This is a genomic window from Pseudomonas sp. DE0157 (assembly GCF_007678615.1).
Taxonomy (GTDB): Bacteria; Pseudomonadota; Gammaproteobacteria; order Pseudomonadales; family Pseudomonadaceae; genus Aquipseudomonas; species Aquipseudomonas parafulva_B.
In genome coordinates this window covers 458573-573915 of sequence record NZ_VEJN01000001.1, presented here as the reverse complement: position 1 = coordinate 573915, position 115343 = coordinate 458573, and the positions used below count along the sequence as shown (strand labels likewise).

Sequence of the window (115343 nt, the reverse complement as noted above, 5' to 3'; positions counted from 1 at the left end):
CGACGAAGCGATGCGCCTGGCCGTGGTCAAATGGGGTGGCAGCATCAGGCGCATCGATCTCTACCAAGGGCCGCAGGACGTCAGCGTCGATGCCATCGTGGCGCGTATCGAAGCCGCCATTCGCCCTTCGACCCGCATTCTGGCAATGACCTGGGTTCACTCCGGCACCGGCGTGCGATTGCCGGTCAAGGAGATCGGCGACCTGGTGGTCCGGCTCAACAACGGCCGTGACGAGGCGCAGAGAATCCTGTACGTAATTGACGGGGTGCATGGTTTCGGCTGCTCCGAGGCGCAGGTCGCCAGCCTGGGATGCGATTTCTTCAGTGCCGGTACGCACAAGTGGATACTCGGCCCCCACGGCACCGGTCTGGTGTGGGGACGCGAGGGGCAATGGCGCCACGTCATGCCGACCATCCCCACCATCATGGCGGCCGAGCCTGCCAATGCCTGGCGCCAGGAACGTGCGCCGCAGGGTGATACGCAAGCGGCCTGGGTAAGCCCCGGGGGGTTCCAGGCGTTCGAGCATCAGTGGGCGATGATCGAGGCGTTCCGATTCATCGAGCAAATTGGCCGCACGCGCATTGCCGAGCGTGTCGCCGAACTCAATGGCCAGCTCAAGGAAGGGCTGGCCAAACTGCCCAACGTTTCATTGCTCACGCCCCAGAGCGCGCAGTTTTCAGCGGGTATCGTGTGCTGCGACGTCAAAGGTCAGGCGCCCAAGGACGTGGTGGCGAAGTTGAAAGCGCAGAACATCATTGCCAGCGCAACGCCCTACCGTCACACCTCGGTTCGCTTCTCTGCCGGGATCACCAACACCCCCCAGGACATTGAGAAGACCCTGCAGGTGATGCACAGCCTGACGTGATTCAGGGCTGTGCAGGGTTCACCGGACGCGCTACCCGGCCCTCTAGGCCGGGTAGCGATGCCAAAGGCAGAGGCGGGGCTCAGAGCTTCGGCATCTGCCCGATCCGCGCCACCATTTCGCTGACCACCTGCAGGTCCAGCATGAACTGGTCCACGGTCTTGAACTCGTTGTCGTTATGCCCGGTGTACTTCACGCCGGGCATTGCCAGACCAAACTGCACGCCGTTGGGCAAGTCATGCACCGAGGTGGCCCCGGCGGACGTACCGAAGGTGTGCTCCATGCCCAGGTTTTCGCTGGCCACGGCCAGCAGTGCCTTGACCCACTCGCCTTCTGGGTTGCGGTACATCGGCTCATCCAGGCTGTAGTCGTAGGCGGGCGTGATATGGCTCTGCTGCGACCATTTGCCGAGCTTGTCGGCGATTTCATCCTTGATCGTTGCGACCGCCTTGCCCTTGGGAATGCGCAGGTTGATCGCCAGCTTCAAGCCTTTGTCATCCACACCGACGAAGGTTGGCGAGGCGGTAAGCGGCCCCATGAACGCATCGTCATAGGCGATGCCCAGCTTCTTGCCCAGGTAGTCCAGGCCCCAGTTGTCCGCCGCATAGCGGGCAGCATCGGTGAACTGGTTCTGCTTCAATGGCACCGTTTTGCCCACGCCATTGATGAAGTCCAGCATGCGCGCGACAGGGTTCACGCCCGATTCGGGTTCTGAGGAATGAGCTGACATACCGGTTACGGTGAGCACCACCTGCTTGCCGTCGGGTTTGGCAGCGATGCTGAAGTCGCCACCGTTTTGCTTCACGTACTCGGCACCGGCCGTGTTCAGTCGCCGCGCCAGTGCGCTGGAGTCGTCGGTGAGCAAGGTCGCTACCGAGGTGGACGGGATCTGATTGGTAGCAAGCCCACCGGTGAGGTTGACGATTTCGGCCCCGTGGCCGCTGGCCGCACGCTTGGCAAAATTCGCCATCACGGTGCCGTAGCCTTTTTCCGCGATGACCACCGGGTAGCCGCCATCCAGGGCGAGGTTGTAGTCAGGCGTGGGGTTGCGCTCGAAGTAGTACGGGATGGCATCGCCGCTGGTTTCCTCGGTGGTGTCGATCAGCAGTTTGAATTGCCGCGCCAGGGGCAGGTTTTCATCCTTGGCGACCTTCAGGGCATACAGCGCTACGACGATGCCATTCTTGTCGTCCTCGGTACCACGGCCGTACATGCGATCACCGACCAGGGTCACCTTGAACGGGTCCAGGCGCGTGCCGTCGGCAAGCTTCCAGTTTTCCGGTGTGACAGGAACCACGTCGGCATGGGCATGGATACCGACCACTTCCTTGCCGCTTCCCAGGGAGATTTCGTAGACACGGTTGTCGACGTTGCGAAAAGCCAGCCCAAAGCCTTCGGCCAGTGCCTTGATCTTGTCGGCGATCTTCAGGAACTCAGGGTTTTCATGCTGAGGTGTACCCTCGACGGTGACCGTGGGAATGGCCACCAATTCGCGCAGCGTCTGGGTGGCGGCCTTGCCGTACTTGATGCGGGTGTAGAGCCCGAGCAGGCGATTGATCTCGTTCTGCTGCTCGGCGTCCAACGGCTTGCCGGCCAGGTAGGTGTCCAGGGTGGCGCCCAGGCCATCGGCCTGGTTCAGGTCGCTGCCTTTGAGCTTGCCGAGAAACTGCTTGAAGTCATGCGGATCGCTGCCGTCGAACGCCTTGACGATCGCCGCAGACTGCTGCTGGGTGAGGTTGGCCTGGGCAGGCAATGTGAACAAGCCGATGCTGGCCGCCAGCAGGGAGACAGAGGTGAGCTTTTTCAGGTGCATGAGTGTACGCATTCCTTCGCCAGTCATTGATGAGGCCCCGTCGTGCGGGAAGGCCCTCACGCTAACACCAATGACCTGTGGTACGGCAGTACCAGGCGTGTGACATGGCGCACAAACGAAAAAGCCCCAGGCGTTGGCCTGGGGCTTTTCATGTATGGCGCACTCGGCGGGATTCGAACCCACGACCCCTGCCTTCGGAGGGCAGTACTCTATCCAGCTGAGCTACGAGTGCAACGCGCACGCATGATACCTATCTCGTTCGTCGGCGTCCATCGCCTTGATCTGTAGCCTTTTTTACCTGTTGCCGTGTTTCGCCTCCACTAGGTACGGCTACTATTCCGGTTCGTGCTCGCCCTGGTCCGACAGGCTGCATCACACCCTGCCAGTGAGCCGTTTCCAATAAAGGTGTTCAACCGCTCGTTCTTTTTTTCGAACAGCCTATTGTCCAACACCCCAGCAGACGCTTAGCATTCGTTTGAGATTTCAAACGCTCGGAGCCCTGCGCTGGGCGCTTTCAACAATCAACAATTCGGGAAGCCGACATGCAGCTCAAAGACGCTCAGTTGTTCCGCCAGCAAGCCTTCATCAACGGTGAATGGCTGGATGCGGACAGCGGCCAGACTATCAATGTGACCAACCCTGCCACGGGCGAAGTCATTGGTACCGTGCCGAAGATGGGTACTGCGGAAACCCGCCGCGCCATCGAGGCAGCCGACAAGGCCCTGCCGGCCTGGCGTGCCCTGACCGCCAAGGAGCGCTCGACCAAGCTGCGTCGCTGGTTCGAACTGATGATCGAAAATCAGGACGACCTCGCTCGCCTGATGACCACCGAACAAGGCAAGCCGCTGGCTGAAGCCAAAGGCGAAATCGCCTATGCCGCCTCCTTCATCGAGTGGTTCGCCGAAGAAGCCAAGCGCGTCTATGGCGACACCATCCCCGGCCACCAGCCTGACAAGCGCCTGATCGTCATCAAGCAGCCGATTGGCGTCACTGCGGCCATCACCCCGTGGAACTTCCCGGCTGCCATGATCACCCGTAAAGCCGGCCCGGCCTTGGCCGCTGGCTGCACCATGGTGCTCAAGCCTGCCTCGCAGACGCCGTACTCCGCGCTGGCCCTGGTCGAACTGGCCAACCGTGCCGGTATTCCGGCGGGCGTGCTGAGCGTGGTCACCGGCAGTGCTGGCGAAGTCGGCGGCGAGCTGACCGGCAACGCCTTGGTGCGCAAACTCTCCTTCACTGGCTCCACCGAAATCGGTCGCCAGCTGATGCAGGAATGCGCCAAGGACATTAAGAAAGTATCCCTGGAGCTGGGTGGCAACGCCCCGTTCATCGTGTTCGACGACGCCGATCTGGATAAGGCAGTCGAAGGCGCGATCATCTCCAAGTACCGCAACAACGGCCAGACATGCGTCTGTGCCAACCGTATCTACGTGCAGGACGGCGTCTATGACGCGTTCGCGCAGAAGCTGGCCGCCGCTGTCGCCAAGCTCAAGATCGGTAACGGCCTGGAAGACGGCACCACCACTGGCCCGCTAATCGACGGCAAGGCCGTGGCCAAGGTGCAGGAGCACATCGAAGACGCAGTGAGCAAAGGCGCCAAGGTCCTGTCCGGCGGCAAGCTGATCGAAGGTAACTTCTTCGAGCCGACCATTCTGGTCGACGTGCCCAAGACCGCTGCCGTTGCCAAGGAAGAAACCTTCGGCCCGCTGGCGCCGCTGTTCCGCTTCAAAGACGAAGCCGAAGTCATCGCCATGTCTAACGACACCGAGTTTGGCCTGGCCTCCTACTTCTACGCCCGCGACATGAGCCGTGTGTTCCGTGTCGCCGAAGCGCTGGAATACGGCATGGTAGGCATCAACACCGGCCTGATTTCCAACGAAGTGGCGCCATTCGGCGGTATCAAGGCTTCTGGCCTGGGCCGCGAAGGCTCCAAGTACGGTATCGAGGATTACCTCGAAATCAAATACCTGTGCATCAGCGTCTGATCGCACGGTAAAGGCTTTACCTCTGCCAGCGGGGCGCGAGAGCGACGTTCCGCTGGCCTTTTTTACATTGCAGCACCTGGTGGCCAGGGCGCTCGCGGCAGTCGATCAACGAATACTGACTGCGGGCAACCCCAGCTACCCCCGAATAAAAGCGCCATGTTCAACGGCGCAATGAGGGCATTATGAGCAAGACCAACGAATCCTTGATGCAACGCCGTGTCGCCGCCGTTCCACGTGGCGTCGGTCAGATCCACCCGATTTTCGTTGAATCGGCCAAGAACTCCACCGTCATCGACGTCGAAGGCCGCGAACTGATCGACTTCGCTGGCGGTATCGCCGTGCTGAACACCGGGCACCTGCACCCAAAAGTGGTTGCAGCGGTGCAAGAGCAGCTCACCAAGGTCAGCCACACCTGCTTCCAGGTGCTGGCCTATGAGCCCTACGTAGAGCTGTGCGAAAAGATCAACAAGCTGGTGCCAGGTGACTTCGACAAGAAGACCCTGTTGGTATCCACCGGCTCCGAAGCGGTCGAGAACGCCGTCAAGATCGCCCGTGCCGCGACCGGCCGCGCTGGCGTGATCGCCTTCACCGGCGGCTACCACGGCCGTACCATGATGACACTGGGCCTGACCGGTAAAGTCGTGCCGTACTCCGCAGGCATGGGCCTGATGCCAGGTGGCGTCTTCCGTGCACTGTTCCCGAGCGAGCTGCATGGCGTCAGCGTTGACGATGCCATCGCTTCGGTCGAGCGCATCTTCAAGAACGATGCCGAGCCACGTGACATCGCCGCTATCATCCTCGAGCCCGTACAAGGCGAGGGCGGCTTCCTGCCAGCGCCTAAAGAGCTGATGAAGCGTCTGCGTGCCCTGTGTGACCAGCACGGTATCCTGCTGATTGCCGACGAAGTGCAGACCGGTGCAGGCCGTACTGGCACCTTCTTCGCCATGGAGCAGATGGGCGTTGCGCCTGACCTGACGACCTTCGCCAAGTCCATCGCTGGCGGCTTCCCGCTGGCCGGTGTGTGCGGCAAGGCTGAATACATGGACGCCATTGCACCGGGCGGCCTGGGCGGCACTTATGCCGGTTCGCCAATCGCCTGTGCTGCGGCCCTGGCCGTCATCGATGTATTCGAAGAAGAAAACCTGCTGGACCGCAGCAAGGCCGTGGGCGAGCGCCTGACTGCCGGCCTGCGTGAAATCCAGCAGAAGCACCCGATCATCGGTGACGTGCGTGGCCTGGGTTCGATGATTGCCGTCGAAGTCTTCGAGAAAGGCACTCATACCCCTAACGCTGCAGCTGTCGCCCAGGTCGTTGCCAAGGCACGCGACAAGGGCCTGATCCTGCTGTCCTGCGGTACCTACGGCAACGTCCTGCGTATTCTGGTGCCGCTGACCGCCGAAGACGCCCTGCTGGACAAGGGCCTGGCCATCATCGAAGAGTGCTTCGCTGAACTCGCTTGATGTAGCTGGCTTTAAAAAAACCCGCTTCGGCGGGTTTTTTCATGTCAGCAATATACAGACGGCAGGCGGCGGCGATGCTCACCCCTGAACGATCTGGTTCTTGCCTTGGCGCTTGGCTTGATACATGGCTGCGTCGGCGCGGGCATACAAGCTGTTCAGGGTGTCATCGTCATCCAATAAACCCGTCAGACCCTGACTCACCGTCACGCTGTAGGTCTGGCCCTCCTGGCCGAAGCTCAGCCGCTGAACCTCCCGCTGCAACCGTTCGGCGATCTGTTCTGCCACTTTGGCCTTACAGCCCGGGAACACCGCGGCAAACTCTTCACCCCCGATCCGGCCGAACAGATCACCTCGGCGCAGTACGGTCCTGCCGCTGTGGGCGATACGCTGCAGCACCTGGTCGCCTTCCTGGTGGCCATAGCTGTCATTGATGTTCTTGAAATCGTCGATGTCCAGAAGCAGGAACGTCAGCGGTGTACCGTCCTCGCGTGCCTTGTCAAACGCCTGCTTGGCGCATTCGAAGAAGTGGCGACGGTTACTGCTCTGGGTCAGGACATCGGTAGTGGCCAGGCGCTGAAGCTCGCCCTCCAGTCGTTTCTTGTCGGTGATGTCTTCGGCAATGCCAACGATGGTTACCCGATCGTTACCTGGCTGCTGGCTGACGTAGCACTTGTCGCTTAACCAGCGCAGTTCGCCATCGCCATTGAGAATGCGGTATTCGCGGTGTTCCACGGAGCCTGTGGACAGTACCTGAGCCAGGCTCTGTTCGGCAAATTCAAGATCATCCGGATAGATGCTGTCGCGCCATACGTTGAAGTCGGCCATGACCCGGCAGACAGGGCGACCGAAGATGCGCTCGAATGCAGGGCTTACGTAGAGCACTTGCCGCGTTTCCCAATCGAAGGCCCACAGTACGGCGTTGACACTTTCGAGCAGCGAACTGAACAACTGCTCACGTTCGCTGAGGCGGGCGACTTCGCTTTGGGCATGCATCAGTGCCAGCAGGGTTTGAGCAGCGTCGGGGGGAGGAGTACCGGGCAGAATCTTGGGATTGTTCTTGGCCATGTGCACAGAGCGCGCTCGACGGGTAAAGGTGCGGCCACCTTCCGGCCGATGTGGGCAGTTCGAGTCGAAACAGAGCAGTGAAGTTCCTGAGCTTACGCCCCAGAACGGGGCGTATCGATCAACGGAGGTCAGGCAGCGGTCGGGCGCAGGGAATAGGTTTTCAACTGTGACGCAAAGTCGCGTAGGGCGTGGATGCCACTGGTCTCGGCCTCATGCACCCAATCCTTCATGGCGGCAAGCATGTCGTGGCCGTTGGCGCTAGTCCGCGCCCAGATCTGCTGCAGGGCCAGGCGTTTCTCGTAAATGGTCTTCAATGCCTGGCTGTGCGCCAGCATGGACTCGATACGGACATGGTGGCGATCCTCCAGCAAGCTGGTCTCGCGGGACAGCAGGCGCTTGGCGCGTCGGAAATGGTGGCTGACCGAGGCATCGACGCGGTCCAGTTCCTGTTTGACCAGCGGGCCGATCACAAGCTTGCGGTACTGGGCCATGATCTGGAAGCGGTTGTTCAGGATGGCCATGGCGGTGTCCATGTCCAGGCTGGCCTTGCCGGCAACGCGGTGGGCGATGGGGGCCACGCGCTGGACCTTGGCCAGCCGCAGCAGGCAGAACAGGCGAATCCACGCCCAGCCCATGTCGAATTCCCAGCGCCTGACCGAAAGTTTGGCCGAGTTGGGGTAGGTGTGGTGATTGTTGTGCAGCTCTTCGCCGCCAATGACGATGCCCCAAGGCACCAGGTTGGTCGCAGCGTCGCGGCATTCGAAATTGCGATAGCCCACGGCATGGCCCAGGCCATTGACTACCCCGGCTGCCCAGAAGGGAATCCACATCATCTGCACGGCCCAGATCGTGATGCCGGCGGTACCGAACAGCAGCAGGTCGATGAGCGCCATCAGCACGATACCGCCCAGCTTGTAGCGGGAGTAGAGGTTGCGTTCGACCCAGTCGTCCGGGCAGTTCTTGCCGTAGATGCGCAGGGTCTCAGGGTTGCGCGCCTCTTCGCGGTAGAGCTCGGCCCCTTTACGAAGCACCGTGCTCAAGCCCTTGTAGACTGGGCTGTGCGGGTCGTCCGGGGTTTCGCACTTGGCGTGGTGCTTGCGATGAACAGCGGTCCATTCACGGGTGTTCTGCGCCGTGGTGAGCCACAGCCAGAAGCGGAAGAAATGCTTGAGCCCGGAATTGAGCTCCAGCGCGCGATGCGCGGAATAGCGATGCAGGTAGACCGTGACGCTGACAATGGTCACATGGGTCATCAACAAAGTGATGCCGACCAGTTGCCAGGCCGACAAGTCGAGCAGGCCGTTGTACCACATAGGTAGAGATACCCTCGAAATTCAGGGGAAAGGTGCGATTATCCCTGGGTCGGGAAATAAAACCAGTCAAAGCTGACCACGCGATGTTTCAGCGGGGCGGCGGTGCCCGGCATGCCTTGGCGCGAGGCCTTTGCAAAGCGGCAACCGCACGTCGGGCAGCAGAAGCTTTATAATCCCCCAACACTTTCCATGGGCAATTCCACCCGACATGTCTGTTTCCGTTCGCGACGCCTTGCGCATGGCTGCGCTCTATGTGGTGCTCTCGATCCTCTGGCTGGTGCTGGCCGAGGTGGTGCTGCACAGCATGACTGAAGACCCCCTGGCCCTGACGGTGGGGCGCCAGATCAACGTCGTGGTCTGGTTGTTGCTCAGCGCCTTGCTGATCTACGTCTCGCGTGTGCGGCTGTTGAACTTCATCGGTGCCGGTGCGCGCCTGCGCGGCGAAGACCGTGAGCGCCTGCGCATGGCCGCCGCGGTGTTCGACTGCACCCTGGAAGGGGTCCTTGTGACCGACCGGCAGGGGGTGATCGTGCACGTCAACCGCGCGTTCATGCGCATCACCGGCTATCAGCAGGATGAGGTCATCGGCCAGCGCCCGAGCAAGTTCAAGTCGGGGCACCATGGTGCCGCGTTCTACCAGCAGATCTACGCGGCCCTGACCGAGACTGGGGAGTGGAGCGGCGAGATCTGGAACCGCCGCAAAAGCGGTGAAATCTATCCTCAATGGCAAACCATTCGCGCCATTCGTGACGACGAAGGCGAACTGAGCCATTACGTGGCGGTATTCAGTGACATCAGCGCCATCAAGCATTCGGAGCAGGAGCTGGCCTACCTGGCCCACCATGATCCCCTGACCGACCTGCCCAATCGCTTGTTGTTCACCGACCGGGTCCAACAGGCGTTGGCTGCGGCCCAGGCCAAGAAGCGCGGTTGTGCGCTGCTGCTTCTGGACCTCGATCATTTCCAAAGCATCAACGACGGGCTGGGTCATACGATCGGCGATCAGTTGCTTAAGTTGGTGGGCGCCCGCCTGGGCGAAGTGGTGAGCAGCGGGGTCACCCTGGCGCGCCTGGGCGGCGACGAGTTCGGCGTCCTGGCCGAGCACTGCCAGGACCTGGGGCAGGCGGCAAAGCTGGCCCAGCGCATCATCGAACGCATGCGCGAGCCCTTCCTGTTCGAGGGCCATCGCTTGTTCATCAGCGTCAGCGCAGGCATCAGCCTGTTCCCAAGCGACGCTCTGAGTGCCGAGCAGTTGCTGCGCAATGCCGATTCGGCGCTGTACAAGGCCAAGACCAACGGTCGCGCCTGCTACGCCCTGTACACCGAGGAGCTGACCGCGCACGCCCAGTTGCGCGTGGAAACGGCCGGGGAATTGCGCCGCGCCCTCGAGCAGGATGAGCTACGCGCGTTCTACCAACCAGTGCACGACCTGGCCTCGGGCAGCCAGGTGGGGGTCGAGGCGCTGGTCCGCTGGCAGCATCCCCAGCGGGGCCTGGTGGCACCGGGCGAATTCATTCCGATTGCCGAACGCACCGGTCTGATTGCCGAAATCGATGCCTGGGTGCTACGCCAGGCGTGCCTGCAGATGGTGCGCTGGCAGCAGGAAGGCCGCCCACTGGCATTCGTGGCCGTGAACATCTCGAGCCGGCTGTTTGGCCAGCATGAGTTGTACCGGCAGGTGGCCGATGTGCTGCATGAAACAGGCCTGGCGCCAGCGCTGCTTGAGCTGGAGGTCACGGAAAGTGCGGTGATGGAGGACCCGGAAGTGGCCCTGGAGCAGCTTCACCGTCTGCGCGAGCTGGGGGTAACCCTGGCCATCGATGATTTCGGCACTGGGTATTCCTCGCTGCTACGTCTCAAGCGCATGCCCGTGCAAAAGCTCAAGATCGACCAGGGCTTCGTGACCGGGCTGCCGTGCGATGAGGATGATGTCGCCATCGTGCGTGTGATCATCGCCCTGGCCCGCAGCATGGGCATGCAGGTGCATGCCGAAGGCATCGAGCAGCAAGAGCAGGCCAGCTTCCTGCTGCAGGAGCATTGCCAGCTCGGGCAGGGCTACTGGTTCGGCCGGCCGGTCGCCGCAAAGGACCTGCGCTGGGAATGAGGCCAGGGGCTGGCTTGGCGCCAGCCCTTCGCCTTCGCTCATCGCTTGTTCAACCCTCGGGCCAGCCGATCGCCACCCAGCTGGATCAGTGCCACCAAAGCCACCAGCATGGCGATCACCGTCAACATGATCTGGCTGTCGAAGCGCTGGTATCCATAGCGGTAGGCGATGTCCCCCAACCCTCCGGCACCGATGGCGCCCGCCATGGCGGATGAATTGATCAGCGTCACCAAGGTGATGGTGAAGCCGCCGACGATGCCTGGCAGGGCTTCTGGCAGCAGCACGTGCCAGACGATGTGCCAGCGTCGGCACCCCATGGCCTGCGCCGCCTCCACCAGGCCGTGGTCGACCTCTCGCAGGCTGACTTCGGCGATGCGGGCGAAAAAGGGCGTGGCCGCGATGGTAAGGGGCACGATGGCCGCCCAGACGCCATAGGTTGTGCCGACTACCCACCGCGTAAAGGGGATCAGGGCAACCATCAGGATCAGAAACGGCACCGAGCGAAACAGGTTGACGAACGCGCCCAGCACCCGGTTGAGCAGCGGCGCCGCATAGATGCCGCCCTTGTCGCTGGTCACCAGCATGACGGCCATCGGTACGCCCACCAGCAAGGCGATCAGCGAAGAAACGCCCACCATCAGCAGCGTGTCGAGCAAACCCTCCAGCAGACGATCAACCCACATGGCCCAGCACCTCCACATCTTCGGCCCAGCGCCGACTGCGCTCCAGGAGGCGGTTGGCGTCATGAGGCGAGTGCTGCACCGACACGATCAGTTGCGCCAGGGTATGCGCGCCGATGGATTGCACACCCCCCTGCAGCAACCGCACGCGTCCGCCCAACTCGGCGAACAATGCCGACAGATCGGGCTCGCCGAAGGCTGTCAGCTTCAGCACGATGGCGCTGTCGGGGCTCGATGGCGCAGCCTTGATGTTCGCGGTCAAGGCCTCTGGCAAGGTCGGTTGCAGGGGCGCCAGCAACGTGCGCGTGGTGGCGTGCCGCGCCGCGCCGAACACCTGCCAGACCTCGCCCTGCTCGACCAATTGGCCACGCTCCAGTACCGCAACCCGATGGCAGGTGTCGCGCACCACGGCCATTTCATGGGTGATCAGCACGATGGTCAGGCCCAGGCGTTGGTTGATGTCGCGTAGCAGTTGCAGGATTGAGGCGGTAGTCTCCGGGTCCAGCGCCGAGGTCGCTTCGTCGCACAGCAGGATACTTGGGTCATGTACCAGAGCGCGGGCAATGCCCACGCGCTGCTTCTGGCCGCCCGACAACTGCGCAGGGTAAACGTGATGCTTGTCCTCGAGGCCAACCAGTTGCAGCAGCTCGCGCACCTTGTGCTGGCGCTGCGCTTTGGCGACGCCGGCCACCTTCAGGGGTAGCTCGACGTTCTGCCATACGGTCTTGGCTGACATCAGGTTGAAGTGCTGGAAAATCATGCCGATGCTTCGGCGCAACCCCACCAGTGCGTCCTCGTCGTAGCTGGCAATGTCCGCCTGCTCGATCAGCACTCGGCCTTGCGTAGGCTGTTCCAACCGGTTGATGGCGCGCAGTAGCGACGACTTACCCGCCCCGCTGCGGCCGATGATGCCGAAGATTTCACCGCGCCGGATGTTCAGGTCGATGCCTTGCAGGGCTGGCTGGCTCTGGCCTGGATACGTCTTGCCCAGCCCGATGAACCGCACATGGGCGTGGTTGACGTCAGGGCGCAGGTCCAAGTGTTCAGCCTGACGGGGTGGTGCAGAGGACTCGAGTGCTCGCCGTGCAGTGGACTGGCTCATCGCTGTCACTCCCAACCGGCCTGGTAGAGCGTGCCATGAGCCTTGTCCAAGGCCGCACGTACAGCGGGCGAGTGCTGGTAGATGTCGACGAACTTGGCCAGGCGAGGGTCATCTTTGCTTTGTGGGCGAATAACGAACTGAATCACGTATTCCTTGTTCTCCAGGCCATCGAAAAGTAGGGCCGAGGTGGCGTCAAAACTGTTGGCTAGCCGAATGTAGGCGGGGTAGCCCTGCACCAGGTCCGCGTCGTCATACGCCCGTACCAGCTGGACCGCTTCGACCTGAATGATCCTGAGCTTTTTCGGGTTGGCCGTGATGTCCTGTTCGGTGGCCTTGTAGCCCACACCCGGTTTGAGCGTGATCAAGCCAGCCTTGGCCAGCAATTGCAGGCCGCGTCCGCTGTTGATCGGGTCGTTGGCGATGGCGACGCTGGCCCCTTCGGGCAGGTCGGCGAAATTTTTATAACGCTTGGAATACAGGCCCACGTTGTTGATGATGCCTGGGGCGTAGGGCACCAGATCGAAACCGGCAGCAGCCTTGGCGTTTTCCAGAAAGGGAATGTGCTGGAAGTAGTTCACGTCGATGTCGCCACTGTTGAGGCTGACATTGGGGGCTATCCAGTCGCTGAATTCGATCAGCTTCACCTCGAGCCCTTGCTTGTGCGCCTCTTCGACGGCGGCTTCCAGCGGGATGGCGAAGGCTGAGGTGGTGCCGATCTTAAGCGGCTCATCGGCCAGGGCTGCGCTGGAGAAGCCCAAGGCAATCGCGACGGCCGCAATGGGACGAAATAGTTTTTCAAGCATGGTGCAAGGCTCCAGTCGAGGCGGGGGCAGGCGCAAAGCGGTAGGTCGAGCCAGGGTGATCGGCTGGCAAGTAGGGATGGTCGGTTGCGAACAGCTTTTCGCGCAGCGTGCCGCCGGCGTAGGCGGTCTTGTAGCGGCCGCGCGCCTGTAGCGGCGGAATCACCAGGTCGATGAAGTCCTCAAAGCTTTCCGGTGTGACGGTGCGGGTCAGGTTGAAGCCGTCCAGGCCGGTTTCGTCGGCCCATGCGATCAGCTCATCAGCCACCTGCTCGGGGTCGCCGACCAAGGTGACGTAGCGACCGCCCAAGGCGTGCTGTTGCAGCAGGCGGCGTCGGGTCCAGGCGTTTTCCTGCAGTTGGCGGGTGGCCGACTGGATGGCGTTGCCTTGGGTAAAGGCAATCGGCTCGTCCAGATCGAAGGCCGCAAAGTCGATGCCGGTGGAGGCGGCAAAGTGCGCGACGCCGGCTTCGGGGCTGGCATGGCGCAGGTATTCGGCGTGCTTGGCCAGGGCTTGTCGCTCGGTGGGCGCCACGATCACCGTAATGCCCATGAAAACCTTGACTGCCATTGGGTCGCGACCCGCAGCCCTGGCAGCGGCGCGCACCTTGTCCACCTGGGCGCGGGTTGAAGCCTTGTCCTGGCCGCTGATGAACACGCACTCGGCATGGTTGCCCGCAAACGTCAGGCCGCGCGGCGAGCTGCCAGCCTGGAACAGTACCGGCGTACGTTGTGGCGACGGCTCGCACAGATGATAGCCTTCGACATCGTAGAACTCTCCGTGGTGATGGACCTTGCGCACTTTGTCGGGGCGCGCGTAGATGCGTTGTCCGCGGTCAGCCAGCACGGCATCGTCGGCCCAGCTTCCCTCAAGCAGTTGGTACAGCACCTTGAGGTATTCATCGGCCTGGTCGTAGCGACGGTCATGCTCAGGCTGCTGGGTCAGGCCCATGGCGCGCGCAGCGCTGTCCAGATACCCAGTGACGATGTTCCAGCCGACTCGGCCATTGCTCAAGTGATCCAGGGTCGAGAGACGGCGTGCAAACAGATAAGGTGCTTCATACGTGAGGTTGGCCGTGAGGCCGAAACCGAGATTGCGGGTGACGGCGGCCATGGCAGACACCAGCAGCAGAGGGTCGTTGACCGGCAACTGGATGGATTCCTTTAACGTTACGTCCAGCGACTGGCCGTAGACATCATAGGTGCCGACGATGTCGGCGATGAACAGACCGTCGAACAGGCCCCGCTCCAGCAGACGCGCCAAATCGGTCCAGTATTTGAGGGTCTTGTACTGGGTCGACGTATCGCGCGGGTGCGTCCACAGGCCATGGTTGATATGCCCCACGCAGTTCATATTGAAGGCATTGAGCAGGATCTGCCGGGCCATCAGATGGTCCCCCGGCGCGGTGGGTTTTGCTCGTTGAGGTAGTAGTTGCCGATGGCGTGGTATTTCCAGCGCACCGGGTCGTGCAATGTGTGTACCCGGGCGTTGCGCCAGTGGCGGTCGAGATTGTGTTCGGCCAGCGTGGCCTGACTGCCGCCGAGCTCGAACAACGTGGTGCCGGCGGACAGGGCTATTTCCGTGCTGATGGCCCGTGCCTCTGCTACGGCAATGGAAGCCGCGGCTACGGTTTCGGCCGTGCTGTCGTCACGCGCGTTGTCCAGGTAGTGGCCTGCGCGTTCGAGCAAGGCTTCGGCAGCGTGCAGGCGGATAGCCAGCTGCCCGAAGCTCTTGACGGTCAACGGATCGTCGCTCGCCTGCTCCACGCCTGAGTCCACCCATGGCCGGCTGCGGGTCCGCACGAAATGCAAGGCGTCCTCATAGGCTGCCCGGGCGATGCCGGTATCGATGGCGGCATGAAGAATCTGCGCCAGCGGGCCTACCGGGGTGGGGCGATCAAACACGCTCTGGAACGGTACGACGTCCTGTGCGCTGACGGGGACGTTATCGAACACCACCGAACCGCTGCCGGTGGTGCGCTGGCCGAAGCCACTCCAGTCGTCGATCACCTGCAGGCCGGGGCTGTCGGCAGGCACGAATGCCAGGTGCTGGACGCCTTGGTCATCGACCACCGAGGTGGGTATGCGCTGGGCGTATAGCGCGCCAGTGGCGTAGAACTTGCGACCGTTGATGCGAAAGCCATCGCCTTCGCGGCTCAGGCGTGTGGTGCGGTCATTGGCTGTCTTGGTGCCCAGTTCTGCCAGGGCATTGCCGAACCGCCGGCCTGCCAGCACTTCGGCGTACAGACGCTGCTGCTGTTCGGGCGTGCCGTTTACCCGCAGCACTTCCAAGGCATAAAAATGGTTTTGCGGAATCTGCCCGAGCGAGCCGTCGGCCTGCGCGATGATGGCGATGACCTTGGCCAGGGTGACGTTGGATACGCCCGCCCCGCCGTAGGCCTTGGGTACGCTGATACCCCATAGGCCCGAGCGTGTGAACAGCGCCAGCTCAGTGTGTGGCAGACGCCGCTCACGGTCGCGCACCGCGCTGTCGGGGCGTAGCTGGCGGGCGATGTCCAAGGCAACGGCCAAGGCTTCGCCGTCGCTGGTAATGATGCGTGTGGTCATGGTGTGTCTCCGGTGCCCCGGACCGCGCAGCGGTCCTGCAGGCTACCCATCAGATCCAGGAATGCCGCGCGGGCAGGGTGCCGTTGAGGTGGTACGCGCCAACTGCGTGGTATTTCCAGCGCACCGGGTCGTGCAGGGTGTGCACGCGGGCGTTACGCCAGTGGCGGTCGAGGTTGAACTCGGCCAGGGTGGCGCGGCTGCCAGCCAGTTCGAACAGTTTCTCGCTGGCCTGCAGGGCAATCTCGGTGGTCAGTACCTTGGCCTCGGCCACCGCAATCGACGCACGGGCAGCCGACTCGGCATCCACCGGTGCTGCGTTGACCTCGTCCAGCACCTGCCCGGCCCGGCGCAGCAGCGCCTCGGCGGCATGCAGTTCAAGCTTCAGGCGGCCGATGTCGGCGATGACATAGAGGTCGTCGCTGGCGCGCTCTACCTGGGCTTCGACCCATGGGCGCGACTTTGTGCGCACGAAAGCAATGGCATCATCGATGGCGGCCTCGGCAATGCCTGCGTCGATGGCCGCCTGGATGAGCTGCGAGGCGGCGCCCTGGGTATTGGGTACCTCCCGCTGACGCCAGTTGTCGATAACCAGGTCTGCCTCTACCGGAACGTCATCGAGCAGTACTGTTCCGCTGGCCGTGGTGCGCTGACCAAACCCCGACCAATCGTCGACGATGCGTAACCCGGGGGTGCCGCGGCGCACGAAGGCCAGGCGCTGGCGACCTTCCTCGTCCAGCGCCTTGACCGCCACCCAGTGGGCGAACAACGCGCCGGTGGAGTAGAACTTCTCGCCACTGATGCGATAGCCGTCACCTGCGCGGTTGATCCGTGCCTTGAGGGTGAGGGTGTCCTTGGTTCCGCGCTCAGGGCCTGCATTGCCGATTCGCCAGCCGTCCAGCACGCTGCGAAACAGCACTGCCTGTTGCGCCGGCGTGGCTGTCAGGCGCAGCAGTTGCAGCATGCCGAACTGGTTCTGCGGGATCTGCCCCAGCGCAGGATCGGCAGCGCTGATCAGGCGGAACACTTCGGCCACGGTTTCGAACGACACATCAGGGCCGCCGTAGGCCTTCGGAACGCTGATGCTCCCCAGACCACTGCGGGTAAACAATTCGATTTCGGCCCAGGGCAGTTCGCGTTGCTGATCCCGACGGGCAGCCTGTTCGCGCGCGACAGCGGCGACTTCACGTGCAGCTTGCAGCGCTTGGGCATCGCTGTGCAGAACCTTGGCTGGCAGCAAGGGCGGTGCACTGTCGAGCACGCTGCGGGAGGCAATAAGGGCTTGGCTGGACATCAGTGCCGCTCCTTGACTGCACTCAATGCCCTGGCGTTCTGCACTGGGGTGATGGTGATCCTGACCATTGCTGACCTCACATGTGGGTTATGCCGCTACAGCTGATCGCGACAGACGTATGCTGGTCCGGTGGTCCGGTGTATATACCGTAAGGGTTTATAAAATATTTATGAACTATCGCTTTGGAATATATATAGAAGCGCGTCGCCTGCCCCCAGGCGACATGCATTCAGGCGTGAGCTGAGTGACGTACGGGCTACTACAGCACGGGCTGGCTTTGCAGGCTTACTCAGAAGCAGCCGTGCCCAGAAACTTGCGCAGGAATTGCCGCGTTCGCTCCTGTTGCGGGGCCGCGAACAACGCCTTGGCCTCACCTTGCTCCACTACCACACCCTTGTCGAAGAAGATGACCCGGTTAGCCACGTCGCGAGCGAAGCTCATTTCATGGGTAACGATGATCATGGTGCGTTTTTCTTCCGCCAGGCTGCGAATGGTCGCCAGGACTTCGCCTACCAGTTCCGGGTCCAGCGCCGAGGTGGGTTCATCGAACAGAATCACCTCCGGCTCCATGGCCAGGGCACGGGCAATGGCCACCCGTTGCTGCTGGCCCCCGGACAGGCGACGTGGATAGGCGTCTTCCTTGCCTGCCAGGCCCACCTTGGCCAATAGACGCCGGCCAAGGTCCACCGCTTGGTCGCGCGGTGTTTTCTTGACGATCACCGGCCCTTCGATGACGTTCTCCAAGGCCGTGCGGTGGGGAAACAGGTTGAAGTTCTGGAACACAAACCCAGCTTGTTGGCGCAGGCGACGTATGGCGCTGTGTTGCGGGCCGAGGGGGCGGTTGGCGTCGATGCTGATGGCGCCGATCTTGATTTGCCCGGCATCGGGCGTTTCCAGCAGGTTCAAGCACCGCAGGAAGGTGGTCTTGCCCGACCCGCTGGGGCCGATTATCGCTACCACTTCACCCGGCTGCACCGTCACATCGATGCCATCGAGCACGGTCTGGCCCTTGAAGCGTTTGGTCAGGCCTTTGACTTCGATCATGCTCAGTGCTCCTGGTCATGTTGGTTGACCCGCGCTTCCATGCGGTTCTGGAAGTAGGCCAGGATGCTGCACAGCACCCAGTAGACCACGGCCACTGCCACGTACATGGTGAACACCTCGAACGTACGTGCTGTGATCAGCTGGGCCTGACGGAACAGTTCCGGCACCTGGATGGTGGCGGCCAGCGCGGTGTCCTTGACCAGCGAGATGAAGCTGTTACCCAACGGCGGCAACGCGGTGCGCAGCGCCTGGGGCAGTATCGCCCGGCGCATGGCTTGTACGCGGGTCATGCCGATGCTGGCCGCTGCTTCCCACTGCCCACGGTCGATCGAAGAGATCGCGGCGCGCAGGATCTCGCAGATGTAGGCGGCCATGTTCAATGACAGCCCGATCAGCGAGGCGGGGATCGGGTCGAGCTCGATGCCGATCTGGGGCATGCCGAAGTAGATGACGAACAGCTGCACCAGCAGGGGCGTGCCTCGGAAGAACGATACGTATATCCGTGCCAGCCAGTTGAGCGGCAGCACTTTGGACAAACGCATCAACGCCAGGGCAAAGCCCAGCACCAATCCGAAAAACATGCCCCCTACGCTGAGCAGCACGGTGTAACCCGCACCCTTGAGCAGGAAGGGTGCGGAGTCGGCGACCAGTTGCAGGCTTTCAGCGATCATCGGGTGACGTCAGCACCGAAGTACTTTTCGGACAGCTTGGCCAGGGTCCCGTCCGCCTTGAGCTTGTCGATGGCCGTGTTGATGGCGGCCAGCAGTTCAGGTTCGCCCTTGCGCATGGCAACCCCGCTCTCCAGTCGCGAGAAGGCATCGCCCGCCAGTTGTGTGTCCTTGGCTTTCTGGGCGTATTCAAGCGCAGCCAGGCGGTCGATCAGGATGGCATCGATGCGGCCATTGCGCAGGTCTGCAAACTTGCTGGGGTCGTCCTCATAGGTCCGCACTTCGGCCTTGGGCACATCCTGCTTGACCCATTGCTCGTAGTTGGTACCCAAGCCTACACCGACTTTCTTGCCTGCCAGGTCCTGAGCGCCCTTGATGCCGAGCTGGTCAGCCTTCTTCTTCAGCACCAGCGCCTGGATACCCGAGACGGTGTAGGGTTCGGAGAAATCGTATTTCTTCTTGCGCTCTTCGGAGATGGTGACCTGGTTGACGACGATGTCCAGCCGCTTGGACTCCAGCGCAGCCAGGATACCGTCCCATTTGGTCGGCTGGATCTTGGCCTTCACGCCCAGTTCCTTGGCCAGCAATTCGGACAGCTCGACTTCGAAGCCGGTCAGCTTGCCGTTTTCATCCTGGAAGCTGAACGGCGGGTAGGTGCCTTCGAGGCCGACGCTGATCACGCCTTTTTCCTGGATGGTCTTCAACTCTTCGCCGGCAAAGGCCTGGCCAAGCAGGCCCGTGCCCAGCAACAGGGCCAGGCTGGCATTGAGTAGCGGTTTGGCGAACTTCGACATGTCTGAGCCCCGAGCGTGTTGTGAATGAAGTGATGGCGACTATAGGGTTGGATGCGCAACGCAGGAAATAGTCAAAAATTATCGCACCTTGCCTATTTATGCGTTTGGAAATTGTCCATTGATCTTGAGGGTAGGCGAGGCCGGCATGGCTGTCATCGCCCTTGCCTTGCGATGCAGTGTAAAGAGGTAGAGATGAGGGCCTGGTCCACGGGCTTGCCCGTAGAATGACGGCATCGACAATAGAACAGATAGCCTAAAAGGCAGGAGAACACACCGTGAGCGAACAACCCGCCTCCGGGCACTGGCAACTGCAAGGGATCGTGGCCGGCTTGCGCGGTGCCCGTGAGCAATGGCGCACCCGCAATGGCCGCAGCAGCGGCGAGCAAGGTGGCCGGGAGCTGCCCTCGCGCGAAGCGGTACGACAGATCCTCGAACAGCTCTGCGGCGCGTTGTTCCCCATGCGTCTCGGTCCGGTGGACCTGCGCGAGGAGAGCGAGGATTTTTATGTCGGCCATACCCTGGACGCCGCGCTCAATGCGTTGTTGGTGCAGGCACGCCTGGAACTGCGCTACGCCGCCCGGCAAGGCAAGGAGGACCTGGCGGGTGTCGATGCCCATGCCCTGAAGCTGATCCAGGGCTTTGCCGCGGCGCTGCCAGGCATGCGTGTGCTGCTCGATACCGACGTGCTGGCGGCCTATCACGGCGATCCGGCGGCGCGCAGTGTCGATGAGGTGTTGCTGTGCTATCCCGGCATCCTGGCGATCATCCACCACCGTCTGGCCCATCACCTGTACACGGCCGGGCTGCCATTGTTGGCACGGATCAGTTCGGAGCTGGCGCATTCGGCGACGGGTATCGATATTCATCCCGGGGCTCAGATCGGCCCAAGCTTCTTCATCGACCACGGTACCGGCGTGGTCATCGGCGAAACTGCGATCATCGGCGAGCGCGTGCGGATTTATCAGGCGGTGACCCTTGGCGCCAAGCGCTTCCCGAGCGATGAGTCCGGCACGTTGCACAAGGGCTTGGCCCGTCACCCGATCGTCGAGGACGACGTGGTGATCTATGCCGGCGCCACCGTGTTGGGGCGTATCACCATCGGGCAGGGTTCCACCATCGGTGGCAACGTGTGGTTGACGCGTAGCGTACCGCCGCACAGCAACATCACCCAGGCCAACCTGCAGCTCGATTGCCAGGATAAACAGTGATCCTAGGCGTGCCTTGGGCAGGCACCAGACCGTTAAATGCCCCTTCACAGGGGCAAGTCAGGCTGGCCAAAGGGTGCTTCCAGGGCATTACCAATCGGCGCTTCAATTCGCAATGAGGCTCAAACCATGTTTAACTTGAACGCTTGTTCAATTAAAAAAACGCTGGTCCGCTGCCGGTGTTCATCAGGAGGATTCCTTTGCTGAACCCGTTAATTATGCGTCTTTCGTCCTTTGACGAGGTGCACACGCGATGAGTGCACCGACCCCTTCGCTTGCCCCTGGCAAGATCCGCATGAACCCTCCGGTGTTCTATTTCGCGGCAAGTTTCATTCTTATCTTCGGCCTTGTGGTCATTACCAATCCGCAAAGTGCGGGCCAGTGGTTGCTGGCGGCGCAGAACTGGGCTGCCAACACGGTAGGCTGGTACTACATGCTGGCAATGACGCTGTACCTGGTCTTCGTGGTGGTCACCGCCGTATCGGGCTACGGCAAGATCAAGCTCGGTGCCGACCACGACGAACCCGAATTCAGCTACCTGTCGTGGGCGGGCATGCTGTTTGCTGCGGGGATAAGCATCACGCTGTTCTTCTTCTGCGTCTCCGAACCGCTTACCCACATGTTGCAACCACCCCAGGGTGAAGGGGGCACGGTTGAGGCGGGCCGGCAGGCAATGCAGATCCTGTTCCTGCATTGGGGCCTGCATGGTTGGGGCGTCTTTGCCTTCGTCGGCATGGCGCTGGCCTATTTCGCCTACCGGCACAATCTGCCGCTGGCCTTGCGCTCTGCGCTCTATCCGTTAATCGGCAAGCGCATCAACGGGCCTATCGGCTATGCGGTCGACGGCTTCGGCATCATCGCCACGGTGTTCGGCCTGGGGGCCGACATGGGCTTTGGCGTGCTGCACCTCAATGCCGGCCTGGATTACCTGTTCGGCATCAGCCACAGCCAGTGGGTGCAGGTGGTGCTGATCACGCTGATGATGGGCGCGGCGGTGGCCGTGGCAGTAGCCGGTGTGGAAAAAGGCGTACGGGTGATGAGCGACATCAACCTGTTCCTGGCCTGTGCACTTTTGCTCTTCGTGCTGTTCGCAGGCCCCACCCAGCACCTGTTCAACACCCTTATCCAGAACCTGGGCGACTATTTGGGCGCCTTGCCGCGCAAGAGCTTCGATGTCTATGCCTATGGCGATAACCGTGAGTGGCTGGGCGGCTGGACGGTGTTCTACTGGGCCTGGTGGATCGCATGGGCGCCATTCGTGGGCTTGTTCATCGCGCGCATCTCCCGTGGGCGGACCATTCGCGAGTTCGTCTTCGGTGTGCTGCTGATTCCGCTTGGCTTCACCCTGGCGTGGATGTCGATCTTCGGCAACAGCGCACTGGACCAGGTCATCAATCACGGCATGACCGCATTGGGCCAGGCCGCGTTGGACAACCCGTCGATGAGCCTGTACCTGCTGCTGGAGACCTATCCGTGGAGCAAGGCGGTGATCGCCATGACGGTGTTCGTCAGCTTCGTGTTCTTCGTGACGTCGGCAGACTCCGGTACCGTGGTGCTGTCCACGCTGTCGGCCACCGGCGGCGATGCCGACGAGGACGGCCCGAACTGGCTGCGCATCTTCTGGGGTGCCATGACGGCGCTGGTGACCAGTGCCTTGCTGTTCGCCGGCAGCATCGATTCGCTGAAGTCGGCGGTGGTGCTCACCTCGTTGCCCTTCTCGCTGATCCTGTTGTGCATGATGTGGGGGCTGCACAAGGCCTTCTACCTGGAGTCGCAGCGCCAGATCGCGCAGATGCATTCGCTGGCTCCCTTCGCCCAGTCGCGCCGAGGCCGTGGGGGTTGGCGCCAGCGCCTGAGCCAGGCCGTGCATTTCCCTTCGCGGGACGAGGTGTACCGGTTCATGGACGATGTGGTGCGCCCGGCCATCGCCGATGTGCGTGAGGTGTTCGAGCAGAAAGGGCTGGTGCTGATCACCCAGGACGACCCGAGCCATGACAACGTCAGCTTGAAAGTCGGCCATGGCGATGAGCAGCCGTTCATCTACCAGGTGCAGATGCGCGGTTACTTCACGCCCTCGTTCGCCCGTGGTGGCCTGGGTGCCCATGAGTTGAAGAACCGCCGCTATTACCGGGCGGAGGTCTACCTCAGCGAAGGCAGCCAGAATTACGACCTGGTGGGCTACAGCAAGGAGCAGATCATCAACGACATCCTCGACCAGTACGAACGGCACATGCAGTTCCTGCACCTGGTGCGCTGACCCTCCGCGCCAGACCAGCCCTGAAAAGGCGAACCACCAGGTTCGACCTTTCAGGGCTGGGGCATCGGCCATCCCTCTCGTTAATAGGGCGCATCGCCCAGGATCGTTGCCCTGTGCATCACCCGCCGGCTTGGCCGGTAGTCATCCACCGCGTAGTGCTGGGTGACGCGGTTGTCCCAGAACGCCACGTCGTTTTCCTGCCAGCGCCAGCGGATCGTGAACTCCGGCCGGGTGGCGTGGGCGAAGAGCAGCTTGAGCAGCGCTTCGCTTTCCAGCTCGCTCAGCTCATTGATGCGTGTGGTAAACCCCTCGTTGACGAACAGTGCCTTGCGCCCACTCACCGGGTGCGTGCGCACCACCGGATGCGACAGCGGCGGGTTCTCGCGCCGGGTCTGCTCCCAGCGCGCCAGCTCCTGTGGCGTGGTGCCAAAGCGCTCCAGCGGAAATGACTTGGTGAAGTCGTGGGTCGCCGTCAGCCCGACCAGCATCGCCTGCAGTGGCGCTGACAATCCCTCGAAGGCTGCAATGCCACTGGCCCACAGGGTATCGCCGCCATAGGCCGGCAACTGCTTGGCACTGAGCACTGCGCCCAGGGCCGGTGTCGGTAGGAAGGTCACGTCGGTGTGCCAGACGGCGTTGTCACGGACGTCGGTGACCGCAGTATCGAGCACCAGCACCTGGGGCGTGCCGGGTACGTTGGGGTAGATGGGGTGGATATGCAGGTCGCCAAAGCGGGCGGCAAAACGCGCCTGCTGGACGGGGGCGATGGGCTGGTCGCGGAAGAACAGCACCTGGTGGCGAAGCAACGCGTGCTCGATGGCATCGCGCACCTCGTCGCTGATGTCGCGGGCAAGGTCCACGCCGCTGATCTGTGCGCCCAGCGCCGGGCTGAGTGGGGTAATGGTCAGGCTCATGTCGGTCTCTTCAGGCAGGCGCCCTGACGGGCGCACGAGCGGTAGGGGTCAGTGGCTTTGCCCGTGCCAGGGCACCAGTCGGCGTTGCAGCGCGCGCAGGCTCATCTCCAGCGCGAAAGCGATCAGCGCGATCAGCAGGATGCCCAGCACCACCACATCGGTGACCAGAAACTGCGCGGCCGACTGCACCATGAAGCCAAGGCCGCTGGTGGCGGCGATCAGTTCGGCCGCCACCAGCGTCGACCAACCGACGCCCAGGCCAATCCGAATGCCCGTCAGAATGTCGGGCAGCGCGCTGGGCAAAATCACGTGGCGAATCAGCTGGACCCTGGTCGCGCCCAGCGATTGCGCGGCCCGCAGCTTGGCAGGGTCGGTGGTGCGCACACCCGTGGCAGTGGCGATGGCGATGGGCGCGAAGATCGCCAGGTAGATGAGCAGCACCTTCGACAACTCGCCGATCCCGCACCAGATGACGATCAGCGGCAAGTAGGCGAGCGGGGGGATGGGCCGGTAGAACTCGATCAACGGGTCGAAAATGCCCCGTGCCACCCGGCTATACCCAATCGCGATCCCCACCGGAATGGCCGTGAACACCGCAGCCAGCAATGCCGTGCCGATACGCCCGAGGCTGGCGCCAAGGTGCTGCCACAGGCTGGCGTCCATGTAGCCCTGGGTAAGCAAGACCCAGGCTTTGGCCATGATGTCAGCAGGTGAGGGCAGAAACAGGGGCTCGACCCACCCGGCGGCCGTGACCAGCCACCAGGTCAACACCAGGCTGGCCAGGGTCAATGCGCTGATCCAGCGGGTGGGCAGCAGACGAGCCCCGCGGGCGGCAGGTGCTGATTGAACAGTGGGCTCACTGGCCGCTGGCATATCAAGGCTGCTCATGCGCGCTCCGGGGATTGACGGTGGGAAAAGACCCGGGCCAGCACATGCTCGCGAGCCTCGATGAAGCGTGGGTCGGACTTGATCGCCCGCGCCGACTCGCCGTTGGCGTAACGCTGGCCGAAGTCCAACTCAAGCCGCTCGACGATGCGCCCTGGGTTGGGTGCGAGCAACACCAGTTCAGTGGCGAGAAACACGGCCTCCTCAATGTCATGAGTGATCAGCAATACGGGTTTGTCGGTGCGCTGCCAGATATCCAGCAGCAGCGTCTGCATGTGCTCGCGGGTGAACGCATCCAGGGCACCGAACGGTTCATCCATCAGCAGTACGCCAGGGTCGGCTGCCAATGCACGGGCCAGGCCCACGCGCTGCTTTTGGCCGCCTGAAAGCTGCCATATGCGCCGCTCGGCGAAATCCGCAAGGTCGACCAGGGCAAGCATCTCGCGTGCCTTGGCTTCACGTGCCACGCGTGGCACACCGGCCAGTTCCAGGCCAAAGGCGACATTGCCCAGCACGTTCTGCCAGGGCAGCAGGGCATCGTCCTGAAAGACCACGCCACGCTCGGCACCTGGCCCCTGCACAGGAACGCCGTCGAGCGTGATGCGTCCCGCGCTGGGACTGACGAATCCTGCGACCAGGTTCAGCAGCGAGGTCTTGCCACTGCCTGAGGGCCCGAGCGCCACCAGCAATTGCCGCGGCCCTAGGCTCAGCGTGATGTTGGCCAGCACCGGGCTCGCGGCACCCGGGTACTGTGCGCTGATGCGCTCCAGTTCAAGCAAGGCCATGTCAGGCTCCTGTGGTTGTCTGCAAATTCAGTGGGGGAGGTACTGGGCACTGACGTAAGGGCTGTAGTCCGGCAGTACGGCCTCGACCTTGCCTTGTTGCTTGAGGAACGTGGCCGTGTCGGTCAGGGCCTGGGTAGTAGGCGTGCCCAGGGCGCTGGCCTGGTCTGCGGCCAGCGGGTAGACGTTGCCTTGCAGCAACACCGGGATGTCCGAAGGCTTGGCGCCGGACAGCTTGGCCAACTTGGCGACGTTGTCCTGGTTCGCCAACCAGGCTTGCGGATCCTTTCGGTAATCTGCATACGCCTCTAGGGTGACCTGCGCGAAAGCCCTGACCACGTCGGGGTGCTTGGAGGCGAAGTCTTTGCGCACGATCCAGGCGTCGAAGGTGGGGGCCCCTACCTTGGCCAACTCGCCCGAGGTGATCAGCACCTTGCCGCTTTCCTTTGCCACGCCCAGCGCAGGGTCCCACACATAGGTCGCGTCGATGTCGCCACGTTTCCATGCCGCGATGATCGCTGGCGGTGCCAGGTTGATGATCTGCACCTTGGCAGGATCGATGTTCCAGTGCTTGAGCGCTGCCAGCAGGCTGTAGTGCCCGGTCGACACGAAGGGTACGGCGACTTTCTTGCCCACCAGATCCTGAGGGGTCTTGATCGCGTCGCGCACCACCAGGGCTTCGCCAGCCCCGATCTGCGTGGCGATCAGAAACGTCTCGATCGGCAGCTTGCGGGTTGCGGCGGCTGCCAATGGGCTGGAGCCCAGGTAGCCGATCTGCACATCCCCACTGGCAACGGCGGTGATTACATCGGCCCCGTTGTCGAACTTGCGCCAGTCGATGCTGGCTTTGGTCGCCGCCTCATAGTCGCCATCGACTTGCGCCACCTTGGCAGGATCGACCGTTGTTTGATACGCCACCGTCAAGTCTGACGCGTGGGCTATCCAGCTGGCGCCAGCAAACGCCAGGGTACTGAGAATTCGCAGGGTGCGGTGCGGGTTCATGGTGAGCTCTCATCGGGCAAGGGATGCATGAGATAAGGCTAATTGATCTAAAAAATTAAAAATAAATAACTTTTAAGAATTAGCTTAGCGCTCATTTGGCACCCTTGGTCGATGATTGACCACGCGCAATGGCAAAGTCAGCCGACGCTGCTAGGCTGAGCCTCCCTATAGATCCAATTGGAATGAGGTTATGAGCAAACGATTGCAAATAGCCGGGGGTTATGAGAAACCCATTTGCTACAACAAAATGCAGTAATGGTTCCTTACATATTCCTTAAAAGTCTTACCGATTCACAAAACAGTCATTTTGGATTTATAGGATTGTCATTATCCTGTAGCCCAGGTTGGCGCCTTAGACCAAAGTCGCGAAACGTTTAGAAATGATTGACTAAAGGGTCACGCTTTAGGACTAAATCGCCCATCCATGGTGAGCGGGGCAATAGACCCGGCCGCCTGAGATACACAAAAATTAGAACGTAGAGGAGCAAAGCATGTACAAGTCCAGCCTGGCCATGGCCGTGGCACTGGGTGTTCTCGCCCAACAAGCAGGTGCTGCCGGTTTCGTGGAAGACAGCAAGCTGTCGGTCAGCTCGCGCACCATGTACTTCAATGGCGACAACCGTGACGGTGGCGCCGACAACCGTGAATCGGGCCAGGGCTTCAAACTGGACTACCTGTCCGGTTTCACCCAGGGCACCGTTGGTTTCGGTGTAGACGCCCAGGCCCTGTGGGGTATCCACCTCGACGGCGGCCGTGGCAAACACCCTGACAACAGCAGCTTCTTCCCGAGCGACTCCGACGGCTCTGCCGTGAGCCAGTGGGCTCGCCTGGGCGCCAACGCCAAGGCCAAGTTCTCCAAGACTGAAGTCCACTACGGTAGTGCCCTGGCGCCGAACCTGCCGATCCTGGTCTCCAACGATGGCCGTCTGCTGCCGCAGACCTTCGAAGGTGGCACCATCCAGTCGAAGGAAATCGACAACCTGACCATCAACGCCGGTCAGCTGACCCACGCCATGGGCCGCGCCTCGAGCAACCGCACCGGCCTGTCGGTCAACGGCGCTTTCCGTGACAGCAACAAGTTCCGCTATGGCGGCCTGGACTACAAGCTCACCCCAGACCTGACCCTGCAGTACTACTACTCGAACCTGGAAGACTTCTACAAGCAGCACTTCCTGGGCGCTACCCACGTCTTCAAGATCGCCGACGACCAGTCGTTCAAGACTGACCTGCGCTACTTCAACAGCAGCAGCGACGGCCGCAACGGCGACTCGGGCTACACCTTCAACAACAACGGCGGCTTTGCCAAGACACCTGGCGAGGTCGACAACAAGACCTGGTCGGCGATGTTCACCTACACCCTGGGTGGTCACTCGCTCATGCTCGGTCACCAGCGCGTCAACGACGACGGCGGTTTCGTCTGGTTGAACCAGGGTAGCGTGCGCAAGGACGGTTCGCGTTCCTCGCTCGAAGGCGCCGGCGGCGCCAGCTTCTACCTGTTCACCGACAGCATGATCAACCAGTTCGCCAAGGCCGGTGAGAACACTACCTTCGGTCAATACGCCTACGACTTCGCGCGCCTCGGCGTACCGGGCCTGAAGGCCTCGGTTTCCTACCTCAAGGGTGAAGACGGCAAGAACGCCAGCGGCAATGGCCACTTCAGCGAGTGGGAGCGTGACGCCCGGATCGACTACGTCATCCAGGAAGGCACGTTCAAAGGCCTGGGTGCGAGCCTGCGCCACGGTGTTTACCGCGGCACCGGTGAAAGCTCGGTGGCCGATCAGGACCAGACCCGTTTCATCGTGAACTACACTTACAACTTCCTGTAAGCCGTAGCCACATAAAGAGCCTCGCTTGATGCGAGGCTTTTTTGTGAGTGAAATTTGTTATGCATAAAAAGCATTAACAAAGCTTTATTTATTCTTTTTAAGGTTGATGAAATTCAGGCACATTCATTCCACAGGCACCCCAGCACAGGAGCTGCATCCCATGAGCCTCAAACTCGGCGATATCGCCCCGGATTTCGAACAGGATTCCAGCGAAGGCAAAATCCATTTTCACCAATGGCTGGGCGACAGCTGGGGCGTGCTGTTCTCGCACCCTGCCGACTTCACCCCGGTGTGCACCACCGAATTGGGGTTCACGGCCAAGCTCAAGGATGAATTTGCCAAGCGCGGGGTCAAGGCCATCGCACTGTCGGTCGACCCGGTGGACTCGCATCACCGTTGGATCGAAGACATCAACGAAACCCAGCAGACCGTGGTCAATTTCCCGATCCTCGCCGATGCCGACCGCAAGGTGTCGGACCTGTACGACCTGATCCACCCAAACGCCAGCGATACCCTGACCGTACGCTCACTGTTCGTCATCGACCCGAACAAGAAGGTTCGCCTGACGATTACCTACCCCGCCAGTACCGGGCGAAACTTCAACGAGATTTTGCGGGTAATCGACTCGCTGCAACTGACCGATTCGCACAAGGTAGCCACGCCAGGCAACTGGCAGGACGGTGACGATGTGGTGATCGTTCCTTCGCTCAAGGACGAAGAAGAGATCCGGCAACGATTTCCAAAAGGCTACACGGCGGTCAAGCCCTATTTGCGTCTGACGCCTCAACCGAACCGAGCGTAAGTACTGTGTTGCATAACGCTTAGCCAAGCAGGGATTTTCGGGCCGTTTCGACGGCCCTTTTTTTGACCTAAATTAGCTTGAAAATATCTAAATCGAATAAACAAAGAATTAAATATGATTTATAGATATATAAGAAAACTGCTAATGTCATTCCACCGTAACCCAAGGAAGCGCAGCAATGCTGGTCGTATCAATCGGTGGTAGCCCAAGTCCTCGTTCACGCTCAGGCGTGCTGCTCGAACGTTCGCGGCAGTGGCTCGAGCACCGTGGCGTTGAAGTCGTCACCTTGCAGGTGCGCGACTTTCCTGCCGAAGACCTGTTGCATGCCCGCTTCGAAAGCCCACACGTGCAGCACTTCCAACAGTTGGTGGCCCAGGCCGATGGCCTGATCGTTGCCACACCGGTGTACAAGGCGTCGTTCGCCGGCGCGCTGAAAACCCTGCTTGACCTGCTGCCCGAGCGCGCACTGGCCAACCGGGTCGTGCTGCCCATCGCCACTGGGGGCAGCATCGCCCACATGCTGGCCGTGGATTACGCCCTCAAGCCCGTACTGTCGGCTCTCAAGGCCCAGGAGACCCTGCAAGGGATCTTTGCCGATGACAGCCAGATCGCCTATGCCGAAGGCAGTAAGCCGGCCCAGCTGGCGCCTGCCCTTGAAGAACGGCTGCACGACTCGCTGGAAACCTTCCACCTGGCCCTGGCCAGGCGCCCGCGCCCGGTCGCACCCGGCGTGCTCAATGATCGCCTGATCAGTGCTCGCTGGAGCATCTGACCCGGCAAACCCGCTGTATCACCTTACTCGCCCGTCAACGAGGCAAGCAGGTGCAACCCGAACCCCATCGCACAGGAGAGCGCCATGCGCACAATCTTCTTGCGTCGTGGTCTGGTCGCCCTGTTTGCGGCGGCTGTGTCCCTCGGCGCCATTACCCAGGCACAGGCTGAAACCCTGCGCATCGGTTATCAGAAATACGGCACCCTGGTGCTGCTCAAGGCCAAGGGCACGTTGGAAAAGCGTCTGGCCGAGCAAGGCGTGCAGGTGCAGTGGACCGAGTTTCCCGGTGGTCCCCAGCTGCTTGAAGGGCTGAACGTCGGGTCTGTCGATTTCGGTGTGACCGGCGAAACGCCTCCGGTATTCGCACAGGCCGCCGGGGCCGACTTGCTGTACGTGGCCTACGAGCCACCCGCGCCCCACAGTGAGGCCATCCTGGTGCCCAAGGACTCGCCGATCCAGTCGGTGCAGGCACTCAAGGGCAAGAAGGTCGCCCTCAACAAAGGCTCCAACGTCCATTACCTGCTTGTGCGGGCGCTCGAAGATGCAGGCCTGAAGTACACCGATATTCAACCGGTCTACCTGCCCCCGGCCGATGCGCGCGCAGCGTTCGAGCGTGGCAGTGTCGATGCCTGGGTCATCTGGGACCCGTACCAGGCCGCCGCCGAGCAGCAGCTGCAAGCCCGCACCCTGCGTGACGGCCAGGGCCTGGTCGACAACCATCAGTTCTACCTGGCCACGCGCAGTTATGCGAATCAGCACCCGGCCGTCATCAATACCGTCATCGATCAGGTACGTGCGGTCGGTGAGTGGTCGCAGGCCAACCCGCAGGAAGTCACCGACCAGGTCGCCCCGCTGCTCGGGCTCGCGCCGGACATCACTCTGACGTCCGTCAAGCGCCAAGGCTACGGCGCAGCGCCCTTGACGTCGGACGTCGTGGTGGCCCAGCAGAAAATCGCAGACACCTTTCAGACGCTCAAGCTGATACCCAAGCCGCTGCGCATCAAGGACGTGATCTGGACACCCCCGGCCAAGGTTGCCAGTGCGCCTTGATTGATCTGTCCGTGCCGGGCGCTCCCCGGCTCAGCTACCCCTTAGGAGACAACTCCAATGAGCCTCAACATCTTCTGGTTCCTCCCCACGCACGGTGATGGCAAGTACCTGGGCACCGCGCAAGGCGCCCGGGCGGTGGACCATGGTTACCTGCAGCAGATTGCCCAGGCGGCCGACCGCCTGGGGTTCGGCGGCGTGCTGATACCCACCGGGCGTTCCTGCGAGGATTCCTGGCTGGTGGCCGCGTCCCTGATCCCTGTTACCGAACGCCTGAAGTTCCTGGTGGCCCTGCGCCCTGGAATCATCTCGCCGACGGTCGCCGCGCGGCAGGCCGCCACGCTCGATCGCCTGTCCAATGGCCGGGCGCTGTTCAACCTGGTAACCGGTGGCGATCCGGACGAGCTGGCCGGTGACGGCCTGCACCTCAATCATCAGGAGCGCTACGAAGCGTCTGTCGAATTCACCCGCATCTGGCGCAAGGTGCTTGAAGGCGAAGAAGTCGATTACGACGGTAAACACATCCAGGTCAAAGGCGCCAAGCTGCTGTACCCACCCATCCAGCAGCCTCGTCCACCGTTGTATTTCGGTGGTTCCTCCGAAGCCGCCCAAGACCTGGCTGCAGAGCAGGTCGAGCTGTACCTGACCTGGGGCGAGCCGCCCAGCGCGGTGGCTGAAAAGATCGCCCAGGTGCGTGATAAGGCAGCTGCTCAGGGCCGCGAAGTGCGGTTTGGCATTCGCCTTCATGTGATCGTGCGTGAGACCAATGCGCAAGCATGGGACGCGGCTGAAAAACTCATATCCCATTTGGACGACGACACCATCGCTCGCGCCCAGGCGTCGCTCGCCCGTTTCGACTCGGTAGGGCAGCAGCGCATGGCCGCGCTGCACAATGGCCGCCGCGACAAGCTTGAAGTCAGCCCTAACCTGTGGGCGGGGGTAGGTTTGGTTCGCGGAGGTGCAGGCACTGCGCTGGTGGGCGATGGCCCGACCGTCGCCGCGCGGGTCAAGGAATATGCCGCCCTGGGCATCGACACTTTCATCTTCTCTGGCTACCCGCACCTTGAAGAGTCATACCGGGTGGCCGAACTGTTGTTCCCGCACCTGGACGTACAACGGCCTCAGCCTGCGACCAGCGGCGGCTACGTGAGCCCGTTCGGCGAGATGGTTGCCAACGACATCCTGCCCAAGTCCGTGGCCCAGCGATGAGGGGCATTGTATGAGTCGGAAAACCTCGAATACCGTGATAGAGCGCTTGGCGCCCTGGGCGCTGCCGGTACTGCTGCTAGCCGCGTGGCAACTGGCGGTCAGCGCGGGCTGGCTGTCGACCCGCATTCTGCCAGCGCCCAGCGCCGTGCTGTCAGCCGGCGTCGACCTGGTACGCAGCGGAGAAATCTGGACGCACCTGGCCATCAGCGGCTGGCGTGCCGGGCTGGGCTTTCTGATCGGTGGCAGCATCGGCCTGGTGCTGGGCTTCATCACGGGGCTGTCCAACTGGGGCGAGCGCCTGCTCGACAGTTCGGTGCAGATGATCCGTAACGTACCGCACCTGGCACTGATTCCGCTGGTGATCCTGTGGTTCGGTATTGATGAGTCGGCGAAGATCTTTCTGGTAGCGCTGGGCACGCTGTTCCCTATCTACCTGAACACCTACCACGGCATCCGCAACGTCGACCCAGCACTGGTCGAAATGGCCCGTAGCTACGGCTTGTCTGGTTTCAGCCTGTTCCGTCAGGTGATTCTGCCGGGTGCGCTGCCTTCGATTCTGGTGGGTGTGCGCTTTGCCCTGGGCTTCATGTGGCTGACCCTGATCGTTGCCGAAACCATCTCGGCCAATGCCGGCATCGGTTACCTGGCCATGAACGCCCGTGAGTTCCTGCAAACCGATGTGGTGGTGCTGGCCATCGTCCTCTACGCCGTGCTGGGCAAGCTTGCAGACCTGGCCGCCCGCGGCCTTGAACGTATATGGCTGCGCTGGCACCCGGCCTATCAGGTGGCAAGGAAGGAGGCCGTATGACCATTCTGAACGACTCGCCACAACGCCTGCTGCGCGGTATCCCGCTGGCTTCCAGCAGCCTGCGCAAGGCGTTTGGCCCTCGCGAAGTATTGAAGGGCCTCGACCTGAACATCCCGGCTGGCCAGTTCGTCGCCATCGTAGGGCGCAGCGGCTGCGGCAAAAGCACGCTGCTGCGCTTGCTGGCCGGGCTCGACCAGCCCACTGCCGGGCAGCTGCTGGCCGGTGCGGCGCCGCTGGAAGAGGCTCGAGAAGAAACCCGCTTGATGTTCCAAGACGCCCGCCTGTTACCGTGGAAAAGGGTCATCGATAACGTTGGCCTGGGTCTCAAAGGAGACTGGCAGCCCCGTGCCTTGCAGGCACTGGAAGCGGTAGGCCTGGCCGATCGCGCCCATGAATGGCCTGCAGCGTTGTCCGGTGGGCAGAAGCAGCGCGTGGCCCTGGCCCGTGCGCTTATCCACCAGCCGCGCCTGCTGTTGCTTGATGAGCCGCTCGGCGCGCTGGATGCCCTGACCCGCATCGAAATGCAGCAACTGATCGAGCGCCTGTGGCGCCAGCATGGCTTCACCGTGTTGCTGGTGACGCATGATGTGAGCGAGGCGGTCGCCGTGGCCGACCGGGTGATTCTGATCGAAGAAGGCGAGGTGGGCCTGGACCTTGCCGTCGACCTGCCTCGGCCCCGTGCACGTGGCTCCCATCGCCTGGCCGCGCTGGAAAGCGAGGTCCTGCAACGTGTTCTGTCGGCGCCGGGCACAGCCCCCGAACCTGACCCTGTAGCCCCTTTGCCCACGCAACTGCGCTGGGCGCTCTGAACCCACTGAAGCCCTTAGAAGGAATTACCCCATGACCATCAAAGCCATCAACGTTCGTAACCAGTTCAAAGGCACTGTGAAAGAAATTCTGGAAGGCCCGGTATTGTCGGAAATCGACGTGCAGACTGCTTCCGGTATCGTCACCTCGGTGATCACTACCCGCTCGGTGCGTGAACTGGAGCTGCAGGTTGGCAGCGAAGTGATCGCCTTCGTTAAATCCACCGAAGTGTCCATCGCCAAGCTGTAAGGCAAGTGGCACCCGGGCTGTCAGGCAGCCCGGGTGATGGAGCATTTGTCAGTCAGCCGGGCGCAGGCTGCCGAACAGTTTGTTGGCCTGAGCCTCGGTCATGGCCGCGCGCCATGCCCCTTCCCCCAGGTCCCGTTCGCTGGCCAGTTTCAGGTGGCCTGCTTCAAGTCGAGTGAAGCCGCTTGAGGGTTTGTGCCGGAAGTGGAAGTGCGCATACCACAGCGGCTGCCCGCTGGCCCGATCCACTATGCGGTATTCCTCAAGATACTCCACCGGGTTGCCTTTGCGGTCCCGTTTCGGGTTCAGCGTGCGCGACCAGCCAAGCTCTACCTCCTGCTGCTCCACCAGGTATTCCAGGTAAGCCACCGTCGGCTTACTGCTTGCTTTGCTCTGGGCTATGCGCAGTTGCCGGCCCAGGGCATGCATCTCTGCTGCAGCGGTGTCCAGTTGCTGGATCAGCGCCAGGTGGCTGGCGTTTAACGAAGTACCCGCCTTGCGCCGGATGCTCTCGCCCAGAAAACGCAGCTGCTGGGCGTGGCCTTCGGCGATGTCTTCCAGGTCTACCGGGAGAGTTTGTGGTTTCCGATACTGGTGCAGCTTGGCCCGTTGCTGATCGATGGCGGCCAGACGGGCACTGGCGGTTTCAAGCAGCGAGGAGAGGGGGGGCGTCGGCATCTGGGGCTCGTTTGCTACCTGTTGCCATTTGCCGTTTTCGCTTTTGGCGTAAACGGTGTGCGGCTGTTCGGAATTGGGCTGGTTGATACGCATGCGCGCCTGGCCGCGCTCGACGAACTCGTTACCGATCAACGGTCCCTCCACCGTCTCGAACAAGCGTGGGCGGCTCGCGCCCTGCGGGGGGTGGTCGGTAGAAGGGCGGGCTGAGCTGGCCTTGGCGAGGTTGGCATCGATTTCGTCGATCAACTCCCGCATGAGTTGACGAAACGACAAGGTTTCTGCTGGTGCCAGCAAGTCCGTGAAGTTGTCTTCCCATGCCGTCAGGTGGTTCAGGTAGCGCACATAGCGGCTTCTGGCGTGGCTGAGGAACGTGCGTTCCTGGGCCCGGCTGAGGCGCGCTTGCGGCAGCTGAACCTGGCTGTACAGCGTGCTGCGCAGAGCAACCCCCTGTTCATGGAAGTGGGTCATGAAGGCCCCCATATGCGGGTGTTCTACCGCGCTTGCCTCGAAAAGGGTGACCGACAGAATCGACGCCCTGACCACGCGGATGTTGCTCAGGTCCAGCACCAGGCCGGTCTGCTGGGCACGGGCCATGTATGTGCTCAGGGTATTGCCTTGCAAGGCCCTGCGCCGTACCTGATGGCTGGTTGCCAGGCGCTCGGCCTCCATCAGCGTCAGCACCATCTCTCTATTTGCCGCCAACGTATTCTGGGTCAGGCGCTTGGCCACCGACGTGGGTACGGTAGATTCAGCTAATGCCTGAACGGCGCTGTACGCCAGCTTGATCTGGTCGGTGGCGAAGGTAAAGCGTGCTGAAACCAGGTGCATGTCCAGCACCGCCATTTCAACAATGTTTTCCTCGCACAGGGTCTTGAAGCGTACGTAATCTGCCCGAGCCAGCGTGGCACGTTGCTCCCGCAGGCGCGCCACGGCCTGCTCATTGAACGCGATGTTGCCCTGAACTTCTTCAGCCAGTTGCGTGCGTGCATTGACGTAGGCAGCTCGTTGCCCGTCAGTGGGCTGCGTACCTTCGGCCACAGCCTCCACTGCCGCGCGGTAGGCCGCCTGCTTCTGCGCCAAACGGGACCGGCAGCGTACGAGTTCGTCGTTGATGTCGTGTGCCAATTCCAGCCCTGTAAGGCGCCTGGGCTGGGCGCGCATTGCTCTGCGCCAATAGGCAACACCGTGATTGAGCAGTGTGGTGAGTGCACCGCCGCCTCCGCGCAGGGCGCTGTCCACCAGCAGGCCACTGAGGCGGCCAGGCGTTTCCCAAACACCGTGCTCGCTGAGGCGTACAGGTTGACGATAGCTGCGCATACCGTGGGGTTTCAGCCTCCAGGTCAGGTAAGCGGCGTCCCATTCAACCGCGTACCAGGCGGCATTGCGCGTGATGTATGTTTGCCGCGTTGCCGTATGCTCGAACACGCCAGCGCCCTGGGGAAGGCTGGAGCGCTTCATCGGGCCGATGGGCAGGTCCGTTTCATAGCCGCCGAAGGCACTGTGGGACGGTTGGGGTGTTCCGCTCACCTGCCGCAGGGGTTGCAGGCGCTGGCGTTGCTGGGCCAATAGCCGCGCTGTGATAGCAGGCTTGCCAATAGCTGCACCCGTTGGGGCCATGGTCAGTACAGCATCGCTGAGCGACTGCAATAGGCTGACGAGGTGCATCAGGCCTTCTTCCAGGTTGCGTTGTTCGAAAGCAGTGACCGCAGCAGTAGCCGCCTGCCAGCCATCGAAAAGTGCAAGGCCGGTACCCACGCCTGGCAATACCCCCAGTACCATTCGCAGCCCCATGAAGAAGTAATGGTCAAATACCTGTGGCGCAGCGAGGGCCACATCGGCCTGGCTGCGAGAGGTGTTACGATGGATGCGAATGAGCGCCCCCATGCCTTGACGAGCTTCATAGGTAGGCAAGGATTCGGGACGCGCAATGCCTATGCCGATAAACCCGTGAAATCCTGACTTCAGTGCGGCGTCGATGTATCGCTCATGCTCATCCGGATCACCGCTCAAGGTTTGCTCAGCCAGGTAGCGGGCCATGGCTTTGTCCAAGGCCATGCTTTGCAGCGCTTGGCATGCCGCATCGCTGTCTGAGTACTGGCTGACGACCTTGCCATTGGGCGCATCCGGCATATAGAGCAACACAGGGCTTGTCTGGCCCTGCACCAGCGCGATGCCGGACAGAGCGACGTTGTCGCTCGAACCATCTGCTGCTACTCCTGGCTTCAACTCCAGCGAGTGGTAGGCAAGGGTCCTGGCTGCGCCTGCAGCCACCTGTTCGTTGTAAAACGTTTCAAGCATGCGTTGGCCGCTGGCATCCAGGCTGGCAGGGCGGCTTAGCAGCAGAAGCTTCAAGCGATGTTCGTAAGGCGCACGCAGGGTTTCCTGACGCCAAGCGACCTGCCAGGGCGTTTCGTGCTCCAAGCCCAGGTAGGCTTGAACGATGTGTGTCTCGAAGCGGCCCGCGGCATCCAGTTCGGTGACCAGTGCGGCAATGCGCGCCGGCGTAAGCCGCGCGGCCAGGTAAGGGTTGGCAGGTTCGAACTTGACGGTGGCATTGCCCAGGCGCAAGCGGCGATGTTCATCGAGCGCCACCATGATGAATGTTTCAAGGGGCACATCGCTGCGGGCCGTGCTGAATATGGGCACATCCCGCGCTCCGGCACCACCGGCGGCCGATTGGCCCGTGACCACTTTGCTGATGGTGACACTGTCAGCGATGTCGAGGGTGATCTGCCCGGCATCCTGCACACCGAATTCGGTTTGCAAGTAGTCCTTGAGCAGTTGGCGGGCAAATTGGTCGCGCGGCTGCAGACTTAAAGCGAGAAGGCTTGCAGATGTGTGCAGTGACGCTTGCAGTGTTTCGATCTGGGCAGCCACTGCGGCGATCTGTTGTGCATCGAGATGGCTCAATCGGGGCAGGTTTTGTTGAAAATGGCTGCTGCGGTTTTTCTCGGCGAATCGCGCAAAGGCTGTCAACCTGGCGAGATGTTCACTGATGCACAGCCGCTGACGCGCTTGTTCGCATGACGTGTCGGCTGGCAGAGCCGCAGCGATGGCGTCAACGCAGTGCAACATGAAGTGCCCATCGACGGGCGGATGCTCGAATGCAAAGGTGGGCGTCTTGCTCAGCCTAGCGTGCAGCGGCACGCCATCGCTGGCGTGGGCCGCCTCCAGCAGTGCATCAGGCCATGCACCGTCGAGGGTAGCCAGCAGGCTGCGTTCAAGTGCCGGTTCGTCCGCGAACATCAGCAGCCCGCCACGTTGGCCTGGGCGGTACAGCAACAGGCTTGGGTCATGCGCTTGGCCTGTCTCGGCCGGCAGCTCACGCACTGTTATGTAACCGCTCAATACCCAGCGCTCACCGGCGTTGGTCACTGCCAAGGCGCGAACCTGTACAGGCCTTTGCAGGCTTGGCTCAGGCCTGTCCACAAGGTTTTCCACCCAGCCAAGATGGGTAGCTGTCAACTCGCCCAGCGTGTGTTGCAGCCGTGCTTCGGCCAGCAATGCCTTGCATAGCCCCTCTGCAATCTGTGTGCGCCTGGGGATGTCGCCGGCCGGCTGTTGCAGCATGGCGCTACTCACAGGCTCTGGCAGGGCGAGTAGGTAGGTGTCCAGCGTGCTCTTCAACAGGTCCTGCGCCGCCTGTTGTTCGCGCAACAGTGTCACTTTGGCCGAAGTCGGTGCAGTGTCGCCTTTCAGGTAACCCTCCAGCAGGGCTTCCTGCTGTTCGACAAGCTGCTGGCGCCAGGCGATGGGCAGGTGCTGCTCCAGGCAGGCGAAGTGTACCTCCTGCGCAGCCATGGCGGCGTCGTCAGCACATACCTGAGCGATTTGTTCCGTCAGGTTCTCGGGCAGAGCCCCTGCCACGATGGCGTTTCGCTTATTCTCCCATGCCTGCAGGTCTGTCCAGTCCAGTGGGTCAATGGCGTGGGTTTGGCACGCCTGCAGCAGGTGGTGGTCGATGAGGCCCTCTTGCTGCGCCAGCGTTTCTGCCATCAGAGCGCTGAATCCATCGCCGTGTAGCGGCGTGATGAGTACATTGTCGCTGCTGCCCAGGGTGATGGGCCATCGCGGGTCCGACCAAAAGATATGACGGTTCTCGAATACCCAAGTGCGCAGGTGCTGCAGGTCATTGAAAGGCACAGTGCAGGTCGTGAGTCCTGGGATGTACAGCAACCAGCCGGTGGCTTCTGGTTCGGGCTCTACAACTATCGCCGCAACACTATTAAGCGTTGGCGCGCCGGTGGGCTGCCATTGCAGTTGAGCAAAGCTTGGTGTGGCTCGCCTTGCAGTCAGCCAGGCAGTGATTTCCAGCTTTCCCAGTCCGTAAGCAATGTCCAGGCTGCGCTCGAAATGCTCGCGCAGCAGGGTGCTTGCGTGGCTTTGGCGTGATACGGCAGTACCCGGCATGCGGGCAGCCCAGTAACCATTGGTAGCCCGCAGCCTAGCGGTGCTTGCCAGCGGCCCAAGGTAACGTATCCAGTCAGCGGCGTTCAGCTGAGCCTGAGCACTGCCCTGTGCAAAGCCCCACGTTGTCCAGCTGGCAAACGGGCGGGTGAACGCTGGGTTCGTCAGCAGGCGGGCTGCGAATGAAAGCAAGGTGATCTGCCTGGTCTCATCACGCAGCCCGCAATGGGTTGGGTCTATCCGTAACTGAGCCTGCAGCGTATCGAGCAATGTCTGACGCAGGCTGGGCGCCTGACCGAACAGTGCTCTGAGCTGCGTGGTGCAGGCTGTCAAGGCCGGCTGTGCGGCGACCAGCAAATTACCTTTGCCGGCCAGACGTTCGGGTACGGCGGTCAGGGACGAGGCGGAGAACGTCTTGATAAGTTCCGACTGGGCGGGAGTGGTGGGCATGGTGATGTCCTAATGGGTCGGCATGTGGTGCCCCCATTGAAAGCATCGCGATGGTTCAGCCGGTGGTAGATGTATAGGTTCAGCTCGCCTTGCGCGGTGGCAGGAAGGGCGGCAGATAGAGGGACATATAGGCTTCGAACACACGCATGCCTTCTTCGGCCATGCGTGGGGTGATCTGGTCGAACAACTGCATCGACCGGGCATAGACCCGGTCGCTCAGCTCCATGGCCAGGGCGAACACGTGTACATCGTCTGGCAGGCTCGGCAACTGGAAGTGCCGGTCGAACAGGCGGTGCATCAGTTCGCCCAGTTCCATATCGTGTCGGCGGTCGGCCTGCACCACTTCACTGAGCCCATGCTGGGCCAGAATCAGCTGCCTGGCCGCGGCGTCCTGATGATAGATGTCCAGCATGCGCTGTTCGATCAGCCGGGACAGCTGGTGCCAAGTGGTGAGCGCGCTGCTATCGATGGGCGCGCTGAGGGCTTCGCGAAATGCCCGGTGAACGTCAGCAGTCAGGGCTTCGAGCAGCGCAGGCACGCTGGCGAAGAAGTGGTAGACCGACGACGGCGGGATTTGCGCGCGCTCGGCCACGCTGTAGATCGACAGGCCAGCCACCCCGCCCTCTGCCAGGAGCTCGCGGGCAGCTGCCAGGATCGCTTCGATCCGGGCCTGGCTGCTGGCGCGTGGCTTGCGCGCTGAGGTGTTGCGGGTCATCAGTTGCTGATTGCCAGGATACTGGCCTGGTAGGCGCCCACGAAGGTGTCGAACTCGCCCACTTCTTCCTGTTCCATCTGGGATTGCTTGGCCAGGGACTCGCGCGCCTGTGTTTCGAAGGCCTGCTGCTGGTCGGGGCTCAGGGGCTGCTCGCGCAGTGTCTGGGCGTGGAGACGACTTTGCCGCAGCGAGAACGCGATGAAACTCTCGTCATGCTCGGTCATGCGCGCCAACACCTGGGCCGATGGGGTCAGCTCAGGGTCGTCGACTTTCGCCTGCTGGGCTTGCAGGGCCTGCACGTGATCATCTCCGCCCTGGGCCTGGTCGAGCAGGTTGGCCAATTGACCGATCTGAGCAATCAACTCGCTGGCCCAGTCTTTGAGAGGTACAGGCTGCCCATCACGCTGCAACTTCAGGCCTGGACGCCGGCCTTCTTTGACCACGCTCAGGAAATTGCTGGTGCACTGGCTGCATTCGTTGTTGTTGAGCTGCGGGCTGTCGTCCAGCGCGCAGAACAGCAGAAACGCATCGAGAAAGCGTGCCTCGGTGAGGTCGATGCCCACCGGCAGGAGCGGGTTGATGTCCAGGCAGCGCACCTCCACGTACTGCACCCCGCGGGAGGTAAGCGCCTGGATTGGGCGCTCGCCTGAGTAGGTCACCCGCTTGGGACGGATGTTGGAGTAGTACTCGTTCTCGATTTGCAGAATGTTGGTGTTCAGCTGTACCCACTCGCCATCGACATGGGTGCCAATCTCCACATAGGGTGGGTACGGCGTGCCCACCGCCTTGCGCAGGCTGTCGGTATAGCTGGCCAGGTTGTTGTAGCAGGGCGTCAGGCCCGCCTGGGCATTGCTCTGGTAGCCCAGGTCGCTCATGCGCAGGCTGGTGGCGTAGGGCAGGTAGAGGGTTTCGCCATCGAGCTCTTCGAGCTGATGGGCGCGACCCCGCAGAAAGCCCTTGTCCAAGGCGGGCGAGGCGCCGAACAGGTACATGAGCAGCCAGCTGTAGCGACGGAAATTGCGGATCAAGGCAATGTAGGCGGCCGATTGGTAATCCCGTTCGTTCTCAGTGCTGCCTTCGGCTTCGCGCAGCAATGGCCACAGGGCCTCGGGCAGCGAGAAGTTGTAATGGATGCCGGCGATGCACTGCATGGTGCGGCCGTAGCGCAGGGCCAGGCCCTTGCGATAGACATGCTTGAGCTTGCCGATGTTGGAGGTGCCGTACTCGGCGATGGGGATATCTTCTTCAGCCGGCAGCGAACACGGCATCGACGGGCTCCACAGGTACTCATCGCTAAGCTTGGTATAGACGAACCTGTGAATCTGCTCGAGGTTTTCCAGCACCGCAGCGGCGTCAGGCAGCGCGGGGGTGATGAATTCAAGCAGTGATTCGGAATAATCGGTGGTGATCTGTTCGTTGGTCAGCGCCGCGCCTAGTGCTTCAGGGTGCGGTGTCTGGGCCAGACGGCCACTGTCTGTCACGCGCAGGCATTCGCGCTCAATGCCGTGCAGACACTGCTTGAGCAAGGGGAGATTGGCGCCGAGCAAGCTCAGGCGGCGGTTGAGGAGTGTGCTCAAGATGTATTCCTTCACGCGTCAGTCGCCCCAATATGGGGGTAGAGAGGACGGTCTACAAGGGTAGGTGGAAGGGAACGGGCGTTGTCGCCTGGTTTACCGCGGCCCCAGCAGTGCGCGCGCACTGCCGAAATTACCGCAGATAGTGCTTTGTGAGCTAGAGAGCGACGAAGGTTCCTTGCGCCTTGGCCACCAGCTTGTCGCCCTGAACTACGTCAGCGTCGACCACCAGCGTGCGCTTCCCTGCGTGCAATACCCGAGCGGTGCATAGCACCTCGCCATCGCTGACGGCGCGCAGGTAGTTGATCTTGCATTCGAGGGTGACGCTCTGCTGCTCGAAGCCGTGGCTGGACGAGCAGGCCAGCCCCATGGCGATGTCCACCAGGCTGAAGATCGCCCCGCCATGAAGCTTCTGGCCCCGGTTGCGCAGGTGCGGCGCCACCGCCAGGCTTACCTCGGCAACGCCCGCTTCCAGGCGTTGCAGGCTGCAGCCCAGCAGTTGGCTGAAGGCGCTTTGTACGTACTCCGGCGCCACGTCCATCACTTCTTCTTCAACTGCTTGGCGTTGGCGAACAGGGCAGCCATGGCGTTGTTGGCCGGCGCTGCAGTGGCGGTCTCGCGCTGACGGGGCGCCGGTTGCTGACGGCCACCCCCCTGGCCACGTCCGCCACCCCGGTTGCCTTCGACCTTTTCGCCCGGCGTGTCGCTCATGCGCATGGACAGGCCAACACGCTTGCGCGGAATGTCCACTTCCATGACCTTGACCTTGACCACATCGCCAGCCTTGACCGCTTCGCGTGGGTCCTTGACGAACTTTTCCGACAGCGCCGAGATGTGCACCAGCCCATCCTGATGCACGCCGATATCCACGAACGCGCCGAAATTGGTGACGTTGGTCACTACGCCTTCCAGGATCATCCCAGGCTCCAGGTCCTTGAGGTCCTCGACCCCGTCCTGGAAGGTGGCCGTCTTGAACTCCGGGCGCGGGTCGCGGCCAGGCTTGTCCAGTTCCTGCAGGATGTCGGTCACCGTGGGCAGGCCAAAGGTTTCGTCGGTGAACTTCTTCGGGTCCAGGCGCTTGAGGAAACTGCTGTCCCCGATCAGCGAGCGGATGTCCCGGTCGGTATTGGCAGCGATGCGCTGCACCAGCGGGTAAGCCTCGGGGTGCACGGCAGAGGCGTCCAGCGGGTTGTCGCCGTTCATCACGCGCAAGAAGCCTGCGGCCTGCTCGAAGGTCTTCTCACCCAGCCGGCTGACCTTCTTCAAGGCCGCACGGGTGGCAAACGGGCCGTTGGCATCACGGTGGGCCACGATGTTCTGTGCCAGGGTCGTGTTCAAGCCCGAAATACGCGTGAGCAGGGCGACCGACGCGGTGTTCACGTCCACGCCGACGGCGTTCACGCAATCCTCGACGACGGCGTCGAGGCCGCGTGCCAGCTTCACTTGCGACACGTCGTGCTGGTACTGGCCCACGCCGATGGACTTGGGATCGATTTTGACCAGCTCGGCCAGTGGATCCTGTAGGCGACGTGCAATTGAGACCGCGCCACGGATCGATACATCCAGGTCGGGGAATTCCCGAGCCGCCAGCTCCGATGCCGAGTACACCGAGGCGCCGGCTTCGGAGACCATGACCTTGGTGATCTTCAGGGCAGGGTACTGCTTGACCAGGTCAGCCACCAGCTTGTCGCTCTCGCGGCTGGCGGTGCCATTGCCGATAGCGATGAGCTCGACCGAATGCTTGGCGCACAGCGCAGCCATCACCGAAAGCGTGCGGTCCCATTCGTTTCTGGGTGCATGGGGATACACAGTGGTGTAGTCGAGCAGCTTGCCAGTGGCATCGACCACGGCGATCTTGCAGCCTGTGCGCAGGCCAGGGTCGAAGCCCAGTGTGGCGCGCGGACCAGCAGGCGCTGCCAGCAGCAGATCATGCAGGTTGTGGGCGAAGACGTTGATTGCCTCACCCTCGGCATTGTCGCGCAGTTCCCCGAACAGGTCGGTCTCCAGGTGGGTGTAGAGCTTGACCTTCCAGGTCCAGCGCACCACTTCGCCTAGCCATTTATCGGCCACGCGGCCGCGGTTCTCGATGCCGACGTGCTCACCGATCATCAATTCGCACGGGTGCAGGGTACCCGGCAGCTCTTCGCCCACTTTCAGCGAGGCGCTGAGCACGCCTTCGTTGCGCCCGCGGAAGATCGCCAGCGCGCGGTGCGACGGCGCGCTGCGCAGCAGCTCGTCATGGGCGAAGTAGTCGCGGAACTTGGCGCCTTCTTCTTCCTTGCCGGGCACCACGCGCGCGCTGAGCACCGCCTCTTGCTTGAGGAAGCTGCGCAGTTTGTCGAGCAGGGCTGCATCTTCGGCGAAACGCTCCATGAGGATGTATTTGGCTCCCTCCAGCGCAGCCTTGACGTCTGCCACGCCCTTGTCGGCGCTGACAAAGCGCGCCGCTTCGCTTTCCGGGGCCAGGGACGGGTCGGCGAACAGGCTGTCGGCCAGCTCGCCCAGGCCAGCTTCCAGGGCGATCTGGCCCTTGGTGCGGCGCTTTTGCTTGTAGGGCAGGTAGAGGTCTTCGAGGCGCGTCTTGGTGTCGGCCAGCTTGATCTCGCGCGCCAGTTCCGGCGTCAGCTTGCCTTGCTCCTCGATGCTGGCAAGGATGCTGATGCGGCGCTCGTCGAGTTCGCGCAAGTAGCGCAGGCGCTCTTCCAGGTGGCGCAGCTGGGTGTCGTCCAGGCTGCCGGTCACCTCTTTGCGGTAACGGGCGATGAAAGGCACGGTAGAGCCTTCGTCCAACAGGCCCACGGCCGCCTCGACCTGTTGTGGGCGTACGCCCAGTTCCTCGGCGATACGGCTGTTGATGCTGTCCATGTAAACCACCTGACGTTCTTGAATACGGAGTCGCCGGTGGGCCTTTCGCCCGGCGGCGCTGGATGAAAGCGGCGCATTATACCCATCGCAAACGGCTTGCGGTGATGGCCTGGCGCCAGTTGGAAGTGGCGTCCCGGGAAAAATCTGCTAACAATGCTCACGGCACGCGTTGCAGCGGCTACGCCATAATGCGCAGCGATACCAGAGGAGTAATTCATGACCGGCACGCCAACTACCGCTGAAGGTGAAAAAATTCTGATCGTCGACGACGATCCAGGGCTCAGCAGCCTGCTTGAACGTTTCTTCACCAGCAAGGGTTATCGTGCCCGCGCGGTCCCCAACACCGAGCAGATGGACCGCCTGCTCCAGCGTGAAGTGTTCAACCTGGTGGTGCTCGACCTGATGCTGCCGGGCGAAGACGGCTTGTCCGCCTGCAAGCGCCTGCGCCAACAGAACAATCAGATCCCCATCATCATGCTCACGGCCAAAGGTGACGAGCTCAGCCGCATCAAGGGCCTTGAACTGGGCGCCGACGACTACCTCGGCAAGCCGTTCAACCCCGACGAGCTGATGGCCCGGGTCAAGGCCGTGCTGCGCCGCCAGGCACCTTCGGTACCCGGTGCGCCGGGCAGCGAGGACGAGTCGGTCACCTTCGGCGACTACGAGCTGTCCCTGGCCACTCGCGAACTCAAGCGTGGCGACGAGGTGCACATGCTCACCACGGGCGAATTCGCCGTGCTCAAGGCCCTGGTGATGCATGCTCGCGAACCGTTGACCCGCGACAAACTCATGAACCTGGCACGCGGGCGTGAATGGGATGCGCTGGAGCGCTCCATCGACGTACAGATCTCGCGCCTGCGCCGCATGATCGAGCCAGACCCGTCCAAACCGCGCTACATCCAGACGGTATGGGGTGTGGGCTATGTGTTCGTACCGGATGGAAACGCCGGCAAATGACGCTGCTGCCTAGATGAAGACGCCGCTGTGGTTTCCGCAGAGTTTCTTCGCGCGCACCTTGTGGCTGGTGCTGATCGTCGTCCTGTTCTCCAAGGCGTTGACCCTGGTCTACCTGCTGATGAACGAGGACGTTTTGGTCGATCGGCAGTACAGCCACGGCGTGGCATTGACCTTGCGCGCCTATTGGGCGGCCGATGAAGAGAACCGTGACCAGATCGCCGAGGCGGCAGGCCTGATCCGGGTAACCGGTGCTGGCGTACCGGAGGGCGAGCAGCACTGGCCCTACAGCGAAATCTACCAACGGCAGATGCAGGCCGAGCTTGGCGAGGACACCGAGGTACGGCTGCGCATCCATGCACCGCCTGCCTTATGGGTCAACGCGCCCAGCCTGGGCCCGGGCTGGCTGAAAGTGCCGTTGTATCCCCACCCGTTGCGCGGGCAGAAAATCTGGAACGTGCTGGGCTGGTTCCTGGCCATTGGCTTGCTGTCCACTGCCTCAGCCTGGATATTCGTGCGTCAGTTGAACCAGCCGCTCAAACGCCTGGTGTTCGCCGCGCGCCAGCTTGGCCAGGGGCGCAGTGTGCGCCTGCCGGTCAGCGACACGCCCAGCGAAATGACCGAGGTGTACAAAGCCTTCAACCAGATGGCCGAGGATGTCGAGCAAGCCGGGCGCGAGCGCGAGTTGATGCTGGCTGGCGTCTCCCACGACTTGCGCACCCCGCTGACCCGGCTGAGACTTTCACTGTCCTTGCTCGGCAGCGACAGTGAGCTGAGCGACGACATGGTGCGCGATATCGAAGACATGGACGCCATTCTCGACCAGTTCCTGGCGTTCATTCGCGACGGGCGGGACGAGCCCCTCGAAGAAGTCGATCTTGGCGCGTTGGTGCGTGAAGTGGTCGCACCCTACAACCAGCCCGAGGAACGTGTTCGCTTGTGCCTGGAGCCCATACCGCCGTTTCCATTGCGCCGGGTGTCGCTCAAGCGCATGTTGGGCAACCTGATTGGCAATGCCCTGCACCATGCGGGCAAGGGCGTCGAGGTTGCAGCCTATGTCTCGGGGGACGAAAGCGCCCCGTATGTGGTGCTGAGCGTGCTTGACCGAGGGGCAGGAATCGACGAATCCGAGCTCGAGACCATCTTCAACCCGTTCATTCGGGGTGACCGTGCCCGAGGCGGCAAAGGCACCGGGCTGGGCCTGGCCATCGTCAAGCGAATCGCCGCCCAGCATGGCGGCAACGTCGAGCTGCGCAATCGTTCTGGGGGCGGTATCGAAGCGCGGGTACGGTTACCCTTGGGGCTGCTATTGCCGCGCAACGCTGTCTGATCGCAAGTCTGGCACTGGCGTGCTTCCAGGGGCCGATCAGCCACCGAGGAAGCAGGCTGGCCTAGTAGGCGGCCAGCGGGGCGATCAGCCCTTGCCCTTGGTTCGGGTCTGGTTGGGCCCGCCGTTCTTCTCCAGGTGTTCGAAAATCATGCCGGCTACGTCCTTGCCGGTAGTCACCTCGATGCCCTCCAGCCCCGGTGACGAGTTGACCTCCATCACCAGTGGGCCGTGGTTGGAGCGCAGAATGTCGACGCCGGCCACGCTCAAGCCCATTACCTTGGCTGCGCGAATGGCCGTCATGCGCTCTTCCGGGGTGATCTTGATCAGGCTGGCAACCCCACCACGGTGCAGGTTGGAGCGAAACTCGCCGGGTTTGGCCTGGCGTTTCATCGACGCGATCACCTTGTCACCCACCACGAAGCAGCGGATATCAGCGCCACCGGCTTCCTTGATGTACTCCTGGACCATGATGTTCTGCTTGAGCCCCATGAAGGCTTCGATCACAGATTCGGCTGCCTTCGTGGTTTCGCACAGCACCACGCCAATGCCTTGGGTGCCCTCGAGGACCTTGATCACCAGCGGGGCGCCGTGGACCATCTGGATCAGGTCCGGAATGTCATCGGGCGAATGGGCGAAGCCAGTTACCGGCAAGCCAATGCCGCGGCGTGACAGCAATTGCAACGAGCGCAGCTTGTCGCGCGAACGTGCGATGGCGACCGACTCGTTGAGCGGGTACACCCCCATCATTTCGAACTGGCGCAGCACAGCGCAGCCATAGAAAGTGACAGAGGCACCAATGCGCGGGATGACTGCATCGAACCCTTCCAGTGGCTTGCCGCGGTAGTGAATCTGCGGCTTGTGGCTGGCGATGTTCATATAGGCCCGCAGGGTATCGATCACCACCATCTCGTGACCACGCTGGGTACCGGCTTCGACCAGGCGGCGGGTGGAATACAGACGCGGATTACGCGAAAGCACAGCGATCTTCATGCAGCACCTGTCAAGGTAGTGTGGGTGGCCGGAAAGGCAGGTTTGTCTTGTACGTACTTCAGGCCCGGATTGACGACCAACTGGCCGTGAATCAGGGCCTTGGAACCCAGCAACAGGCGGTAACGCATGCTCTTGCGGCAAGCCAGGGTGAATTCGACGGCCCATACCCTGTCACCCAACGCGAGCGTGGTGCGAATGACATAACGGGTTTGGGCGTGGCCATTGGAGCTTCGAATGGATTTCATGCTCACCAGCGGCGCCTCGCAGCGGCGGTGACGCAATTGCACGATCGAACCCAGGTGCGCAGTGAATCGGACCCACGGCTGGCCATTGCGTTCGAAAGGTTCTATCTCGGTGGCATGCAGGCTGGAGGTGCTGGCGCCGGTGTCGATCTTGGCGCGTAGCCCTGCCACGCCCAGCTCGGGCAAGGCTACCCATTCCCGCAGGCCAATTACAGTCAGATGATCAAATGTCTTCACGAAACGCACCCAGCGGATGAGAGAGTGAACTGTAAGCATGGCGGGGAATTTTTGCATCCGATGCTTACGGTAGTACAGTTCCCCCAATCACGGAATTCGAGGTATCGGGATGGCACAGAAAGTCGAAGATGACGACAAGGTTCGCCTGGACAAATGGCTGTGGGCTGCGCGTTTCTACAAGACGCGTGCGCTGGCCAAGGCGGCCATCGAAAGTGGCAAGGTGCATTGCCGTGGCGAGCGATGCAAACCGGGCAAGGAGCCGCGGGTGGGCGATGAATTCGTCCTGCGTACGGGCTTCGACGAGCGCACGGTGGTGGTAAAGGCGCTGTCGGCCGTACGCCGCGGTGCACCGCAAGCGCAGGCCCTGTATGAAGAAACCGAAGAAAGCGTGCGCCGGCGCGAGCAGGCTGCGGCGCTGCGCAAGGCCGGTGCCGCCGGTGTCACCACCGATGGGCGGCCGACCAAGAAGCAGCGCCGCCAGATACATCAATTGCACGGAAGCTTCGAGTAGCCGGGGCCGCCAGGCGGCCCAGGCTTAGCGCAGTACGGCCATCCGACCGACCAACGGCAACCTGCCCAGCAGCCTGAACAGCGGGGCGGTCCAGCGCACCAGCGCAGCACTGCTTCTGGCCGCCAGGGGCGTGTACAGGCTCCAGCCCAGTGCCAGCACCGCCATCAACAGGCCGCCGATGTAATCATCCTGGCCCCAGTGTGCGCCCGCGACCAGGCGTGGCAGCATGAACAGCACCGCCAGCCCCCAGATCACCAGGTACTGCCCGACGCGGCGACTGAAGACGCTCATGAACAGCGCCCAGATGAGCAGTACCGAAGCATGATCGCCCGGGAAGCTCTTGCTGGAACGGTCCTTGAGCTCCCAGGTTGCCTCCAGGTGTGGGTAGTAGTCACTCAGGTGCACGGCGCCATCGAGCATCATCGACGGGCTGTTGTGTTGCCAACCGGCAGCGTCGACCCACTTGGAAAACAGTGCTCGAATCACCACTAAGAGCAGTAGCGTGACCAGAAAGCCGAAAAATGCCTGGCGAACCTGGGTGGTCTTGAACACCCAGTCGCCCCGGATCAGCGTGGCCAGCAGGATCAGGCCGACGACGATGTCGAACGGGCGCAGGCTGCCGACGGTCCAGATGTAGCGCCAGGCGGTGCTTTCAGCCAGCGGTGCGTTGAGGCTGTGGAACAGCCATTCGTCGAATGTCAGGCACAGCATCTGGCCAACAGGCCATAACCAGAAACACAGTAGTGCGATGGGCAGTAGCGTACAGGCTACCAATGGCCCCCAGGACCACCTCGCTTGGAACAGTGGTCGATTGTCCATAAGATACCTCGATCTCCTAACGGGAATGAGCGCCCGAAACGCTCGACGACGGGATTGCAAATCCCGGCAATTATCTTGTCATTATTTTCAGATAGCCAGACAACCATGAGCGATTTGCCAGATACAGATTTCACCCAACGTTTCATCTTCGACGAGCGCGATGTGCGCGGCGAGTGGGTGTCTCTCGATGACAGCTACGCCGCGGTGTTGGCGCGTCACGAGTACCCGGCGCCGGTCGCGACCTTGCTCGGCGAGCTGATGGCCGCCACCGCGCTGCTGGTCGGTGCCCTCAAGTTCGACGGCCTGCTGATCCTGCAGGCGCGCTCGGCAGGGCCTATTCCATTGCTGATGGTCGAGTGCTCCGGGGACCGAGACATCCGCGGCATGGCCCGCTACGAGGCCGACCAGATTGCAGCCGATGCCACCCTGTCCAGTCTGATGCCAGGCGGGCACCTGACGCTGACCATCGATCCGGTCAAGGGCCAGCGCTACCAGGGCACTGTCGAGCTCGATGGTGCCGACCTCTCGGAATGCTTCACCAATTACTTCGTGCAATCCCAGCAGCTGAACACTCGGTTCTGGCTGCACGCCGAGGCGGGCAAGGCCCGTGGCCTGCTGCTGCAGCAACTGCCGCGCGACCGTCAGCCCGACGACGAGGAACGTGAAGACAGCTGGCAGCATGTAGTGGCCCTGGCCAAGACCCTCAAGCCGCAAGAGTGGGCCGAAGCCAACGAAACCCTGCTGCACCGCCTGTACCACGAAGATGCCGTGCGCCTGTTCGACGTCCAGCCTCTGCGCTTCAACTGCAGCTGCTCGCGCGAGCGTTCCGGCAATGCGCTGGTAAGCCTGGGTGAAGCCGATGCCAAGGCGTTGGTAGAGGAATGCGGGGGTACGGTGGAGATCGACTGCCAGTTCTGCAATGAGCGGTATTTCTTCGATGCCAGCGATGTCGCACAGCTCTTTGCGGGCGGCGGCACGGACTCTGCCTCAGAAACTCTTCACTGAAACGTTTCACTACAGGAGATTCTCCTGTCGAATTGCGCAAAAGCTCGGTTCTGACAGGAGGGGCCTACTTTTTTTGGGCGTTTCTGGCATAATCCGGCCACTTTTTTCGCTGTAGTAGTTTTTCTGAAACGACTACAAAACGTTTGGAGCACTCGGCCTCGGGCCGGATGGGGTATCTCATGACGCAAGCCAACAACACCGTGTACACCGACCTGAGCGTCGATGAGCTGGTAAAAGAAGCGCTGCAACGCGGTGAAGGTGTACTAGCCGACACGGGTGCACTGGTCGTGGAGACCGGCCACCGTACCGGCCGTTCCCCGGCTGACCGTTTCATCGTCGAAGAACCTTCCACCCAGGACGCCATCGCCTGGGGCCCGATCAACCGCAAGTTCCCGGCCGACAAGTTCGATGCCCTGTGGGACCGCGTCGAGGCGTTCAACAACGCCCAGGATCACTTCGTTTCCTACGTCCACGTAGGGGCGGCGGCCGAGCACTACCTGCCAGTCAAGATGACAACCCAGACGGCCTGGCAGAACCTGTTCGGTCGCTGCCTGTTCATCAACCCGGAGCAGTTCAACCCGGCTGGTCGTGGCGAGTGGCAGATCCTCAACGTCGCCAACTTCGTCTGCGAGCCTGAGCGTGATGGCACCAACTCCGATGGTTGCGTGATCATCAACTTCGCCCAGAAGAAAGTGCTGATCGCTGGCATGCGTTACGCTGGCGAAATGAAGAAAGCCATGTTCTCGGTACAGAACTTCCTGCTGCCGGCTGCCGACGTACTGCCAATGCACTGCGCGGCCAACATCGGCGAAGAGGGTGATGTCACCCTGTTCTTCGGTCTGTCCGGCACCGGCAAGACCACGCTGTCGGCCGACGAGAGCCGCTACCTGATCGGTGACGACGAGCACGGTTGGGGTGAAGGTGTCGTCTTCAACATGGAAGGTGGCTGCTACGCCAAGTGCATCGACCTGTCCGAGAAGAACGAGCCGGTCATCTGGAAAGCCATCAAGCATGGCGCCGTCCTGGAAAACGTCGTGCTCGATGCCAACAAGCACGCCGATTACAGCGACGTCAGCCTGACCCAGAACAGCCGCGCCGCCTACCCGCTGGAACACGTGGCCAAGCGCTCCGAGGCTAACCTGGGTGGTGAGCCGAACGCGGTCATCTTCCTGACCTGCGACCTGACTGGCGTACTGCCGCCCGTATCGATCCTGAACAACGAGCAGGCGGCCTACCACTTCCTGTCCGGCTACACCGCGCTGGTCGGTTCCACCGAAATGGGCTCGGGCGGCGGCATCAAGTCGACCTTCTCCACCTGCTTCGGCGCGCCGTTCTTCCCGCGCCCTGCTGGTGAGTACGCCGAGCTGCTGATCAAGCGCATCAACGGCTTCAACTCCAAGGTCTACCTGGTCAACACCGGCTGGACGGGCGGTGGCTACGGTGTGGGCAAGCGCTTCAGCATTCCGACCACCCGTGCCGTGATCGCTGCCATCCAGAGCGGCGCGTTGGTCGGTGCTGAAACCGAGCACCTGGACATCATCAACCTGGACGTGCCGAAGTCGGTACCAGGCGTCGAGACTGACCTGCTCAACCCGCGCACCAACTGGGCTGACAAGGCTGCCTACGACGAAGCCGCCAAAGGTCTGGCCAACCTGTTCATCGAAAACTTCAAGAAGTTCGATGTATCCGACGCCATCAAGGCTGCGGGTCCTCAGCTGTAAGCTGAAGCAGGTTGTAGTAAAAGAGCCGCCCTTCGGGGCGGCTTTTTGCTGGGGGCTTCAAAAGGGTTAATTCGATCAAACGGCTCATTTTCTGGTTCACTGTGTACACCCAATGTGAAGCCGTGAGCCCGCCCGATGATCCAGCCTCCCCAGCGCACTGCCTTTTCCCACGTGCATCCGATCCTGACCCGCGCGCAAGACAACGACGCCAACGGCCATATCGCCGGCTCGACCGTGCATGCGTACTTTGAAACGGCCATCCATGCTTTTCTGATCGAACACGCGGAACTGGACCTGCGCGACGGCGAACTGGCGGCGTTCGTTGTCAGCTCGGCGGCAGACTTCTATGCCCTGCCGAGCTTTCCGGACGTACTGGAGGTGGCGCTGGGGGTGACGCGTCTGGCTGGGAGCACCGTGGAGTACCGGCTGGCGCTCTATCGCCCTGGTGAAGCCCAGGCGTGTGCAGCGGGGACGGTGGTGCAGGTGTTCATCGACCGCGCCAGTGGTCAGCCGGTTGCGCTACCGGCGCAGTTGATGGCGAAGTTAGCGGCGCTTTTAGAGCGGACCCATTGAAAATCCCGCCCTCGAGGTTTAGTCCTGTTCATTCAGGGTCCGCTTCACGGTCCATCGCGGCACAAGGCCGCTCCTACCCTGCCCTGTGAACCGACTAACTCAGCCGGCACTCGGTCACTGTAGGAGCGGCCTTGTGCCGCGATGGGCCGTGAAACGGCCCCGCCGTTCTTAAGTGAACAGTGCCCTCAAGGCGGGGTCATACGCGCAGCGGCTACCCTGACTCATCAAGGGTGGCGGTGACGGCCGTGCTTGCGGTGGCCATAGTGGTGACCACGGTCCCAGTGACGACGGTCGTCGTAGTCGCGGCGGTAGCGGCGATGGTCGCGGCGATCATCCTGATCGGCCTTGTTGCCCATGTAGTTGCCCAGGGCACCGCCTGCGCCACCGCCAGCGGCTGCACCGATGTAACTGCCGGTGGTGCCACCAACGCTACGGCCTACTACGTTGCCGCCTGCTGCGCCGAGCGCACCGCCGATGGCCGCTTCGCCGCGCTGACGCTTGTCGGCGCCGACCGCACTGCCGGCGGCGCCGCCCAGGCCTGCGCCAATGGCGCCGCCAGTACTACCACCAATGGACTGGCCTACGACTGAGCCCAGTACCCCACCCAATGCGCCGCCAATGCCGGCCTCGGTGGAGCCGCCTGCCATGGCAACGCCGCTGAGCAAGCCAAAAGACAACAACAGAATCGAGGAGTACTTCTTCATTCAAGAGAGCCTCAGAAGGATGACGAGGCGAATGTGCTTCTATCTGCGTCCAGTGGCAACGAATATCCGACGAATTGCACGGGTTGTACACAATTCGTCAACTCATTGATTTATAAGTGAAACTTTATCTTTTTCCTGCGGTCTTATGCTCTTGTGACATAGCCCTGATCCTGCATTGGACCAGGGCTTTTTCATTCAGAGAATTCGTCCGTCGTCCTCGGCGCGTTCCAGCCTGATGGCAATGAACTTGGACGTTGGCGTGTGGCTACCCTCGCCAATGCTCTCCAGCGGTACCAGCGGGTTCACTTCTGGATAATAGGCCGCTGCCTGCCCGGCAGGTATGTCGAACGCCAACAGGGTAAAGCCGCGCACTCGGCGAACATGCTCATCCCCCCACAGGGAAACGATGTCGACCTTCTGGCCAGGCTTGAAGCCCAGCCGAACGATGTCGGCTTCGTTGGCGAACAACACGTCGCGCTGGCCGCGCACGCCTCGGTAACGGTCGTCCAGGCCATAGATGGTGGTGTTGTACTGATCGTGCGAGCGCATCGATTGCAATACCAAGTCCGGCACCTGGCCGCTGGCACGCACGCGCTCGTCGAGCAGCGAATCTGGCAGCAGGTTGGCTTTGAAGTTGGCGCGGCCATTGGCCGTGGCCCACTCGCGCCGGCCGGCGCTATTGCCCAGGTAGAATCCCCCAGGCTGCCGCATGCGCTGATTGAAATCAGAAAAGCCTGCAATGGTGTCGGCGATCAGAGCCCGAATACGGTCGTAGTCGGCCACCAGCCATTGCCAGTCCACAGGGTGTTTGCCCAGGGTGGCAGCAGCGATGCCAGCGATGACCGCGGGCTCAGACCGCATCTGCCGGGACAGTGGCTTGAGCTGGCCGTTGGAGCCGTGGACCATGCTGAACGAGTCTTCGACGGTGACCGCTTGAGGCCCGTCCGCTTGCATGTCGATGTCGGTACGGCCCAGGCAAGGCAGGATAAGCGCCTGCTTGCCGTGAACCAGGTGGCTGCGGTTGAGCTTGGTGCTGATGTGCACGGTCAGTTCGCAGTTGCGCAGCGCTCGCGCCGTGCGTTCGGTGTCAGGCGTGGCCTGGGCGAAGTTGCCGCCTAGTCCGATGAACACCTTGGCGTGCCCCTGGAGCATGGCATGGATGGCTTCGACGGTGTTGTGCCCGTTCTTGCGCGGCACCGGGAAGCCGAAGCGCGCCTCGATGGCGTCGAGCAGGGCGGCCGGCGGACGCTCGTTGATACCCATGGTGCGGTCGCCCTGCACGTTGCTGTGACCGCGAACCGGGCACAGCCCGGCCCCTGGCGCGCCAATATTGCCGCGCAGCATTTGCAGGTTGACCAGTTCCTGGATGGTCGGCACCGAGTGACGGTGCTGGGTGATGCCCATGGCCCAGCACATGATCACGCGCTGGCTCCGGCAGTACATGCGGGCGGCCAGTTCGATGTCTTCGAGTGCCAAGCCCGACTGCTGCTGGATATGCGCCCAAGGCGTGGCATCGACCACCGCCAGGTAGTCGTCCAGGCCGTGCCCGTGCTCGGCGATGAAGGCGTGGTCGAAGACCGCCGGCTCACCCTTGGCTTGCGCTTCACGCTCCCATTGCAGGGCGAACTTGGCCATGCCCCGCAGCATGGCCATGTCGCCACCCAGGGCCGGGCGGAAGAACGCGGTGTTAGTGGGGCGGTCGCTGTTGGTCAGCATCTCCAGCGGGTTTTGCGGGTGCTGGAAGCGTTCCAGGCCGCGCTCCTTGAGCGGGTTGATGCACACCACCTGCGCGCCGCGTTTCACGGCATCGCGCAGCGGGTCCAGCATGCGCGGATGGTTGGTGCCCGGGTTCTGGCCCCAGACGAAGATCGCATCGGCGTGCTCGAAATCCTCGAACGTGACGGTACCCTTGCCCACCCCCACACTCTGCCCCAGCGCCACACCGCTGGCCTCGTGGCACATGTTCGAGCAGTCCGGGAAGTTGTTGGTGCCGTAGGCGCGCACGAAGAGCTGGTAGAGGTACGCCGCTTCGTTGCTGGCGCGCCCGGAGGTGTAGAACTCGGCCTGGTCAGGGCTTGCGAGCTTGTTCAGCTCTCGGCCGATGAGGGCGAACGCGGCGTCCCAGCTGATGGGCTGGTAGCGATCAGTGGCGGCGTCGTACACCATCGGCTCGGTCAGTCGGCCTTGGTACTCCAGCCAGTAATCGCTTTGCTGCAGCAACGAGGTGACGCTGTAGCGGGCGAAGAATGCAGCGTCCACGCGGCGTTTGGTGGCTTCCCAGTTGACCGCCTTGGCGCCGTTTTCGCAGAACTTGACCATGCCGCTTTCAGGCGAGTCGCCCCAGGCGCAACCTGGGCAGTCAAAGCCGCCGTTCTGGTTGGTCTTGAGCAGGGCACGGATGTTCTTCAGCGGGTTGTCGCTGCCCACCCAGGCTTTGGCTACGCTGCGCAGTGCACCCCAGCCGCCGGCAGGGCCGTGGTAGGGCTTGTAGCGAGGAGAGGAGGCTGGGACGTTTTTCGGAATAGGCTGGTACGAGGTCACGGCTGTTACGACTCCGCCGCCGGGCTGTAGACCCGCGGTGCGCTGTGTTTGGGCAAATGAATGAGGTTGAGGTTGTGCCTGCGTGCCCATTGCAGGGCCAGGCCCGTAGGCGCCGACAGGCTGACCAGGGTCTGGATGCCGGCACGCAGCACCTTCTGGATCAATTCCAGGCTGCAACGGCTGGTGACGATGGCCAGGCCGCCGTCGCTGTCGATACCCTGACGCAACAGTGCGCCAATGAGCTTGTCGAGGGCGTTGTGCCGGCCAATGTCCTCGCGGCCCAGCAGCAGTTCGCCATGGCGGTCCATGAACAAGGCCGCATGCACGGCGCCGCAGTGCTGGCCCAGCGGCTGAAAGGCGTCGATCCGCTGGCGCAGGCCGACCAGCCACTGGGCAGGGGGCAACGGTGCGCCCGGCAATTTGGCCAGGTCCGGCAGCGCCTGCTCCAGGGCTTCGACGCCGCACAGGCCACAGCCGCTGGTGCCGGCCAGTTGGCGGCGTTGGTTCTTCAGGTTCCAGAAGGCGCGGCTGGAGATTTCCAGGTCTGCATACATCGAAGCGCCGCTTCCCGACAGTTTGACGTCGTAGATTTCGGCAGTGCTTTCAACGATGCCGCTGCCCACACTGAAGCCAACGGCAAAATCTTCCAGGTCGGTCGGGCTGACGAGCATGACGGCCTGGTTCAGGCCGTTGTACACGATCGCCAGGGCGACTTCTTCGGCCAGTGGCGTGCTGCCGGGCTGGCCATCGCCGAGCTGGACGTAATCATAGGTAGTGCTGGCGGCGGGCATGGCTAACGGTAACGAGGCCGCACACAGCGGTGGCTTGCTGTTCATCCAGGCGTGCTCTTGATCGGCGACGGGCGCCGGCTTACTGAGGCTACAAGCCTAGGCTTGCCTGCCGGCGACGTCTAATTGCTAGGGTCTATGCCGTGATAGACCGCGTCGATAGGTCGCAGTGCGATGACCGATTGAGTCTTGGCCCAGACTTCATTGTCCAACGGTTTCACATCAACAAGGAGAGCGTCATGAGTCTATTCAGCTTTGTGAAGGAAGCAGGCGAGAAGTTGATCGATCTGCTAACCCCCGGCAATGCCAAGGCCGAGGAGCAGTTGAAGAAGCACGTCGAAAACGTCGGGTTGGGTAACCCCAACATCACTGCCACCGTGGAAGGCGACAAGGTGACCCTCAAGGGCGAGGTGGCCAGCCAGGAAGAGAAAGAGAAGATCATTCTGGCAGCCGGCAATATTGAAGGCGTGGCCAGCGTCGACGACCAGATCACCGTCACCGGCCCCGTAGCCCAGGCTGCGCGCTTCGTGACCGTGGAGAAGGGCGATACCCTCAGCGCCATCTCCAAGAAGGTCTACGGCGATGCCAACAAGTACCAGAAGATCTTCGAGGCCAACAAGCCCATGCTGTCGGATCCGAACAAGATCTATCCGGGCCAGGTGCTGCGTATTCCCGAGTAACCGATAGGCCCATCCAGAGGCTTGTCACCGCAACCCGCGCCCATGGCGCGGGTTTGCGTTCAAAGACCGTTCAGCAATTCCCGATAGTCTTCGACAGCTGCGAACTCTGCGGTGTCTCGAGGCTGCGCCTGGCTGTCCGGCTGGCGCACCGCCAGCAAGTGGCCCACGCCGAATTGCCGGGCACTGCGCAAGATGGGCAGCGTGTCGTCGATGAACAGGCTGCGGGCAGGTTCAAAGCCGATATCGGCCTGCAAGGCATCCCAGAAATGCGGGCTCTCCTTGGGAAACCCGTAGTCGTGGGAGCTGATCATGCGGTCGAAGTAGGGTGCCAGTTCGATGCGTTCGAGCTTGAGCGAGAGTGAATCGCGGTGTGCATTGGTGATCATCATCACCCGCTTGCCTGCCTGGCTGATCGCGGCCAGAAAGGTATCGGCATCGGGCCGCAAGGCGATCAGGTCGGCGATTTCGCGCTTGAGCTCGCGGATCGGCAGGCGCAGCTCACGGCTCCAGAAGTCCAGGCAATACCAGTTCAAGGTACCGGCGTTGCGCTCGAACAGCGGCTCGAGTTCCAGCTGCGCCATCGCCCGGCTCACGCCGTGCAGCTCTGCATAGCGCTGCGGCAGGTGCTCCAGCCAGAAGCGGTTGTCGTAATGCAGGTCGAGCAGTGTGCCATCCATGTCCAGCAGGACGGTATCGATGGCGGACCAGGGAAGAACAGGCATGGGAAACTCTCGTTCGGTCGGCAAGCCACGGTATAGTAACCCGTTCACGCCAAGGAGCCCCCCATGCGCCAGAAACCTACCGTCCTCAGCCGCGAGATCGTCGCCAGCAGCCGCCTGTTCCGAGTCGAGGCCGTCGAGTTGCGCTTCAGCAACGGCGTGGAGCGCACCTACGAGCGGCTGGTGGGCCGGGGCAATGGCTATGGTGCGGTGATGATCGTGGCCATGCTCGATGCCGAGCACGCTGTACTGGTGGAAGAGTACTGCGGCGGGACTGACGAATATGAACTGTCGCTACCCAAGGGCTTGATCGAACCGGGCGAGGACGTGCTGGCGGCAGCTGACCGGGAGCTCAAGGAAGAAGCCGGCTTTGGTGCACGGCAACTGGAGCACCTGACCGAGCTTTCCCTGTCCCCGGGCTACATGAGCCAGAAGATCCAGGTGGTACTGGCCACCGACCTGTATGAGGAACGGCTGGAGGGCGATGAGCCGGAGCCGATGGGCGTGGACAAGGTCAACCTGCGGGAGCTGTCGGCCTTGGCGATGCACCCGCAGTTCAGCGAAGGGCGTGCGCTGGCTGCCTTGTACCTGGCGCGTGACCTGCTGATCCAGCGCGGGGTACTGGCACCATGAACGATCAGCAATTGATGCAGGACGTGGTGGCGTTGGCGCTGTCGGCGGGCGAGGCGATCCTGCCGTTCTGGCGCGCTGATGTGGCCGTCGTCAACAAGGCCGACGACTCGCCCGTCACGGCTGCCGACCTGGCAGCACACCAGGTAATTACAGAGGGCTTGCAGACCCTGGCCCCGCACATTCCCGTCCTGTCCGAAGAAGACTGCGATATCCCGTTGGCGGAGCGCCAGACGTGGCGCCGTTGGTGGTTGGTCGACCCGCTCGACGGCACCAAGGAGTTCATTGCCGGCAGCGAGGAGTTCACGGTCAACATTGCCTTGATCGATCAGGGCGAGGTGGTGTTTGGGGTAGTATCGATGCCCACTTCGGGGCGTTGCTACTTTGGAGGGCGGGCACTGGGTGCCTGGCGAGCGGAGCGGAGTGAAACCGCGCAGGCCATCCAGGTGCGCGCCACCCCGCCTGCCGGGTCGCCGTTCACCGTGGTTGCCAGCCGCCGGCACTCCAGCCCTCGGCAAGAGGCTTTGCTGAACGGGTTGAGTACTGCGGTGGGGCCGCTTGAGCTGGTTTCGGTGGGCAGTTCACTGAAGTTCTGCCTGTTGGCCGAAGGCAGCGCCGACTGCTACCCACGCTTGGCGCCGACCTCCCAGTGGGACACGGCGGCCGCCCAGGGTGTGGTCGAGGGTGCCGGGGGCGAGGTGATTGAGGTCGACGGCCAACCCTTCCGGTATCCGGCGCGCGAATCGTTGCTCAATCCCTACTTCCTTGCCCTGCCGGCGGGGGCCCGTTGGCGAGAGGCCTTGCTTGGGCTCGTTTGATTGGCGAGGGTAAGTGTGGCTTTAGGGGTGGAAAATTGTTCATGGGTAGAGGACCGAAAGGGCCGCTTTGCGGCCCATCGCGGCACAAGGCCGCTCCTACCCGGAAATCGGCTAGCCTCCAGATGTGCCGCTAGGCAGTCGCTCCCCGTGTAGGAGCGGCCTTGTGCCGCGATGGGCCGCAAAGCGGCCCCAGATTCGCGGCGTCAAGACCGCCTGTTGATCTCCCGCGATCAACCCGCCGCTCACCTGTGCAACACATACTGCCCGCTGAACATCACCGCCACTTCATCACTGCCCACATTGCTCACCGTTGTTTCCAGCGTCAGCCGTGCCCGCCCACGCCGCTGATACATTGTCAGGAATCGCGACCAGGCCTTCTCGTCCGGAGCAGCGCAACTGGCCACGGCAGCGCCGGTAACCGGCAGCGGGTAGCTGATCTGCCCCTCCTGAATGACGATATGCCCATCATCGATGCCCAGTTCCTGTAGCCGCAGGTGCAACCAGCCCCAGCCGGCCAGTACCGCTGCGCAGTAGAGGCTGCCGCCGAACATGGTGTTCTTGTGGTTGACGTTGGCGGCCAAGGGCAGTTGCAGGCGCAGGGTATGCTGTTGCCAGTCCAGTACCTCCAGGCTCATGTCCCGGGTCAATGGAATATCGGTGTGAAGCACTGTCTGCAGCGGGTGAATCGGCTCGCTCATCAACGGGTTTCCTCATGGTCGTCGTGGCCACCGCTACCGCCTTCGAAGCTCAGGCCATGCTTGCGCAACTTGTCGTGCAGCGTCTTGCGTGGAACACCCAGCGCTTCGGCAAGGCTACGCAGCGAGCCGTGCGGCTGAGCAAGTTCAGCCGTGATCAACGAGCGCTCGAAGTGCTCGACCTGCTCGCTCAGGTTGCCGGTGACGGGGGCGGGAGCGTGGGTTGCAGGCGGCGCCTGGCCATCGAGCGCCAGTTCCAGCCCGAGGGCGAAGCGTTCGGCCGCGTTTTGCAGCTCGCGCACGTTGCCCGGCCAGTCATGGCGCAGCAGCAAAGCCCGTTGCGCGGGTTGCAGGGCGTGCGGCCCCAGGCCATGGCGCTGACTGGCGGCATCGGCGAAATGCTGGAAAAGCATCAGGATGTCGTCGCCACGTTCGCGCAGCGGCGGAATGCGCAAGGGCGCGACGTTCAGGCGGTAATACAGGTCGGCGCGAAAACGCCCCTGGTCGGCGGCCTGGCGCAGGTCTTCCTTAGTGGCGGCGATGATGCGGATGTCCAGCGGTATCAGCTGATTGCCACCCAACCGCTCGACCACGCGCTCCTGGAGCATGCGCAACAGCTTTACCTGCACATCCAGGCTCATGCTTTCGATTTCATCGAGGAACAACGTACCGCCATTGGCGAATTCGAACTTGCCGATGCGGCGTTTTTGCGCGCCCGTAAAGGCGCCGGGCTCGTGGCCAAACAGCTCGCTCTCGACCACCGATTCGGCCAAAGCGCCAGCGTTGATGGCCACGAAGGGCCCGTCCCGGCGGCTCGACAGGTCGTGCAGGGCGCGGGCGACCACTTCTTTGCCAGCCCCGGTCTCACCAAGGATCAATACGTCGGCTCGCGTGCCGGCGAGTGCGCCGATCTGCTCGCGCAGGCGCTGCATGGCCGCAGACTGGCCCACCAAACGTGTGGCCAGTTGCTGGCGGTCGCTCAATGCCATGCGCAGGCTGCGGTTCTCCAGCACTAATTGGCGCAGTGCCAGGGCGCGGCGCACGCTGTCGAGCAGGGCGTCGCTGGCAAAGGGCTTTTCCAGGAAGTCGTAGGCACCGGCGCGCATGGCTTGTACCGCCAACGGGACATCGCCGTGCCCGGTGATCAAAAGCACCGGTAGCTCGCTGTCCAGGCCATGCAATTGCTCAAGCAGCTGCAGGCCATCGATACCCGGCATGCGGATATCGCTGACTACAACGCCTGGCCAGTCTGCCGGGATACGCTCGGCCAGGCCATGGGCATCGGCCAATGCCACGACCTTGAGCCCGGCCAGGTCCAGCGTCTGGCTCAGGGCCTGGCGCAGGTGTGCGTCGTCGTCGACCAGGATCACCTGGGCGCGACTGTCGATCAGTGTCTCGGGGCTCATGCCGAAGAATCCTCTGAATTGGGCAAGGTGGCACCCGGTGGGGCCACGCGCATTTTCAAGGTCAGCAACGCACCGCCCTCGGGGTGGTTGGCCAGCAGCAGCTCACCCCCTAGGGTGCGCATCAGGCTGTCACAGATGGCCAGGCCCAAACCCAGCCCCTGGGTGCGGGTCTTGGTGGTGAAAAAGGGCTCCCTGGCATGCTCCAGTGCCTGACGGCTGAAGCCGGGGCCGTTGTCGCGAATGTACAGATAAACGTAATCGTCCTGCTGTTCGGCACTTATCCACAGCCGGCGTGGGTTGGCCTTCTCGGTCAACGCATCCAGGGCATTGGCCAGCAAGTTGCCCAGTACCTGGCGCAGGCGGGTTTCGCCCGCCTGTACCCACAGCGTGGCTTCCGGTAGGTCGCGCACCAGCTCAACCGCCATTGCCCGGCGACGTTTGGCAAGCAGGGCCAGGGCGTCGTCCAGGGCCGGTTGCAGGGCTACGCTCTCCGGAGCGTGGCGGTCGCGGCGGGCAAAGGCGCGCAGGTGGGCAATGATCGAGGCCATGCGCCCGGTCAGCTCGCCGATCAGTTTCAGGTTGCCGCGCGCGTCTTCGGTACGTTGGTGGTCCAACAGGATCTCGGCGTTTTCGGCATAGCTGCGAATGGCTGCCAGGGGCTGGTTGAGCTCATGGCTGATACTCGCCGACATGGTGCCCAGCACCGACAGCTTGCCTGCCTGCACCAGTTCGTCCTGGGCCCTCACGGCCTCCTGCTGGGCATTCTCGCGTTCGAGCACGGCGCTTTTGAGGCGCGCATTGAGCCCTTCGAGGTCGGCGGTACGCTCGGCCACCCGCTGTTCGAGTTGCTGGCGCCCGCGGGCCTCGAAATCGATGCGGTCCATATAATGACGGCGCCGCTGCATCACCAGGCCGGTCAGCAGCACGATGACCAGCAGAGCGCCGGCACCGATGGCCGTGACCGTCTGCGCGGAGCGGTCCACCAGGATGCGCGGCGCAAGTATGCTGACCTGCCAGCCGGTTTCTGGAATGGCCCGGGTCTGGGTGATCCAGGCATCGTCACTGATCACCAGCGGCTGGGGGGCCTGGGTTGGGTACGGCTGGATGGCGATGATGGCCTGGCGCTCGGCTGCGGTCAGCGGCCGGGTAGCGCGAAAACGCCACTCCGGGCGTGACGTGAGGATGACCACGCCGTTGTGATCGGTCAGCAACAGTTGCTCGGGCGTGCGGCCCCATAAGGTCTCGGTATGATCGAGGTCAACCTTGACAACCAGCACACCGACGGTGCGTTCGCCGTCGCGCACGGCGGCGGCGAAGAAATAACCCCGCTTCGCGGACGTTGTACCCTGGCCGAAGAAACGACCGAGGTGCCCGGCCATGGCTTCGTTGAAGTAGGGGCGAAACGCGAAGTTGCGCCCTACGAAGCTGTCGTGTTTGTCCCAGTTTGAGGCCGCCAGGGTATTGCCGCTGACGTCCATGAGGTACATCACCTCGGCGCCGGTCTGCTGCACGATGTTTTTCAGCAGGCGGTTGGCATTGGTGACCGCTTCCAGGCGAAACGGGTCGGCCAGCACCCCGCGCAGGGCTGGCAAATCGCCAAGGATCTGCGGCAAGGTTTCATAGCGGTGCAGCGTGCCCAGCAGGTTGGCGACATACAGGTCGAGGGTCTGCCGGTTCTGCGAGGCCAACTCTTGCCGGTAATAGCGCTCAGCCAGGTGATGCAGCGGCCATAGCAGCGGCACCAGGCACAGCGCCAGTAAAGCCAGGCTGCGCCAGCGAGGGCGGCGAGGAGGGGTGTTCTTGGCGATCATCACATCATTGCGTCAGAAGGGTCTGAAGCAATTATGCGCTAGTTAAGGCAGCACTTGTGCTTCTGCCCACGACACGCCCAGCTTGTCCTTGTCTGAGAGCACAGGCGGCTGTTGCAGACCCCAGTCGATGGCCAGTGTCGGGTCGTCCCAGCGGATGCAGCGGTCGGCCTGTGGGTTGTAGTAGTCGGTGGTCTTGTACAGAAACTCCGCCGAATCGCCCATCACCGCAAAGCCATGGGCAAAGCCTGCCGGGATCCACAGCTGACGATGGTTTTCCGCCGACAGGTGCACTGCCACCCACTGGCCGAACGTGGGCGAGTGCCTGCGCACATCCACGGCCACATCGCGGATCTCGCCCTGTACCACGCGCACCAGTTTGCCTTGGGTATTGGCCACCTGATAATGCAGCCCACGCAGCACGCCCCGGCCAGAGCGCGAGTGGTTGTCCTGGACGAACTCGACCTTGGCGCCGGTCAGCCGGGCAAACTCGCGGGCGTTGAAGGACTCGAAGAAAAAACCTCGGCTGTCGCCGAAGACCTTGGGTTCGATGATCAGCACTTCGGGAAGGGTAGTGGGTATCACGTTCATCGGGAAACACTCTGCATGCTGTGCGTTATGACCCTAGCTGGCAGAAGCGTGCTTGTCCTGTCGAGCAAGGCGCGCGGCACTGCTCTGGTCAATGCTAGGGTGAAGGTTGCGCCCGACCGGCGTCACGTATTTGCCGATTATTATCGAAATATTGTGTCGGGCTTATCAGGGTCTTGCGGCATTATTCTGTTTCAACACGGATTTATATCGGTTATAAACGCTTTTTACGCCCATACCCTTCCGGGCAGGGCCATGACAGAGGTCAACGATGAAAACCCTCACTTCCACGCCCCGTGCCGATGGTTTCCACATGCCCGCCGAATGGGCCCCGCAAACCCAGGTCTGGATGGTCTGGCCCGAGCGGCCGGATAACTGGCGCCTGGGCGGCAAGCCGGCACAGGCGGCCCATGTCACCCTGGCCAAGGCGATCGCGCGCTTCGAACCGGTCACCGTGGGCGTCTCTGCCGGCCAGTATGAAAACGCGCGTCGCCTGCTGGACCAGCCCAATATCCGGGTTGTCGAACTCAGCAGCGACGATGCCTGGGTGCGTGATACCGGCCCCACTTTCGTGGTCAACGACAACGGCGAAGTGCGCGGCGTAGACTGGGACTTCAACGCCTGGGGCGGCTTCGAGGGTGGCCTGTACGCACCGTGGAACAAAGACGAGGCGTTGGCTGGCAAGGTGCTGGAGATGGAGCGCTGCCAGCGTTATCGCACCGAAGGGTTCGTGCTCGAAGGCGGCTCGATCCATGTGGACGGCGAAGGCACGGTGATCACCACCGAAGAGTGCCTGCTGAACCACAACCGTAATCCACACCTGAACCGCGAGCAGATCGAAGCTGTGCTGCGCGACAACCTCGCGGTCGATACCGTGGTCTGGCTGCCGGACGGCCTGTACAACGACGAAACCGATGGCCATGTCGACAACTTCTGCTGTTACGTGCGCCCAGGTGAAGTGTTACTGGCCTGGACAGATGACGCGAACGACCCCAACTACGCGCGTTGCCACGCGGCCATGGAAGTGCTGCAGACCACCCGCGACGCCAGGGGACGGGCCTTCGTCGTGCACAAGATGCCAATACCCGGGCCGCTGTACGCCACCGAAGAGGAATGTGCCGGCGTCGACCAGGTGTCGGGCAGCCAGGAGCGTGACCCTTCGGTGCGTCTGGCAGGCTCGTACGTCAACTTCCTGATCGTCAACGGCGGCATCATCGCGCCGAGCTTCGACGACCCGGCCGATGCCGAGGCCAAGGCCATACTGTCGAGCATCTTTCCTGACCATGAGGTGGTGATGATCCCTGGGCGGGAATTGCTGTTGGGCGGCGGTAACATTCATTGCCTGACCCAGCAGCAGCCGGCGCCTGTGCACCGTTGATGGCCCGTGGGGCGCGGCGAGGGTGTACGCTCGCTTCCCAGCCCGGCGACGCCTGGCACGTGTAGTGGCATAGCTTTTGTATTGTTTTTCAAACAGATAGCCCGGTGTCATCGGGTTGTCTGCTTGTAACACTACTTGCGTAGGTTAGCTGCTCACGGGCCAGGAGTACGTGTAGAAATGAATGCAGCAAGTGAGTCGGCATTGCGCCCATTGGCACTAGACCATGCATCGCTCGAGCGTTTGGCGAAGTGGTTGAAGCACCATGGAAGCAGCAGGGTCAGGACGACCGACCCACGACGGCTACTTGCCGGGCGTTACCCCGAAGGGCTGATCAGCGAGGCTGAGCTTCATGCGTTGATGGCGGTGTGGCGTTAGCCGCGATCCAACGTTCCTCAAACCCTGTAGCACACCGGCAGGGGCAGCCTCGCAAAGGCTGCCCCTGTTGACGTTCAGAAGCTGTAGGTGCCTGTGACGACCAGGCTGCGCGGGTCGCCGACCTGGATCTGCGCTGCACTGGTCGCCGAACTGTAGTAAGTCCGGTCGGCAATGTTGCTCAGCGCCGCCCGCACGTCCCACTCCTGGGTGCGGTACCCGGCCAGCGCATCCCAGCGGCCATAACCTGGCAGGACCGTGGTGTTCTGGTTGTCGGCATACCGCTGACCGACCAGCGTCAGGCCTGTTTCTGCGTACCAGCCCAGTTCTGGCTTCCAGGTGACGAACAGGCTGGCGTTACGCTTGGCCACGTCATTGATCCGGTTACCCTGCTGGCCATTGCTGTCCTTGACGATCGTGGCATCTTGCAGACCAACCCCGCCACGCACGTACCAGTTGCCAACCACATTGCCCATGGCGGTCAACTCGATGCCGCGCGAGCGCTGCAGGCCACTGAGCAAGGTGACTTCCGGGTCAAGCGGGTCGCGGGTACGACGGTTGTACAGCTCGAGCTCATAGACCGCCAGGGTGGTGGTCAGGCGTTGGTCGAACCAGTCGCTCTTCACGCCAACCTCCTTTTGCCGCGTCAGCTCGGGTGCTGTCTCGTTGCTGTTGCCCGGTGCGCCCGGCGTTATACCGATCAGGCCACCGCCTACTGGCGAGAAGGTCTTGCTCCATGACGCATAGAACGAGTGGTCCTGCCACGGGGTATACACCACCCCGATGCGAGGGCTGGTGGTTCGGCTGCTCTGTTTTTCGGACAGGCTGCGCACCTTGTTGGTGGTCTGAACGTCGAATTCATCGAAACGCACGCCTGCCAGCAACTGCCATTGATCGTTCAGGCGAAGCTGGTCTTGCAGGTACAGGCCTCGGCTTTGCACCACGGTGTGGTTATTGCTCGACATCACCATGCGACCGTTGTGCTGCCTGCTCCGGTCAGGGTCGTACAAGTCCACGGGCGGCACAGGCCTGCCGCCGGCGTTTGCCGCAGCCGCGGTGTACAAAGTGGGGTCGCGGCGTTGGCTGCCGAATTCCAGGCCCAGCAGTAGCGTGTGCCCTAGGCCCAGTGTGTCGAAGGTGCCTTCGGCTTCCAGGGTATTGAACAGGTTGCGGGTGTTCAGGTCCTGCTGCCAGCGCTGGCGCGTCACTGTGCCATTGCTGGGGTTGTAGGCGGTGGGGTAGGTGTTGTCGAATTCGCTGTCGAGCTTGAACAGGCTCAGGGTATGACGCAGTTGCCACGCATCGTTGAGCTCGTAGTTCAGGCGTGACCGCAAGGACTGCGCCCGGTCATCGATGAAGTCACGCTGTGTATCGCCGTAGGTCGTGCTGCGGCTGACATTCGCGGGGCGACCATCGACGCCGGGGATACCGCGGTCCGGCGTGCGGTTGAAGCGGCTGTACTCGTATTGCACCAGCCAGTTCAGCGCCGGCGTGACCTGCCAGCTGACCGAGGGCGCGAACAGCTGGCGGCTACCGTCGACACCGTCACGGAAACTGTTGTTGTCCTGGTTGCCCATGTTCAGGCGCAGGCTGACCGTGTCGCTGGGGTCTGCGCTGAGGTCGGCATACAGGCTGCGCAGGTCCTCGCTGCCTGCCCGTGCCTCCAGGGTGGAACGACGGCCCGCCTCGGGCGCCTTGCTGATGCGGTTGACGATACCCCCCTGGCCGCCCCGTCCATACAGCACGGCCGCAGGGCCTTTGAGCACATCGACCCGTTCGATGCTGTGCAGGTCGCGGATGTACTGGCTGTCATCGCGCACGCCGTCCAGGTAGATGTCATTGCCGGCTTCGAAGCCGCGAATGCGCACGCTATCGAAGCGCGTGTCGGCACCACTGCTGACGTTGGGGATACCTTCGAGCGCCTTGCCCAACGTGTTGCTGCCGTAGTCCAGCACCTGCGAGGTCTTGACCGTATCCACCGCCTGCGGCACGGCGCGTACGGCGGTAGCGGTTCGGGTCGCAGTACTGACTTCACGCACCCGCGGGCTGTCTTTGTCCCGCTCGCTGTCGGCGGTGACGGATAGCTCAGGCAGTGTGGTAGTAGCGGCGCTTGTGGGGCTGGCAGCCAGCAGGCATGAAATGGAGAGCGTGATAGGAGCGAGGCGATAAGGGGCAGGCATGACGCGCGTTTGACCGGGCAGTAATGAAGGCGCGAATGATAATGGGTGCTATTTGCTAACGCTCGCCTATTATGGTTTCTGGATTTTTACGTTTGTATCACTTTGTGACTAGTCAGAATGGGGACCTAAGTGAACTCGTCGCCTTGATCAAGATGAGTTTTCAATACCGAGAAGGAATATCCTCCTACAGCTTTAGTTCTAAAGGAAATGCCTCATGAACGCTCGGTTTTTAGTTATATCAACCTGAATTTCACGTTTTTTTGACATTTGTAATCGCACGCCGCTAGGATTCGGCCACGCCTGCTGGCCAATCCGTTTGGCCATGCTGTTGCCAGGGCCGGCCGCGTTTACCGGCAAAGGGCCTTCTGGCAGAACCTGCATAGCGTCGAACCTACGAAGGGGCGTTGGTTCATGGCGTCATTACGCAGCGCGTTTTCGATCAAGAAATAAGGAAAATAACATGTTGAATACCAGGATCAGCCTGGTCGCCCTGGCGATGATCGCCGCGACCCAGGCCCAGGCCAATGACCAGGCCGCCAGCAACGGCTTCATCGAGGACAGCCACGCCAACGTCCTTCTGCGCAACGCCTACATCAACCGTGACAAGAAGCACGGCACCGATGACCAGATCGAGTGGGGCCAGGCATTCATCGGCAACTTCTCGTCCGGCTTCACCCAAGGCACCGTCGGTGTCGGCGTCGATGCATTCGGCCTGTACGCCTTGCGCCTGGACGGCGGCAAGGGCCACAACGGTGGCGGCGGCGTCGACTTCTTCAAGCCGCACGACACCACCAATGCCGATGGCAATGCCCGTTCGCCGCACAACCTGGCCCGTGCCGGTGCTGCCGTGAAGTTCCGCATTTCCAACACCGTGCTCAAGTACGGTGACCAGATGCCTGCACTGCCAGTGCTCCAGTACGACGATGCGCGCCTGCTGCCGGAAAGCTTCACCGGCACCCTGATCACCTCCAAGGAAATCGAAGGCCTGGAGCTGAACGCCGGTCGCTTCACCCAGGAAGCGCGCAAGAGCGCCGAACGCCGTGATGGCGGTGGCCTGAAGTCGATCAACGTGTTGGGCGGTAGCTACAAGTTCAACGACAACTTCACTGCGTCGCTGTACACCGCCGACACCGAAGACGTGATGAAGAAGCACTACCTGGGCCTGAACTACGTCTATGCCATCGCCGACGATCAGTCCCTGACCCTGGACTTCAACGGCTACAAGTCGAGCATCGACAACAAGTACGTGCGTGAAGCGGGCCTGAACGGTGACTCGAACACCATCTGGAGCCTGGCTGCTACCTACGCCTACGGCGCCCACTCGTTCACCCTCGCTCACCAGCGCAGCACCGGTAGCACCGGCTACAACTACGGCTGGTACCAGAACCAGGGCGGCGTGGGTGACGGTGGCTCGACCATCTTCCTGGCCAACTCTTACTGGTCCGACTTCAATGCCGAGGACGAGCGTTCCTGGCAGCTGGGCTATGGCCTGGACTTCGGTGCCTACGGCATTCCTGGCCTGACCTACAAGCTGGCCTACGTGGTGGGTGACAACATCAATACCCGCAACGTCGCCAACCCACAGGGCTTCGGCGAAGGCAAGGAGCGCGAGATCTTCAACCAGATCCGCTACGTGGTCCAGGAAGGCCCGGCCAAGGACCTGTCGGTCAAGCTGCGCAGCTCGTTCCTGCGCACCAACAATGCCGTGCGCCAGAACGGTTACAACGACGACGGCAACGAAGTCCGCGTATTCGTCGAGTACCCGATCAGCATCTTCTGATCCGGTCACCCACGCAGGCCACCTTCGCACCGCGTGCGCCGGTGGCCTGAGCCCACGGGCTGCCCACGTCTAGACAGGCAGCTCGATGGTCACGCGCAACCCGCCCCCCTCACGGTTGCGCATCCGCAACGCCCCCCCATGACTGGTCATGATCCGCTCGACGATACTCAGCCCGAGCCCATACCCGCCGAATGCCTGGTTACGCGAACGCTCGCCACGTACGAACGGTTCGGTGACGGTCGCCAGCAGGTGCGGCGCAATGCCTGGGCCTCGATCCTCGACGTGAACCAGCACCCGTGGCCCTACGCGCTCCACCGACACACTCACCTGACTGGCATAACGCAATGCATTGACCAGCAGGTTTTGCAGACAACGCTGCACCATCAGGGCATCGACGCTCACCACCCCGCCATGACCGTGCACAGGGATGGGTTCGTCGGCAGTGGCCAGCTCCGCACACTGGCGTGCAACCAGGCGATCAATGTCGACCGGCTGCAGGTTTTGCTGCTCGCCCGCACGCAGGTAGTCCAGCACCTGGCCGATCATGTCGTCCATCTGGGCAATGTTCTGCCGCAACCGCTTCCGGTGTTCGTCATCGGGCATGCGCTCCAGGCGCAGGCGCATGCGCGTCAACGGGGTGCGCAGGTCATGGGAGACGGCGGCGAGAAAGTAAGCCTTGTCGTTGACCATGGCGATCAGGCGCTGCTGCATGGCGTTGAAGGCCTGCGCGGCCTGACGAACCTCGTCGGGGCCGTCGAGCGCCAGCGGCGGTTGTTCCAGGTTGCTGCCCAGCGCCAGCGCTGCGTCCGCCAGGCGGCGCAGCGGACGCAGGCACAGGCGCACGGCAATCAGGCACACCACCAGCACGGCGACAATGCGCAGCGCATACACCCGCAACAGGTAGTCGCTGATCAGCAGCCAGGCGGACTCGCCGCTCCAGCCTTGCAGTTCCTGCCCGTCGATGGTCAACCAATGCCCGTCTGCCAACGGCACCGCAAACTGAAGATGGGCCTGGGCCGTGCGCAGGCCGAACAGGCTGCGCCAGACGATCGGCTGGCCCAGTTCGTCGGTCAACTGCACCTTCATCAAATGCACCTGCGGCTCACGGCCAAGCTCGTATTTCAGTGCCTGGTGAAGCAGCAACTCGACCCGTTTGCGCCCGCGCCGTTCGTTCTGCTGCGGTGAGGGCAGCTGCTCGGCGCAGCGTAGTTGGTAATGGGCCGGCACCTTGAGCACGCCGGCATGACAGCTGGCCTGCTGGATGAGCGGGGCGCTGCGCGCCGCAATCAAGCGCACGGGGGCTTCGAACACCTGGGCGAAGCGCACATCGAACCAGATGCTGCTGGACATCAACTGGATGGCCAACGTGCCGCCTACCATGATCAGCATCAGCTGCCCGAACAGCGTGCGCGGCCACAGTCGGCGAGCCCAGCGCATGTCAGGCCGTGGCCTGGCTCTGAGCAATGCTCAGCAGATAACCTTCATTGCGGATGGTGAGGATCTGCGCCACATCGCCGGGCGCATGGCGCAAGTGCTGGCGCAGGCGGCTGACGCACATGTCGACCGAGCGGTCGTCTGGCAGGTGGTCGCGGCTGAAGGCACTGCGCGTCAACTGGTCGCGAGACACCACACGGTTGTTGGCTTCGAGCAATTCGCGCAGCACCCGGTAGTCGGAGCGCGGCAAGGTCAAGGTCTGCCCATCGGGGCGCGTCAGCAGGCGCTTGATGTGTTCCAGGCGAAAGCCTGCAAAGACATGAGCTTCGACCTGGGTCGGCTCCTGTACGGCAGCCTCTAACCGATGGGGCCTGCGCAGCACGGCCTTGATCCGGGCAATGAGTTCCCGGGGTTCGAAAGGCTTGGCCAGGTAATCGTCGGCCCCCACTTCCAGGCCGATGATGCGGTCCAGTGCACTGCCCTTGGCCGACAGCATGATCACCGCCAGCCCCGGCAGGGCCTGCAACTGACGGCACAGGCTCAGGCCATCTCCACCGGGCAGCATCAGGTCCAGCACCACAAGGTCCACCTTTTGCCGCGCCAGGTGCTCGTGCATCTGCTTGCCGTCGGCAGCCGCCAGTACGGCATAGCCTGCATCGGTCAGGTAATCGCACAGCAGCTCGCGAATCTCGTCGTCGTCATCAACAACCAGCAGGGTTGTGCTCATCTGAAAAAACACCTGTGAGACGGGCGTCATTAGCGCCCATTACGTTGCATTACATCCCCGTACATGTCGGGTGTAGAGCCCGGAGGACTGATCCCTAGAATCCTAACAAAAAATCATCTGCAAATACGAAGCCTTCCCAAATGAATCCCTCAAGCATCGCCAACACCTTCACCGCGTTCACCTGTGGCGGCACCCGCCTCAAGCCCATCGCCCTCTTCGTCGGCCTTGCCATCAGCGGTGGCGTCATGGCCGCCGACAGCGCACCCTTGGTACTCGATGCCACGCAAATCGAAGACAGCGCCCTGCTGCCCCAGGACGATGCCGGCCAGCTGGGCTACACCGTCGAACGCACGCGCAGCTCCACCGGCCTGGCGCTGACCCCACGGCAGACGCCGCAGTCGGTTACCACCATCACCCGTCAGCAGATGGATGACCGCGCCATCCACAGCATCGAGCAGGCGCTGGAAACCACCCCAGGGGTGACCGCCAGCAAATCCGAAGTGGGCGGACGCACCGATTACCGGGCCCGTGGCTACTCCATCACCAACTGGAAAATCGACGGCCTGCAAGCACCCGGCGCGTCGGACTTCAGCGGTAGCGGCAACGCCCTGAACATGGACCTCTACGAGCGCATCGACATCGTGCGCGGTGCCAACGGCCTGCTCGGCGGAACCGGCGACCCGTCCGCCACCATCGACCTGATTCGCAAGGCGCCCACCCGCACCTTCGGCGGCAGCGCGTACGCCACCTACGGCAGCTGGGACAAGCGCCGTCTGGGCGCCGACCTGAACCTGCCGCTGTCCGAAGACGGCCGCCTGCGCTCGCGTTTCGTGGTGACCCAGCAGGATGCCAACTCGTTCCGTGACTACCAGTCCGACCGTTCACGCGCGGCCCTGGCCAACTTCGAGTTCGACCTGGACGATGCCACCACCCTGGGCGCCGGCTACCAGTACGAGTACAACAAGGTGGTGGGCGGCGGTTGGGGCGCGAACATCCCCATCTGGTACCGCGACGGCAGCAAGACCGACCTGCCACGCAGCTCCAATCTGGTACCGAGCTGGAGCTTTGGCGAGTACACCACCCGCACCGTCTTCGGCTCGCTGGTGCACCGCTTCGACAACGACTGGTCGCTGGACCTGAAGGCGTCCCAGAGCACGACAGATGCCCTTAATCACCGAGGCCTGGGCAAGGTCAACTCGGCAGGGCGCGGCCGCGGTTTCAGCGGCTACTGGGATCAGGACGGTAGCGGCGCGCAGCTCAACGGCATGCACAGCTCGAGCGACACCACCCAGCAGTCGGCGCAAATCGACCTGTCTGGTCCGTTCCAACTGTTTGGCCGTACTCATCAGGCCATGGTCGGCTACAACGACAGCCGTACCGTGCAGTGGTCGCCGGAGTACCGGTGCAGCATGGTTGGGGGCGGTAAAGCTGTCGACTCGGGAGTAGGCTGCCTGTTTCGCGCCGACAATCGCCTGCCCATCAACGACTGGCGCAACGGCGTGGACGGGGACTATGCCATGCTGGCTTCGCAGACCGGCAAGCACAGCAAGACCACCACCCGCCTGCAAGGCATGTACGCCGCGACCCGCCTGAGCATCACCGACCCGCTGTCGGTGATCCTGGGCGTGCGCACCACCGACTACTCGGCCATCACCCGCAGCGTGGATGCCGAGCGCACCAGCCAGGAAGAAAACGGCGTCGTGACCCCCTACCTGGGCGCGGTCTACGACCTCAACGACACCTACTCGCTGTACGCCAGCTACACCGACATCTTCAACCCGCAAACCCAGGAAACCAGCGCTGGCAGCCGAGTCGAGCCGATTCGTGGGCAAAGCTACGAGACGGGCATCAAGGGCGCCTGGTTCGACGGTCGCCTGAACGCCTCTGCGGCCTACTTCCGCACCAAGCAGGAAAACAAGGCGGTGCTGGACGGCGGCCTGTCGACCCCGACCGGTCGCGATGCCTACAAAGCAGGCTCAGGCCAGGAAACCGACGGAATCGACCTGGAAATCGCCGGCGCCCTGACCCCGGACTGGAACGTATACGCCGGCTACACCTACCTGCACTTCCGCCGCGTTGACAGCGACGGGCGCAGCGACCCTTCGCACCTGTTCAAGGCCTCCACCACCTACCACCTCAGTGGCCCACTCGACCGCCTGACCGTAGGCGCCGGCGTTACCGCGCAGTCCAACATTCGCGCCATATCCAGCCCGGCGGGCCAGCCTGTCAACAGCGTGAGCAGCGGTGCCACCGACGTGAACTGGTCCGGCTACGCCATCTGGAACGCCATGGCCAAGTACCAAGTGACCGATGACACCAGCGTGACCCTCAATGCCAACAACCTGTTCGACAAGCACTACTACACCCGCTACGGGTTCTATGCAGGTGCCGTATACGGTGACCCGCGCAGCTTGTCGCTGACCGTCAACACCACCTTCTGATCTAAGTCGCAAGGACGAACGTCTCACCCGCGCCGAGCGGGTGAGGTGTTTCATGCAGGGGTGGAGGCACTCAGAAGGTGGGGGGCTTCGCGTTATCCACAGCGGGCGGCTCGAACCGGTCATCGAAACTGTCCCAGTCCTCGCCGAACAGCTCCATCGGGTGCATGGTCCGGTCGGCACCATTACCGCAGGCCAGCGCCTTGGCTGGGCAATACAGATCGCAGCCCCAGCAAATGCGCTTGGGGTGGCTGGGGTGCTTCGGGAATTTCTTGGCCATGAGGGGCCTCCGGCAAGCAGTACATGACCTGAGCCTAACCCTCCTGGCTCTGTTCAGGTTGACTGAAGTCAAGCACCAGCCAGGGGCATCCGGATCATCACCGGACCCTTTGGCCCCAGAAAACTGGCAGAAATTTCTACGTCGCTTGCCTATATAGCGTAAGGTGGGCGTCCCGATCCGTGAACTGTTTCTGCACAAAACCCCACTAAGCACTTAGCGGGGCGCTGACGCGTTGCTCAACGGCACCTACCCGAAGGGCTTCTCTCAACTATTCTCAGCAAGGACTTAAACGGATCGTGACAGCTCAGCATGACGTTGAACGGTATTCGGGAGAGGTATGACCCTGCAAAAACGTAACAACGTCCAGGTAGCCGGAGCGGGTGACGTGACCCTCGTTCTTTCCCATGGTTTAGGCTGCGACCAATCCATGTGGCGGCTGCTACTGCCGCACTTTCTCGAGCGCTTTCGGGTTGTTACCTACGACTTGGTCGGGGCAGGGCGCTCGGACCTCAGTGCCTACAAGCACGACAAGTACGCCACGCTGTGGGGCTACGCCAGCGACCTCAACGAAATCATCGACGAATACGCCCAAGGCCCGGTCATCGTGGTCGCCCACTCGGTCAGCGCCATGATCACTGCCCTGGCCGAACGCCAGCGGCCAGGCCGCCTGATGGGGCTGGTCATGGTGGGCGGCTCGCCCTGTTATGTGGACGACGAGGCCTACACCGGCGGTTTCACCCCCGAAGAAGTGCACGACCTGCTGACCACCCTCGACGAAAACTACCTGGGCTGGTCCAGCTCCATGGCCCCCGTGCTGATGGGCACCCCCGGCCAGCCGGCCTTGGAACAGGAACTGGCCAGCAGTTTCAGCCGCACCGACGCCCAGATCGCCCGGCATTTCGCCCGCGTGATCTTCCTGTCCGACCACCGCAAGGACGTGACGGGCCTGCAACTGCCTACCCTGATCGTGCAATGCACGGGCGACCCCGTGGTGCCTGTGGCGGTGGGCAAATACCTCAACACCGTCATGCCGAGCAGCCAGCTGAGCATCATCGAGAACATGGGCCACTACCCCCAGCTGAGCGCGTCAGGCGCTTGTGCTGCCGCGATGGACGAGTTCTTCACCCACCTTGGCCTCGACCATGGATAACACGGCGCTGCTGTCCACCCAGGCCTTCTTCGAGCACGCACCCTGTGCCCTGGTGGTGATGGCGCCCGACGGCACCCTGGTGCGCTGCAACCAGACCCTGGCCGACTGGCTGGGATACGACAGCGCCACCCTGCACGCGATGAGTTTCGACCAACTGCTGCCCGCCGACGGCCGCGTGTTCCTGCTGACCCACTGGGGCCCACTGCTGAACATGCAAGGGTCCATCTCCGAAGTGAAGATTGCCCTGCGCCACCGCGACGGCCGCAAGCTGCCCATGCTGCTCAGCGGCGTACGCCGCGAAAGTGATGACGGCATTCGCTACCACCTGGCGCTGTTCAGCGCCCTCGAAAGCACCAGCAGTGGCAAGGCCGCCCTGGAAGCCATGCAACGCGCCGAAGAAATGCTGGCGCAGAAGATAGAAGCCGAAAGCGCCCTGCAACGCGCCCAGGCCGAACTCGCCGCCGCCTACCAGGAGGTGCAGCGCCGCGCTGTTTTCTCCGAACAGATGGTCGCCATCGCCAGCCACGACCTGAAGAACCCCCTGACCGCCATCCAGATGGCCGCGTCCATGCTCAAGCGCGACCTACCCAACGACCGTGCCCGGCGCTTACTGACCGGCATCGACAACTCGACTGAGCGCGCGCTGCGCATGATCGTCGACCTGCTCGACTTCGCCTCGGTCAGGCTCGGCCCCGGCATGACCATCCGCCGCGAGCGAGTGGACCTGGTACGTGCCGTGGATTATTCGATAAGTGAGCTGAAGGTGGCCTTCCCTGACGCACAGATTCGGCACTACGCCCGCGGCCGACGCGTGGTGCAGGTCGACCCGGATCGGTTGCAGCAGTTGATTGGCAACCTGGTGGCCAATGGCGTGGCCTATGGCGACCTTCGCTACCCCATCACCCTGACAACGGACTTCTCGGATGACGGGGCGGTGGTGAGTGTGCATAACCATGGTGCTGCGATCGATGACGCGCTGCTGCCCACGTTGTTCGAGCCGATGACCCGAGGCAGCGATTGCCAGGACACGGTGCGGTCGGTGGGGCTGGGGTTGTTTATCGTGAAGAAGATTGCCGAGGCGCATGGGGGGAGTGTGAGCATGTGCTCGGATGAGGTGTTGGGGACACGGTTTGAGGTTTGGTTGGGATAAGGGGCCTTGGGCAGGTGCGTTCAATGAGCCGGGAATCCTAACCCTTATCTTGCGTAAGCGCCGTCCCATACGAGCAACCACCCAATACCGCATCCGGAACCGAGCGAATCCCAGGGTGGGAGCGGCCTCGCGCCGCGATGAGCTGCACAGCAGCCTCAACAAGGCATTTCAGAAGTTCAATGGATACCCTGTGAGCTCTCAAGTCTCGCAAAGTTGGTTCAGTGCTTCAGTTGCGTTTCTTGCTCGTATACCTAGTCATTATTAGGGCGCCCGTAGGGCGCCCTTAATGTTTTCAAGTCATACTGTCTTTCTGGTTTTTAAAGCGTCTATGCCTTCGTTTAAGTTTTTCGCCAGCTCGTGCAGCGCCGCCGCGGCTAAAAATCCTGATCTGGACGCATAAGAGCTGTCTTCTTTCACGCGATCATCTATGCGTTTGAGGAGACCTTCTGGTAAAGACGCGTTAAAGCGAACCGACTTCCCATAGTAGGGGGTGACGTCGAATTCTACGAAAGCCCAGATGCCATCGGCATAAGCCGAGTCCTTCCTATGAAGTTCGATGTTTTGAGGTTGCGGCAGAGGCTCTCCATCTTCTACCAAACCTTCAAAGTGCATCTCTAACGCAAGTTGGACTTCGCTCAATGCTTCATCGATCGTTTCGCCAGCAGAGAAGCAGCCCGGTACGTCTGGAACTGTCACTCCGTAATCGGAATCTTCATCTTTGTGCAAAACAACTGGGTATTTCATTTTAAACATCCCTCCGAAAAAGTTCGGCGATTCGATTTCACTATTGCTAACAGCAAGCTTACGATCTACCAGCAAGTGTAAAGCCGGTCAGAGACCGGCTTGCTTCCAGATGTTTCGAAGCGTCCCGATTGCCACATCTTTACTCGGATGAGGAACCGTAACCCGTCCCTTCCTGGTTGGATGCTTGAACTGCTGGTGGCTCCCATCAGTCCCTTTAACTCTGACCCAACCGTCATCCTTTAGCCGCTTGATGATGTCTCGGCTGTGCACGGGTACCTCCTCAAAGCTTGCCGCGGATGTGTGTATACTACACAACGATTCAGAGGATTGTACACACCAGTACACAATGTCTAAGATCCGATAACCCAACGCTTGTTCCCCACAGCAGGGGATGAGCTCGCATCGACCCTAGTTGCATACGCTTCACCTCCGTTTGCTAATCCTCGACCCCCCGTATCCTGCCCAGAATGCTGAGTGTTATCAGGGGTGGCCCCTGCGAATTGTGGGGGATGTCCTCTAGCCTGAGGCTGGCGGCTCCTGACGTCCTGGAGCGAGGGCATCTCATAATCTGGCCTGTTGAAGCCGTTAAAGGTGGGCGGGTAGAGGCTGCATTGGCTGACGAGACCAGTGCTGCGAGATCCTGAGTCGGATGAAATGCAGCAATGCGATGACCAGGGCATGCCCGACTGTTAGTCAGGTGCACTCCATCCCTTGGTCTGCGGAGCCATCCCCTACAGCGCTGCTGCTGGAGCCATTGGCGTCTGTCACGCCTATGTCAGGAGTAAAGTTGCCGCAAAACCGAATGCGATAAGGGCTGCAGCACTGTCAAGAGCGCCCGTCTCTTCCCAGTGAAACAGACGGATCACTGGATAACTGCTTAGGGCAGTCAGGCCTTCTCGGCCATCGGGTTTCACGTACCTGAGCCGCCCGCCTTTGCGGCCGTTGGGTTGCACAAGCAGGTCAAGACCGCCCCCATCGAAGAGCTTGTACTCGCGCTTTCTGGGATTTGCCGTGCGACAGGGGGTACCGGTAGGCGGGGCAGTTTTGCGGGCCACAAGGATAGTCTCCGATATCGAAACGGACCTCTACCCTTAAAACTAGCCTTATTAGCGCTGGCTATTCCCGGAATTCGACGGAACGCCAAAACGAAAAAACCCGCCAAAAGGCGGGTTTTTCGTGAATTCCAGAGATTTTGAAACCCTTCTCTGAAACCTTATATGGTGCCGGCACCAGGAATCGAACCCGGGACCTACTGATTACAAGTCAGTTGCTCTACCAGCTGAGCTATACCGGCAATGGGGCGTCATTATAACGATCGTTTGGCGTGTGTAAACCACTTCCTTGCGATTGTTTGAAAATGACCTAAGTCACCGACCCAAAAGGGGAATTTTCTTACCAGCCGCGGTGGATGGTGGTGACGCTTGGCTCGGTCTTGCCGGGGTTGAAGAACAGCTTGTCGTTGTCGCAGCCGCGCTTGCGGCAGGTGTTGTCGGCGCGCAGGGGCAGGCCTCGGTCGCCGCCCAGCTGCATGCCGGGGTGGTTCCAGCCGAGGTTGCCGGGGGCGGGGTGCGAGGGGGCGCTGGCGCAGGCGGTGAGGGCCAGGGCGAAGGCGAGCAGGGCGAGGGGCTTGGCTTGGGTCACGAGAGTCAGGTCCGTTGTCGAATCTGGCGCAACGCCAGATGGCCGCAGGGCTGGCAGGCAGCGCGCGACGTCACTTTTTAATGATTTGGGGGGCGCATGATACACGGTTGTGGGGGCGGGGATTAGGGGTGGGATGTTGCGGTGTGTGTGTAGGGGGGGATATGTGGTTTGGGGTGGGAGTTTTGGGGCCGCTCTGCGGCCCATCGCGGCGCGAGGCCGCTCCCACATGTGGATGAGTTGGGCTGGAGTGTTGTAGCTTGCGAGCCTTGGTTTTGTAGGAAATGTCTGGACTCTCCAGCTGTAGACTTCTGCAAGTTTAGTTATCGGACGTATCCTACGCGCTCTGCCGAAGTATCGCCGTTGTCTGGGAAATACCTCACGGATACCTTTGCCCCGTCGCTCTGGCGACCGGGTGTGAGAACCCGACTTTGAACCTAGCGGCTGCTCAATGGCGACCGTGCACGGGCAGACTTCGGTCTGGCCGGGCTTCCTATGTTCACTCGGTTTCTCACCCTGTGCACGGTTGCCGCCTTTGTCCCGTGAGAAGCATGAATGTGGCAACTCCTTTGAACATAGGGGTTTCATATGAAAACGATTGTTCCTGACCCACCCGTTGAAAGCGCTGTCACCACCGCAGGCGTAGAAACCTTCCTCCAAGCCGGCACCCCACCCGTAAACCTCCTTCGCGTTCAACCCGGCATCCCGGTGGATGCTGCGTACGAACATGTCTCGATCCTGATGGGTTACATCAGGCACCTGGTGCGTGAGGGGGACATGGAGGATGACCATAAGCTGCTCGGTGCTGCGGATTACCTCTGCGACATGGCCAACGCCTTGCTGAACGACATCGAAATCGCCAAAGGCAAGCGCCACTAGCGAAGGCCCACCGGAACCTCGGCTGCATGGATGACGATAGGGCCAGGGTGCCAAGCGGATAGGCAACCCGTTTTCAGGTACCCGCCCAGTTCTTTGAAACGGCTCGAAGACAACAGACTTCAAAATCTCAAGGCCGTGGCAGGTTCTGAAGCCATTCCCAATTCCGGCATGGCAACCCCACCCCTACGCACCAAACCTCTCTGAAATCAACAAAAGATCGCCCCCGAAAAATTGCTTATGCACAAGCGGCATCGAATGCTTGTGCTAATGGCATAACTCAGGCCTCAACCAGCCGAATTTGCGCAAATGCCTGTTTTTGCTGGTCTTGAACGTGATTTTGGAATAAGCAAATCCATCTGGATGGCCGCGTACACCAACAGGTAACCCCAAGCTTGTTCACAGACTTATCCACAGGTTGTTCTGCGGCTATCTGTCGCGCTCGGCAAGGATCATCAGGTTGCGTGGGGTAAGGGTATAGTCGCAAAACACGCCCAAACGCACGTCATAGCCCTGTTCGGTCAGAAAAAGGGCACGATCCAATGCCAGCCAGAGCTCAAGCGGGCGGCGGAACAGGTTGCGCAGGCGTTCGAGGTTGCGTACCTGCGCCAAGCGCTCCCACCCTGCCGACTCCAAGGCTGCCCAGTCGATATCCCCATGCAGGTCCAGTTGCTTGAGCGCCGCCAGGTCACGGCAATACTGCTCGAAGGGCTTGGCCAGCCAGGCCACCGGCAGCGATGGCGTAGACAGGTACTGGTCGGTCTGGCGCTGCTGGCGTTGCAGCAGGTCGAAGCCCAGGCGGCGGGCCATGGACGTGTCGCGCTGGCGGCGTACGCGGGCGCCAGCGGTGACGGTTTCGCTCAAGGGCAGGCCAAGGTCATCCAGCGACAGCTGCAAGGCCGAGGCACGGGCAGCTGTGGATAACGCCTGGTTCTGGGCGGTGGCAATGCGGTTGTAGCAGCACGGGGCCACGGCCAGTTGTGGGCAGTTTTGCTGGCTGGCCAGGCGCAGCAGCTGAACATGCAGGTCGCCGCAGGCGTGCAGGGCGACCACGCTGGTGTCCGCATCCAGATGCTCGGCGCTGCCGGGGGCCATCACGTCCTGGTGGATGTGTTGCACAGGCAAGTGGTGATGGGCACTGAGGGCCTGGCCAGCAGCCACCAGCTCGGGGTCGTACTCCAGGCAGGTCAGGCGCTGGCCGGGTTGCAGCAAACGCCGGCCCAAATGGCCTTTGCCCGAACACCAGTCCAGCCAGTGACGCGAGGGTGCCCGGAAGGCGAGGTGACTGGCGAAGGCTTCGATCTGCTGCCATTTGCGGCCGGGCACATTGACGTCAAGCCGGTGCGCGGCGGCGCGGAGCGCAGAGGCTGGCAGGTTACCCAGAGCGCTGAGCGTCTGGGCGGCATCAGCCAGCTGTGGATAAGGTGCGGGCAGTGCGTGCGGGTCGACCTCACCCTCGGCATCGGCCAGGGTGTTTTGGCGCAGATGTCGCGCCAGATCCGGGTAGGTGCCTTCCCAATCCAAGCGCAGGTGGGTGAACGGCCTGGGTTTCCACAGCGCCTGATGCTCAATCAAAAACCGATCAAGCGCCTGAAAGCGTTCGAGCAGAAGGTGGCTGTGGAGGGAGGTAGGCATTGGGAGCGCTGTCGATAGAAGGTGTTCAGGCCGTGCTGTCGGCTGAACCCGCTTTCACCCTTGCATCCACATGCTAGGCAAACACGGGCCAGCCGGCTGCGGCCGGTAGAGGATCAGCGCCCCTGGCAGGCGTCCACGCGCAACCAGCGCTCCAGCAGCTTGAAGCCCTGCACCAGCATGAACGAGATCAGCAGGTAGAACAGGCCAGCGGCGAAGAAGATCTCCACCGGCAAGTACGTGCGGGCAATGATGGTCCGCGCCATGCCGGTCAGTTCCAGCAGGGTGACGGTACTGGCCAGTGCGCTGGCCTTGAGCATCAGGATCACTTCGTTGCTGTAGGCCGGCAGGCCGATGCGGGCAGCCCGGGGCAGCATGATGTAGATCAGTGTCTTGGCCCGGGACATGCCCAGCGCCCGCGCAGCCTCGATCTCGCCCTTGGGAATGGACTGCAAGGCGCCGCGCAGGATTTCGGCGATGTAGGCGGCGGTGTGCAGGGTCATGGTCAGCACGGTGCACCAGAACGGGTCGCGCAGGTACGGCCACAGCGCGCTGGCGCGCACGGCGTCGAACTGGGCCAGGCCGTAGTACACCAGAAACAACTGCACCAGCAGCGGGGTGCCGCGGAAGAAGAAGATGTAGCTGAACGGCACGGCGCGCACGTACCAGTGCCGCGAAGAACGGGCGATGCCCAGCGGAATGGCCAGGATCAGGCCGGCCACGACCGCGATGGCCACCAGCTCCAGGGTCAGGGTAGCGCCCTGGGCCAGGCGTGGCAGCCACTTGATGATCACTTCCCAGTTCATTGTTCGGCCCTCGCGAAGCCGCGAGCGGCGCGTTGTTCCAGGAAATGCATGCCGGTCATGGCAATGACGGTCAGGCTGAGGTAGATGCAGGCCGCCACCATGTAGAAGGTGAACGGCTCCTTGGTCACGGTCACGCCGATCTGGGCGTGGCGCATGATTTCTTCCAGGCCGATCACCGACACCAGCGCGGTGTCCTTCATCAGGATCATGAACAGGTTGCCCAGGCCGGGCAGGGCGATGCGCCACATCTGCGGGAGGATGATCCGCGACAGGATGCGGCCCTTGGACATGCCCAGGGCCAGCCCGGCTTCGCGGTGGCCTTTGGGGATGGCCAGGATGGCGCCCCGGAACACTTCGGTGGCGTAGGCGCCAAAACACAGGCCAAGGGCAATGACGCCAGCGGCAAAGGCGCTGAGCTCAAGGCCCGGCATGTGCAGGGCTTCACCCAGGGCGTTCATCAGGCCCACGGTGCCGAAGTAGATCAGCAGCACCCACAGCAGTTCGGGAATGCCCCGTACCAGGGTCGAGTAGAAACCGCCAAGCCACTGCAACGGCTTGATCGGGGAAGTCTTGGCCAGGGCGCCGAGCAGGCCCAGCACCAGCCCTAACAGCAAGGCGCACAGCGCCAGTTTTACGGTCATCAGGGTGCCGGCCATCATGGCCGGACCGAATCCGTGCAAGTCGATATTCATGGGCAGGTCATTCTAGGGAATGGCGCGCCACCGGGGCGCGCCAATCGGGGCGGATCATTCGATGCTGAACGGGAAGTACTTGTCGTTGATCTTCTTGTACGTACCGTCGGCCTTGATTTCGGCCAGGGCCTTGTTCAGGTCGTCGCGCAGCTTGGTGTCACCCTTGCGCACGGCGATGCCGATCTTGTCGCTGTCCATCACCGGCTCGCCCTTGAACTCGTAGTTCATGCCATCCTTGCTCTTGAGCCACTCGTATTGCACGTACTTGTCGGCCAGGATGCCGTCGATACGGCCGGAGACCAGGTCCAGGTAGGCGTTTTCCTGGGTGTCGTACAGCTTGATGTCCACACCGCTGTAGTTGTCTTCCAGGTAGGTGCCGGCCAGGGTGGCGCGCTGGGTGCCGATGACCTTGCCCTTGAGCGAGTCCTTGTCAGTCTTGAAGTCGACGTTCTTCGGCGCGATGAACTGCAGCTTGTTGGAGTAGTACGGGTCGGTGAAGTCCACCGCCTGCTTGCGCTCGTCGGTGATCGACAGCGACGAGATCAGGAAGTCGAACTTCTTGGCGTTCAAGGCCGGGATGATGCCGTCCCAGTCGGAGGTGACGACCGAGCACTCGACCTTCATCTTGGCGCACAGGGCATCACCGATGTCCTTGTCGAAACCGACGACGTTGCCGCTGGCGTCCTTGTTGTTGAACGGTGGGTAGGCGGCTTCGATACCCATGCGCAGTTTTTCCGCGGCCATGGCATTGGCCGACATCACCAGGGTGGCAGCGGCTGCCAGGAGAAACTTCTTGTAGGTGTGCATGTATTGCTCCGTTAGCGGTGGCTGGACATGAATTGCTTGCAACGCGCCGAGGTCGGGTTCTCGAAGACCTGCTGCGGCGATCCCTGCTCTTCGACCAGGCCCTGGTGCAGGAAGACCACTTCACTGGACACCTGGCGGGCAAAGTTCATCTCGTGCGTCACCAGCAGCATGGTACGGCCTTCGTCGGCCAATGCGCGGATAACGTTAAGCACTTCCTGGACCATTTCCGGATCGAGGGCCGAGGTGGGCTCGTCGAACAGGATGACCTTGGGCTTCATGGCCAGGGTACGGGCAATGGCGGCGCGCTGCTGCTGGCCACCGGAAAGCTGGGCGGGGTAGCTGTGGCGCTTGTCGTAGATCCCCACCTTGTTGAGCAGCGCTTCGGCTGCCTCGACGGCCTCGGCCTTGCTTTGGCCAAGTACGCGGCGTGGGGCCTCGATGATGTTGTCGAGGATCGACATGTGCGGCCACAGGTTGAAGTTCTGGAAGACGAAGCCGATTTCGCTGCGCAGGCGGTTGATCTGGCGGTTGTCGGCAGCCATCAGGTCGCCGTTCTTCGCCGCCTTGAGCTTGAGGGCTTCCCCGGCCACGAGGATTTCGCCCAGGTGCGGGTTTTCCAGCAGGTTGATGCAGCGCAGCAGGGTGGACTTGCCGGAGCCGGACGACCCCAGGATGGAGATCACGTCACCGTCGCGTGCGGTCAGCGAAATGCCCTTGAGAATTTCCTGCTCGCCATAGCGTTTGTGCAGGTTGCGGATTTCCAGCGCGGGCGTGGCCTGAGCCATGTGCGGTCCTCATGTGTTCGGGTGCGTTCCCAGCTGTTGGCGGCCTTCCTGGCGTGCGCCAAGCTAGCATAGCGGCATTATGACGGCCAACAGGGTCGCCGGGCACTCTGGGCATTGGTGGGGCAGTTTGTCGCATCGTTGCAGCGCAACGTCGCGCAGATGTCCACAAGGGAGGTTGCCCGGCACCAGAGCCATGATGAAAAAAGGCGCGATGGTGCCAGTTTTGACGGTTCCAGGGAAGCGCTTTCGGACCATGTGCCCGTGAAACCTGACTGTCCGGGCAGCCTGTCCAGCCACCCTGGTGCAGCCTTTTTGACCGCCGCCTTGGCCTAGGGTTGTACCGAAGGGTTGCGCCCTGTTTGCATTGTGATGGTGCGCAGGTGTTACCGAGGGGCACCTTTGGTGCATTTGTAAGTGAGTATTTCGGTAATGAGCGCTTTTCATGGCTAATCGGCCACGCGGTGGCGTTTTTTGCCCTAGCCCCCGCCGTTGTTGGTCTTGAGAGTGGTCTGGTCGAGCGCGCGTAGCACATGGCGCGGTTATTGCCAGTCTCCAATCAAGGGTTGCCGCTGTGCATGCTCCAGACGCGAGCCGCGCATCTGCAACCGACGTGATCTACTCCTTGCAAAGGTAGTTTTATGAGCGGCAACAATTCCAATGACCTCGCTCAGGGGCTTAAACAACGGCATGTGACCATGCTGTCCATCGCTGGCGTCATCGGCGCAGGCCTGTTCGTCGGTTCCGGCCACGCCATTGCAGCGGCGGGCCCGGCGGTGCTGCTGGCCTATGCAGCTGCCGGTACGCTGGTGGTGCTGGTCATGCGTATGCTCGGTGAAATGGCAGTGGCCTCACCCGACACCGGTTCGTTCTCCACCTACGCCGACCGCGCCATCGGGCGCTGGGCAGGGTTCACGATCGGTTGGTTGTACTGGTGGTTCTGGGTGTTGGTCATTCCGCTGGAAGCCAACGCCGCTGCAGCCATCCTGCATGCCTGGTTCCCGGCCGTGGACCTGTGGGCATTCTCCCTGCTGATCACCTTGGCGCTGACCGTGACCAACCTGTTCAGCGTGAAGAATTACGGTGAGTTCGAGTTCTGGTTCGCCCTGCTCAAGGTGTTGGCCATCATCGCGTTCATCGTGGTCGGTTGCGTGGCCATGTTCGGCCTGGTACCCACCAGTCAGGTCAGCGGTGCCAGCCACCTGTTCGACACCCAGGGCTTCATGCCCAACGGCCTTGGCGCCGTGCTGGCTGCCATGCTGACGACCATGTTCTCGTTCATGGGCACCGAGATCGTCACCATCGCCGCTGCCGAGTCCAAGGACCCGGGCAAGCAGATCAGCCGCGCCACCAACTCGGTGATCTGGCGGATCTGCCTGTTCTACCTGGTGTCGATCTTCCTGGTCGTGGCGTTGGTGCCATGGAATGACCCGGCGCTGGCCGAAGTCGGCTCGTACCAGACCGTACTCAGCCGCATCGGTGTGCCCAATGCCAAGCTGATCGTCGATATCGTGGTACTGATCGCCGTGACCAGCTGCCTGAACTCGGCGCTGTACACCTCCTCGCGCATGCTGTTCTCGCTGAGCAAGCGTGGCGATGCCCCGGCGATGGCCCAGCGCACCACCAAGGCGGCTACGCCTTACGTGGCGGTGTTGCTGTCCACTGCGGCGGCGTTCCTGTGCGTCTTCGCCAACTTCCTCGCGCCGGCCCAAGTCTTCGAGTTCCTGCTGGCAAGCTCTGGCGCCATCGCGTTGCTGGTGTACCTGGTGATTGCCGTTTCGCAACTGCGCATGCGTGCCAAGCGCGAGGCCAGCGGTGAGCAGATCGCGTTCAAGATGTGGCTGTTCCCAGGGCTGACCTGGGCGACCATTGCCTTTATCGTGGCGGTACTGGGGGTAATGGCACTGCGTGAGGACCACCGCATCGAGATCATCGCGACGGCACTGCTGAGCATCGCCGTGGTGGCTGCGGGGCTGCTGGTGCACCGCAAGCGCGAAGCTGGTGGCCAGGCGGCAGTGGTCAAGTAAGGCAGCGGCGACCGCTCGCTTGCCCTCTGGTGCAAGCAGCGGCTCTACGCGAAATCTGCAAGCTTGCACAATGCCATGTAGCGGTCCTTGCCGAGTGGCCGGGCCGGCCGCGACATATCTGCTCCGAAGCTGAAAACCTGGGGCCGCTGTGCGGCCCATCGCGGCACGAGGCCGCTCCTACAAGATGGCGTCAGCAAGCTATCTGCTGTATGTAGTCGCCATCGCCATGCATGGCACTTCCTTGAAGCAGAGAGCCATAACCTTTCAAGGCTTTTGACTCAGCGATAGGTTGGCACTGCAAGCCGCTACTGACCCTGCAGCATTGAGGTCATCGGCAGCTCACCAGCTTGTCGTTTTGCCTTGCAGGATCAACTGTATCTGCAGGATAACCCGCTCTTGTGGGAGCGGCCCTCGTGCCGCGATGGGCCGCAAAGCGGCCCCGACAATATCAATTCAGAAGCTGAAATCCTGGGGCTGCCGCGCAGCCCATCAGGGCCGATCAGGCGCCCCGGCAAGGCCCACACATGGGATGGTTTCCAGCTGTGTGCCGGGGAGTCCTTCAAAAAAGCTTCAGCCCTCCCAGCTACTTGCCGGGACGGTTCGCCCTGCGACGAACCGCCCCTGACAGCAATCAACCAAACTGCTTCTGCTGTTGCTGCTGCTTGGCCACCAGCTCGGACGCAGCCAGGTAAGCCTGTTGGAACTCATCGCTTTCCAGCCACGCCATGGTCGTGTCTTCGTCCGCGCCATCGAGCCATGCACGGTAGGCGTTGAATACCATCACGATATAGTCGGTCGCGTGTTCTTCCTTGTGGCCCTTGAGCACCAAGGCCAGCAGCGGGTCCACCAGGAATACCGAGATCATTGGCACCAGGCCGCCTTCCTGCGCTTCTTTCATCTTCTTGAACAAAGGGTCGTAACTGGCCGACGCCATGGCCTTGTCGAACACCTGCTCGACGCTGGCGCTATCGCCTGCGCTGGCCTTCACGGCCTGGCCGCTGCGTACCATGCGGTTCTGCTTGGCCTTGGTGGCGGCGCGCTTGGCGCGTTTTTGTTGCTTGGTAGAGGTGGCCATGGGCAATCCTTGGGTGGGGCTTGAAAGTGCGCGTATTGAAGCGCAGTTGCCCGCGAAACCCAAGTGCCATGCACGCACCAGTGGCCGTCAACTGGCGATCGCGTCGTCCTCCTCGAACCCGCGCGATGCCCGGCCGACCAGCAGAGGGTCCGGCGCATAGGCCACGCTCAAGTCCTTGTCCGGGTAGTCCAGCGAATGCAGGAAGTGGCGGATACAGTTGATGCGCGCACGCTTCTTGTCATCGGACTTGATCACCGTCCACGGCGCGTCGGCGGTGTCGGTATGGAAGAACATGGCCTCCTTGGCGGCGGTGTAGTCGTCCCACTTGTCCAGGGACTTGATGTCGATGGGCGACAGTTTCCAGTGCTTGAGGGGGTCGTCACGGCGCGAGATGAAACGGCGCAGTTGTTCTTCGCGGTTCACCGAAAACCAGTACTTGAACAGCAGGATGCCGCTGTTGCACAGCATCCGCTCAAGGTCCGGCGCCTGGCGCATGAAATCCAGGTACTGAAGGGGCGAGCAGAAATCCATCACCTTCTCAACGCCGGCGCGGTTGTACCAGGAGCGGTCGAAGAACACCATTTCTCCCGCCGTGGGCAGGTGCTGCACATAGCGCTGGAAGTACCACTGGCCTTTCTCCTGCTCCGACGGCTTTTCCAGCGCAACGATGCGAGCGCCCCGGGGGTTCAGGTGCTCCATGAACCGCTTGATGGTCCCGCCCTTGCCTGCAGCGTCCCGCCCCTCGAACAGAATCACCACCCGCTGACCTGTTTCTTTCACCCAGCTTTGCACCTTGAGCAACTCGATCTGCAGGGCGTGCTTGGCCCTTTCGTACTCTTGTCGACGCAAGCGCTGCGGGTAGGGGTAGCCTAATGGCAAGCGCGCCGATGTGCTGTCTTCGCTGCTGCCCTTGGGGGCGGTGGCGACTTCCAATGCGGCGGGCGCCTGGCTGATCGCGGTGATGGCAGGTTCGGGTTTGCGCGGGCGGGGGCGGGGGCGGCGAGTGCGCGGCTTGGCCTTGGGGGCAGCGTTCTCGAGGGGTGGGGAAGTCTGGAGAGGGGCGTCTTCGCTCATGGAGGTCCTTGCAAGGTGGTTCGAATGTTCACCTTGAATGCTAAGGACGACAGGGGGCTGGCTTTTTGATGTTGGTCAACTTGGCCGGGATGAGTGCTGCTGCTCGACGGCTACCCATGACGAAGGGCGGTCCACCAGCACTTTTCGACAGGCAACAAAAAACCCGCACTGGGCGGGTTTTTTGTGTCGCTTCGGGTAACTTTGCAACCACCAGAAGCTGAAGGTGGTGCCCAGAGACGGAGTCGAACCGCCGACACGAGGATTTTCAATCCTCTGCTCTACCGACTGAGCTATCTGGGCGACGAGGTGAATTAAATAGACTTTCAGACTGCTCGTCAACGACTTTTTGAAAAAAATATTAAATTAATTCCGTCGCTTACGTTCTCCGAGGTCACTGCGAGGGCGGGACGTAGCCTTCTGCCTGGGCGTATTCTTCGCCAGCGAAAAACTTGTCCATCTCGGCCTGGAGGAATTTGCGGTCCTCGCCATTCATCATGTTCAGGCGCTTTTCGTTGATCAGCATGGTCTGGTGCTTCTGCCAGTCGGTCCAAGCCTTCTGCGAGATGTGATCGAAGATGTCCTGGCCCTTGGCCCCCGGATAGGGTGGGCGGTCCAGGCCGGGCAGTTCTTCGTTGTACTTGCGGCACATCACGGTGCGGGTCATCAGGCATCTCCTGCAATCAGTTCGTCGGCTGCGCGTTTGAGCAGCTTCTTCACCGGGGCGGCCAGGCCCAGGCGCGGTGGGGTGGCCAGGTTATACCAGAGCCAGTCGGCCTCGACCATGTGCTCGCCGACCGGGTCGACGTGCACCAGCCAAGGCTCGATGGCCAGCTGGAAGTGGCTGAAGGTGTGGGTCAGGTTGTCCAGGGCGCGGCTGCGGCCCAGGCGCAGGCCGTGCTGGTCGGCCAGGTCGTCGAGCTGGCCGATGTCGTCGAGCTCCGGCAAGCTCCACAGCCCGCCCCACAGGCCACTGGACGGGCGACGGTACAGCAGGATGGCGCCGTCGTCGTTGGCCAGCAGCGGCATCAGCGTGCGCCGCTGCGGTAGCGCCTTGCGCGGTTTGGGCTCGGGGTAGCGGGTTTCTTCGCCGTGCAGGTGCGCCTCGCAGCCGCGCCGTACCGGGCAGAGCAGGCAGGTGGGTTTGCTGCGGGTGCACAGCGTCGCGCCCAGGTCCATCATTGCCTGGGTGTAGTGGTTGGCACGAAGCTTGGGCGTGAAGCGCTCGGCGGTGGCCCACAGTTGGTTGGCCACCTTCGGCTCACCGGGGTAACCGGCCTGGGCGGTGAACCGGGCCAGCACCCGCTTGACGTTACCATCCAGGATCGGCGCACGAATGCCCATACTGATGCTGGCGATGGCGCCGGCTGTGGAGCGGCCGATACCCGGCAGCTCGGTAAGCTGATCGACGCTGCGCGGGAACACCCCGCCATGCTGCTCGACCACGATTCTTGCAGCCTTCTGCAGGTTGCGGGCGCGGGTGTAGTAGCCCAGGCCCGTCCACAAATGCAGCACCTCGTCCTCGGGCGCCTCGGCCAGCGCCTGCACGGTCGGTAGCGCGTGCATGAAGCGGTCGAAATAGTTCAGCACCGTGCTGACCTGGGTCTGTTGCAGCATGATCTCAGACACCCATACACGATACGGGTTGATGCCCTGTTGCCAGGGCAGATCGTGCCGACCGTGTGCGTCGTACCACTCCAGCACAGCGCTGGAAAACTGCTCGGGTGTCATCGCTTGAACAGCCCCTTGAGCGCGTCTTTAAGTTCCGGGCTCACTTTGTCTCCGAGTTTTTCATCGAGCTTTTCGTCGATCTTGTCTTTGAGGCGATTGCCTGCGAGTTTGGCAGCGACCTTGCCCATGCCGTCCTTGTCCAGACGGCAAGCCTTGGCGCCCAGCTCCAGTGGGCCACGGCAGCGCAGCGGTATTTCCACACCCACGTAGCGCTCGTTGACCTGGCAGGCCGGGTCGGGCATGGCCCGCTGGTCGCCCTCGACGATCACACCCACGTTGTAGTCCATGCCCAATACCCGCAGGTCCACGTCACCATGGCCGTTGACGGTCAGGCCTGGGATTCGCACCTTAAGGTCAGGGTTGCTGGCCACGCCATTGCGAATCACCACGCTGCCACGCAGCTCCTGGAACGGGGTGTCCTTGCCGCGCGGCTCGCCGCTGAGCGACTTGCGGTTGAGCGTGGCGATGGCCTGGCACAGTTGCTGTTCGAGGTTGGCATTGACCAGCACACCGTCATTGATGGTGAAGTTGGCCGTGCCGTTGATCGTGTCCACCAGCGCTTTCTGGCTGTTACCGGTGGCGGTCAGGTCGCTGGACAGGGTCAGCAGGCCTTTGACCGGCGGCGTCTTGTCTTTGTCGTCGGTCTTGATGAAGTGCTCGACCGGTACTCGCTGGATGCGGGTATTGACCCCCAGTTGTGGCACGGCGGGGCGCACATCGACCGTGCCCTTGGCCTCGAAGGTGCCGTTGTACAGGTCACCGCGCAAGGTTTGCAGGGTCAGTAGCCCACCCTGGCCATTGGCTGTCAGGCGGGCGTTGCCGATGGGCAGCTTGTCCAGCGTCAGCGAACCGAAGCTCAGGTCTGCCTGCAGGTCGAGGGCGCGCAGACGGTCCACCGGCAGCAGTTTGTCGGTGCTCCAGGCGCCCTGGGTGGGGGCGTCGGGCAGCGGTGTGCTGCCTGCACCGGCCACGGCACTGGCTTCTTGCTGCTGTACCTGGGCCTTGCGCGCAGCAGTGGCGCCCTTGGCCTCTTCGCTTTTGGCCGGCAGGTACCGGTCGGCATCGAAGCTGTCGCCCTTGAGCTGCAGGCGCAGGGCTTGCCTGGCGAAATCTTCGATCGCCACGCGCCCGGTGAAGGTGCTGCTGTCCAGTTTCACCGACAAGTCTTCCAGGGCGATGCTGGCAGGGGTGCCCTGCAGGCGCGTGACCAGTTCGAGTGTGCCGAAGGCGGCCGGGTCCTGGGTAGCAGGCAGCGGATGGCCGATACCGTCCAGGAACGTGCGCAGGTCGAACTGCGCAATGGACAGGCCACCACTTAGCTGCGGCGTCTTGTCCAGCTCACGCAGGTTGAGTTCGCCCAGGGCGCGCAGCTGGTTGGCCGACAGTTTCAGGCCGTTCCATGACGCCACGTTGGCGGCCTGGTCGAGCAGCAACTGGCCCTGGGCGGCGAAGGTCACGGTCTTGCCGCCGGTAGGCTCGCCGGAGGTTTCACCCGACAGGCGCATGTCTTCGAAGCTGTAGCGCTTGAGCGCACGGTCCAGGCGCAGCTCGCCGGCCAGTTCGGTGCGCGCCTTGATGTTGGGCTGGCTGGCGCTGATGAATGCGCTGGCCTTGAGTGGAATACTGGCGCCTTCGTGCACCGCGCCAGTGCTGAGCTGAATGCTTTCGGCGTTGTAGCTGACGCCGCTGCGTGCGTCGGTGTACTGCACGCGTGCATTGTTCACGGTCAAGCTGTCGATATCGAGCTTGACCGGTCGGTCTGCGCTGGCGGTGCCGGAGCGCTGATCGCTGTTTTCGGTGCCTTGCGCATCCCCTGGCGCAGGGGTCTTGCCTTCGGCCGACGCGGGCAATGGCTTGCCGAAGTCCTCCCAGTTGCCATGCCCCTGTTCGTCACGGGTCAGGATCAGGTTCAGCCCTTCGACGCGCACATCGCTCATCTGCACCTCGCGGCGCAGCAGCGGCAGTACCCGCACCGACAGGCCCAGCATCTGCAAGTCGGCAAAGGGCGACTTGGGCGCATTCAAGGTGGCGATGCTGGCGTCATGCAGCTCCAGCCCCAGCCATGGGAACAGGCTCCAGCCAATGTCGCCGTTGAGGGTCAGCTCCACATGAGCCTTGTCGCGCGCCAACTGGCGAATCTCGTCTTTGTAGTCGTTGGGATCGAACAGGTGGGTCAGGGCAAAGCCCAGCGCCACGATGATCAGCAACAACCCGAGAAGCCCTAGGCCCAGGATTTTGCCGAACGCTTTCATGGGCGAGTCCTTAACTATCGGAATGTGAATTCAAGCGCGAGAGTATAGCGCCGCAGCGGCCGTCCCTGTTTATTCGCCTGGATATACCGGCCATTTCCTACGTGCCAAGCAGATGCTACGGCTTTCGACAGCGGTGATCATGGCAGTTCAGAAAGATCGGCTACAGCGCCTGACCGTGTCAGCCGAACTAAAATGGGCGATATCAGATTGCTTTCATGCGATCGGATACTGCACCCTTGCGCCGCTTTGCCTGCCTCCACAACTTATAAAAAAGGATCATCTCCATGAGCCGTACCGTGACGGCGGATGCCCTGGCCAGTGCGCCAGGCTTCCTCTCCAAGGAACGCATCATCGCCCGGCCGGGCTTCAACCGCTGGCTGGTGCCCCCGGCTGCTCTGGCCATTCACCTGTGCATCGGCATGGCCTATGGCTTTTCGGTGTTCTGGCTGCCGTTGTCGCAAGCCTTGGGCATTACGGCGCCAGTGGCATGCGCGCCAGACATGAGCTTCATTGCCCGGTTGTTCAGCGCCGAGTGCGACTGGCCCATTTCGATGCTCAGCTGGATCTACACCCTGTTCTTCGTCTTCCTCGGCTGTTCGGCCGCCGTGCTGGGCGGTTGGCTGGAGCACGCCGGCCCGCGCAAGGCCGGGTTGGTCTCGGCGATGTGCTGGTGTGGCGGCATGCTGATTTCCGCCATCGGGGTGAAGACCCATCAGCTGTGGCTGATGTGGCTGGGTTCCGGTGTGATCGGCGGCATTGGCTTGGGCCTGGGGTACATTTCGCCCGTTTCCACCCTGATCAAGTGGTTCCCGGACAAGCGCGGCATGGCCACCGGCATGGCTATCATGGGCTTCGGCGGCGGAGCCATGGTGGGTGCACCGTTGGCCACGGCGCTGATGGGCCATTTTGGCAACGCGCACGAGGTGGGCGTATGGCAGAGCTTCGTGGTCATGGCCGCGATCTACTTCGTGTTCATGACGGCCGGCGCCCTGGCGTATCGCATCCCGCCCACCGGCTGGAAGCCCGAAGGCTGGAGCGCACCGGCCAAGAAGGCGGGCAACGGCATGGTCACCGATCGCCATGTGCACGTCAGCGTAGCCTGGAAAACCCCGCAGTTCGTTTTGGTCTGGCTGGTGTTGTGCCTGAACGTGTCGGCCGGTATCGGTATTCTTGGCATGGCCTCGCCGCTGTTGCAGGAAGTGTTCGCTGGCAAGCTGCTGGGCAATGAACTCACCTTCAGCCAGCTCAATGCCGCGCAATTGGCGCAGATTGCCGCCATTGCGGCGGGCTTTACCGGCTTGTTGAGCCTGTTCAACATCGGCGGGCGGTTTTTCTGGGCGTCGTTCTCCGACTATATCGGGCGCAAGAATACCTACTTCGCCTTCTTTGCCTTGGGCGTTGGCCTGTACAGCCTGATCCCGAACATGGGCCACTTGGGCAACGTGGCGCTGTTCGTGGCGGCGTTCTGCATCATCCTGTCGATGTACGGCGGTGGCTTCTCCACGGTACCGGCCTACCTGGCCGACCTGTTCGGCACGCAAATGGTCGGCGCCATCCATGGGCGCCTGTTGACAGCCTGGGCCGCCGCCGGGGTGCTGGGGCCTGTATTGATCACCTACCTGCGCGAGTATCAGTTGGCGGCTGGCGTCGAGCGTGCGGCAGCGTACGACATGACCCTGTACATCCTCGCTGGCCTGCTGGTGCTGGGCTTCATCTGCAACATGCTGATCCGCCCGGTGGCCGACAAGCACTTCATGACCGATGCGCAGCTGGCTGCCGAACGTGCGTTGAGCCACGACAAGGGCGCTGACGGCGCGCGATCCCTCGAATGGAAGGCCGCACCTGGCAGCCTGCCGCTGGTGCTGCTGGCCTGGGCCGTGGTGGTGGTGCCGTTGGCCTGGGGCGTCTGGGTGACCCTGCAGAAGACCGCCGTATTGTTCCACTGACCTAGGCCGGTCGAAGCGTTGTCATGGGGCCTTCGCGCCGGGCCCCGTGGCATCGATGCTGTCGGCAAGTGCAACAGGGCCGCGTTCAGTGGCGGCCCTAGAGTTATCGCAAAAGCGGTCATTTCCTCCCGGTTGTATAGACCTGTAGCGGTATCCGACCCCGTCATCACTGGGCTTGCCATATGTCTTGCGCGTTCCAAGCAGCGGCCATCTGCGCCTATAATGCAGCCCTTTTCGCCTAATGATTTTGCGGAGCTGGTGATGGTCGAACGTAAGGCTTCCGTCGAGCGCAATACCCTGGAAACCCAGGTCAAGTGCTCGATCAACCTCGATGGCAGTGGCAAGGCCCGATTCGATATCGGCGTGCCTTTCCTTGAACACATGCTGGACCAGATCGCCCGCCATGGGCTGATCGATCTGGATATCGAGTGCAAGGGCGACCTGCATATCGACGATCACCATACCGTCGAGGACGTCGGTATCACCCTGGGCATGGCGTTCGCCCAGGCCATCGGCGACAAGAAAGGCATCTTCCGCTACGGCCACGCCTATGTGCCGCTGGACGAAGCATTGTCGCGCGTGGTCATCGACTTCTCCGGCCGCCCCGGCCTGCAGATGCATGTGCCTTACACCCGTGCCAGCGTCGGCGGTTTCGACGTCGACCTGTTCCAGGAATTCTTCCAGGGCTTCGTCAACCACGCCCTGGTCACGTTGCACATCGACAACCTGCGGGGGCACAACACCCACCACCAGATCGAGACCGTGTTCAAGGCCTTCGGCCGCGCACTGCGCATGGCTGTTACCCTCGACGAGCGCATGGCCGGGCAGATGCCGTCCACCAAAGGGTGCCTCTAAATGCAGACGGTAGCGGTAATCGACTATGGCATGGGCAACCTGCACTCGGTGGCCAAGGCGCTTGAGCACGTCGGCGCTGGCAAGGTACTGGTCACCAGTGATGCAGCGGTGATCCGCGAAGCGGACCGGGTGGTGTTCCCAGGCGTTGGTGCCATTCGCGACTGCATGGCCGAGATTCGCCGCCTGGGCTTTGACAGCCTGGTGCGTGAAGTGAGCCAGGATCGCCCATTCCTGGGCATCTGCGTAGGCATGCAGGCGCTGCTTGAGCACAGTGAAGAAAACGACGGCGTCGACTGCATTGGCCTGTTCCCGGGCCAGGTGCGCTTGTTCGGCAAAGACCTGCAAGAAGACGGCGAGCATCTGAAAGTGCCGCACATGGGGTGGAACGAAGTCAGCCAGAGCGTCGACCACCCTCTGTGGCACGACATCAGCGACCGGGCGCGTTTCTATTTCGTGCACAGCTACTACATTGCCGCCGGCAAGCCCACCCAAGTGGTTGGCCGTGGCCATTACGGCGTCGATTTCGCCGCGGCGCTGGCCGATGGTTCGCGTTTCGCGGTCCAGTTCCACCCGGAGAAAAGCCATACCCATGGCCTGCAACTGCTGCAGAACTTCGTGGCCTGGGACGGGCGCTGGTAAATGAGCCGTTCGAAGACCAAGGCGCCGATCCTCACGCTGGCCCCCGAGCAGGAGCGTGAAGCGCTCGATACGCTCAAGCGCTTTCTCGAAGACCGTTTCGAGCTGGAGCTGGGGTCATTCGAAGTCGCCGAGGTGCTCGAACTGTTCACCCATCACATTGCACCCCATTACTACAACAGGGCGATCGCCGATGTTCAACTGCACCTCAAGGAGCGGTTCGAGAGCATCGAAAGCGATCTGTGGGCGCTCGAGAAGCCCTGAAACCCCAAGAACGGACAGGTTCCCAAGATGCTGATTATCCCCGCTATCGATCTGAAGGACGGTGCCTGCGTGCGTCTGCGCCAGGGCCGCATGGAAGATTCCACGGTTTTTTCCGATGACCCGGTGAGCATGGCCGCCAAGTGGGTTGAGGGCGGCTGCCGTCGCCTGCACCTGGTCGACCTCAACGGTGCCTTCGAAGGCCAGCCGGTCAACGGTGAAGTGGTCACCGCCATCGCCAAGCGCTACCCGACCCTGCCGATCCAGATCGGTGGCGGCATCCGCTCGTTGGAAACCATCGAGCACTACGTCAAGGCTGGCGTCAGCTATGTCATCATCGGCACCAAGGCGGTGAAGCAGCCTGAATTCGTGGCCGAGGCCTGCAAGGCCTTCCCTGGCAAGGTCATCGTCGGCCTGGACGCCAAGGACGGCTTCGTCGCCACCGATGGCTGGGCCGAAGTGAGCACCGTGCAGGTCATCGACCTGGCCAGGCGCTTCGAGGCCGATGGCGTCTCGGCGATCGTCTACACCGACATCGCCAAGGACGGCATGATGCAGGGCTGCAACGTACCGTTCACCAAGGCCCTGGCAGAAGCCACGTCGATTCCGGTGATCGCTTCGGGTGGCATCCACAACCTGGGCGACATCAAGGCGCTGCTCGAAGCCAAGGCGCCTGGCATCATTGGCGCCATCACCGGCCGCGCCATCTACGAGGGCACCCTCGACGTAGCCGAGGCTCAGGCCTTCTGTGACAACTACCCGAGCATTGGCCAGCGCTAAGCGAGCGCGACAAGGGGGCGCCTATGGCGTCTCCTGTGTTGCCCCACGCTTGCCGCTTGCTGTTGCTTCCCAGGAGCCCTCTCATGGCTTTAGCTAAACGCATCATCCCTTGCCTGGACGTGGACAATGGCCGTGTGGTCAAGGGCGTCAAGTTCGAGAACATCCGCGATGCCGGCGACCCGGTGGAGATTGCCCGGCGCTATAACGAGCAGGGTGCGGACGAGATCACCTTCCTTGACATCACGGCCAGCGTCGATGGTCGCGATACCACCCTGCACACCGTCGAGCGCATGGCCAGCCAGGTGTTCATCCCGCTGACGGTGGGGGGTGGGGTGCGCACCGTGCAGGACATCCGCAACCTGCTCAATGCCGGTGCCGACAAGGTATCGATCAACACTGCCGCGGTGTTCAACCCGGACTTCGTGGGCGAGGCCGCAGACCGCTTCGGTTCCCAGTGCATCGTCGTGGCCATCGATGCCAAGCAGGTATCAGCCCCGGGTGAAACCCCGCGCTGGGAAATCTTCACCCATGGCGGGCGCAAGCCGACCGGCCTGGACGCGGTGGAGTGGGCGAAGAAGATGCAAGACCTGGGTGCGGGCGAAATCCTGCTGACCAGCATGGACCAGGATGGCATGAAGAACGGGTTCGACCTGGGCGTGACCCGTGCCATCAGCGATGCGTTGAGCATCCCGGTGATCGCCTCGGGCGGGGTGGGTAACCTTCAGCACCTGGCCGATGGTATCTTGCAAGGGCATGCCAGTGCCGTGTTGGCTGCCAGCATCTTCCATTTTGGGGAGTACACGGTGCCTGAGGCCAAGGCCTATATGGCAGCGCGCGGAATAGTCGTTCGCTGACTCGAAAAAAAGGGGCTGCCAGGCAGCCCCTTTGGTGATCAGCCCTGCTTCACTTCACGCATGGGCTTGCCTTTGACCGGCGCGTCGTTGGCCACGTAGTACTTGGCAGTGCTGCGCGGCAACGGCTTGCGACCACGGATCTTGTCCGAGATTTTCTCGGCGATCATGATGGTGGTGGCGTTGAGGTTGCCGGTGATGATGATCGGCATGATCGACGCATCCACTACACGCAGGCCCTGCATGCCATGCACGCGGCCTTCGCCATCGACCACTGCCATGTCGTCGGTGCCCATCTTGCACGAGCACGATGGGTGGTAGGCGGTTTCGGCGTGCTCACGGATGAATTTGTCCAGCTCTTCATCGGTTTGCACGTGCGCACCTGGGCTGATTTCGCGACCACGGTACGGGTCCAGCGCTGGCTGGGCCATGATTTCGCGGGTCAGGCGAATACCGTCACGGAATTCTTCCCAGTCCTGCTCGGTGGCCATGTAGTTGAACAGGATGCTTGGGTGCTGGCGTGGGTCCTTGGACTTGACCTGCACGCGGCCGCGGCTAGGCGAGCGCATCGAGCCCATGTGCGCCTGGAAGCCATGTTCCTTGACGCCCTTGGAGCCGTTGTAGTTGATGGCTACCGGCAGGAAGTGGTACTGGATGTTCGGCCATTTGAATTCAGGGCGCGAGCGAATGAAACCGCCGGCCTCGAACTGGTTGCTGGCCCCGATGCCGGTACCGTTGAACAGCCACTCGGCGCCGATGGCCGGCTGGTTCCACCACAGCAGCGACGGGTACAGCGAGACGGGCTGGGTGCACGCGTACTGAAGGTACAGTTCCAGGTGATCCTGCAGGTTTTCGCCAACGCCTGGCAGGTCGTGAACGACCGGGATGTCCAGGCTTTCGAGCAGGGCGCGCGGGCCCACGCCGGAGCGCTGCAGCAGTTGCGGCGTGGCGATGGCGCCGGAGCTGACGATCACTTCCTTGCGGGCACGTGCTTCGACGCGCTCTTCGCTGTCGCCCACCAAGTAGCTCACACCAATGGCGCGCTTACCGTCGAACAGTACGCGGTCGCTCAGGGCGTGGGTCACGATGGTCAGGTTGGGGCGTTTCTTGGCCTGGTCCAGGTAACCGCGGGCAGTGCTGGAGCGGCGGCCATTCTTGGTCACCGAACGATCCATCGGGCCGAAGCCTTCCTGCTGGTAGCCGTTGAGGTCTTCGGTGCGCGGGTAGCCGGCCTGTACGCCAGCCTCGACCATTGCGTTGAACAGCGGGTTGTTGCCAGCCTTGGGCGTGGCCACGCTCAACGGCCCGTCACCACCGTGGTAGTCGTTGGGGCCGATGTCGCGGGTTTCGGCCTTGCGGAAGTACGGCAGGCAGTCCAGGTAGGTCCAGTCTTCCAGGCCTGGCAGCTCAGCCCAGCCATCGAAGTCCAGGGCGTTGCCGCGGATGTAGCACATGCCGTTGATCAGCGAGGAGCCACCCAGGCCCTTGCCGCGGCCACATTCCATGCGGCGGCCGTCCATGTGCGGCTCCGGGTCGGTCTCGTAGGCCCAGTTGTAGCGGCGGCCTTGCAGCGGGAAGGCCAGGGCAGCTGGCATCTGAGTACGGAAGTCGAAGCGATAGTCAGGGCCGCCGGCTTCTAGCAGCAGCACGGTGGTGCCTGCGTCTTCGGTAAGGCGAGTAGCCAGGGTGTTACCGGCAGAGCCGGCACCAACGATGATGTAATCGTATTCCATGGGGAAGCTTCCTCCGGAAGCAGTTGCGCGTCTGGCGCTGCACCTGGTGCAGCCTGGCCTCACGCGCAAATGGATGAGTGCTGCAAGGGCCGGTCGGTCAACGACCGGCGCTGTCCTGCAGCATGGGCTGGCGTGCTACGGCCGGTCAGAAGACCGAGGCGTAGTCGCCCAGCTCGACCTGTACCGACTTGATGCGGGTGTATTGGGCCAGCGAGCTGATGCCGTTCTCGCGGCCAACGCCCGATTGCTTGTAGCCGCCCACCGGCATTTCGGCTGCCGACTCGCCCCAGGCGTTGATCCAGCAAATGCCCGCTTCGAGCTGGTGGATGATGCGGTGGGCACGGTTCAGGTCGTTGGTGCACACACCGGCAGCCAGGCCGTATTCGGTGTCGTTGGCGCGGCGGATCACTTCTTCCTCGGTCTCGTAGCTGAGGATGCTCATGACCGGGCCGAAGATCTCTTCCTTGACGATGGTCATGTCGTCGCGGCAGTCGGTGAACACGGTCGGGGCCACGAAGGCACCCTTGCCGAAGTCGCCTTCGGTCAGGCGCTCGCCGCCACACAGTACGCGGGCACCTTCTTCCTTGCCCTTGGCGATGTAGCCCAGCACGCTTTCCATGTGCTGGAAGCTGACCAGCGGGCCGAAGTTGGTGTTTTCATCTTCCGGGTTGCCGGCACGGATACGCGCCACGCGCTCGAGAATCTTGGCTTCGAAGGCGGCCTTGTGCTCGGCTGGGATGAACACGCGGGTACCGTTGGTGCACACCTGGCCCGAGCTGTAGAAGTTGGCCATCATGGCGATGTCGGCGGCCTTGTCCAGGTCGGCGTCGGCGCAGATGATCAGCGGCGACTTGCCACCCAGCTCCATGGTCACTTCCTTGAGCGAGGAACTCGAGGCGCTGGCCATGACCTTCTTGCCGGTGGTGGTGCCGCCGGTGAAGGAGATCTTCTCGATGCGCGGGTGCTCGGTCAGCCAGCTGCCGACTTCGCGGCCGCTGCCGGTCAGTACGTTGAACACGCCGTCCGGCAGGCCGGCTTCGGTGTAGATCTCGGCCAGCTTGAGGGTGGTCAGCGAGGTGACTTCCGACGGCTTGAAGATCATCGCGTTGCCGGCAGCCAGGGCCGGTGCGGATTTCCACAGGGCGATCTGGATCGGGTAGTTCCAGGCGCCGATACCGGCAGTCACGCCCAGCGGTTCGCGACGGGTGTAGACGAAGGACGATTCGCGCAGCGGAATCTGCTCGCCTTCGATGGCAGGGACCAGGCCTGCGTAATATTCCAGTACGTCAGCGCCGGTGACGATGTCGACGTAGCGGGTTTCGGAGTAGGACTTGCCGGTGTCCAGGGTTTCCAGCATAGCCAGCTCGTCGTTGCGTTCGCGCAGGATGTCCACGGCGCGGCGCAGGATGCGCGAGCGCTGCATGGCAGTCATGGCCGCCCACACTTTCTGGCCGCGCTCGGCGCTTTCGACAGCCTTCTCGACGTCAGCCTCGGTGGCGCGTTGCACGTGGGCAAGCACTTCGCCGGTAGCCGGGTTGATGGCTTCGAAGGTGGCATCGGTGCCAGCGTCGACGTAACCGCCATCGATGTAGAGTTTTTGCGTTCCGAAACGGGCCATAGTGTCCTCGCAAGTGCAATGTGTGTGTAGGCCAGGCGTCACGCTCCTGCCGTGCTGGCAGAGGCCGTGCGCCGTTTTTCAGCAGCAGGGTCGGTGCCCAGTGTGCGCTGCTTGGCCAGTTGTAGATCCATGTATTCGTAAGCGATCCGTATCGCCTGGTCGGTGTCGAAGGCATCCCCCGACAAGGCTCCACGCAGCCACAGACCGTCGATCAGAGCCGCCAGCCCGCGGGCTGCCTTGCGTGCATGGTAAAGCGGCAGCACGCGGCGAAACTGGCAACACAGGTTAGAGTACAAACGGTGGTCATTGATCCGTTGCAACCTGTGCAGATCGGGCTGGTGCATGCTGGAAGCCCAAAAGGCCAACCAGGTTTTCATCGCCGGGCCATTCACCTGGCTGGCATCGAAGTTGCCCTCGATTATCACTTTCAGGTGGGCGCGCGGCGCATCGTCCGTCAACGCCTGGCGGCGTGCTCGCACGCCTTCGTTGAGCATGCTCATGATGTAGCCCATCGTCGCTGCGATCAGGCCGTTCTTGTCCCGAAAGTAGTGACTGATGATGCCGTTCGACACGCCGGCCAAACGGGCAATGAGCGCAATGCTGGCGTCCCCCAGACCGACCTGATCGACCGCTTGTAACGTGGCTTCGATCAACTGCTGACGGCGGATGGGTTGCATACCGACCTTGGGCATCTTGCTTTCTCCTCAGGTCTGCGAGCAGACGACCAGCGTCTGACTCAGCGAAGACCAGTCTATTTTGTTTTGATTGAACGTTCAATCAATAAAGAATAAGCTCTGCGACAATTTGTGCCATTGACAGCCCATGTGACGGCTCCAGCGGCATCGATTGAAACCTTAGGAAATCGCGCAAACCCAGGGCCGGCAAGGCTTGTAACGGGGGCGATCGATAAAGGACGCAGACGCCGTCGCAGCGTGGAAGACCTGCGACATGCCTCAGGATCGGGCGATATCCCTGTGACCAATGCGCGCACTTTCAACCGTGCGCAGCGTTTTGAAGCGGTGGTAACGGCGTATGTGTTGCAGCGGATCGGTTCGAAACCGCGATTTCCAGGGTGCTTTTATAACACCTGATGCAGTGGGGGTATTCCACCAAATGCTCAGGAAGACCGATTAGCCTCCACTGCCGTTCTGCCCGGAGCCTTCTTGCAATGAGTTCTGCCTCACTAACCAAACCCCCCGCCGAGAGGGTACGGGTCAACCGCGTGGTGTTCTACACCTCGGCGCTGATGATCCTCGTTCTGACTGCCTTGCTTATCGCTGTTCCTGAAACTGCCGGCCGCGTACTGGGCGTCGCCCAGCAGTGGCTGACGCGCAGTTTCGGCTGGTACTACATGCTGGTGATCTGCGGCTACTTGCTGTTCGTCATCTACCTGGCGTTTTCCGACTACGGCAAGCTCAAGCTGGGCGGCAAGGAAGACCAGCCTGACTTCAGCTATGGCGCCTGGGCCGGCATGCTGTTCTCGTCGGGCATCGGTATCTCGCTGTTGTACTTCGGCGCATCCGAGCCGCTGGATCACTACTTCAATCCGCCCGAAGGCACGCCGGCCAGCCTGGAAGCGGCGCGTCAGGGCCTGCAGCTTACGTTCCTGCACTGGGGTCTGCACGGCTGGGCGATCTACGCCCTGGTGGGCCTGGCCGTGGGTTATTTCGCCTACCGTCACAACCAGCCGCTGGCACTGCGCTCGGCACTTTATCCACTGGTGGGCGAGCGCTGGGTCAAGGGCGCTGCCGGCAACGCTGTGGATATCTTCGGCATGTTCGTGACCCTGCTGGGCCTGGTCACCAACCTTGGGATCGGCTCGATGCAGGTCGCGTCGGGGCTTGAATACCTGTTCGGCATGGACCACAGCAAGACCAACCTGCTGGTGGTGATTCTGGTAATGGCTGGTGTTGCCACAGTGGCAGCGGTCTCGGGCGTGGAAAACGGCATCCGCCGCCTGTCCAACCTGAACATCGCGCTGTTCAGTGGCCTGCTGATCTTCGTCCTGCTGGGCGGCGAAACCCTGCACCTGCTCAACGGCTTCGTGCAGAACGTGGGCGACTACCTCAACGGCATCGTGCTGAAAACCTTTGACCTGTATGTGTATGAGGGTGAGGCGGGCAAGTCCGAACGCTGGTTGGGCTTGTGGACGGTGTTCTATTGGGCCTGGTGGATTTCCTGGGGCCCGTTCGTAGGCATGTTCATTGCCCGGATCTCCAAGGGCCGTACCGTGCGCCAGTTGGTCAGCGGTGTGCTGTTGATCCCGCTGGGCTTCACCCTGGCGTGGCTGTCGATCTTCGGCAATACCGCCCTGGACTTGGTGATCAACCATGGCGCCGTGGAACTGGGCAAGACCGCCCTCGAGCAGCCGTCCATGTCAATCTACCAACTGCTGGAATACTTCCCGGCAGCTAAGATCGTGATCGGTGTGGCCGTGTTTGTTGGCTTCGTGTTGTTCCTGACCCCAGCGGACTCCGGCGCAGTCATGATGGCCAACCTGTCGTGCAAAGGTGGCAAGGTCGACGAGGACGCCCCGCACTGGATGGTGGTGTTCTGGTCGGTGATCATCACGCTGGTCACCATCGGCTTGTTGTTCGCCGGCAACTTCGAAGCCATGCAGACCATGGTGGTGCTGGCAGGCCTGCCGTTCTCGGTGGTGCTGGTGCTGTTCATGTTCGGCTTGTACAAGGCCATGCGGCAGGACGTGGCCATGGAGCAGGAGCGGGCCGAACTGGCCGCACGTGGCCGTCGAGGCTTCAGTGAGCGCCTGACTCAGCTCGAACTGCAACCGACCCAGGCAGTGGTACAGCGCTTCATGGACAAGCAGGTAAGCCCTGCGCTGAAGGATGCAGCGGCCCAGTTGCAAACCCAGGGCTTCGACGTCGAGACCCGGGTCGGCCAGTCGCGCAACATGATGGGCCTGCGGGTGATGATGGAAGAAGGCAACCCCTTCGTCTACGAGGTCAGCCTCGATGGTTACATGGCTGCACCAACAGAAGCCCCGGCCGAGGGTGAGCCCGAGGTACGGCAACGCTTCTACCGCGCCGAAGTGTATTTGCACGACGGTAGCCAGGAGTATGACCTGATGGGCTTTGCGCCTGAACAAATCGTGCGCGATGTGCTGGATCAGTTCGAGAGCCACCGCCAGGTGTTGGGGCGGGTCTACAGCTGACGCACGACCTGGCCTAGCAATATGTACGGCCAATGACCACACGTGCGTGGCTACGGTGGGTCTCCCGATTCAAGGAGGCCCACCATGCCCACCGCTCGAGCCGCTTCATACGACTTCAAAGCCCAGGTCAACGCGCAGTTTTCTGGTCGGCCTACCTTACGGCAGGTAGCCAGCCTGCAAATCATGGGCTTGCTGATCGAGCACTACCCCCTGATTGCCGTTCATCGCCCACGCTCAAGGATGCCAACCAGCTGAGCCTGGTCAGGGCGAACCCCGATGGGCACCAACGACCCTTCCACTCGTAGACGAGATACTCAAGGCCAAGCTGCACAACCGGGTGCTGGACTTCACGCCAGTGGCCAACATCAATCAGTATCTGCTGCTCAGCGGCAAACACTTCTTTGCCATCCCCGACCCGTTCGAGACTGCCGAGGGCGATCAAATCGATCTCGTGGCTCTGCAACCTGCCTTCGAAGACCTGCTGCTTTTACTGGACGACTATTTCAACGCGGCACAGGTCAAGTACTGGCGTGCTGTCGGCAGTATGGGCGTCAGCCGCGATCGCTGGCTGCAGCTGGTCATGATAACGGCGCTGCTGCACAACCTGTCGCTTCACGGCTTGAGCGCTCGGTAGCAGGCTTGTCTGCGTGGACTCTTGGGCAGCCCCAGTGAGCGGCCGACTGTGTTCATGGTGGAGATGGTACGTCCCTATCAGAACAGCAGCGTTAGCCGTTTCCTGCCAGATCTCATCGTACAGGGACAGTGGGACGAGGGTGAGGCAGTGCTGTGGTGCAAGCCGTCCGGCGTGGTGTGGACGTTCGACACGCTGGATGAATCTGCGCAGGCCCTACAGCAGGAGTATCCCGCCCTTGTGGACGAGCAAGGGATGGTATGGCATCGGCATGAGCTTGGAGGAGACCCTTTTGCGCACCGCCATCAGCCACCGTGAAGATCAGCTGATCATGGATTGGTTGACGGTCGACTACCCCAAGCAGCTTGTCTGGCGATTGGATATCGGCGCCACTTACCCGGCATATGTGGTCACCCATCTCGACGACGCGCAGCGTCAGCCTGAGCGGGTCAAACGCTTCGCAGGAGAATGGCGAAGCGCATTACTGCACAGCGCCTTGCAGGCAAAATTGAGGGGACAGTTAAGCGAAATCGGTCTTCAGGCTATTTCCGATTATTGCGGCGGCAGGGTGGACGCAATGCAACCGGCCAGCACACTGATGCCGTTCGCATTGCGACGTGCACCGGACAGTGAGCAATACGATCAGGTACATGGCATGTATGTTCTGGTCAATCAGACGCCTGGAACAGTTGTGCTGTACAGGCCCCTTTACGGTAGTAGGGCCGTGCTGGAGTTCACAAGCACAGACGCCTTGATGGATGAGGTGCGCAACAACGTTGAGCTGCAGGCCAGCATTCTTGACTGGCTAACGCCTGAAGCTCGCCCGGTTTACGACCACGGCGGGTTCAGCGAGCCCCATCTGGGGCACTCGATTATCGATACCTCGATCTTGCCCGGGCGTGTTGCGCCTGCTCAGTTCTGGGCCAAACCCTGGCTAAATGATGTCGACCTTCAGTTGTACAAAGCCAACCGCGATTTGCTGGTCGATCTGGCCGAACGCAGCTCGGTCGCCAACGCAGAAAGCCAGTGGGCGGTTCTCACTCAAGGTGCCTGGTTGCTGTTCGACGTAGCTTCAAAGCCAACCTGGCGTTGTTGCCTCGAACTGATGCTGAAAGTGCGTTGAGAGGGCGAATCGAGCATGCAATCACTGAGCTTGACGACCATCGTCAGAAGCTGCTCAAGACCTATTATTTGACCTGTAAAACCCCTGCCATGAACGCGCTCAAATTCCTTTACGAACTGGGTGAGATTACCGTTAGCCGAGCAGATCGCAGAGTGCCGTTGGGAACAAATGACTATTTGGATACCTACGAGATCAAACGGGTACTAGGCAAGCCTATCTGGGAGGCTCACTTTCATTATCCTGCCGTGGACACGGCAGATCAGGACTTTTCTCGTGGGCATCTGAAATTGTGGGAGCAGCGCAGGCTTGGGCATCAAGCTATGTTGCGGGCCGCAAAGAAACAGCAAGTGCTCTCCATCTACCGTGGCCAGCTACGTAAAGGCGATGTGGAGGGCATCATTCCATTCGGGTAACGATGTTGACTGTGATGGCCTGTGCTCTGCTCGCGGCCAGGTGGCAGAGCACATTGCGGTCTGTGGCTGATGAGCGTACGCCTCAACTAACTCACCGTTAAACAGAATGCTCAATCCAGGCCAAGCAATATGTAGCGACGCGGACCTTGCGACTTGTAGCAGCCTCTTGGTTTTTCAAGAGGTGTGTAAACATGAACAATCCTGCAACGCCCATATTCGATTTCAAGCAGGCAGTAGCCAGGTTTTTTTCAGGCAGGCCAACGCTGCGACAGGTGGCCAGCAAGCAGTTGTTGCAGCTATTGAACGACAAGCTGCCATGGCTGGCCTTCACCACACCTGCACTGACGTCCGCAGACCCCCTGACCTTGGACAGCCCAGACCCCGCTACACCTTACTGGGCGACTGAACCTTTCGTAGATCGAATACTTAAAGCCATGCTCGAGTCTGAGCCACTCGATCTGGAGCCTTTGCCCGACGGGCGTCACCACAATGTGGGGTTGACTGCAGGTTTCCGCTTTGCAGGGTCCGAGGCGCCATTGGACACTCGGCAACTTAGTGGGGTCTCTACAGCGCTCAACGAGTTGGTCGAGCAACTACCTCAACATTTCTGTGAGGCTCAGTTGCAGTACTGGAACAGTCAGAGCGATGCCGGTATCACCCGTGATCACTGGATGCAGCTGTTGCTCAAAATTGCACTCCTGCGTGGTTTGCCCCTTCAGGACCTGGACACGCAAGAGCAGGCCTGCCTCAGAGGCCTCATCAGCGCAGAGCCAAACCATGCAGCCGTTTACGCCGTGCGGGTTACGCTGGGTGATAGACCGCTGGAGCATGAACAAAAGCTGTGTAACTTGCTGGTTTGCGGGGAGTGGGACGAGCGAGAAGCCGTTCTGTGGTGCGCACCTTCGGGTATCGTGCGCAGCTTTGGCTCGTTAAGCGATTTCAGTGTTGCGTTGCGTGATGAGTTGGCACAACGCTACGCGTTCGATCGTATGACCTGGACCCGTTATCCAATCGAAGGGAATGTCTTTGCAGCACAAACCGCTTTGTTGTTACAGACGCTATTCGACCGGGTCGACGCTGCGTGTTTGCGTGGTTTGAGCGATGTCACAGCACTTGAAGCCCGTTTTGCAAGGCTGAGCGATCTCACTGACTGGTTCATAAGTTATGAAAACGATACCCCCGCAGTAAACACGCCGCCTGGGCTGTGGAGCGCTGCCGGCAGGGACACGTTCGCATGGGGCGCTGCACTGGTGCAAATTGCGACCTATCAACTTGAGTCGGACGGTATTGCAGCGCTCGATGGTGTCGAGTCGCTTGAGGCATACGCCCGTCAACGCCTGACCCAGCAGATGATCCAGGACCATGAAGAGAGCTGCTCACCCGACGATATTGTGCTGGACCTGGCCATGGCACAAGGGATCCCGGGTGGTGCTGCTACCGGTGCAGGCGGCGGGGAGCCTCTTGAATATGCGGGAAGCAAGAGTCTGACAGACTTCGCCATCGGTAACCTGGCCTCGCTCAAGGGAGCGATCATCACCCAGGTCCGCCACCGCAGCGGTGGCGAACGCCCTGACTGGCTCGATGCCAAAGCCGCCAGGCAGCTTGTATCCCAAGTTGATATCGGTGCGCACTATCCCCGTTATGTGGCCGACGCATTGAAAGCCCCGGACAGGCGTACCGAGCGGGTTCGAAAGATGGGTAAAGAATGGCGAAGCGCTTTGCTCGCCAGTGCCGTCACGGGTATGACTGACGGCAAGGTCAAGGAAAACGGCTTGCAGTGCGTGGTTGATTTCTGCGCGGGGCATGTGGACATAGCCGACCCGCGGGTGTTGCTCCTGCCGCTGGTGTTTCGACGCAGCGCCTCCTCCCGGCACGTCGACAAGGTTAGCGGCATGTATGTGCTTTACTGCACCGAGCCAGCTTTGGTACTGCTGTATCGGCCGCTCTTCAAGCAAGATACGCTTCGCCAGTACGCAAGCCTCGACGCATTGTTGGAACACGTCCGGGAATCGCAGCGGCTGCAAGACAGCATCCTGCCGTGGATGGAGCCCGCGGCACAGGCGATCTACCAGAACGGTGGCTTTCTCGAGCCACATATTGCCGTGCTGAACCAGGACTTTTTCACACCGCCTGAAACGCCGGCTCCAGCAACATTGTCCGTTGAATTCTGGCGCTCGGATATCGATGAGAAACTGTATACCGCTAATTGTGAGCTGCTCGTGCAGCTTGCCGAAGCTCATACTGTGTCAAATGCCGAAAACCGCTGGCAGACCCTCACCGAAGGTGCCTGGCTTCTTTTTGATGTAGCGACCCTGGCGGTCTCGGGCCCGATTGCTTCTGTTGCCTGGCTAGTGCAGTTGATGGCCGCGCTGGAAAACGACTTGCTGGCGCTTGAGCAAGGCAATGCGTTCAGTCGCTGCGCCGCCATTGTCGATCTGTTGCTCAACATGGGGATGACGCTGTTGCATGCACGGCGGCCTCCAACACTGCCGCTGGTCGTTGAAACACCTCTAGATGCCGGGGCCTTTATGGGCCCTGCACCCCAGCGTGGCGCCTTTGCCGAGCTAGCAGTAGACCCGACATACGTTGATTTGGTCGATGGTCAGACACCACGCGTGCTGTCCAGCCGATGGCTTGACTTCTCATGGCGTGGTCAGCAGGGGTTCAACTGGTTGCCTGCAACCCAGAAAGCTGCATTGTTGGCCATGCGTTCGAGCGTTTCACTCGCAGGGCTCATGCCACTGACTGCCGGGGAAGCTGCCGGGCTCTACCTGATAGGTGGCAATCATTACGTCATGCTCGCGAGTGAGGTCTACCGCGTGGAGCTTCTACCTGCCGGTGTTAGAGTGGTCGATAGCCAAGCTAATCCAGGGCCATGGTTGACCCGCGTTGACGGCGTATGGCGCATAGACTCGTCGCTGCGCCTTTCGGGAGGTATGAATCGCAGCGGGACTCGCGCTCGCCTTGCCAACCAATTCCGTGAGCTGCACAAAGCGATCAATGCCCATGATGAACGCAGGGTGGCGGCTTCCAATGAGTTCCACCGGCTAGGCGCTGAAGTGGTGAGCTTGCAATCGAAGCTGACTGCGCTTAGAACCCGCAGAGAGAGTACACATCAAGCCCAAGCTGCGCTTCCGCCAGGTGAGGAATCACAGAAACTCCAGCTTCTGATCGACCAGTTCGATGCGCGTATTGCTCAATGGGAGGCTGAGGCCGTCAGCATGCGAAAGGCTGCCGTTCAGCAATTGGAAACTGCCGTTGTTGCAGATACAGCGATCCTGCCGCTGCTCTCAGCCATGAAAGAGCCGAAGTATCGCACCGAGTTGGACAAAGGCGGGTGGAATGAAATTTTGCCAGGCTACGAGGTCACGACTCGCGCAAATATCATCCGGAACAGTGATTTCATCGTGACCGAGCTGTGGAGCCTCAGCGATTATGCTGACCTTGACCAGCTGCAAAAGCGTATCGAGGGGCAAGACCTGACGCAGGTGAGGGCTGAGTATCAGCGCTTCCGACAACGATTGACGCTTGTTGTCGATATGCAAGACCACGTGCTGACCGCCTTTGAACACCTCGATCAACAGCTCGCCGATACACCCGATGACTTTGAAATCGTAGGCGCGGACGGCGACGCACCTCGGACGACAGGCGGGTTGATTGCGTTGCGCAAATTCACCACCGTACAGATGCGTTTCCATCAGGTACTCAACTTGGCGGATCTGGCACTGCACCTTGACGATGCAGCAGGCCAGAAAAAACTCTTTGGCTACCGTGAAGATCTGGCGAGCATAGGGTTGCGCAATGCGGCTGAAGCCCACGGCGAACTGGATTTTGCCAATCTAGAGGCCCAGGATCGGATCTCGATTCTGCAGGAAGCCTGGGACGAGTACTCTGCCGCCCTGCTCAACAGTGATCGTATCCGCAGAGACGGCGGCAATCTGATTGAGCCAGCCATGCTCGACCGTTATCGCGCACATGTGGAAAAGCTCAAGCTCGATGCCGGTCGGCGCCTGCTTGAAGCGGCGCGCGAACAAGATGGGGGGCAGGGCAACAGCACGTCCAACGCACGTTCACCTTACAAGGCTTCCGACACACCGCAGCATCTGGTCCGCAATGCACACGGGCAATTGCTGTTTGGCACGCAAGTGATCGTGGACGGAAAACCACTACTGGAAGTTCGTGAATCGTTCAGCAATGAGCTATTGGCGATCTTCGAGAAAGTGGACGGGCAATGGCAGCAGCGCGAGCCTGCCAAACGGCCTTCATTGTCTGATGAACCACCACCTGCGGATTTGAGCCTGTGGGTGCAATCGCTGATCGAAGAAAGCGATGCGATCAGGGAAAAGGCTGAGGCCTATGTCAAGAACGATATCAAAAGTGGCGCCCTGGTCCAGCTTTACGACACCCAGCTCGAAAAGATGGATCAAGCGGCAGCCGTTGTCCGGGATGGAGGCGGCAACGACATGCTGCTCAGGGCTCTGGAGCGGCACGCCGATGCACTGCGGGCGGACAAGAAACTGCAGCTCACAACACTCTATACGGACACCAGCTATCCCTCTGCCGAGGCTTTGAAATTCCTGCACAACGAAGGCTTGCTCAAGGTGGAGTATGTGGAACGGCGAACCATGCAAAATGGCACTGCCTTCGATGAATACAAAATCTTGCGCCTGCCGAGCAAGCGCAATCTCTGGGCCGCCCATTTTCATTTCGACTCGCCCGACGCATACGCCGAAGACTTCACCGTCGGGCATTTGAAAACCTGGAAGCAACGACGCATGAGCAGCCAGTTGGCTGCTCAGTCAGGCCTTCGTCTGCACCGAGGAAGGCTTACGCTGGAACAGGCACGGGGCATCATTCCGTTCACATGACCTGCTTGACGGGCATCGTTCGCGATGCCCGCTCAACGGTTGCTGTAGCGGCCTTGCTTGCCATGGGCGGGCATGGCCAGGTTGCTTCGTTCGGCAATCATCTGCTGTAGGTTGATCAGCTTCACACCCTGTCGCGTGAGGTTTGGCAGCTCGCGCTCCAGCACTTCGAGGGTCTGTGGATACGGGTGGCCAATCAGCACTGCCGAGCCCTGCTTGCGTGCCAGGGCGATGCCTTGGTGCAGTTGGTGCGTAATTGCCTCCGGCGTGCGGTCATCATCCAGAAATACATCCCTGGAGACATTCGCCGTGCCCTGTGCCTGGGCTTGTGCCGCGGCCACGGTCGCAGCGCTGGTGCGGCTGTCGACGAAGAACAGGTCGCGGCGCTGTAGCTCACCCATCAACCAGGTCATGGCGTCGCGTTGTGCCGTCATGCGGCTGCCCATGTGGTTGTTCACGCCAGCGGCATAAGGCACCTTGGCAAGGGCCGCATCAAGACGCCTGGCAAGCTCGTCTTGCGGCACGCCGGGGTGCCAGGCATAGGGCCCGGTGGCCGGGTCCATGGGCATGTGCAGGATGACGGTTTTACCCGCCTTATGCGCCTGGCGGGCGAAATCGGTGGCATGCGGGGTGTCGGGCATGATGGCCATGGTCACCGGCCCCGGCAGCGCCAAGGTTCGACTGTCGCGTTCGGGGCTTTGGCCGAGGTCATCGATGATGATGCTCATGTAGGCCTGGCTGGTGGGCGCCGCGTGCGCCACGCCCGCCATCAGCCCGATCAGCAGATACAGCAAATAACGCATGGGTGGCTCAGCTGCCTTTGGTGATGTTCAGGCCCTTGAGCAGGCTCAGGGCCTGGCTCAGCTGGAAGTCGTTGTCCTGCGGCCGCTCCTTGCGCTTGCTGCTGCCGGTGGGACGGTCGGCGCCCCCATTGCCGTTGCCCAGGTGCCCCTGCAGGTCGGCTTCCTTGAAGTTGTCGTTGTCCGCTTCGGCCGTAAGCTTGGCCTGGCGGACCTCGATGTCCGGCACGATACCCTGGGCCTGGATGGAGCGACCGTTGGGGGTGAAGTACAGGGCAGTGGTCAGCTTCAGGGCACGGTCGTTGGCCAGGGGCAGCACGGTCTGGACCGAGCCCTTGCCAAAACTGTCGGTGCCCATCAGCACGCCGCGCTTCTGGTCTTGCAAGGCGCCCGCGACGATTTCCGAGGCCGAGGCGCTGCCGCCGTTGATCAGCACCACCAGTGGCACACCTTCGCTGGCATCGGCAGGGTCAGCCGAGAAGCGCAGCTCGGAATTGGCGATCCGCCCTTTGGTGTACACGATCAGGCCCTTGGTCAAGAAGTGGTCAGCCACTTCCACCGCCGACTGCAACACGCCCCCCGGGTTGTTGCGCAGGTCCAGGATAACGCCACGCAGCTTCTTGCCGTTGTCCTTGCGCAGCTTGGCCAAGGCCTTGCCCACTTCGTCGCCGGTCTTGACCTGGAATTGGGTGATGCGGATATAGCCGTAATCGTTCTCGAGCAGTTGGCTCTTGACGCTTTTAACCTGAATGACTGCACGAGCAAGGGTCACATCGAACGGCGTACCCCCATCGCGCACCAACGTCAGGGTGATCTTGTCGCCCACTTTGCCGCGCATCTTGTCCACGGCCTCGGTCATGGTCTGGCCGCGGGTCGGTGCGCCGTTGATCTTCACGATCAAGTCGCCCGCCTGCACGCCGGCCTTGGACGCTGGGGTGTCATCAATGGGCGAGACCACCTTGATGAAACCGTCTTCCTGGCCGACTTCGATGCCCAGGCCGCCAAACTCACCGCTGGTACTTTCCTGAAGCTCTTGAAAGTCTTCAGGACCCAGGTAGGCCGAGTGAGGATCGAGGTTGCTGAGCATGCCTTTGATGGCGTTTTCCAGCAGGGTCTTGTCATCGACAGGCTCGACGTAAGCTGCCTTGATACGGTCCATGACCTCGGCGAAGGTGCGCAGCTCTTCAAGCGGCAGCGGCGCTTTGGCAGTGACCTCGGTGACGGGCACGGCAGCCGCCTTGGCAGGCTCTGCAGCAATGGCCAGGGGTGCGCCGACCGCCAGGGCGATGGACAGGGCCAGCTGGGTAAGACGGGGCGAGTGCAGCATGTCGAACGAACTCCTGATCCTGTAGACGCTCCCTTCGGAGCATGGGCACAGCACACGCTGCGCCACATAAGTTTGACTAGCCGCGGCACCACTGGGAGGGGTCGGAAGGCCGGCCCTGCTGGCGGATGGCGAAATACAGACCGGCAGCCTCCTGGCCACCGCTATCGCCGACTGTCGAAATGGCTTCGCCCGCCTTGACGACGTCACCGGCGCTCTTGAGCAGGCTCTGGTTGTGGCCATACAGGCTCAGGTAACCATTGCCGTGGTCGAGAATGACCAGAAGACCGGCGCCACGCAACCAGTCGGCGAACACCACACGGCCTCCATGGACAGCCCGCACCTGAGTACCGGGGTTGGCACTGATCATCACCCCGTCCCACTTGGCGCGTGAATCACCGCCACGGGCATCCCCGAAGCGTGCCAGCAATCGACCATTGACGGGCCATGGAAGTTTTCCGCGGGACGCAGAAAATGCGCCGCCATAACTGGCACCGTCGCTCGAAACCAAGGGGCCGAGGGTCGCGCGGGCCTTGCGAGGTGGCTCGACTGGCTCGGGCGCCTTGTCACGGGCTGCGGCGGCGAGTGCCTCTTGCTGGCGGCGTTTTTCCGCCTCCTGCTGAGCCAGCAGTGCGCGTTGGCGTGCCTGCTCGGCTTCACGCGCCTGGCGGGCCAGGGTTTCCTCGATGGTCTTGAGTACCTTGGAAAGGTCGGCCTGGTCCTGCTCGCGGGCGCGCAGCTTCTGGTCGCGGTC

97 protein-coding genes, 3 tRNA genes and 1 pseudogene (2 of these 101 running past the window's edge) are annotated in these 115343 nt (G+C 61.9%); 42 read left to right on the top strand and 59 right to left on the bottom strand.

Annotated elements, in window-relative coordinates; all coding sequences use genetic code 11:
• On the top strand, positions 1 to 865 hold the 3' portion of the coding sequence (locus FS777_RS02530; RefSeq protein ID WP_256675145.1) for an aminotransferase class V-fold PLP-dependent enzyme. The gene continues 71 nt to the left of window position 1, outside the view; 865 of the gene's 936 nt are visible here — the last part of the coding sequence; the start codon falls outside the window, past its left edge; it ends in the stop codon at positions 863 to 865.
• Between the two features lie 79 nt (positions 866 to 944).
• Here the strand turns inward: FS777_RS02530 and FS777_RS02525 are convergent, their stop codons facing one another.
• Together FS777_RS02525 and FS777_RS02520 are read right to left on the bottom strand one after the other, a co-directional pair.
• Complete coding sequence (locus FS777_RS02525) at positions 945 to 2675, bottom strand: dipeptidase (RefSeq protein ID WP_145253898.1); 1731 nt, start codon at positions 2673 to 2675, stop codon at positions 945 to 947.
• Positions 2676 to 2830: 155 nt separating this feature from the next.
• Positions 2831 to 2907: transfer RNA gene (locus FS777_RS02520), tRNA-Arg, on the bottom strand.
• A 310-nt stretch (positions 2908 to 3217) separates the two neighbouring features.
• Between FS777_RS02520 and gabD the strand changes: the two genes are divergently transcribed.
• Positions 3218 to 4660, top strand: coding sequence for an NADP-dependent succinate-semialdehyde dehydrogenase (gabD, locus tag FS777_RS02515; protein WP_023535744.1), 1443 nt, complete (start codon positions 3218 to 3220; stop codon positions 4658 to 4660).
• Positions 4661 to 4842: 182 nt separating this feature from the next.
• Positions 4843 to 6120 (top strand): 4-aminobutyrate--2-oxoglutarate transaminase, encoded by a 1278-nt coding sequence (gene gabT, locus FS777_RS02510; RefSeq protein WP_023535755.1) that lies wholly within the window; start codon positions 4843 to 4845, stop codon positions 6118 to 6120.
• A 78-nt stretch (positions 6121 to 6198) separates the two neighbouring features.
• Here gabT and FS777_RS02505 read toward each other — a convergent pair whose 3' ends face one another.
• Both FS777_RS02505 and desA read right to left on the bottom strand, forming a co-directional pair.
• On the bottom strand, positions 6199 to 7185 hold the full coding sequence (locus FS777_RS02505) for a sensor domain-containing diguanylate cyclase (RefSeq protein ID WP_145253854.1): 987 nt from the start codon (positions 7183 to 7185) through the stop codon (positions 6199 to 6201).
• Between the two features lie 128 nt (positions 7186 to 7313).
• Entirely contained in the window at positions 7314 to 8498 is a 1185-nt protein-coding gene (desA, locus tag FS777_RS02500) for a delta-9 fatty acid desaturase DesA (protein WP_058637055.1), read from the bottom strand.
• Positions 8499 to 8706: 208 nt separating this feature from the next.
• Between desA and dibA the strand changes: the two genes are divergently transcribed.
• Positions 8707 to 10602, top strand: a complete 1896-nt coding sequence (gene dibA, locus FS777_RS02495; protein WP_145253851.1) for a phosphodiesterase DibA — start codon at positions 8707 to 8709, stop codon at positions 10600 to 10602.
• A 38-nt stretch (positions 10603 to 10640) separates the two neighbouring features.
• Here the strand turns inward: dibA and FS777_RS02490 are convergent, their stop codons facing one another.
• The 9 genes from FS777_RS02490 to tcyJ all read right to left on the bottom strand — a co-directional run bounded on the left by FS777_RS02490 (position 10641) and on the right by tcyJ (position 19549).
• Complete coding sequence (locus FS777_RS02490; RefSeq protein WP_058604699.1) at positions 10641 to 11285, bottom strand: methionine ABC transporter permease; 645 nt, start codon at positions 11283 to 11285, stop codon at positions 10641 to 10643.
• Entirely contained in the window at positions 11275 to 12384 is a 1110-nt protein-coding gene (locus tag FS777_RS02485; protein ID WP_058637057.1) for a methionine ABC transporter ATP-binding protein, read from the bottom strand. Before FS777_RS02485 ends, FS777_RS02490 begins: the two co-directional genes overlap by 11 nt.
• 5 nt (positions 12385 to 12389) lie before the next feature.
• On the bottom strand, positions 12390 to 13187 hold the full coding sequence (locus FS777_RS02480) for a MetQ/NlpA family ABC transporter substrate-binding protein (RefSeq protein ID WP_100850587.1): 798 nt from the start codon (positions 13185 to 13187) through the stop codon (positions 12390 to 12392).
• Positions 13180 to 14571, bottom strand: coding sequence for an LLM class flavin-dependent oxidoreductase (locus FS777_RS02475; protein WP_078477814.1), 1392 nt, complete (start codon positions 14569 to 14571; stop codon positions 13180 to 13182). The genes FS777_RS02480 and FS777_RS02475 overlap by 8 nt, the downstream gene beginning before the upstream one ends.
• Entirely contained in the window at positions 14571 to 15752 is a 1182-nt protein-coding gene (locus FS777_RS02470; RefSeq protein ID WP_145253848.1) for an SfnB family sulfur acquisition oxidoreductase, read from the bottom strand. Before FS777_RS02470 ends, FS777_RS02475 begins: the two co-directional genes overlap by 1 nt.
• A 49-nt stretch (positions 15753 to 15801) precedes the next feature.
• Positions 15802 to 17043 carry an SfnB family sulfur acquisition oxidoreductase gene (locus FS777_RS02465; RefSeq protein ID WP_058637061.1) on the bottom strand — a complete coding sequence of 414 codons (1242 nt, stop codon included), beginning with the start codon at positions 17041 to 17043 and terminating at the stop codon, positions 15802 to 15804.
• A gap of 285 nt (positions 17044 to 17328) precedes the next feature.
• Complete coding sequence (tcyN, locus tag FS777_RS02460) at positions 17329 to 18087, bottom strand: L-cystine ABC transporter ATP-binding protein TcyN (RefSeq protein ID WP_058637062.1); 759 nt, start codon at positions 18085 to 18087, stop codon at positions 17329 to 17331.
• A 2-nt stretch (positions 18088 to 18089) separates the two neighbouring features.
• On the bottom strand, positions 18090 to 18758 hold the full coding sequence (gene tcyL / locus FS777_RS02455) for a cystine ABC transporter permease (protein WP_023535780.1): 669 nt from the start codon (positions 18756 to 18758) through the stop codon (positions 18090 to 18092).
• Complete coding sequence (tcyJ, locus tag FS777_RS02450) at positions 18755 to 19549, bottom strand: cystine ABC transporter substrate-binding protein (RefSeq protein ID WP_058604706.1); 795 nt, start codon at positions 19547 to 19549, stop codon at positions 18755 to 18757. The genes tcyL and tcyJ overlap by 4 nt, the downstream gene beginning before the upstream one ends.
• Positions 19550 to 19824: 275 nt before the next feature.
• Between tcyJ and epsC the strand changes: the two genes are divergently transcribed.
• Together epsC and betT are read left to right on the top strand one after the other, a co-directional pair.
• A complete protein-coding gene (gene epsC, locus FS777_RS02445) occupies positions 19825 to 20757 on the top strand; it encodes a serine O-acetyltransferase EpsC (RefSeq protein ID WP_027914137.1) in 933 nt (310 codons plus the stop codon).
• 292 nt (positions 20758 to 21049) lie between these two features.
• A complete protein-coding gene (gene betT, locus FS777_RS02440; protein WP_178091243.1) occupies positions 21050 to 23011 on the top strand; it encodes a choline transporter BetT in 1962 nt (653 codons plus the stop codon).
• Between the two features lie 80 nt (positions 23012 to 23091).
• Here betT and tauD read toward each other — a convergent pair whose 3' ends face one another.
• From tauD to tauA, 4 genes are read right to left on the bottom strand one after another with little or no spacing between them, the layout of a single operon-like run.
• Positions 23092 to 23925 carry a taurine dioxygenase gene (tauD, locus tag FS777_RS02435; protein ID WP_058604709.1) on the bottom strand — a complete coding sequence of 278 codons (834 nt, stop codon included), beginning with the start codon at positions 23923 to 23925 and terminating at the stop codon, positions 23092 to 23094.
• A 48-nt stretch (positions 23926 to 23973) separates the two neighbouring features.
• Positions 23974 to 24813 (bottom strand): taurine ABC transporter permease TauC, encoded by an 840-nt coding sequence (tauC, locus tag FS777_RS02430; protein WP_145253845.1) that lies wholly within the window; start codon positions 24811 to 24813, stop codon positions 23974 to 23976.
• Positions 24810 to 25595, bottom strand: coding sequence for a taurine ABC transporter ATP-binding subunit (tauB, locus tag FS777_RS02425; RefSeq protein WP_145253841.1), 786 nt, complete (start codon positions 25593 to 25595; stop codon positions 24810 to 24812). The genes tauC and tauB overlap by 4 nt, the downstream gene beginning before the upstream one ends.
• A gap of 27 nt (positions 25596 to 25622) precedes the next feature.
• Positions 25623 to 26594, bottom strand: a complete 972-nt coding sequence (gene tauA, locus FS777_RS02420) for a taurine ABC transporter substrate-binding protein (protein ID WP_145253838.1) — start codon at positions 26592 to 26594, stop codon at positions 25623 to 25625.
• 491 nt (positions 26595 to 27085) lie between these two features.
• On the opposite strand from tauA, the gene FS777_RS02415 reads away from it, so the two are divergent.
• The 8 genes from FS777_RS02415 to FS777_RS02380 all read left to right on the top strand — a co-directional run bounded on the left by FS777_RS02415 (position 27086) and on the right by FS777_RS02380 (position 34114).
• A complete protein-coding gene (locus FS777_RS02415; RefSeq protein WP_058604713.1) occupies positions 27086 to 28420 on the top strand; it encodes an OprD family porin in 1335 nt (444 codons plus the stop codon).
• A gap of 160 nt (positions 28421 to 28580) precedes the next feature.
• Positions 28581 to 29222, top strand: coding sequence for a peroxiredoxin (locus FS777_RS02410; RefSeq protein ID WP_078477819.1), 642 nt, complete (start codon positions 28581 to 28583; stop codon positions 29220 to 29222).
• A gap of 178 nt (positions 29223 to 29400) precedes the next feature.
• Entirely contained in the window at positions 29401 to 29994 is a 594-nt protein-coding gene (gene ssuE / locus FS777_RS02405) for an NADPH-dependent FMN reductase (protein WP_058637070.1), read from the top strand.
• Positions 29995 to 30078: 84 nt separating this feature from the next.
• The gene (locus tag FS777_RS02400; RefSeq protein ID WP_058637071.1) at positions 30079 to 31044 is read left to right on the top strand and encodes a sulfonate ABC transporter substrate-binding protein; all 966 of its coding nucleotides are present in this window, start codon (positions 30079 to 30081) and stop codon (positions 31042 to 31044) included.
• A 57-nt stretch (positions 31045 to 31101) separates the two neighbouring features.
• Entirely contained in the window at positions 31102 to 32250 is a 1149-nt protein-coding gene (gene ssuD / locus FS777_RS02395) for an FMNH2-dependent alkanesulfonate monooxygenase (protein ID WP_078477820.1), read from the top strand.
• A 10-nt stretch (positions 32251 to 32260) separates the two neighbouring features.
• Entirely contained in the window at positions 32261 to 33058 is a 798-nt protein-coding gene (gene ssuC, locus FS777_RS02390; protein ID WP_058637073.1) for an aliphatic sulfonate ABC transporter permease SsuC, read from the top strand.
• Entirely contained in the window at positions 33055 to 33867 is an 813-nt protein-coding gene (gene ssuB / locus FS777_RS02385; protein WP_078477821.1) for an aliphatic sulfonates ABC transporter ATP-binding protein, read from the top strand. The genes ssuC and ssuB overlap by 4 nt, the downstream gene beginning before the upstream one ends.
• 31 nt (positions 33868 to 33898) lie before the next feature.
• A complete protein-coding gene (locus FS777_RS02380) occupies positions 33899 to 34114 on the top strand; it encodes a molybdopterin-binding protein (RefSeq protein ID WP_003255829.1) in 216 nt (71 codons plus the stop codon).
• Positions 34115 to 34162: 48 nt separating this feature from the next.
• Here the strand turns inward: FS777_RS02380 and FS777_RS02375 are convergent, their stop codons facing one another.
• From FS777_RS02375 to FS777_RS02355, 5 genes are all read right to left on the bottom strand, one after another.
• On the bottom strand, positions 34163 to 39646 hold the full coding sequence (locus FS777_RS02375) for a hypothetical protein (protein ID WP_078477822.1): 5484 nt from the start codon (positions 39644 to 39646) through the stop codon (positions 34163 to 34165).
• 79 nt (positions 39647 to 39725) lie between these two features.
• Positions 39726 to 40361: a TetR/AcrR family transcriptional regulator gene (locus tag FS777_RS02370; RefSeq protein WP_078477823.1), complete on the bottom strand. Its 636-nt coding sequence runs from the start codon at positions 40359 to 40361 to the stop codon at positions 39726 to 39728.
• Positions 40361 to 41953, bottom strand: coding sequence for a glutamate--cysteine ligase (gene gshA, locus FS777_RS02365; protein WP_145253835.1), 1593 nt, complete (start codon positions 41951 to 41953; stop codon positions 40361 to 40363). The genes FS777_RS02370 and gshA overlap by 1 nt, the downstream gene beginning before the upstream one ends.
• Before the next feature lie 139 nt (positions 41954 to 42092).
• Positions 42093 to 42476, bottom strand: a complete 384-nt coding sequence (locus tag FS777_RS02360) for a PaaI family thioesterase (protein ID WP_058637078.1) — start codon at positions 42474 to 42476, stop codon at positions 42093 to 42095.
• Positions 42476 to 44800: a Tex family protein gene (locus FS777_RS02355; protein ID WP_058637079.1), complete on the bottom strand. Its 2325-nt coding sequence runs from the start codon at positions 44798 to 44800 to the stop codon at positions 42476 to 42478. Before FS777_RS02355 ends, FS777_RS02360 begins: the two co-directional genes overlap by 1 nt.
• A gap of 216 nt (positions 44801 to 45016) precedes the next feature.
• On the opposite strand from FS777_RS02355, the gene ompR reads away from it, so the two are divergent.
• Positions 45017 to 45757, top strand: coding sequence for a two-component system response regulator OmpR (gene ompR / locus FS777_RS02350; protein ID WP_058637080.1), 741 nt, complete (start codon positions 45017 to 45019; stop codon positions 45755 to 45757).
• Positions 45758 to 45770: 13 nt separating this feature from the next.
• A complete protein-coding gene (locus FS777_RS02345; RefSeq protein WP_058604725.1) occupies positions 45771 to 47084 on the top strand; it encodes an ATP-binding protein in 1314 nt (437 codons plus the stop codon).
• A gap of 84 nt (positions 47085 to 47168) precedes the next feature.
• Here the strand turns inward: FS777_RS02345 and rimK are convergent, their stop codons facing one another.
• Together rimK and FS777_RS02335 are read right to left on the bottom strand one after the other, a co-directional pair.
• Positions 47169 to 48074 (bottom strand): 30S ribosomal protein S6--L-glutamate ligase, encoded by a 906-nt coding sequence (gene rimK, locus FS777_RS02340; RefSeq protein WP_027914119.1) that lies wholly within the window; start codon positions 48072 to 48074, stop codon positions 47169 to 47171.
• A complete protein-coding gene (locus tag FS777_RS02335) occupies positions 48071 to 48553 on the bottom strand; it encodes an ATP-dependent zinc protease (protein ID WP_058637093.1) in 483 nt (160 codons plus the stop codon). The genes rimK and FS777_RS02335 overlap by 4 nt, the downstream gene beginning before the upstream one ends.
• Positions 48554 to 48662: 109 nt before the next feature.
• Here FS777_RS02335 and FS777_RS02330 point away from each other — a divergent pair, with 109 nt between their 5' ends.
• On the top strand, positions 48663 to 49064 hold the full coding sequence (locus FS777_RS02330) for an RNA-binding S4 domain-containing protein (RefSeq protein ID WP_058637081.1): 402 nt from the start codon (positions 48663 to 48665) through the stop codon (positions 49062 to 49064).
• A gap of 24 nt (positions 49065 to 49088) precedes the next feature.
• On the opposite strand, the gene FS777_RS02325 is transcribed toward FS777_RS02330, so the two are convergent.
• Complete coding sequence (locus tag FS777_RS02325) at positions 49089 to 49883, bottom strand: phosphatase PAP2 family protein (protein WP_145253832.1); 795 nt, start codon at positions 49881 to 49883, stop codon at positions 49089 to 49091.
• 105 nt (positions 49884 to 49988) lie between these two features.
• Here FS777_RS02325 and hslO point away from each other — a divergent pair, with 105 nt between their 5' ends.
• From hslO to FS777_RS02305, 3 genes are all read left to right on the top strand, one after another.
• Positions 49989 to 50888, top strand: a complete 900-nt coding sequence (gene hslO, locus FS777_RS02320) for an Hsp33 family molecular chaperone HslO (protein ID WP_145253829.1) — start codon at positions 49989 to 49991, stop codon at positions 50886 to 50888.
• Positions 50889 to 51067: 179 nt separating this feature from the next.
• On the top strand, positions 51068 to 52609 hold the full coding sequence (locus FS777_RS02310; RefSeq protein WP_023535742.1) for a phosphoenolpyruvate carboxykinase: 1542 nt from the start codon (positions 51068 to 51070) through the stop codon (positions 52607 to 52609).
• A 135-nt stretch (positions 52610 to 52744) separates the two neighbouring features.
• Positions 52745 to 53182, top strand: a complete 438-nt coding sequence (locus FS777_RS02305) for a thioesterase family protein (protein WP_058637084.1) — start codon at positions 52745 to 52747, stop codon at positions 53180 to 53182.
• Positions 53183 to 53406: 224 nt separating this feature from the next.
• On the opposite strand, the gene FS777_RS02300 is transcribed toward FS777_RS02305, so the two are convergent.
• The 3 genes from FS777_RS02300 to fdhD all read right to left on the bottom strand — a co-directional run bounded on the left by FS777_RS02300 (position 53407) and on the right by fdhD (position 57263).
• Positions 53407 to 53886 carry a glycine zipper domain-containing protein gene (locus tag FS777_RS02300; RefSeq protein WP_058605994.1) on the bottom strand — a complete coding sequence of 160 codons (480 nt, stop codon included), beginning with the start codon at positions 53884 to 53886 and terminating at the stop codon, positions 53407 to 53409.
• Between the two features lie 195 nt (positions 53887 to 54081).
• A complete protein-coding gene (locus tag FS777_RS02295; RefSeq protein WP_145253826.1) occupies positions 54082 to 56427 on the bottom strand; it encodes an FdhF/YdeP family oxidoreductase in 2346 nt (781 codons plus the stop codon).
• Between the two features lie 5 nt (positions 56428 to 56432).
• A complete protein-coding gene (gene fdhD / locus FS777_RS02290; protein ID WP_058637086.1) occupies positions 56433 to 57263 on the bottom strand; it encodes a formate dehydrogenase accessory sulfurtransferase FdhD in 831 nt (276 codons plus the stop codon).
• Between the two features lie 191 nt (positions 57264 to 57454).
• Here fdhD and lysM point away from each other — a divergent pair, with 191 nt between their 5' ends.
• The gene (gene lysM, locus FS777_RS02285; protein WP_058605997.1) at positions 57455 to 57895 is read left to right on the top strand and encodes a peptidoglycan-binding protein LysM; all 441 of its coding nucleotides are present in this window, start codon (positions 57455 to 57457) and stop codon (positions 57893 to 57895) included.
• Positions 57896 to 57954: 59 nt separating this feature from the next.
• On the opposite strand, the gene yrfG is transcribed toward lysM, so the two are convergent.
• Positions 57955 to 58617: a GMP/IMP nucleotidase gene (gene yrfG, locus FS777_RS02280; protein ID WP_058637087.1), complete on the bottom strand. Its 663-nt coding sequence runs from the start codon at positions 58615 to 58617 to the stop codon at positions 57955 to 57957.
• 63 nt (positions 58618 to 58680) lie between these two features.
• On the opposite strand from yrfG, the gene nudE reads away from it, so the two are divergent.
• Both nudE and cysQ read left to right on the top strand, forming a co-directional pair.
• Positions 58681 to 59247: an ADP compounds hydrolase NudE gene (gene nudE, locus FS777_RS02275; protein ID WP_058605999.1), complete on the top strand. Its 567-nt coding sequence runs from the start codon at positions 58681 to 58683 to the stop codon at positions 59245 to 59247.
• Positions 59244 to 60062, top strand: a complete 819-nt coding sequence (gene cysQ, locus FS777_RS02270; protein WP_058637088.1) for a 3'(2'),5'-bisphosphate nucleotidase CysQ — start codon at positions 59244 to 59246, stop codon at positions 60060 to 60062. Before nudE ends, cysQ begins: the two co-directional genes overlap by 4 nt.
• 242 nt (positions 60063 to 60304) lie before the next feature.
• Here cysQ and FS777_RS02265 read toward each other — a convergent pair whose 3' ends face one another.
• The 4 genes from FS777_RS02265 to rfbC are packed head-to-tail and all read right to left on the bottom strand — an operon-like array spanning position 60305 to position 64562.
• Positions 60305 to 60760 (bottom strand): YiiD C-terminal domain-containing protein, encoded by a 456-nt coding sequence (locus FS777_RS02265; protein ID WP_078477824.1) that lies wholly within the window; start codon positions 60758 to 60760, stop codon positions 60305 to 60307.
• Positions 60760 to 62163: a sigma-54 dependent transcriptional regulator gene (locus tag FS777_RS02260; RefSeq protein ID WP_078477825.1), complete on the bottom strand. Its 1404-nt coding sequence runs from the start codon at positions 62161 to 62163 to the stop codon at positions 60760 to 60762. Before FS777_RS02260 ends, FS777_RS02265 begins: the two co-directional genes overlap by 1 nt.
• Entirely contained in the window at positions 62160 to 63974 is a 1815-nt protein-coding gene (locus FS777_RS02255) for an ATP-binding protein (RefSeq protein ID WP_145253823.1), read from the bottom strand. Before FS777_RS02255 ends, FS777_RS02260 begins: the two co-directional genes overlap by 4 nt.
• A 42-nt stretch (positions 63975 to 64016) precedes the next feature.
• Positions 64017 to 64562 (bottom strand): dTDP-4-dehydrorhamnose 3,5-epimerase, encoded by a 546-nt coding sequence (gene rfbC, locus FS777_RS02250; protein ID WP_058638940.1) that lies wholly within the window; start codon positions 64560 to 64562, stop codon positions 64017 to 64019.
• A gap of 268 nt (positions 64563 to 64830) precedes the next feature.
• On the opposite strand from rfbC, the gene aguA reads away from it, so the two are divergent.
• Both aguA and FS777_RS02240 read left to right on the top strand, forming a co-directional pair.
• Entirely contained in the window at positions 64831 to 65937 is a 1107-nt protein-coding gene (gene aguA, locus FS777_RS02245) for an agmatine deiminase (protein ID WP_058605942.1), read from the top strand.
• A 177-nt stretch (positions 65938 to 66114) separates the two neighbouring features.
• Entirely contained in the window at positions 66115 to 66312 is a 198-nt protein-coding gene (locus FS777_RS02240; protein WP_078477827.1) for a hypothetical protein, read from the top strand.
• A gap of 74 nt (positions 66313 to 66386) precedes the next feature.
• On the opposite strand, the gene FS777_RS02235 is transcribed toward FS777_RS02240, so the two are convergent.
• The gene (locus FS777_RS02235; RefSeq protein ID WP_145253820.1) at positions 66387 to 68489 is read right to left on the bottom strand and encodes a TonB-dependent siderophore receptor; all 2103 of its coding nucleotides are present in this window, start codon (positions 68487 to 68489) and stop codon (positions 66387 to 66389) included.
• Positions 68490 to 68949: 460 nt separating this feature from the next.
• Here FS777_RS02235 and FS777_RS02230 point away from each other — a divergent pair, with 460 nt between their 5' ends.
• Positions 68950 to 70269 (top strand): OprD family porin, encoded by a 1320-nt coding sequence (locus tag FS777_RS02230; protein WP_078477829.1) that lies wholly within the window; start codon positions 68950 to 68952, stop codon positions 70267 to 70269.
• A gap of 69 nt (positions 70270 to 70338) precedes the next feature.
• On the opposite strand, the gene FS777_RS02225 is transcribed toward FS777_RS02230, so the two are convergent.
• Together FS777_RS02225 and FS777_RS02220 are read right to left on the bottom strand one after the other, a co-directional pair.
• Positions 70339 to 71706, bottom strand: a complete 1368-nt coding sequence (locus FS777_RS02225) for an ATP-binding protein (protein WP_058638937.1) — start codon at positions 71704 to 71706, stop codon at positions 70339 to 70341.
• A gap of 1 nt (position 71707) precedes the next feature.
• Positions 71708 to 72430 (bottom strand): response regulator, encoded by a 723-nt coding sequence (locus FS777_RS02220; protein ID WP_145253817.1) that lies wholly within the window; start codon positions 72428 to 72430, stop codon positions 71708 to 71710.
• Positions 72431 to 72570: 140 nt separating this feature from the next.
• Between FS777_RS02220 and FS777_RS02215 the strand changes: the two genes are divergently transcribed.
• A complete protein-coding gene (locus FS777_RS02215) occupies positions 72571 to 74871 on the top strand; it encodes a TonB-dependent siderophore receptor (RefSeq protein WP_145253814.1) in 2301 nt (766 codons plus the stop codon).
• 70 nt (positions 74872 to 74941) lie between these two features.
• Here FS777_RS02215 and FS777_RS02210 read toward each other — a convergent pair whose 3' ends face one another.
• Positions 74942 to 75148, bottom strand: coding sequence for a DUF3079 domain-containing protein (locus FS777_RS02210; protein ID WP_145253811.1), 207 nt, complete (start codon positions 75146 to 75148; stop codon positions 74942 to 74944).
• Positions 75149 to 75485: 337 nt separating this feature from the next.
• Between FS777_RS02210 and FS777_RS02205 the strand changes: the two genes are divergently transcribed.
• Together FS777_RS02205 and FS777_RS02200 are read left to right on the top strand one after the other, a co-directional pair.
• Complete coding sequence (locus tag FS777_RS02205) at positions 75486 to 76298, top strand: alpha/beta fold hydrolase (protein WP_145253808.1); 813 nt, start codon at positions 75486 to 75488, stop codon at positions 76296 to 76298.
• Positions 76291 to 77448, top strand: coding sequence for a HAMP domain-containing sensor histidine kinase (locus FS777_RS02200; protein ID WP_145253804.1), 1158 nt, complete (start codon positions 76291 to 76293; stop codon positions 77446 to 77448). The genes FS777_RS02205 and FS777_RS02200 overlap by 8 nt, the downstream gene beginning before the upstream one ends.
• A gap of 297 nt (positions 77449 to 77745) precedes the next feature.
• On the opposite strand, the gene FS777_RS02195 is transcribed toward FS777_RS02200, so the two are convergent.
• The 5 genes and pseudogenes from FS777_RS02195 to FS777_RS02175 all read right to left on the bottom strand — a co-directional run bounded on the left by FS777_RS02195 (position 77746) and on the right by FS777_RS02175 (position 79833).
• Entirely contained in the window at positions 77746 to 78192 is a 447-nt protein-coding gene (locus tag FS777_RS02195; RefSeq protein ID WP_145253896.1) for a type II toxin-antitoxin system HicB family antitoxin, read from the bottom strand.
• A gap of 87 nt (positions 78193 to 78279) precedes the next feature.
• The gene (locus FS777_RS02190; protein ID WP_078477835.1) at positions 78280 to 78462 is read right to left on the bottom strand and encodes a type II toxin-antitoxin system HicA family toxin; all 183 of its coding nucleotides are present in this window, start codon (positions 78460 to 78462) and stop codon (positions 78280 to 78282) included.
• Positions 78463 to 79046: 584 nt separating this feature from the next.
• Positions 79047 to 79247 (bottom strand): annotated as a pseudogene (locus tag FS777_RS21590) (integrase); the annotation flags it as partial.
• Between the two features lie 163 nt (positions 79248 to 79410).
• A tRNA-Thr gene (locus FS777_RS02180) sits at positions 79411 to 79486 on the bottom strand.
• Positions 79487 to 79584: 98 nt separating this feature from the next.
• The gene (locus tag FS777_RS02175) at positions 79585 to 79833 is read right to left on the bottom strand and encodes a hypothetical protein (protein ID WP_078477836.1); all 249 of its coding nucleotides are present in this window, start codon (positions 79831 to 79833) and stop codon (positions 79585 to 79587) included.
• A 585-nt stretch (positions 79834 to 80418) separates the two neighbouring features.
• Between FS777_RS02175 and FS777_RS02170 the strand changes: the two genes are divergently transcribed.
• Positions 80419 to 80709 (top strand): DUF3077 domain-containing protein, encoded by a 291-nt coding sequence (locus FS777_RS02170; RefSeq protein WP_058639967.1) that lies wholly within the window; start codon positions 80419 to 80421, stop codon positions 80707 to 80709.
• Positions 80710 to 81135: 426 nt separating this feature from the next.
• Here the strand turns inward: FS777_RS02170 and FS777_RS02165 are convergent, their stop codons facing one another.
• The 5 genes from FS777_RS02165 to FS777_RS02145 all read right to left on the bottom strand — a co-directional run bounded on the left by FS777_RS02165 (position 81136) and on the right by FS777_RS02145 (position 85428).
• Positions 81136 to 82341, bottom strand: a complete 1206-nt coding sequence (locus FS777_RS02165; protein WP_145253801.1) for a methyltransferase — start codon at positions 82339 to 82341, stop codon at positions 81136 to 81138.
• Positions 82342 to 82454: 113 nt separating this feature from the next.
• Positions 82455 to 83144, bottom strand: coding sequence for an ABC transporter permease (locus FS777_RS02160; RefSeq protein ID WP_078477838.1), 690 nt, complete (start codon positions 83142 to 83144; stop codon positions 82455 to 82457).
• Entirely contained in the window at positions 83141 to 83836 is a 696-nt protein-coding gene (locus FS777_RS02155; RefSeq protein WP_058606101.1) for an ABC transporter permease, read from the bottom strand. Before FS777_RS02155 ends, FS777_RS02160 begins: the two co-directional genes overlap by 4 nt.
• Positions 83837 to 83890: 54 nt before the next feature.
• Complete coding sequence (locus FS777_RS02150) at positions 83891 to 84643, bottom strand: ABC transporter substrate-binding protein (RefSeq protein ID WP_058639938.1); 753 nt, start codon at positions 84641 to 84643, stop codon at positions 83891 to 83893.
• 11 nt (positions 84644 to 84654) lie between these two features.
• Positions 84655 to 85428 (bottom strand): ABC transporter ATP-binding protein, encoded by a 774-nt coding sequence (locus tag FS777_RS02145; RefSeq protein WP_145253798.1) that lies wholly within the window; start codon positions 85426 to 85428, stop codon positions 84655 to 84657.
• A gap of 638 nt (positions 85429 to 86066) precedes the next feature.
• Here FS777_RS02145 and gabP point away from each other — a divergent pair.
• Positions 86067 to 87452, top strand: coding sequence for a GABA permease (gene gabP / locus FS777_RS02140; RefSeq protein ID WP_078477839.1), 1386 nt, complete (start codon positions 86067 to 86069; stop codon positions 87450 to 87452).
• A gap of 631 nt (positions 87453 to 88083) precedes the next feature.
• Here the strand turns inward: gabP and FS777_RS02135 are convergent.
• The 6 genes from FS777_RS02135 to FS777_RS02110 form a co-directional block, all read right to left on the bottom strand.
• Positions 88084 to 88527, bottom strand: a complete 444-nt coding sequence (locus FS777_RS02135; protein WP_058639911.1) for a hypothetical protein — start codon at positions 88525 to 88527, stop codon at positions 88084 to 88086.
• A gap of 87 nt (positions 88528 to 88614) precedes the next feature.
• Positions 88615 to 89601, bottom strand: coding sequence for a polyphosphate kinase 2 (gene ppk2 / locus FS777_RS02130; RefSeq protein ID WP_145253795.1), 987 nt, complete (start codon positions 89599 to 89601; stop codon positions 88615 to 88617).
• A gap of 224 nt (positions 89602 to 89825) precedes the next feature.
• Positions 89826 to 89901: transfer RNA gene (locus FS777_RS02125), tRNA-Phe, on the bottom strand.
• 91 nt (positions 89902 to 89992) lie between these two features.
• On the bottom strand, positions 89993 to 90265 hold the full coding sequence (locus FS777_RS02120) for an oxidative damage protection protein (protein WP_058639172.1): 273 nt from the start codon (positions 90263 to 90265) through the stop codon (positions 89993 to 89995).
• The gene (mutY, locus tag FS777_RS02115; protein WP_145253792.1) at positions 90265 to 91329 is read right to left on the bottom strand and encodes an A/G-specific adenine glycosylase; all 1065 of its coding nucleotides are present in this window, start codon (positions 91327 to 91329) and stop codon (positions 90265 to 90267) included. Before mutY ends, FS777_RS02120 begins: the two co-directional genes overlap by 1 nt.
• The gene (locus FS777_RS02110; protein WP_145253789.1) at positions 91326 to 93581 is read right to left on the bottom strand and encodes an AsmA family protein; all 2256 of its coding nucleotides are present in this window, start codon (positions 93579 to 93581) and stop codon (positions 91326 to 91328) included. Before FS777_RS02110 ends, mutY begins: the two co-directional genes overlap by 4 nt.
• 284 nt (positions 93582 to 93865) lie before the next feature.
• On the opposite strand from FS777_RS02110, the gene FS777_RS02105 reads away from it, so the two are divergent.
• From FS777_RS02105 to hisF, 6 genes are all read left to right on the top strand, one after another.
• Entirely contained in the window at positions 93866 to 95527 is a 1662-nt protein-coding gene (locus FS777_RS02105; protein WP_078477843.1) for an OFA family MFS transporter, read from the top strand.
• A 261-nt stretch (positions 95528 to 95788) separates the two neighbouring features.
• Positions 95789 to 96382 carry an imidazoleglycerol-phosphate dehydratase HisB gene (gene hisB / locus FS777_RS02100; RefSeq protein ID WP_023532883.1) on the top strand — a complete coding sequence of 198 codons (594 nt, stop codon included), beginning with the start codon at positions 95789 to 95791 and terminating at the stop codon, positions 96380 to 96382.
• Positions 96383 to 97021, top strand: a complete 639-nt coding sequence (hisH, locus tag FS777_RS02095) for an imidazole glycerol phosphate synthase subunit HisH (RefSeq protein WP_058604243.1) — start codon at positions 96383 to 96385, stop codon at positions 97019 to 97021.
• Positions 97022 to 97282, top strand: coding sequence for a DUF2164 domain-containing protein (locus FS777_RS02090; protein WP_027914086.1), 261 nt, complete (start codon positions 97022 to 97024; stop codon positions 97280 to 97282).
• Between the two features lie 27 nt (positions 97283 to 97309).
• Positions 97310 to 98059 carry a 1-(5-phosphoribosyl)-5-[(5-phosphoribosylamino)methylideneamino]imidazole-4-carboxamide isomerase gene (hisA, locus tag FS777_RS02085; protein ID WP_058604245.1) on the top strand — a complete coding sequence of 250 codons (750 nt, stop codon included), beginning with the start codon at positions 97310 to 97312 and terminating at the stop codon, positions 98057 to 98059.
• 83 nt (positions 98060 to 98142) lie between these two features.
• Positions 98143 to 98913, top strand: a complete 771-nt coding sequence (gene hisF, locus FS777_RS02080; protein WP_145253785.1) for an imidazole glycerol phosphate synthase subunit HisF — start codon at positions 98143 to 98145, stop codon at positions 98911 to 98913.
• Between the two features lie 38 nt (positions 98914 to 98951).
• Here hisF and betA read toward each other — a convergent pair whose 3' ends face one another.
• The 3 genes from betA to betI all read right to left on the bottom strand — a co-directional run bounded on the left by betA (position 98952) and on the right by betI (position 102953).
• Positions 98952 to 100643: a choline dehydrogenase gene (gene betA / locus FS777_RS02075; protein WP_058604247.1), complete on the bottom strand. Its 1692-nt coding sequence runs from the start codon at positions 100641 to 100643 to the stop codon at positions 98952 to 98954.
• Between the two features lie 145 nt (positions 100644 to 100788).
• Positions 100789 to 102261 (bottom strand): betaine-aldehyde dehydrogenase, encoded by a 1473-nt coding sequence (gene betB, locus FS777_RS02070; protein ID WP_023532870.1) that lies wholly within the window; start codon positions 102259 to 102261, stop codon positions 100789 to 100791.
• A gap of 38 nt (positions 102262 to 102299) precedes the next feature.
• Positions 102300 to 102953, bottom strand: a complete 654-nt coding sequence (gene betI, locus FS777_RS02065; protein WP_058639167.1) for a transcriptional regulator BetI — start codon at positions 102951 to 102953, stop codon at positions 102300 to 102302.
• Positions 102954 to 103429: 476 nt separating this feature from the next.
• Here betI and FS777_RS02060 point away from each other — a divergent pair, with 476 nt between their 5' ends.
• The 5 genes from FS777_RS02060 to FS777_RS02040 all read left to right on the top strand — a co-directional run bounded on the left by FS777_RS02060 (position 103430) and on the right by FS777_RS02040 (position 112468).
• Positions 103430 to 105433: a BCCT family transporter gene (locus tag FS777_RS02060; protein ID WP_058639166.1), complete on the top strand. Its 2004-nt coding sequence runs from the start codon at positions 103430 to 103432 to the stop codon at positions 105431 to 105433.
• 214 nt (positions 105434 to 105647) lie between these two features.
• Positions 105648 to 106067 (top strand): hypothetical protein, encoded by a 420-nt coding sequence (locus FS777_RS02055; RefSeq protein WP_145253782.1) that lies wholly within the window; start codon positions 105648 to 105650, stop codon positions 106065 to 106067.
• 289 nt (positions 106068 to 106356) lie between these two features.
• Positions 106357 to 107187 (top strand): dermonecrotic toxin domain-containing protein, encoded by an 831-nt coding sequence (locus FS777_RS02050; protein ID WP_145253779.1) that lies wholly within the window; start codon positions 106357 to 106359, stop codon positions 107185 to 107187.
• A gap of 89 nt (positions 107188 to 107276) precedes the next feature.
• Positions 107277 to 107600, top strand: coding sequence for a hypothetical protein (locus tag FS777_RS02045; protein WP_058639162.1), 324 nt, complete (start codon positions 107277 to 107279; stop codon positions 107598 to 107600).
• A gap of 191 nt (positions 107601 to 107791) precedes the next feature.
• On the top strand, positions 107792 to 112468 hold the full coding sequence (locus tag FS777_RS02040) for a DUF6543 domain-containing protein (RefSeq protein WP_145253776.1): 4677 nt from the start codon (positions 107792 to 107794) through the stop codon (positions 112466 to 112468).
• 32 nt (positions 112469 to 112500) lie between these two features.
• Here FS777_RS02040 and FS777_RS02035 read toward each other — a convergent pair whose 3' ends face one another.
• The 3 genes from FS777_RS02035 to FS777_RS02025 all read right to left on the bottom strand — a co-directional run.
• On the bottom strand, positions 112501 to 113268 hold the full coding sequence (locus FS777_RS02035) for a divergent polysaccharide deacetylase family protein (RefSeq protein ID WP_058639160.1): 768 nt from the start codon (positions 113266 to 113268) through the stop codon (positions 112501 to 112503).
• A 7-nt stretch (positions 113269 to 113275) separates the two neighbouring features.
• Positions 113276 to 114592, bottom strand: coding sequence for a S41 family peptidase (locus FS777_RS02030; RefSeq protein ID WP_058604251.1), 1317 nt, complete (start codon positions 114590 to 114592; stop codon positions 113276 to 113278).
• Positions 114593 to 114668: 76 nt separating this feature from the next.
• Positions 114669 to 115343: the 3' portion of a murein hydrolase activator EnvC gene (locus tag FS777_RS02025; RefSeq protein ID WP_145253773.1), read on the bottom strand. It continues 627 nt past the right edge of the window; 675 of the gene's 1302 nt are visible here — the last part of the coding sequence; its start codon lies off the right edge, out of view — the gene reads right to left on this strand; the stop codon is at positions 114669 to 114671.

Coding starts and splice junctions, on each gene's coding strand:
- FS777_RS02035 (WP_058639160.1), bottom strand. CDS start 113,268: ATGCGTTATTTGCTGTATCTGCTGATCGGGCTGATGGCGGGCGTGGCG.
- FS777_RS02490 (WP_058604699.1), bottom strand. CDS start 11,285: ATGTGGGTTGATCGTCTGCTGGAGGGTTTGCTCGACACGCTGCTGATG.
- mutY (WP_145253792.1), bottom strand. CDS start 91,329: ATGACACCCGAGCAGTTTTCCAGCGCTGTGCTGGAGTGGTACGACGCA.
- FS777_RS02200 (WP_145253804.1), top strand. CDS start 76,291: ATGGATAACACGGCGCTGCTGTCCACCCAGGCCTTCTTCGAGCACGCA.
- tauA (WP_145253838.1), bottom strand. CDS start 26,594: ATGAACCCGCACCGCACCCTGCGAATTCTCAGTACCCTGGCGTTTGCT.
- FS777_RS02310 (WP_023535742.1), top strand. CDS start 51,068: ATGACGCAAGCCAACAACACCGTGTACACCGACCTGAGCGTCGATGAG.
- FS777_RS02215 (WP_145253814.1), top strand. CDS start 72,571: ATGAATCCCTCAAGCATCGCCAACACCTTCACCGCGTTCACCTGTGGC.
- hisA (WP_058604245.1), top strand. CDS start 97,310: ATGCTGATTATCCCCGCTATCGATCTGAAGGACGGTGCCTGCGTGCGT.
- aguA (WP_058605942.1), top strand. CDS start 64,831: ATGAAAACCCTCACTTCCACGCCCCGTGCCGATGGTTTCCACATGCCC.
- betB (WP_023532870.1), bottom strand. CDS start 102,261: ATGGCCCGTTTCGGAACGCAAAAACTCTACATCGATGGCGGTTACGTC.
- cysQ (WP_058637088.1), top strand. CDS start 59,244: ATGAACGATCAGCAATTGATGCAGGACGTGGTGGCGTTGGCGCTGTCG.
- FS777_RS02470 (WP_145253848.1), bottom strand. CDS start 15,752: ATGACCACACGCATCATTACCAGCGACGGCGAAGCCTTGGCCGTTGCC.
- FS777_RS02345 (WP_058604725.1), top strand. CDS start 45,771: ATGAAGACGCCGCTGTGGTTTCCGCAGAGTTTCTTCGCGCGCACCTTG.
- FS777_RS02060 (WP_058639166.1), top strand. CDS start 103,430: ATGAGTTCTGCCTCACTAACCAAACCCCCCGCCGAGAGGGTACGGGTC.
- FS777_RS02265 (WP_078477824.1), bottom strand. CDS start 60,760: ATGAGCGAGCCGATTCACCCGCTGCAGACAGTGCTTCACACCGATATT.
- FS777_RS02170 (WP_058639967.1), top strand. CDS start 80,419: ATGAAAACGATTGTTCCTGACCCACCCGTTGAAAGCGCTGTCACCACC.
- FS777_RS02305 (WP_058637084.1), top strand. CDS start 52,745: ATGATCCAGCCTCCCCAGCGCACTGCCTTTTCCCACGTGCATCCGATC.
- FS777_RS02220 (WP_145253817.1), bottom strand. CDS start 72,430: ATGAGCACAACCCTGCTGGTTGTTGATGACGACGACGAGATTCGCGAG.
- FS777_RS02300 (WP_058605994.1), bottom strand. CDS start 53,886: ATGAAGAAGTACTCCTCGATTCTGTTGTTGTCTTTTGGCTTGCTCAGC.
- yrfG (WP_058637087.1), bottom strand. CDS start 58,617: ATGCCTGTTCTTCCCTGGTCCGCCATCGATACCGTCCTGCTGGACATG.
- FS777_RS02150 (WP_058639938.1), bottom strand. CDS start 84,643: ATGCACACCTACAAGAAGTTTCTCCTGGCAGCCGCTGCCACCCTGGTG.
- tauD (WP_058604709.1), bottom strand. CDS start 23,925: ATGAGCCTGACCATTACCCCACTCAGCCCGGCGCTGGGCGCACAGATC.
- rfbC (WP_058638940.1), bottom strand. CDS start 64,562: ATGAACGTGATACCCACTACCCTTCCCGAAGTGCTGATCATCGAACCC.
- FS777_RS02240 (WP_078477827.1), top strand. CDS start 66,115: ATGAATGCAGCAAGTGAGTCGGCATTGCGCCCATTGGCACTAGACCAT.
- ssuB (WP_078477821.1), top strand. CDS start 33,055: ATGACCATTCTGAACGACTCGCCACAACGCCTGCTGCGCGGTATCCCG.
- FS777_RS02465 (WP_058637061.1), bottom strand. CDS start 17,043: ATGTCCAGCCAAGCCCTTATTGCCTCCCGCAGCGTGCTCGACAGTGCA.
- tauC (WP_145253845.1), bottom strand. CDS start 24,813: ATGAGCAGCCTTGATATGCCAGCGGCCAGTGAGCCCACTGTTCAATCA.
- FS777_RS02370 (WP_078477823.1), bottom strand. CDS start 40,361: ATGACCCGCAACACCTCAGCGCGCAAGCCACGCGCCAGCAGCCAGGCC.
- hisF (WP_145253785.1), top strand. CDS start 98,143: ATGGCTTTAGCTAAACGCATCATCCCTTGCCTGGACGTGGACAATGGC.
- betI (WP_058639167.1), bottom strand. CDS start 102,953: ATGCCCAAGGTCGGTATGCAACCCATCCGCCGTCAGCAGTTGATCGAA.
- FS777_RS02160 (WP_078477838.1), bottom strand. CDS start 83,144: ATGAACTGGGAAGTGATCATCAAGTGGCTGCCACGCCTGGCCCAGGGC.
- dibA (WP_145253851.1), top strand. CDS start 8,707: ATGTCTGTTTCCGTTCGCGACGCCTTGCGCATGGCTGCGCTCTATGTG.
- tcyL (WP_023535780.1), bottom strand. CDS start 18,758: ATGATCGCTGAAAGCCTGCAACTGGTCGCCGACTCCGCACCCTTCCTG.
- FS777_RS02485 (WP_058637057.1), bottom strand. CDS start 12,384: ATGAGCCAGTCCACTGCACGGCGAGCACTCGAGTCCTCTGCACCACCC.
- FS777_RS02505 (WP_145253854.1), bottom strand. CDS start 7,185: ATGGCCAAGAACAATCCCAAGATTCTGCCCGGTACTCCTCCCCCCGAC.
- FS777_RS02090 (WP_027914086.1), top strand. CDS start 97,022: ATGAGCCGTTCGAAGACCAAGGCGCCGATCCTCACGCTGGCCCCCGAG.
- FS777_RS02480 (WP_100850587.1), bottom strand. CDS start 13,187: ATGCTTGAAAAACTATTTCGTCCCATTGCGGCCGTCGCGATTGCCTTG.
- FS777_RS02155 (WP_058606101.1), bottom strand. CDS start 83,836: ATGAATATCGACTTGCACGGATTCGGTCCGGCCATGATGGCCGGCACC.
- FS777_RS02525 (WP_145253898.1), bottom strand. CDS start 2,675: ATGCACCTGAAAAAGCTCACCTCTGTCTCCCTGCTGGCGGCCAGCATC.
- ppk2 (WP_145253795.1), bottom strand. CDS start 89,601: ATGAGCGAAGACGCCCCTCTCCAGACTTCCCCACCCCTCGAGAACGCT.
- ssuE (WP_058637070.1), top strand. CDS start 29,401: ATGCTGGTCGTATCAATCGGTGGTAGCCCAAGTCCTCGTTCACGCTCA.
- FS777_RS02360 (WP_058637078.1), bottom strand. CDS start 42,476: ATGGACGTGGCGCCGGAGTACGTACAAAGCGCCTTCAGCCAACTGCTG.
- FS777_RS02105 (WP_078477843.1), top strand. CDS start 93,866: ATGAGCCGTACCGTGACGGCGGATGCCCTGGCCAGTGCGCCAGGCTTC.
- hisH (WP_058604243.1), top strand. CDS start 96,383: ATGCAGACGGTAGCGGTAATCGACTATGGCATGGGCAACCTGCACTCG.
- FS777_RS02230 (WP_078477829.1), top strand. CDS start 68,950: ATGTTGAATACCAGGATCAGCCTGGTCGCCCTGGCGATGATCGCCGCG.
- tcyN (WP_058637062.1), bottom strand. CDS start 18,087: ATGATCGAAGTCAAAGGCCTGACCAAACGCTTCAAGGGCCAGACCGTG.
- FS777_RS02375 (WP_078477822.1), bottom strand. CDS start 39,646: ATGCCCACCACTCCCGCCCAGTCGGAACTTATCAAGACGTTCTCCGCC.
- FS777_RS02195 (WP_145253896.1), bottom strand. CDS start 78,192: ATGAAATACCCAGTTGTTTTGCACAAAGATGAAGATTCCGATTACGGA.
- tauB (WP_145253841.1), bottom strand. CDS start 25,595: ATGGCCTTGCTTGAACTGGAGCGCATCAGCGCACAGTACCCGGGTGCC.
- betT (WP_178091243.1), top strand. CDS start 21,050: ATGAACCCTCCGGTGTTCTATTTCGCGGCAAGTTTCATTCTTATCTTC.
- gabD (WP_023535744.1), top strand. CDS start 3,218: ATGCAGCTCAAAGACGCTCAGTTGTTCCGCCAGCAAGCCTTCATCAAC.
- FS777_RS02210 (WP_145253811.1), bottom strand. CDS start 75,148: ATGGCCAAGAAATTCCCGAAGCACCCCAGCCACCCCAAGCGCATTTGC.
- ompR (WP_058637080.1), top strand. CDS start 45,017: ATGACCGGCACGCCAACTACCGCTGAAGGTGAAAAAATTCTGATCGTC.
- desA (WP_058637055.1), bottom strand. CDS start 8,498: ATGTGGTACAACGGCCTGCTCGACTTGTCGGCCTGGCAACTGGTCGGC.
- FS777_RS02110 (WP_145253789.1), bottom strand. CDS start 93,581: ATGAAAGCGTTCGGCAAAATCCTGGGCCTAGGGCTTCTCGGGTTGTTG.
- FS777_RS02040 (WP_145253776.1), top strand. CDS start 107,792: ATGAACAATCCTGCAACGCCCATATTCGATTTCAAGCAGGCAGTAGCC.
- lysM (WP_058605997.1), top strand. CDS start 57,455: ATGAGTCTATTCAGCTTTGTGAAGGAAGCAGGCGAGAAGTTGATCGAT.
- rimK (WP_027914119.1), bottom strand. CDS start 48,074: ATGAAGATCGCTGTGCTTTCGCGTAATCCGCGTCTGTATTCCACCCGC.
- FS777_RS02120 (WP_058639172.1), bottom strand. CDS start 90,265: ATGACCCGCACCGTGATGTGCCGCAAGTACAACGAAGAACTGCCCGGC.
- fdhD (WP_058637086.1), bottom strand. CDS start 57,263: ATGAACAGCAAGCCACCGCTGTGTGCGGCCTCGTTACCGTTAGCCATG.
- FS777_RS02325 (WP_145253832.1), bottom strand. CDS start 49,883: ATGGACAATCGACCACTGTTCCAAGCGAGGTGGTCCTGGGGGCCATTG.
- gabP (WP_078477839.1), top strand. CDS start 86,067: ATGAGCGGCAACAATTCCAATGACCTCGCTCAGGGGCTTAAACAACGG.
- FS777_RS02135 (WP_058639911.1), bottom strand. CDS start 88,527: ATGGCCACCTCTACCAAGCAACAAAAACGCGCCAAGCGCGCCGCCACC.
- FS777_RS02030 (WP_058604251.1), bottom strand. CDS start 114,592: ATGCTGCACTCGCCCCGTCTTACCCAGCTGGCCCTGTCCATCGCCCTG.
- FS777_RS02260 (WP_078477825.1), bottom strand. CDS start 62,163: ATGAGCCCCGAGACACTGATCGACAGTCGCGCCCAGGTGATCCTGGTC.
- hisB (WP_023532883.1), top strand. CDS start 95,789: ATGGTCGAACGTAAGGCTTCCGTCGAGCGCAATACCCTGGAAACCCAG.
- FS777_RS02400 (WP_058637071.1), top strand. CDS start 30,079: ATGCGCACAATCTTCTTGCGTCGTGGTCTGGTCGCCCTGTTTGCGGCG.
- FS777_RS02165 (WP_145253801.1), bottom strand. CDS start 82,341: ATGCCTACCTCCCTCCACAGCCACCTTCTGCTCGAACGCTTTCAGGCG.
- FS777_RS02255 (WP_145253823.1), bottom strand. CDS start 63,974: ATGATCGCCAAGAACACCCCTCCTCGCCGCCCTCGCTGGCGCAGCCTG.
- hslO (WP_145253829.1), top strand. CDS start 49,989: ATGAGCGATTTGCCAGATACAGATTTCACCCAACGTTTCATCTTCGAC.
- nudE (WP_058605999.1), top strand. CDS start 58,681: ATGCGCCAGAAACCTACCGTCCTCAGCCGCGAGATCGTCGCCAGCAGC.
- FS777_RS02045 (WP_058639162.1), top strand. CDS start 107,277: ATGAACGCGCTCAAATTCCTTTACGAACTGGGTGAGATTACCGTTAGC.
- FS777_RS02415 (WP_058604713.1), top strand. CDS start 27,086: ATGTACAAGTCCAGCCTGGCCATGGCCGTGGCACTGGGTGTTCTCGCC.
- FS777_RS02380 (WP_003255829.1), top strand. CDS start 33,899: ATGACCATCAAAGCCATCAACGTTCGTAACCAGTTCAAAGGCACTGTG.
- FS777_RS02225 (WP_058638937.1), bottom strand. CDS start 71,706: ATGCGCTGGGCTCGCCGACTGTGGCCGCGCACGCTGTTCGGGCAGCTG.
- FS777_RS02235 (WP_145253820.1), bottom strand. CDS start 68,489: ATGCCTGCCCCTTATCGCCTCGCTCCTATCACGCTCTCCATTTCATGC.
- FS777_RS02355 (WP_058637079.1), bottom strand. CDS start 44,800: ATGGACAGCATCAACAGCCGTATCGCCGAGGAACTGGGCGTACGCCCA.
- betA (WP_058604247.1), bottom strand. CDS start 100,643: ATGGAATACGATTACATCATCGTTGGTGCCGGCTCTGCCGGTAACACC.
- FS777_RS02330 (WP_058637081.1), top strand. CDS start 48,663: ATGGCACAGAAAGTCGAAGATGACGACAAGGTTCGCCTGGACAAATGG.
- FS777_RS02205 (WP_145253808.1), top strand. CDS start 75,486: ATGACCCTGCAAAAACGTAACAACGTCCAGGTAGCCGGAGCGGGTGAC.
- gabT (WP_023535755.1), top strand. CDS start 4,843: ATGAGCAAGACCAACGAATCCTTGATGCAACGCCGTGTCGCCGCCGTT.
- ssuD (WP_078477820.1), top strand. CDS start 31,102: ATGAGCCTCAACATCTTCTGGTTCCTCCCCACGCACGGTGATGGCAAG.
- FS777_RS02145 (WP_145253798.1), bottom strand. CDS start 85,428: ATGGCTCAGGCCACGCCCGCGCTGGAAATCCGCAACCTGCACAAACGC.
- tcyJ (WP_058604706.1), bottom strand. CDS start 19,549: ATGTCGAAGTTCGCCAAACCGCTACTCAATGCCAGCCTGGCCCTGTTG.
- FS777_RS02475 (WP_078477814.1), bottom strand. CDS start 14,571: ATGGCCCGGCAGATCCTGCTCAATGCCTTCAATATGAACTGCGTGGGG.
- ssuC (WP_058637073.1), top strand. CDS start 32,261: ATGAGTCGGAAAACCTCGAATACCGTGATAGAGCGCTTGGCGCCCTGG.
- FS777_RS02410 (WP_078477819.1), top strand. CDS start 28,581: ATGAGCCTCAAACTCGGCGATATCGCCCCGGATTTCGAACAGGATTCC.